At 56.8% G+C, this 115,343-nt stretch carries 108 protein-coding genes and 3 pseudogenes (1 of these 111 running past the window's edge); 43 read left to right on the forward strand and 68 right to left on the reverse strand.

Annotated elements, in window-relative coordinates:
* The 5 genes from JZX89_RS25920 to JZX89_RS25940 form a co-directional block, all read left to right on the forward strand.
* On the forward strand, window positions 1–1,833 hold a 1,833-nt coding region (locus tag JZX89_RS25920; protein ID WP_207135796.1), incomplete at its 5' end, for a BID domain-containing protein.
* Window positions 1,830–2,360, forward strand: a complete 531-nt coding sequence (gene traF, locus JZX89_RS25925; RefSeq protein ID WP_207135797.1) for a conjugative transfer signal peptidase TraF — start codon at window positions 1,830–1,832, stop codon at window positions 2,358–2,360. The genes JZX89_RS25920 and traF, both read left to right, overlap by 4 nt.
* A complete protein-coding gene (locus JZX89_RS25930; RefSeq protein WP_207135798.1) occupies window positions 2,281–3,576 on the forward strand; it encodes a conjugal transfer protein TraB in 1,296 nt (431 codons plus the stop codon). The genes traF and JZX89_RS25930 overlap by 80 nt, the downstream gene beginning before the upstream one ends.
* 13 nt (window positions 3,577–3,589) lie before the next feature.
* Window positions 3,590–4,210 carry a TraH family protein gene (locus JZX89_RS25935; protein ID WP_207135799.1) on the forward strand — a complete coding sequence of 207 codons (621 nt, stop codon included), beginning with the start codon at window positions 3,590–3,592 and terminating at the stop codon, window positions 4,208–4,210.
* A 311-nt stretch (window positions 4,211–4,521) separates the two neighbouring features.
* Window positions 4,522–4,830, forward strand: coding sequence for a transcriptional repressor TraM (locus JZX89_RS25940; RefSeq protein WP_207135800.1), 309 nt, complete (start codon window positions 4,522–4,524; stop codon window positions 4,828–4,830).
* 8 nt (window positions 4,831–4,838) lie between these two features.
* Here the strand turns inward: JZX89_RS25940 and traR are convergent, their stop codons facing one another.
* Both traR and JZX89_RS25950 read right to left on the reverse strand, forming a co-directional pair.
* Window positions 4,839–5,543 carry an autoinducer-binding transcriptional regulator TraR gene (gene traR, locus JZX89_RS25945; RefSeq protein WP_207135801.1) on the reverse strand — a complete coding sequence of 235 codons (705 nt, stop codon included), beginning with the start codon at window positions 5,541–5,543 and terminating at the stop codon, window positions 4,839–4,841.
* A gap of 848 nt (window positions 5,544–6,391) precedes the next feature.
* Entirely contained in the window at window positions 6,392–7,354 is a 963-nt protein-coding gene (locus JZX89_RS25950) for a GlxA family transcriptional regulator (RefSeq protein ID WP_207135802.1), read from the reverse strand.
* A gap of 194 nt (window positions 7,355–7,548) precedes the next feature.
* Here JZX89_RS25950 and JZX89_RS25955 point away from each other — a divergent pair, with 194 nt between their 5' ends.
* Window positions 7,549–8,514: an AraC family transcriptional regulator gene (locus JZX89_RS25955; protein WP_207135803.1), complete on the forward strand. Its 966-nt coding sequence runs from the start codon at window positions 7,549–7,551 to the stop codon at window positions 8,512–8,514.
* 345 nt (window positions 8,515–8,859) lie between these two features.
* On the forward strand, window positions 8,860–9,201 hold the full coding sequence (gene tnpA, locus JZX89_RS25960) for an IS66-like element accessory protein TnpA (RefSeq protein ID WP_207135804.1): 342 nt from the start codon (window positions 8,860–8,862) through the stop codon (window positions 9,199–9,201).
* Window positions 9,202–9,278: 77 nt separating this feature from the next.
* Here tnpA and JZX89_RS25965 read toward each other — a convergent pair.
* From JZX89_RS25965 to JZX89_RS26030, 14 genes and pseudogenes are all read right to left on the reverse strand, one after another.
* Window positions 9,279–9,500 (reverse strand): annotated as a pseudogene (locus JZX89_RS25965) (IS66 family transposase); the annotation flags it as partial.
* A gap of 3 nt (window positions 9,501–9,503) precedes the next feature.
* Window positions 9,504–10,442, reverse strand: coding sequence for an HD-GYP domain-containing protein (locus JZX89_RS25970; RefSeq protein ID WP_207135805.1), 939 nt, complete (start codon window positions 10,440–10,442; stop codon window positions 9,504–9,506).
* A gap of 153 nt (window positions 10,443–10,595) precedes the next feature.
* Entirely contained in the window at window positions 10,596–11,078 is a 483-nt protein-coding gene (locus JZX89_RS25975; RefSeq protein ID WP_207135806.1) for a chemotaxis protein CheW, read from the reverse strand.
* On the reverse strand, window positions 11,078–12,988 hold the full coding sequence (locus tag JZX89_RS25980; protein WP_207135807.1) for a methyl-accepting chemotaxis protein: 1,911 nt from the start codon (window positions 12,986–12,988) through the stop codon (window positions 11,078–11,080). Before JZX89_RS25980 ends, JZX89_RS25975 begins: the two co-directional genes overlap by 1 nt.
* Window positions 12,989–13,294: 306 nt before the next feature.
* A complete protein-coding gene (locus JZX89_RS25985) occupies window positions 13,295–14,314 on the reverse strand; it encodes a helix-turn-helix domain-containing protein (protein ID WP_207135808.1) in 1,020 nt (339 codons plus the stop codon).
* Between the two features lie 66 nt (window positions 14,315–14,380).
* On the reverse strand, window positions 14,381–15,088 hold the full coding sequence (araD, locus tag JZX89_RS25990) for an L-ribulose-5-phosphate 4-epimerase AraD (protein ID WP_207135809.1): 708 nt from the start codon (window positions 15,086–15,088) through the stop codon (window positions 14,381–14,383).
* A 12-nt stretch (window positions 15,089–15,100) separates the two neighbouring features.
* Complete coding sequence (araA, locus tag JZX89_RS25995; protein ID WP_369809617.1) at window positions 15,101–16,615, reverse strand: L-arabinose isomerase; 1,515 nt, start codon at window positions 16,613–16,615, stop codon at window positions 15,101–15,103.
* A 1-nt stretch (window position 16,616) separates the two neighbouring features.
* Window positions 16,617–18,329: a ribulokinase gene (locus JZX89_RS26000; protein WP_207135811.1), complete on the reverse strand. Its 1,713-nt coding sequence runs from the start codon at window positions 18,327–18,329 to the stop codon at window positions 16,617–16,619.
* Between the two features lie 280 nt (window positions 18,330–18,609).
* Window positions 18,610–19,764, reverse strand: a complete 1,155-nt coding sequence (locus JZX89_RS26005; RefSeq protein WP_207135812.1) for an ABC transporter ATP-binding protein — start codon at window positions 19,762–19,764, stop codon at window positions 18,610–18,612.
* Window positions 19,761–21,716 (reverse strand): glycoside hydrolase family 127 protein, encoded by a 1,956-nt coding sequence (locus JZX89_RS26010; RefSeq protein ID WP_207135813.1) that lies wholly within the window; start codon window positions 21,714–21,716, stop codon window positions 19,761–19,763. Before JZX89_RS26010 ends, JZX89_RS26005 begins: the two co-directional genes overlap by 4 nt.
* Before the next feature lie 27 nt (window positions 21,717–21,743).
* Window positions 21,744–22,613, reverse strand: coding sequence for a carbohydrate ABC transporter permease (locus tag JZX89_RS26015; protein WP_207135898.1), 870 nt, complete (start codon window positions 22,611–22,613; stop codon window positions 21,744–21,746).
* Between the two features lie 5 nt (window positions 22,614–22,618).
* Window positions 22,619–23,536, reverse strand: coding sequence for a carbohydrate ABC transporter permease (locus JZX89_RS26020; RefSeq protein WP_112403253.1), 918 nt, complete (start codon window positions 23,534–23,536; stop codon window positions 22,619–22,621).
* Between the two features lie 83 nt (window positions 23,537–23,619).
* Window positions 23,620–24,858 carry an ABC transporter substrate-binding protein gene (locus JZX89_RS26025; RefSeq protein ID WP_207135899.1) on the reverse strand — a complete coding sequence of 413 codons (1,239 nt, stop codon included), beginning with the start codon at window positions 24,856–24,858 and terminating at the stop codon, window positions 23,620–23,622.
* 38 nt (window positions 24,859–24,896) lie between these two features.
* Window positions 24,897–25,913: a LacI family DNA-binding transcriptional regulator gene (locus JZX89_RS26030; protein WP_207135814.1), complete on the reverse strand. Its 1,017-nt coding sequence runs from the start codon at window positions 25,911–25,913 to the stop codon at window positions 24,897–24,899.
* Between the two features lie 638 nt (window positions 25,914–26,551).
* On the opposite strand from JZX89_RS26030, the gene JZX89_RS26035 reads away from it, so the two are divergent.
* Entirely contained in the window at window positions 26,552–26,842 is a 291-nt protein-coding gene (locus JZX89_RS26035; RefSeq protein ID WP_207135815.1) for a hypothetical protein, read from the forward strand.
* A 198-nt stretch (window positions 26,843–27,040) separates the two neighbouring features.
* On the opposite strand, the gene JZX89_RS26040 is transcribed toward JZX89_RS26035, so the two are convergent.
* A complete protein-coding gene (locus tag JZX89_RS26040; RefSeq protein ID WP_207135816.1) occupies window positions 27,041–27,391 on the reverse strand; it encodes a winged helix-turn-helix transcriptional regulator in 351 nt (116 codons plus the stop codon).
* Window positions 27,392–27,477: 86 nt separating this feature from the next.
* Between JZX89_RS26040 and JZX89_RS26045 the strand changes: the two genes are divergently transcribed.
* Window positions 27,478–28,335, forward strand: coding sequence for an NmrA family NAD(P)-binding protein (locus JZX89_RS26045; protein ID WP_207135817.1), 858 nt, complete (start codon window positions 27,478–27,480; stop codon window positions 28,333–28,335).
* Window positions 28,336–28,786: 451 nt separating this feature from the next.
* Here the strand turns inward: JZX89_RS26045 and JZX89_RS26050 are convergent, their stop codons facing one another.
* The 3 genes from JZX89_RS26050 to JZX89_RS26060 all read right to left on the reverse strand — a co-directional run bounded on the left by JZX89_RS26050 (window position 28,787) and on the right by JZX89_RS26060 (window position 31,536).
* A complete protein-coding gene (locus tag JZX89_RS26050) occupies window positions 28,787–29,098 on the reverse strand; it encodes an ArsR/SmtB family transcription factor (RefSeq protein ID WP_369809618.1) in 312 nt (103 codons plus the stop codon).
* Window positions 29,099–30,095: 997 nt separating this feature from the next.
* On the reverse strand, window positions 30,096–30,968 hold the full coding sequence (locus tag JZX89_RS26055) for an MBL fold metallo-hydrolase (RefSeq protein ID WP_207135819.1): 873 nt from the start codon (window positions 30,966–30,968) through the stop codon (window positions 30,096–30,098).
* A gap of 25 nt (window positions 30,969–30,993) precedes the next feature.
* Entirely contained in the window at window positions 30,994–31,536 is a 543-nt protein-coding gene (locus JZX89_RS26060; RefSeq protein WP_207135820.1) for a cysteine hydrolase family protein, read from the reverse strand.
* A gap of 104 nt (window positions 31,537–31,640) precedes the next feature.
* Between JZX89_RS26060 and JZX89_RS26065 the strand changes: the two genes are divergently transcribed.
* Window positions 31,641–32,609, forward strand: coding sequence for a GlxA family transcriptional regulator (locus tag JZX89_RS26065; RefSeq protein ID WP_207135821.1), 969 nt, complete (start codon window positions 31,641–31,643; stop codon window positions 32,607–32,609).
* 240 nt (window positions 32,610–32,849) lie between these two features.
* Here JZX89_RS26065 and JZX89_RS26070 read toward each other — a convergent pair whose 3' ends face one another.
* From JZX89_RS26070 to JZX89_RS26120, 11 genes are all read right to left on the reverse strand, one after another.
* A complete protein-coding gene (locus JZX89_RS26070; RefSeq protein WP_207135822.1) occupies window positions 32,850–33,548 on the reverse strand; it encodes an HpcH/HpaI aldolase family protein in 699 nt (232 codons plus the stop codon).
* A 13-nt stretch (window positions 33,549–33,561) separates the two neighbouring features.
* On the reverse strand, window positions 33,562–34,368 hold the full coding sequence (locus JZX89_RS26075) for an SDR family oxidoreductase (RefSeq protein ID WP_207135823.1): 807 nt from the start codon (window positions 34,366–34,368) through the stop codon (window positions 33,562–33,564).
* A gap of 9 nt (window positions 34,369–34,377) precedes the next feature.
* Window positions 34,378–36,054 (reverse strand): hydantoinase B/oxoprolinase family protein, encoded by a 1,677-nt coding sequence (locus JZX89_RS26080; protein ID WP_060641960.1) that lies wholly within the window; start codon window positions 36,052–36,054, stop codon window positions 34,378–34,380.
* An 11-nt stretch (window positions 36,055–36,065) separates the two neighbouring features.
* Window positions 36,066–38,129 (reverse strand): hydantoinase/oxoprolinase family protein, encoded by a 2,064-nt coding sequence (locus JZX89_RS26085; protein WP_060641959.1) that lies wholly within the window; start codon window positions 38,127–38,129, stop codon window positions 36,066–36,068.
* Window positions 38,130–38,275: 146 nt separating this feature from the next.
* Window positions 38,276–39,214, reverse strand: coding sequence for a nitrogen assimilation transcriptional regulator NAC (gene nac / locus JZX89_RS26090; RefSeq protein ID WP_065662822.1), 939 nt, complete (start codon window positions 39,212–39,214; stop codon window positions 38,276–38,278).
* Window positions 39,215–39,379: 165 nt separating this feature from the next.
* Window positions 39,380–40,588, reverse strand: a complete 1,209-nt coding sequence (locus JZX89_RS26095; protein WP_207135824.1) for an aspartate transaminase — start codon at window positions 40,586–40,588, stop codon at window positions 39,380–39,382.
* Window positions 40,589–40,624: 36 nt separating this feature from the next.
* Complete coding sequence (locus JZX89_RS26100) at window positions 40,625–41,368, reverse strand: branched-chain amino acid ABC transporter ATP-binding protein (RefSeq protein ID WP_207135825.1); 744 nt, start codon at window positions 41,366–41,368, stop codon at window positions 40,625–40,627.
* Window positions 41,358–42,131, reverse strand: a complete 774-nt coding sequence (locus JZX89_RS26105) for an ABC transporter ATP-binding protein (RefSeq protein WP_207135826.1) — start codon at window positions 42,129–42,131, stop codon at window positions 41,358–41,360. The genes JZX89_RS26100 and JZX89_RS26105 overlap by 11 nt, the downstream gene beginning before the upstream one ends.
* Window positions 42,128–43,114, reverse strand: coding sequence for a branched-chain amino acid ABC transporter permease (locus JZX89_RS26110; protein WP_060641954.1), 987 nt, complete (start codon window positions 43,112–43,114; stop codon window positions 42,128–42,130). Before JZX89_RS26110 ends, JZX89_RS26105 begins: the two co-directional genes overlap by 4 nt.
* A 42-nt stretch (window positions 43,115–43,156) precedes the next feature.
* Window positions 43,157–44,029: a branched-chain amino acid ABC transporter permease gene (locus JZX89_RS26115; protein WP_149916670.1), complete on the reverse strand. Its 873-nt coding sequence runs from the start codon at window positions 44,027–44,029 to the stop codon at window positions 43,157–43,159.
* 21 nt (window positions 44,030–44,050) lie between these two features.
* Window positions 44,051–45,241, reverse strand: coding sequence for an ABC transporter substrate-binding protein (locus tag JZX89_RS26120; RefSeq protein ID WP_207135900.1), 1,191 nt, complete (start codon window positions 45,239–45,241; stop codon window positions 44,051–44,053).
* A 298-nt stretch (window positions 45,242–45,539) separates the two neighbouring features.
* On the opposite strand from JZX89_RS26120, the gene JZX89_RS26125 reads away from it, so the two are divergent.
* A complete protein-coding gene (locus tag JZX89_RS26125) occupies window positions 45,540–45,680 on the forward strand; it encodes a DUF1127 domain-containing protein (RefSeq protein ID WP_102024263.1) in 141 nt (46 codons plus the stop codon).
* A 556-nt stretch (window positions 45,681–46,236) separates the two neighbouring features.
* Here JZX89_RS26125 and JZX89_RS26130 read toward each other — a convergent pair.
* The 4 genes from JZX89_RS26130 to JZX89_RS26145 form a co-directional block, all read right to left on the reverse strand.
* Window positions 46,237–46,512, reverse strand: coding sequence for an NAD(P)-dependent oxidoreductase (locus tag JZX89_RS26130; RefSeq protein ID WP_207135901.1), 276 nt, complete (start codon window positions 46,510–46,512; stop codon window positions 46,237–46,239).
* Window positions 46,513–46,814: 302 nt separating this feature from the next.
* A complete protein-coding gene (locus JZX89_RS26135) occupies window positions 46,815–48,263 on the reverse strand; it encodes an aldehyde dehydrogenase (protein ID WP_207135827.1) in 1,449 nt (482 codons plus the stop codon).
* Window positions 48,264–48,314: 51 nt separating this feature from the next.
* The gene (locus JZX89_RS26140) at window positions 48,315–49,661 is read right to left on the reverse strand and encodes an aspartate aminotransferase family protein (RefSeq protein ID WP_207135828.1); all 1,347 of its coding nucleotides are present in this window, start codon (window positions 49,659–49,661) and stop codon (window positions 48,315–48,317) included.
* A gap of 109 nt (window positions 49,662–49,770) precedes the next feature.
* A complete protein-coding gene (locus JZX89_RS26145; protein WP_207135829.1) occupies window positions 49,771–51,219 on the reverse strand; it encodes an APC family permease in 1,449 nt (482 codons plus the stop codon).
* 125 nt (window positions 51,220–51,344) lie between these two features.
* Between JZX89_RS26145 and JZX89_RS28930 the strand changes: the two genes are divergently transcribed.
* Window positions 51,345–52,373 (forward strand): AraC family transcriptional regulator, encoded by a 1,029-nt coding sequence (locus tag JZX89_RS28930; RefSeq protein WP_207135830.1) that lies wholly within the window; start codon window positions 51,345–51,347, stop codon window positions 52,371–52,373.
* A gap of 138 nt (window positions 52,374–52,511) precedes the next feature.
* On the opposite strand, the gene JZX89_RS28715 is transcribed toward JZX89_RS28930, so the two are convergent.
* Together JZX89_RS28715 and JZX89_RS28720 are read right to left on the reverse strand one after the other, a co-directional pair.
* A complete protein-coding gene (locus JZX89_RS28715; protein ID WP_246746806.1) occupies window positions 52,512–52,997 on the reverse strand; it encodes a helix-turn-helix domain-containing protein in 486 nt (161 codons plus the stop codon).
* Complete coding sequence (locus JZX89_RS28720) at window positions 52,997–53,326, reverse strand: DJ-1/PfpI family protein (RefSeq protein WP_369809620.1); 330 nt, start codon at window positions 53,324–53,326, stop codon at window positions 52,997–52,999. Before JZX89_RS28720 ends, JZX89_RS28715 begins: the two co-directional genes overlap by 1 nt.
* 65 nt (window positions 53,327–53,391) lie before the next feature.
* Here JZX89_RS28720 and JZX89_RS26160 point away from each other — a divergent pair.
* A pseudogene (locus tag JZX89_RS26160) lies at window positions 53,392–53,643 on the forward strand (isochorismatase family protein); the annotation flags it as partial.
* Between the two features lie 250 nt (window positions 53,644–53,893).
* On the opposite strand, the gene trbI reads toward JZX89_RS26160, so the two are convergent.
* From trbI to traI, 12 genes are read right to left on the reverse strand one after another with little or no spacing between them, the layout of a single operon-like run.
* On the reverse strand, window positions 53,894–55,216 hold the full coding sequence (trbI, locus tag JZX89_RS26165; RefSeq protein WP_207135831.1) for an IncP-type conjugal transfer protein TrbI: 1,323 nt from the start codon (window positions 55,214–55,216) through the stop codon (window positions 53,894–53,896).
* A gap of 10 nt (window positions 55,217–55,226) precedes the next feature.
* Window positions 55,227–55,691 carry a conjugal transfer protein TrbH gene (gene trbH / locus JZX89_RS26170; protein ID WP_207135832.1) on the reverse strand — a complete coding sequence of 155 codons (465 nt, stop codon included), beginning with the start codon at window positions 55,689–55,691 and terminating at the stop codon, window positions 55,227–55,229.
* Window positions 55,691–56,545: a P-type conjugative transfer protein TrbG gene (gene trbG / locus JZX89_RS26175; RefSeq protein WP_207135833.1), complete on the reverse strand. Its 855-nt coding sequence runs from the start codon at window positions 56,543–56,545 to the stop codon at window positions 55,691–55,693. Before trbG ends, trbH begins: the two co-directional genes overlap by 1 nt.
* Window positions 56,546–56,562: 17 nt before the next feature.
* Window positions 56,563–57,225, reverse strand: a complete 663-nt coding sequence (locus tag JZX89_RS26180; protein ID WP_207135834.1) for a conjugal transfer protein TrbF — start codon at window positions 57,223–57,225, stop codon at window positions 56,563–56,565.
* Between the two features lie 17 nt (window positions 57,226–57,242).
* Window positions 57,243–58,433 (reverse strand): P-type conjugative transfer protein TrbL, encoded by a 1,191-nt coding sequence (gene trbL / locus JZX89_RS26185; RefSeq protein WP_207135835.1) that lies wholly within the window; start codon window positions 58,431–58,433, stop codon window positions 57,243–57,245.
* Window positions 58,427–58,654 (reverse strand): entry exclusion protein TrbK, encoded by a 228-nt coding sequence (gene trbK / locus JZX89_RS26190; RefSeq protein ID WP_207135836.1) that lies wholly within the window; start codon window positions 58,652–58,654, stop codon window positions 58,427–58,429. Before trbK ends, trbL begins: the two co-directional genes overlap by 7 nt.
* Complete coding sequence (trbJ, locus tag JZX89_RS26195) at window positions 58,651–59,460, reverse strand: P-type conjugative transfer protein TrbJ (RefSeq protein ID WP_207135837.1); 810 nt, start codon at window positions 59,458–59,460, stop codon at window positions 58,651–58,653. Before trbJ ends, trbK begins: the two co-directional genes overlap by 4 nt.
* Window positions 59,432–61,900 carry a conjugal transfer protein TrbE gene (locus JZX89_RS26200; RefSeq protein ID WP_207135838.1) on the reverse strand — a complete coding sequence of 823 codons (2,469 nt, stop codon included), beginning with the start codon at window positions 61,898–61,900 and terminating at the stop codon, window positions 59,432–59,434. The genes trbJ and JZX89_RS26200 overlap by 29 nt, the downstream gene beginning before the upstream one ends.
* A 9-nt stretch (window positions 61,901–61,909) precedes the next feature.
* Complete coding sequence (locus JZX89_RS26205; protein ID WP_033184404.1) at window positions 61,910–62,209, reverse strand: conjugal transfer protein TrbD; 300 nt, start codon at window positions 62,207–62,209, stop codon at window positions 61,910–61,912.
* A complete protein-coding gene (gene trbC / locus JZX89_RS26210; protein WP_207135839.1) occupies window positions 62,202–62,606 on the reverse strand; it encodes a conjugal transfer pilin TrbC in 405 nt (134 codons plus the stop codon). Before trbC ends, JZX89_RS26205 begins: the two co-directional genes overlap by 8 nt.
* Window positions 62,596–63,567, reverse strand: coding sequence for a P-type conjugative transfer ATPase TrbB (gene trbB / locus JZX89_RS26215; RefSeq protein WP_207135840.1), 972 nt, complete (start codon window positions 63,565–63,567; stop codon window positions 62,596–62,598). The genes trbC and trbB overlap by 11 nt, the downstream gene beginning before the upstream one ends.
* Complete coding sequence (gene traI, locus JZX89_RS26220; protein WP_207135841.1) at window positions 63,564–64,199, reverse strand: acyl-homoserine-lactone synthase; 636 nt, start codon at window positions 64,197–64,199, stop codon at window positions 63,564–63,566. The genes trbB and traI overlap by 4 nt, the downstream gene beginning before the upstream one ends.
* A gap of 375 nt (window positions 64,200–64,574) precedes the next feature.
* Here traI and repA point away from each other — a divergent pair, with 375 nt between their 5' ends.
* From repA to JZX89_RS26240, 4 genes are all read left to right on the forward strand, one after another.
* Entirely contained in the window at window positions 64,575–65,765 is a 1,191-nt protein-coding gene (gene repA / locus JZX89_RS26225; protein WP_207135842.1) for a plasmid partitioning protein RepA, read from the forward strand.
* A gap of 84 nt (window positions 65,766–65,849) precedes the next feature.
* A complete protein-coding gene (gene repB, locus JZX89_RS26230) occupies window positions 65,850–66,845 on the forward strand; it encodes a plasmid partitioning protein RepB (RefSeq protein WP_207135843.1) in 996 nt (331 codons plus the stop codon).
* A 155-nt stretch (window positions 66,846–67,000) separates the two neighbouring features.
* On the forward strand, window positions 67,001–68,245 hold the full coding sequence (gene repC / locus JZX89_RS26235; protein WP_207135844.1) for a plasmid replication protein RepC: 1,245 nt from the start codon (window positions 67,001–67,003) through the stop codon (window positions 68,243–68,245).
* 235 nt (window positions 68,246–68,480) lie between these two features.
* Entirely contained in the window at window positions 68,481–69,701 is a 1,221-nt protein-coding gene (locus JZX89_RS26240) for a hypothetical protein (RefSeq protein ID WP_246746807.1), read from the forward strand.
* On the opposite strand, the pseudogene JZX89_RS26245 reads toward JZX89_RS26240, so the two are convergent.
* Window positions 69,652–70,466: pseudogene (locus JZX89_RS26245) on the reverse strand (recombinase family protein); the annotation flags it as partial. The gene JZX89_RS26240 and the pseudogene JZX89_RS26245 overlap by 50 nt on opposite strands.
* 294 nt (window positions 70,467–70,760) lie before the next feature.
* Between JZX89_RS26245 and JZX89_RS26250 the strand changes: the two are divergent.
* Window positions 70,761–70,958: a hypothetical protein gene (locus JZX89_RS26250; RefSeq protein ID WP_207135845.1), complete on the forward strand. Its 198-nt coding sequence runs from the start codon at window positions 70,761–70,763 to the stop codon at window positions 70,956–70,958.
* On the forward strand, window positions 70,955–71,770 hold the full coding sequence (locus JZX89_RS26255; RefSeq protein ID WP_207135846.1) for a hypothetical protein: 816 nt from the start codon (window positions 70,955–70,957) through the stop codon (window positions 71,768–71,770). The genes JZX89_RS26250 and JZX89_RS26255 overlap by 4 nt, the downstream gene beginning before the upstream one ends.
* 73 nt (window positions 71,771–71,843) lie before the next feature.
* On the opposite strand, the gene JZX89_RS26260 is transcribed toward JZX89_RS26255, so the two are convergent.
* Complete coding sequence (locus JZX89_RS26260; RefSeq protein WP_207135847.1) at window positions 71,844–72,992, reverse strand: site-specific integrase; 1,149 nt, start codon at window positions 72,990–72,992, stop codon at window positions 71,844–71,846.
* Between the two features lie 190 nt (window positions 72,993–73,182).
* Between JZX89_RS26260 and JZX89_RS26265 the strand changes: the two genes are divergently transcribed.
* Window positions 73,183–74,331 (forward strand): RHE_PE00001 family protein, encoded by a 1,149-nt coding sequence (locus JZX89_RS26265; protein WP_207135848.1) that lies wholly within the window; start codon window positions 73,183–73,185, stop codon window positions 74,329–74,331.
* Between the two features lie 575 nt (window positions 74,332–74,906).
* Here JZX89_RS26265 and JZX89_RS26270 read toward each other — a convergent pair.
* The 5 genes from JZX89_RS26270 to JZX89_RS26290 form a co-directional block, all read right to left on the reverse strand.
* Window positions 74,907–75,374: a TIR domain-containing protein gene (locus JZX89_RS26270; RefSeq protein ID WP_207135849.1), complete on the reverse strand. Its 468-nt coding sequence runs from the start codon at window positions 75,372–75,374 to the stop codon at window positions 74,907–74,909.
* A 1-nt stretch (window position 75,375) separates the two neighbouring features.
* Window positions 75,376–75,969 carry a 7-cyano-7-deazaguanine synthase gene (locus JZX89_RS26275; RefSeq protein WP_207135850.1) on the reverse strand — a complete coding sequence of 198 codons (594 nt, stop codon included), beginning with the start codon at window positions 75,967–75,969 and terminating at the stop codon, window positions 75,376–75,378.
* A gap of 1 nt (window position 75,970) precedes the next feature.
* Entirely contained in the window at window positions 75,971–76,666 is a 696-nt protein-coding gene (locus JZX89_RS26280; protein ID WP_207135851.1) for an 8-oxoguanine DNA glycosylase, read from the reverse strand.
* Window positions 76,663–78,063, reverse strand: coding sequence for a toll/interleukin-1 receptor domain-containing protein (locus tag JZX89_RS26285; protein WP_207135852.1), 1,401 nt, complete (start codon window positions 78,061–78,063; stop codon window positions 76,663–76,665). Before JZX89_RS26285 ends, JZX89_RS26280 begins: the two co-directional genes overlap by 4 nt.
* Window positions 78,064–78,129: 66 nt before the next feature.
* Complete coding sequence (locus JZX89_RS26290; protein WP_207135853.1) at window positions 78,130–79,263, reverse strand: carbohydrate kinase family protein; 1,134 nt, start codon at window positions 79,261–79,263, stop codon at window positions 78,130–78,132.
* 163 nt (window positions 79,264–79,426) lie between these two features.
* Here JZX89_RS26290 and JZX89_RS26295 point away from each other — a divergent pair, with 163 nt between their 5' ends.
* The 4 genes from JZX89_RS26295 (at window position 79,427) to JZX89_RS26310 (ending at window position 84,067) form a co-directional block, all read left to right on the forward strand.
* A complete protein-coding gene (locus JZX89_RS26295) occupies window positions 79,427–80,770 on the forward strand; it encodes a TRAFs-binding domain-containing protein (protein WP_207135854.1) in 1,344 nt (447 codons plus the stop codon).
* 135 nt (window positions 80,771–80,905) lie between these two features.
* Entirely contained in the window at window positions 80,906–81,787 is an 882-nt protein-coding gene (locus JZX89_RS26300) for a DUF4231 domain-containing protein (protein ID WP_207135855.1), read from the forward strand.
* Window positions 81,788–82,111: 324 nt separating this feature from the next.
* Window positions 82,112–82,543 (forward strand): TIR domain-containing protein, encoded by a 432-nt coding sequence (locus JZX89_RS26305; RefSeq protein WP_207135856.1) that lies wholly within the window; start codon window positions 82,112–82,114, stop codon window positions 82,541–82,543.
* Window positions 82,544–82,747: 204 nt separating this feature from the next.
* The gene (locus JZX89_RS26310; protein ID WP_207135857.1) at window positions 82,748–84,067 is read left to right on the forward strand and encodes a hypothetical protein; all 1,320 of its coding nucleotides are present in this window, start codon (window positions 82,748–82,750) and stop codon (window positions 84,065–84,067) included.
* Window positions 84,068–84,824: 757 nt separating this feature from the next.
* Here the strand turns inward: JZX89_RS26310 and JZX89_RS26315 are convergent.
* Complete coding sequence (locus tag JZX89_RS26315; protein ID WP_207135858.1) at window positions 84,825–85,514, reverse strand: HAD family hydrolase; 690 nt, start codon at window positions 85,512–85,514, stop codon at window positions 84,825–84,827.
* Window positions 85,515–85,723: 209 nt separating this feature from the next.
* Here JZX89_RS26315 and JZX89_RS28980 point away from each other — a divergent pair, with 209 nt between their 5' ends.
* Window positions 85,724–86,287 carry a 4'-phosphopantetheinyl transferase family protein gene (locus tag JZX89_RS28980; protein WP_440131605.1) on the forward strand — a complete coding sequence of 188 codons (564 nt, stop codon included), beginning with the start codon at window positions 85,724–85,726 and terminating at the stop codon, window positions 86,285–86,287.
* Between the two features lie 20 nt (window positions 86,288–86,307).
* Here the strand turns inward: JZX89_RS28980 and JZX89_RS26325 are convergent, their stop codons facing one another.
* The 8 genes from JZX89_RS26325 to JZX89_RS26360 form a co-directional block, all read right to left on the reverse strand.
* Window positions 86,308–87,228 carry a formyltransferase family protein gene (locus JZX89_RS26325; protein ID WP_207135860.1) on the reverse strand — a complete coding sequence of 307 codons (921 nt, stop codon included), beginning with the start codon at window positions 87,226–87,228 and terminating at the stop codon, window positions 86,308–86,310.
* A gap of 8 nt (window positions 87,229–87,236) precedes the next feature.
* Complete coding sequence (locus JZX89_RS26330) at window positions 87,237–87,506, reverse strand: acyl carrier protein (RefSeq protein ID WP_207135861.1); 270 nt, start codon at window positions 87,504–87,506, stop codon at window positions 87,237–87,239.
* The gene (locus JZX89_RS26335; RefSeq protein ID WP_207135862.1) at window positions 87,503–89,056 is read right to left on the reverse strand and encodes an AMP-binding protein; all 1,554 of its coding nucleotides are present in this window, start codon (window positions 89,054–89,056) and stop codon (window positions 87,503–87,505) included. The genes JZX89_RS26330 and JZX89_RS26335 overlap by 4 nt, the downstream gene beginning before the upstream one ends.
* Window positions 89,053–89,910 (reverse strand): alpha/beta fold hydrolase, encoded by an 858-nt coding sequence (locus tag JZX89_RS26340; RefSeq protein ID WP_207135863.1) that lies wholly within the window; start codon window positions 89,908–89,910, stop codon window positions 89,053–89,055. The genes JZX89_RS26335 and JZX89_RS26340 overlap by 4 nt, the downstream gene beginning before the upstream one ends.
* Window positions 89,911–90,046: 136 nt before the next feature.
* Complete coding sequence (locus JZX89_RS26345) at window positions 90,047–91,222, reverse strand: acyl-CoA dehydrogenase family protein (protein WP_207135864.1); 1,176 nt, start codon at window positions 91,220–91,222, stop codon at window positions 90,047–90,049.
* A gap of 40 nt (window positions 91,223–91,262) precedes the next feature.
* Window positions 91,263–91,490 carry a hypothetical protein gene (locus tag JZX89_RS26350; RefSeq protein WP_207135865.1) on the reverse strand — a complete coding sequence of 76 codons (228 nt, stop codon included), beginning with the start codon at window positions 91,488–91,490 and terminating at the stop codon, window positions 91,263–91,265.
* An 88-nt stretch (window positions 91,491–91,578) separates the two neighbouring features.
* Window positions 91,579–92,922: an MATE family efflux transporter gene (locus JZX89_RS26355; RefSeq protein ID WP_207135866.1), complete on the reverse strand. Its 1,344-nt coding sequence runs from the start codon at window positions 92,920–92,922 to the stop codon at window positions 91,579–91,581.
* Window positions 92,923–92,977: 55 nt separating this feature from the next.
* The gene (locus JZX89_RS26360) at window positions 92,978–94,057 is read right to left on the reverse strand and encodes a glycosyltransferase family protein (protein WP_207135867.1); all 1,080 of its coding nucleotides are present in this window, start codon (window positions 94,055–94,057) and stop codon (window positions 92,978–92,980) included.
* A gap of 395 nt (window positions 94,058–94,452) precedes the next feature.
* Here JZX89_RS26360 and JZX89_RS26365 point away from each other — a divergent pair, with 395 nt between their 5' ends.
* Genes JZX89_RS26365 through JZX89_RS26375 form a run of 3 tightly spaced genes read left to right on the forward strand, consistent with a single transcriptional unit; the run spans window position 94,453 to window position 97,328 of the window.
* Window positions 94,453–94,899 carry a MaoC/PaaZ C-terminal domain-containing protein gene (locus tag JZX89_RS26365; RefSeq protein ID WP_170986031.1) on the forward strand — a complete coding sequence of 149 codons (447 nt, stop codon included), beginning with the start codon at window positions 94,453–94,455 and terminating at the stop codon, window positions 94,897–94,899.
* A 24-nt stretch (window positions 94,900–94,923) separates the two neighbouring features.
* Complete coding sequence (locus JZX89_RS26370) at window positions 94,924–96,498, forward strand: condensation domain-containing protein (protein ID WP_207135868.1); 1,575 nt, start codon at window positions 94,924–94,926, stop codon at window positions 96,496–96,498.
* Complete coding sequence (locus tag JZX89_RS26375; RefSeq protein WP_207135869.1) at window positions 96,495–97,328, forward strand: alpha/beta hydrolase family protein; 834 nt, start codon at window positions 96,495–96,497, stop codon at window positions 97,326–97,328. The genes JZX89_RS26370 and JZX89_RS26375 overlap by 4 nt, the downstream gene beginning before the upstream one ends.
* Before the next feature lie 921 nt (window positions 97,329–98,249).
* Here JZX89_RS26375 and JZX89_RS26380 read toward each other — a convergent pair.
* On the reverse strand, window positions 98,250–98,576 hold the full coding sequence (locus JZX89_RS26380) for an XRE family transcriptional regulator (protein ID WP_207135870.1): 327 nt from the start codon (window positions 98,574–98,576) through the stop codon (window positions 98,250–98,252).
* Window positions 98,573–98,932 (reverse strand): type II toxin-antitoxin system RelE/ParE family toxin, encoded by a 360-nt coding sequence (locus JZX89_RS26385; protein WP_041699467.1) that lies wholly within the window; start codon window positions 98,930–98,932, stop codon window positions 98,573–98,575. The genes JZX89_RS26380 and JZX89_RS26385 overlap by 4 nt, the downstream gene beginning before the upstream one ends.
* Window positions 98,933–99,690: 758 nt before the next feature.
* Here JZX89_RS26385 and JZX89_RS26390 point away from each other — a divergent pair.
* The 14 genes from JZX89_RS26390 to JZX89_RS26455 all read left to right on the forward strand — a co-directional run bounded on the left by JZX89_RS26390 (window position 99,691) and on the right by JZX89_RS26455 (window position 114,366).
* Window positions 99,691–99,867: a hypothetical protein gene (locus JZX89_RS26390; RefSeq protein ID WP_165422072.1), complete on the forward strand. Its 177-nt coding sequence runs from the start codon at window positions 99,691–99,693 to the stop codon at window positions 99,865–99,867.
* A gap of 217 nt (window positions 99,868–100,084) precedes the next feature.
* On the forward strand, window positions 100,085–101,047 hold the full coding sequence (locus tag JZX89_RS26395; RefSeq protein ID WP_207135871.1) for a DUF3991 and toprim domain-containing protein: 963 nt from the start codon (window positions 100,085–100,087) through the stop codon (window positions 101,045–101,047).
* Between the two features lie 141 nt (window positions 101,048–101,188).
* Window positions 101,189–101,791 carry a DUF1419 domain-containing protein gene (locus JZX89_RS26400; RefSeq protein WP_207135872.1) on the forward strand — a complete coding sequence of 201 codons (603 nt, stop codon included), beginning with the start codon at window positions 101,189–101,191 and terminating at the stop codon, window positions 101,789–101,791.
* A gap of 12 nt (window positions 101,792–101,803) precedes the next feature.
* A complete protein-coding gene (locus JZX89_RS26405; protein WP_207135873.1) occupies window positions 101,804–102,202 on the forward strand; it encodes a DUF3085 domain-containing protein in 399 nt (132 codons plus the stop codon).
* A gap of 101 nt (window positions 102,203–102,303) precedes the next feature.
* Window positions 102,304–107,424 (forward strand): helicase-like domain-containing protein, encoded by a 5,121-nt coding sequence (locus JZX89_RS26410; RefSeq protein WP_207135874.1) that lies wholly within the window; start codon window positions 102,304–102,306, stop codon window positions 107,422–107,424.
* A 136-nt stretch (window positions 107,425–107,560) separates the two neighbouring features.
* Window positions 107,561–107,863: an integration host factor subunit beta gene (locus JZX89_RS26415; RefSeq protein ID WP_207135875.1), complete on the forward strand. Its 303-nt coding sequence runs from the start codon at window positions 107,561–107,563 to the stop codon at window positions 107,861–107,863.
* A 69-nt stretch (window positions 107,864–107,932) separates the two neighbouring features.
* A complete protein-coding gene (locus JZX89_RS26420) occupies window positions 107,933–108,298 on the forward strand; it encodes a hypothetical protein (RefSeq protein WP_246746810.1) in 366 nt (121 codons plus the stop codon).
* Between the two features lie 14 nt (window positions 108,299–108,312).
* Window positions 108,313–108,615, forward strand: coding sequence for a cold shock domain-containing protein (locus JZX89_RS26425; RefSeq protein WP_207135877.1), 303 nt, complete (start codon window positions 108,313–108,315; stop codon window positions 108,613–108,615).
* 106 nt (window positions 108,616–108,721) lie between these two features.
* Window positions 108,722–109,303, forward strand: coding sequence for a GNAT family N-acetyltransferase (locus tag JZX89_RS26430; protein ID WP_210348647.1), 582 nt, complete (start codon window positions 108,722–108,724; stop codon window positions 109,301–109,303).
* Window positions 109,304–109,962: 659 nt separating this feature from the next.
* Window positions 109,963–110,784, forward strand: a complete 822-nt coding sequence (locus JZX89_RS26435) for an LON peptidase substrate-binding domain-containing protein (RefSeq protein WP_207135878.1) — start codon at window positions 109,963–109,965, stop codon at window positions 110,782–110,784.
* An 89-nt stretch (window positions 110,785–110,873) separates the two neighbouring features.
* Complete coding sequence (locus tag JZX89_RS26440; protein ID WP_207135879.1) at window positions 110,874–111,389, forward strand: GrpB family protein; 516 nt, start codon at window positions 110,874–110,876, stop codon at window positions 111,387–111,389.
* A gap of 86 nt (window positions 111,390–111,475) precedes the next feature.
* Window positions 111,476–112,624, forward strand: coding sequence for an amidohydrolase (locus tag JZX89_RS26445; RefSeq protein WP_207135880.1), 1,149 nt, complete (start codon window positions 111,476–111,478; stop codon window positions 112,622–112,624).
* A gap of 82 nt (window positions 112,625–112,706) precedes the next feature.
* Window positions 112,707–113,237, forward strand: a complete 531-nt coding sequence (locus JZX89_RS26450) for an SMI1/KNR4 family protein (protein ID WP_207135881.1) — start codon at window positions 112,707–112,709, stop codon at window positions 113,235–113,237.
* Between the two features lie 145 nt (window positions 113,238–113,382).
* Complete coding sequence (locus JZX89_RS26455; RefSeq protein WP_207135882.1) at window positions 113,383–114,366, forward strand: glycerophosphodiester phosphodiesterase family protein; 984 nt, start codon at window positions 113,383–113,385, stop codon at window positions 114,364–114,366.
* A 62-nt stretch (window positions 114,367–114,428) separates the two neighbouring features.
* Here JZX89_RS26455 and JZX89_RS26460 read toward each other — a convergent pair whose 3' ends face one another.
* Complete coding sequence (locus tag JZX89_RS26460; RefSeq protein ID WP_369809621.1) at window positions 114,429–115,127, reverse strand: TetR/AcrR family transcriptional regulator; 699 nt, start codon at window positions 115,125–115,127, stop codon at window positions 114,429–114,431.
* On the opposite strand from JZX89_RS26460, the gene JZX89_RS26465 reads away from it, so the two are divergent.
* On the forward strand, window positions 115,120–115,343 hold the start of the coding sequence (locus JZX89_RS26465; protein ID WP_207135883.1) for a DinB family protein. The gene runs 301 nt beyond the window's last position; only the first 224 of its 525 coding nucleotides appear in the window; it begins with the start codon at window positions 115,120–115,122; the stop codon falls past the right edge of the window. The genes JZX89_RS26460 and JZX89_RS26465 overlap by 8 nt on opposite strands.

Below are 115,343 nucleotides of genomic sequence, written 5' to 3' on the forward strand. Positions count from 1 at the left end.
GCCGTCGTCAGGGCAGGCGCCAAGATCGTTCTGGTCGGCGATCCCGAACAGCTCCAGCCGATCGAGGCGGGTGCTGCTTTCCGCGCCATCGTTGACCGCATCGGTTATGCAGAACTCGAGACAATCTATCGCCAGCGCGAGGACTGGATGCGCAAGGCATCGCTCGATCTGGCGCGCGGCAATGTCGAGAAGGCGCTGGCGGCGTACGACGCCAATGTCAGGATCACGGGCACGCGACTGAAGGCGGAAGCCGTCGAGACGCTGATCGCCGACTGGAACCACGATTACGACCAGACGAAGACGACGTTGATCCTCGCCCATCTGCGCCGCGATGTTCGCATGCTCAATGTCATGGCCCGCGAAAAGCTCGTCGAACGCGGTATCGTCGGAGAAGGCCAGGTCTTCAGAACCGCCGACGGTGAGCGCCGTTTCGACGTCGGTGACCAGATCGTCTTCCTGAAGAACGAGGGATCGCTCGGTGTCAGGAACGGCATGATCGCACACGTCGTCGAAGCCGCGCCGAACCGCATCGTGGTGATGATCGGAGAAGGTGATCAGCGGCGGCAGGTCACCGTCGAACAGCGCTTCTACAGCAAGCTCGATTATGGCTATGCCACGACGATCCACAAGAGCCAAGGTGCGACCGTTGACAAGGTCAAGGTGCTGGCGTCGCTCTCGCTCGACCGGCATCTGACCTATGTGGCGATGACCCGCCATCGCGAGGATCTGCAGCTTTATTTTGGCCAGCGATCCTTTGCCTACAGAGGCGGACTTTCGAAGGTTCTCTCCCGCAGGAACGCCAAGGAAACCACGCTCGATTACGAGCGCGGCACGCTTTACCGGCAGGCGCTGCAGTTCGCAGAGAACCGGAGCCTGCACATCATGCAGGTGGCGCGCACGCTCGTCCGCGACCGGCTCGACTGGACACTACGCCAGAAGGACAGACTGGCCGTTCTAACACGGCGGCTTCGGGCGCTCGGTGAGCGTCTCGGCCTGCAGCAATCGCCGACCACTCAAACGATGAAGGAGGCCGCGCCGATGGTCGCAGGCATCAAGACATTCCCCGGGTCTGTCGCTGACACAGTCGGTGACAAGCTCGGCGCAGATCCCGCCCTGAAGCAGCAATGGGAGGAAGTCTCCGCGCGCTTCCGCTATGTGTTTGCCGATCCCGAAACGGCATTCCGGGCGATGAACTTCGACGATGTTCTCGCCAACAAGGAGATCGCGCGTCAGGTGTTGCAGAAGGTCGAGACCGATCCGGCGTCGATTGGGCCGCTGAAAGGCAAGACCGGGATCCTCGCCAGCAAGGCTGATCGCGAGGCACGCCGGGTGGCGGAGATCAATGTGCCCGCCCTGAAGCGCGATCTCGAGCAGTATCTGCGGATGCGCGAAACTGCCGTGCAGCGGCTGCAGGCCGATGAACATGCGCTGCGCCAGCGTGTCTCGATGGACATTCCGGCGCTGTCACCGGCGGCGCGTGTGGTGTTGGAGCGGGTGTGCGATGCGATCGACAGAAACGACCTGCCGGCGGCAATGGGATACGCGCTCAGCAACCGGGAAACCAAGCAGGAGATCGACGGGTTTAACCAGGCCATCACCGAGCGGTTCGGGGAGCGCACGCTGCTTGCCAACACCGCACGCGAGCCGTCCGGAACGCTGTACGAGAAACTGTCCGAGGGCATGAAGCCCGAACAGAAGAAGCAGCTGAAAGAAGCCTGGCCGGTCATGCGGACGGCGCAGCAGCTTGCTGCTCATGAACGCACGGCACAGACGCTGAAACAGGTCGAGGAACTGCGCCTGACACAACGCCAGTCTCCGGTGGTAAAGCAATGAGCCGGCGCTACACCATCATGTTCGTGAGTGCCTCCATCCTCATCATCGGCGCCTTCGTGACCAGTGCTGCGGTTGGCGGCTACCGGGTGAACCTGACGCCGAGTGAGCTGCTCGGGCTCTGGCGGATCGAGCAGCTTCATCGCCCTGTCGAGGTCGGTGATCTGGTGTTCATCTGCCCGCCGGCGAATGCGAAGTTCGAGCAAGCGCGCCGTCGCGGTTATCTCCGCTGCGGTCTGTGCGTCGGGGGAGTCGCGCCGCTGATCAAGACAGTTGCAGCACTGCCCGGCCAGCATGTCGAAATCACCGGTCACGTCGTCATCGATGGTACCGTTCTCGCCAGCTCAGCCGTCCACGACAGGGATGGCGAGGGCAGGTTGCTTGTGCCCGATCCTGGCGGCGTCGTGCCGCCCAAAACCCTGTTTCTCCATTCATCCTTTGCGAGCTCCTATGATAGCCGATATTTTGGGCCGGTTCCGGATTCCGGTCTTCTTGGCCTGGCGCGGCCGATCATCACCTTCGATCCATGACAATGGTGGTGGCCAAGTGGACAATCGATGGAAGTCTGCTCTGCTTGTCCTCGCCTCCGTCATCTGTGGCTGGCTCGGCTGGAGTGGAAACGTGTCTCTTCTCCCGGTCGCCATTGTCTTCCCGGCGCTTTGGGCGCAGTCGCCGTCGCGGAGGGTCGCAGCACTTGTTTCGACCGGGTACTTCCTCGCCGCCTCACGGGGCCTGCCGCAGGGCGTCGCCAACTTCTATACCGCCGATCTCTGGCCTGGGCTTTTTTTCTGGGCGGCGGCCTCAGTGTCGTTCGTCGGCGTGCATGCCGCACTCTGGACGATGCGTCCTGGTGAATTTGCGTCCGGGAAGAGGGGAGCGGGTTCGGCAAGGGCCGTGCGCTATCTGCTGGCGATGGCGTTGACGGGGCTGCCACCCTTCGGCATCACCGGATGGGCGCACCCGCTGACGGCGGCCGGCGTGCTGTTTCCGGGATGGAGGTGGTGGGGCCTCGTCGCGACCGCGATTCTGTTGGTCGTCATGACCGGTCGGAGATGGCAAATCGCGGTCGCAGTCCTGGGAGGACTTTACGTCTGGTCCGCCACGGACTGGATGCCCCGCAGGCTTACACCCGGATGGGCGAGCGTCGATCTCGAAATGGGAGAAAGCCTCGGCCGCGATTCATCGCTAAAGCATCATCGTGGCCTGATCGCCACGGTTCGCAAAGCCACTGCTCATAAAGACGGCATCCGCGTTGTTGTCCTCCCCGAAAGCACACTCGGCTTCTGGACGCCGATAGTTCAGCGCGTCTGGCAAGAGGGACTGCGAGGCTCCGGCCTCACCATCATCGCCGGTGCAGCCATCGTCGATCCGCGGGGCTACGACAATGTCATGGTGACGATCTCGGCCGACGCGGCGAATGTGCTTTATCGCGAACGCATGCCAGTTCCAGGCTCGATGTGGCAGCCGTGGCAACAATGGACCGGGCAGGGCGGTGGCGCGCGGGCCGACTTCTTCGGCAACCCGGTGGTTGAGGTTGGTGGAACCAGGATCGCGCCGCTGATCTGCTACGAGCAGCTTGTCCTCTGGCCGGTCCTCCAATCGATGCTGCATTCTCCCGACATCATCCTTGCCATGGGCAATGGCTGGTGGACCGACAGCACCTCGATCGTTGCGATCCAGAAGGCGAGCGTAACCGCCTGGGCGAGGCTGTTTGGCCTGCCTGTCATCATGGCCTTCAACACCTGAGGAGATTTTTACGATGGTCGATGCCGCCCTGGTTCAACATTGCGCCGATCCCGGTCTGAAACTCGCCGTTGTCGAGCAATTCATCGAACGCGCGGGCTCGCAGGACCCGCTGGCGATTATGGTTCGCTCGGGAAACCGCACCGTGCTCGTGCCGAAACCGAAGACACCGGAAGAGGCGCTGGCGCTGATCCGCGACAATCTCGGCCGTAACATCGTGCGCGTCGGGATGACGCAATATCCCGCCGGGCTTGGTATCCTGGAGGCGGGTCAGCTGAAGGCAGATCTTGTCGACGCGTGCGAGAACATCCGCATGGGCACGGCGCTGTTCGCGAAGATCTACCGGATCGTCATCAAATGGTATGGCGGCCCAACGAGCGAGGAGGTGTTGCCGCAAGTATTCGATGACGCGATTATCGCGTGGCAGACGGGGTATTTCGAAGGGGTGGCGGTGTTTCGCGCGGAAGACCCTGGTCAGATCAAGATCGCTCAACCAATCGGTCGCAAGCAATCAGAACCCCATCCGGGCGATGGAGCCGACGCAATCCCTGTCGAGGCGCAAACCGAGGCTGAAGTCAGCAATCCGAACAATGCCAGCATTAGGATCGACCTTTCCGGCATCGGCTCAAGACCTTAGGCTCGCTGGTCCTGCAGATCTGCAAAGCATTTGTCGCTCTGCTCCCCTAGCGAAAACGCCAAGCGACCTCTATAAGAGCAGGTAGAGCAGTACGCGCTGCTCCGGGGTGTGGAAACCCCTACTCAGCGGTTGATGCTGGCCGATGCAGCATCAGAATCCTCTGGCTTTATGGCCGGGGGCTTGCGACGTATGTCCAGGCTCCGGCTAAAGGTCGTAGGACTGTCTGAGTACAGTTTCCAACCCCCGGCTTGGGATCAGAAGATTAATGTTGGCGGGGGCGCACCGCGGACGATACCTTGGTTGGATGGCAGATGGTTTCGGAAGATTCTTCGATGCTAGAAACATGTGAACTGCGCCCCGTGGTCGGGCTGACGCGTGGCCTTAACAAGACGGATGTGGAAATTCTCACCATCAATGCCGTGCGGCTCCACCGGCAGCTGCTTGAAAGGTCAGATCAACTGTTCCAGGCGTTGCCGGACGACTTCAAGACAGGGAAATCTGCAGGGGGAGTGCAGCATCTCCAGTACATCGAAGCGATGATTGAGATGCATGCCCAAATGGGCTCGCTGAACACGCTGGTCGGAGTTCTGGGCTACATTCCAAAAGTATCGGTTAACTGAGTCCTCCCTCAGATGAGCCTGGCGCGGACAGCGAGCGCAACGAGATGTGGCATGGTGTGAATTTCGAGGCGCTTCCGGGTCTCTTCGAGTTTGCTCTTTACCGAATTGTATTTGACGCCCTCTAAGTCTGCGGCTTCCTCCATGGTTTTGCCAACAGCAATCCAATTTAAGTAGGCGGCCTCTTTGGGGTCGAGCCAATCGGGACGCTGCCCGTCCGGTATCAGGGGCATCAACGACATGCGTATATGGAGCTGGCCGACCGCGGCGGCTGCGGCGATCGGATTGATATCTCGGTCGAGTTGGAGTGTTGTCAAATCGGATGCCAGTGTAAACATCGACGTCGAGCCGTTCGCGGCTTTAATGGGAATCGTAATTCCTGAGCGAATGCCAAAATCGGCCGCTAAGTCAAAGAATTTACGCTCTTCCTTTGAAAATCGCTGCCTTTCTTGCTCTCCGCTCCACGCAAAAGCCTGCTTCAGAGACTTGGCTCGGCTGACAACAGGATCAATGGCTTCGAATTTTCTCTTGAAATAGAGCGCCCGCCATTCTGGGTGATAGTTAGAGGCGGCGACCGTATGACCTGGCCTGATGTATAAATAGGCATACCCGCCGAAGCCGGCCTGTTGGGTAAGTTGGGTCAGGGCATCCTTCAGGACATGTTCGTCGCCTCGAAGTGCGGCAAGATCGGTTAGCTTGTCCAGCCAATGTTGCATTTTCTACTCCGTCTTAGTGTCAGGTGGAACAGGTCATTTACACCTCTTAGCTGTTGCCGCTACCAAGAATCAATCTAAGATTGCATAATCCTTTTTATGGAACTTTTATGGATAAATTCGGTGTTGTGACCAGCCCAAACTAGCAATCCCTTGCATTGGAATCTGCAACGTTGATAACGCACGGTTGACCAAGTTAATAAATGGCCAGCGTTCATGACGCATCGCAATCCGGATCTCCCGATAAGCCTGAGCTAGGCAGCACCGGTCCATCCATGTCGAGATGCTCCAAAACTCGAAACCAACAAGAAAAAACGGCTTGCTCTCATTCACCTAGTGCAAAAGGAGCGCGAACCGTTATCACACGGGCTCTTCGATCCGAGGCGCTCTACAGACTACGCAACTCTCAAGCTCTTACATTTTACAAGCCACTGTCTTGCAAATGATGTTCGACATTATCACTCCTTCGTTGAAGGATTTTTTTACAGCGGCTAAAAAGATCGATTTGATCGGCGAACAATTTTCTCGGCCAGCCATTTAAGAAGGAACATCCTTCTTAATAATAAAGAAGTCCTTTACTTTGCTTGTGTGGTGTCAACATCCAAAAATATTATTGCGTAAGAAGTATGTTTTTACGCAATCTTGACAGAACGACATGATCCAGTTCAATGAGTGAACGTCGTTATCATCGACAACGTTCACCTCCGTACGGTGGTTCAATCCAATGCGATCGCGCTGTCTTGCAACGCAAACGAGGCTACAAACGGGATCCAGGATCAACTTGAAGCTCGTCGCGGAAGTCCCTCGGCAGAACGGCGGCCACGTGAGCGCTAGCGCAGCCATCGCACGTGCTACCGGCACCTGAAATGCAGTCGGTGTTGTCCCGGACTGGTGCCGAACGTGTTCGAAAATCGCCGACTGAATGTCTCCTCGTTGGAGAAACCACACTTCCCAGCGATGTCCTTGATAGACAACGAGGTGTTAAGCAGAAGGTCACGTGACGCGTCAAGCCGCAGCGATTCCACAACCTTACTAGGCGTGTTGCCGAGTTGCGCCCGATAATGTCGCATGAATGTCCTTTCAGTCATGTTCATACGCCTGGCCAAAGCGGGCACTGACAGATCGTTAGCCAAGTTTTCAGACATCCAAGCGTGTAAATCCGAGAAGCGATTGCTTTTGGACTGCAGGTTCAGAGGAGCACTGAATTGTGTTTGGTCACCAGGACGACTAAGAAACATGACGAGGTGCCGTGCAACTGCGAGTGCGATCGACCTGCCCATGTCCTCTTCTACCAGCGCGAGAGCCAAGTCTATACCTGCGGTCACGCCTGCCGATGTCCAGACATGACCATCGTTGATAAAAATCGGGCCACGTTCGACAATGATGTCGGGAAAACATCGCCCCAGTTCACTGTAGTGTTCCCAATGTGTTGTTGCCCGGCGTCCACGAAGATGGCCGGTCACTGCCAGGGCGAACGTACCGCTACACACTGCGGCCAACCTTGCCGATTTCTCGCACTGACGGGAAAGACAGGATCCAAGATCTTTGTCGTCCAGAAAGAGCCTGGGGTTCGACCCTCCGGGTACTATCAAGGTATGCTGTGAGGGCGCGGCAGCGTCGATCTTCAAAGTTTTCAACATGAGGCCAGAAGGCAAGCCTACCTGTCCGTCACGCGAGACCACAGTGACGTCGTAAAAGTGTGCGCCGCTTTTGTTCAAATAGTTAGCCATGAGGAACACCTCAAATGGCCCCGAAAAATCAAGCAGATTCATTCCGGTGTAAGCAAACATTTGCACCGTGATCGCCTCAGCCATGAAGTCCTCCAAAACTCCTGAACATCAGTTTGGCAGAATTCGTCAACTATCTGACCTTTCGCCGGCTGGCATTGGCATATCATAGATGTTTTTAGAGTCGATCAAGGCTTGTTCTCACATGACGTTTGTATCTGATGCCGAACTCAAAGTGCCGCATAGAATTCATTGAAGTTTCTAGTGATGAACCAGCTACGGTGAATACAGCTGTCTCCAAGATTTCGACGCACGCAATATACTCTGCGCTCAATTCCGATGCGACGTTCCAGATGGCGATCCGGTTTGTCCTTGTGGGCGACATCAGTGTGTGGGAAACCTCCTCGTCGACCGGATATTTGATGGCTTCCGTGGCAACACAGCAGCCTTCGATTGAGCTGCATTTTGTAGAAAAGGGGCGCTGTTTCTCAAGGACTAATAATTCTGTCGTTGATGCGAGTGCCGGGACCGCCTATCTGCTTCGCGACACCGTAAGGCACGACCTGATGAGTGAACCAGGGACATCTCAAATCTGCGTCACGATGCCCTCTGCCCACTTTATGCGTCTGTATGAAAGTAGATTTGGAGATCCGCGGCAAGACCTTTCAAGCATGCATTGCATGGCGAGTGGCATCCAACCAAAGTTGCAGTGTTTGAAGGAGGCGGCCAAACTCCTGATTTCCGTTAGCAGTAACGAGCGACCGACCGGGGGGAAATCGCTTGGAGCCAGTGTGTTGAGCGAAGCATTTTTTGCTATGTTTATTGAAAGCTGGCCTCGGCGGGGCTGTCAAAGAAGGAACGAAACTGTAAGGCCGTTTTACGTTAAGCGCGCCATCGACTGGATACATGCCAATGCTATGCAGAAAGTCAACCTGGAAGATCTCGTCTCCGCTTCAGGTGTTAGCGTTCGGACGCTGCAACTCGGGTTTCGAAATTTTGTCGAGCTGAGTCCTATGGGATATTTACTTAAGTTTCGGCTAGAGTGCGCATACAACGATCTAGTGACCGGCCCTGAGACTGTTACAATCGATGATATTGCAAGGCGCTGGGGCTTCACCAATCCTGGCAAGTTCTCAGCTCAAATTCGACAGAGGTACGGACAAAATCCACTAGCGATCCGCAAGGCTCAGCGATTGGATGCCGCTGAACAGAATATCGATCGAATAATATTTCATAGCTCTTTCTAACAATAGACTCCGAGCATCAGCACAACCCGTTCAGATCAATGCTTTCGCCCAAATCGGTATTACTAGCGGATCAGGGCGAAGCAAATTTGGCCTCAAGCTGTAATTCACTTCCATACTTGGCAATTTGGCAAATTAACGTTAGCTGTTGGTTATGGGATGGCCCTCCGTTCCGAGAACATAGAGTATGATGCTCGTCATTGAAGGAAGAGGAGCCAGATCATGACGATTTCGATACTTCCCATCGACATAGGAAAGTATCGCTCCGGCGTGGACCGCCTTGCGAGTTTTTAGCGATACCGTGATTTTGCGCTCTTGAGAGTGGACTTAAGAGCGCAATGAGGAACTATGGCACACGCCATTTTGCTGACAGGTCACGAACGGCGTCGTCGTTGGTCACCGGACCAACGGCTGGAAATTCTGGAGGCAGCATTTGCTCCGGGGGCAAATGTCTCGGAGGTAGCGCGCCGTTTTGATGTTTCGACGGGGCTGCTGTACACGTGGCGGCGCCAAGCGCTGACTGTGAAAGATGGGCCTGCTTTTGTGCCGGCGACGGTTATGGATTTCTCGGGCAGTGCCGTTGGTGGGTCGGCGGCCGTCTGTGTTGAATTTGCCGACGGCACGAAGGTGAAGATTGCGTCTTTTGCACCTCACGACCTTGCTGCTGCCGTGATGCGCGCGCTCAAATGATCCCGATCAGTTCAAGCGTGCGGGTTTGGATTGCGAGCGGCCATTGCGATATGCGCAAGGGAATGCAGGGTCTTGCTCTGATCGTCGAGAAGGTCATACTCGACACGTTCGCGCGGCAGATTTTCCGGCAAGGGCCTGCGGCCGCGCTTCTTGCCTTCCGGCTTTTCCGCTGGCGGCAGGCCAGTGTCCGGCAGGTCGATGACGTCGTCATCTTCACTGTCGCCATCATCCTCGCCGGCAATCTGTTCGGCTTCATTGAAGAGGCGATCGACGTGCTTTTCGCTGCGAGGCGCAAACCGCTCCTAGCGCATACCAATCGCACTCAAACTACGAAAGAAACACCGGAGTAGCGTTTGATCGAACTGCCCTTCCTGCTTAAACATGAATTCGGCGGCATCACCCGGAACCCAGGCTTGCTTGTAGGGTCGCTTCGATGTGAGAGCATCATATACATCGCAAATGGATGCGATTCGAACTGGCAGAGTGATCTCACATCCTGACAAGCCTTTGGGGTAACCCTTTCCGTCCAGTCTCTCATGATGGTGCATACATATATCCAGAACGGCGTCGGGCATATCTCCCTGACGTGACAATAGCTCATAGCCTTGGAGCGGATGTTGACGAACCAGTGCCATCTCCGGGTCGGTGAGCCGACTGATCTTGTTCAGGATGTCGAGCGGCGTTTTTACTTTCCCGACGTCGTGCAGCAAACCACCCAGTCCTAGGACCTGGATGGTATTTTCGTCGGCCTTGATCGAACGGCCCAAATGGACCATCAACGCAGTCACGGCCACTGAATGAAGGAATGTATGTTCGTCCCTGGTTTTGAGCCGACTTACCGCGACCAACGCACGCGCACTATCATTCATGCACGCCGCGATTTCGTCAACGACACGCATCGCGTTGCCAACAGGTATGCTCTTTCCCATTCTTGCGTCTTCGAACATCGTCTCAATGAGTGGCTTCGCGTGTTCGATCGTTTGGAGGGCCCGCGCCAGCTGGGTAGCGCGCACGGCGCGACGGGTGCCGCTATTTCTCCGGGGTGGGGCAAGAGCGACATCGGCACCCTCGTCCGTGTTGATGACAATGTCGTCAGCACTACTGCTTCGCAGAGATTCTGCATCTTTGGGACAAACGAGCAAAAAGCGGCTTTTCCAGAAACGCTGACCTTTCCAGTCACCGTCAACCGATTCGATGAACATCCCCAAACGCACCTGCTCTGGTTTGATATGCTTGAGCATCTTCGTATAACTTTCACTTTTAAGGCGGGGTTTGATAACCGACCGACTGTGCCGTAGTGGACGAGCACATCTGGAAGGGGATTTCAGTCTTTCCGGCAACTCTGCGAACCCTTTGGGGAACCACATGGTGGCTCCTTTTCTTGCGCGTGACCTCTAAGCCGCGATCACGCCCGTGGTTTCGAACTTCTCGAACATCCGCTCCAGATTAAGGAAGCAGATCATTCCGCCGGACTGGGCGATGATCCCATCAGCGTATCGCATGCCTGGAGACATGCTGATTTCCGGAACCGGCTGAAGCAGCGATGCGGGGATCGTCAGTATGTCCGAGACCCTATCAACGACGAGACCCATGGCCATATCAAAAACTTCGGCAACGACGATGGCGCTGCGCTCGTTCGGGTCGGTACTTCTCATGCCCAGCTTGTTGGCAAGGTCGATGATCGGGATCACCATGCCGCGCAGGTTCATGACCCCGATGACCTCCTCTGGCGCATGCGGGATTGGGGTGGCCGGGCCCCATCCGCGAATTTCGCGGATGGTCGTCGTGCGCACACAAAACTCCTGATCGTGCAGTCTGAAAGCGATGATCTCAAGCATCTCCGTCGTACCGCTGGCGGAGTGTCGTGAACTTTCCATCAAAAGTCCTCCCAGGTATCCTTGACGGCTGCATTGCCGGAGAACGCTTTGGCGACCTTGCTTGCCAGTTTACGGACAGGGGAATGAGCAGGACCCGCTGCCATGACAGACGCGGTCTGACGCAAGACGCCGCCGAGCTGAAACTGCGAGATGAGTTCGCGCAACCTACCGCTCTCATTGGCAAGCGTGGCACCTGCGGCACTGGTCTCCTCGACCATAGCGGCGTTCTGCTGGGTGACCTGGTCCATCTGATTAACAGCGGTATTAACCTCGGCAAGGCCAACGGACTGCTCTTTCGCGGAGGAGGCAATCGAGTCCATGTGTTGGTTGACCGTGACGATGTAGCCTTCGATGGTCTTCAACGCGTCACCGGTTTCGCTCACGAGTTTGACGCCACTCTGTACCTCGACAGAAGAGTTGCGGATTAGATCTTTGATTTCCTTGGCCGCTTGAGCCGAGCGCTGAGCTAGTTCGCGTACTTCCTGGGCAACAACAGCAAATCCCTTGCCGGCATCTCCAGCACGTGCCGCCTCGACGCCCGCATTTAGCGCCAGGAGATTGGTCTGAAAAGCGATCTCGTCGATGACGCCGATAATGTTGGAGACCTGGTTTGAAGAAGCCTCGATCTTCTGCATGGCATCGACGGCATTGGCGACCACCCGTCCGGACTGCGCCGCACTCTCATTGGCCTGCACCGCAACCTTGCGGGCTTCCTCAGCGCGTTTGGAGGAATTAGCAACATTTACGGTGATCTGGTCGAGGGCTGCGGCCGTTTCCTCAAGGGCTGCGGCCTGCTGTTCGGTCCGCTTGGAAAGATCATCGGCGCTGACACTGACCTCGCGGCTGCCGTTGTCGATGGCGCGGGTTGCGTCGGCCACAGCCCGCAGGGTTTCGGATAGCTGCGCCACTGCAGCGTTGAAGTCGGAACGCAAGGTTTCGAAGTTCGGCGCGAATGGGACTGCGAGTTGGAAGGTCAGGTCGCCGCTTGCCAGATGCTTCAAACCTTCGCCCAAACGGAGCGTTGCCTCCGCCATCTCCTCTGCACGCGCGCGGTCAGCTTCCGCCTTGCGCTGACGCTCCTCTTCCGAAAGGCTGCGGTTGGCGGCAGCCTCTTGCTCAAGACGAAGGTTGGCGACAGCATTGGAGCGGAATACCTCGACGGCGGCTGCCATATCGCCGATCTCGTCGGCGCGGCCTTCGTAGGGGACAGCGGTCGCGCTGTCGCCAGCGGCAAGACGCCTCATAGCGACTGTGATCGTCTGAATTGGTTTGGCAATACCGGAAACGGCGAACCAAATCGAGGCTAGGATGACGGCAAGACACAGCGTGACAATCATATAAGTGAGCATCATTGTCGAGTTGTAGGTTGCATTACTCGCTACCTGTCCGGCCGTTGCGCCGTCGGAGTTGAACACAACAATTTCATCAAGCAGCTTATTGATCTGGTTTGCCTTTGGGCGCATCAGTTCCTGCTGAAATTTTACAGCTTCAGCGTTTTTTTGTGCTCGCGATAGCTCGATCACCACAGTTCCCAGTTTGGAGAGTTCCTCAAATGAGGCTTTCACCTTGGCGATACGTTGGCGGCCAAAATCATCGGCGACATAGGTCTCGTACTTCGATATCGCGTCGAAAAACGCTGAGTTCGCTATCGAAATGCTTTCCTCGGCAGACGTGATCGCGGCGGCGTCCAGAGCGACGATATGGTTAAGATAGCCGCGCCGCGCATTGCCAAGTTCTATGCTCATGTCTTTTGACAGGCTGACCTTAGGCATCCATGTGGATGTAATCACTTCAGTGCTTTGATTAAGGGCACTCATGCTGAAAATTGCCATAACGGCAAATCCAAGAACGGAGACTGCTATCAGTGCGAGGGCAGAAATAAGTGCAGTTTTGATTTGAGGCCGTTTCATTTTTAGCTCCCAGCAGGAAACGCTGCTTGTATGAACGCATGGACCGGAAGCAAAATCATTCTGCCGAAGGTGCGAGGGATACGGTTTCATTCCGCGAAGTATTTCGTCTAAACAACGCTCTCTGATTCAGGTCGACCAAAGCCGCAATACCGTGTCGGAGAAATGTGATTTTTGACGGATAACTTTTTGTGAGTGAAGCTTCGCATTGGTTTACAAAATATAACTAAATTTGTAGCGTTCTCGTTGTCTTGCGTCGGCTGTATGGACTTGCGTGATTCGTATGATCCTAGCCTTATAAAGCGTGCGCTATTCTCTCGTTGTCGCCAGGCTTGCTGAAATCTCGCATGACGTTTTTTTGGGCCGTCGTCTGATGACAAGCGGATTTTCTCCGTATGTCGCGCGAATATCGGCTGCAAATTTTCCTGGATTTGAGAACCTCCATCGTCGGGCGATCTCGTCAACGGTGGTCGATGCGGGCTCCGAGACCAGGTCCTGATAGGCTTTTTGCAGTCTGACATTTTGTAGAAACGCCATCGGGCTGAGGCCACAAAAACTCTGAAACCCGAGTTGAAGCGTCCGACCGCTGACCCCCGATACCGCCGCGAGTTGTTCCAGAGTTACTTTGTCCGCAGCATGAGACTGGATCCATTCCATAGCCCTTTTGATGTAGAACGGCCTTGCAGAATGGTTCGTTGGATGACCAGACGATCTTGGCCAGCTTTCGGCGAAAAACGTGAGAATGCCTTCACAGAAGAGTTGGGCGGCTGTGGAGGTATCCTCCTGGACCGGAGCATCGCGTCCCAACGACAACACCAAATCGACGATTTGCTTCAGGGATCCTATGCTTGAGGTGCGAGAACTCGCGACAGGCTGCATTGCCAACAGGTCTGCCGACGGATCCCCGAACTTGGATGCCATCAGCATGGAATAGCGTGCCGCGGGAATTGCTATGCAGAGTAACGCCGTATCAGGCTGGCAGACAATATCCTGATAACTGAGGTCTTTGAATAGAAGCGCATCACCGGGGCCGCTTTCCATGGCGTGTTTGTCTATAACTGTGGAACAACCGCCTGCTTCCACAAAGTGCAACTCAAACATGGAATTTCGAGCCAGTTGTTTCTTCGATAAAAATCCGGTTGAAGATATTGAGTGCCACACATAAATGTCGTCAATCTGCGCGATTTGGATAGAGTGATGGAAATTACCATCGGTCCCAAGGGGCGAAAGTTGCACCGGTGACAAAACATTTGAGATAGCCAAACTGGCCACCTCGGCGTCGCGGTTATGAAACTGCCAAAAGCGTGTTTGTTGCCTGAGGTCCATCATCCTACCATCGCCCTCGCCCTTCCGGTCGTTCGAAGTGTCTGGCGGCGCTATGCTCGTCCGGGAAGGTCAGCAATTTTCGGCTGCCTGCGCTTGGCCATAATAGGCGGTGGCTCCATGCTTGCGCTGGAAGTGCCTTGCCAGCAATTCCTGTTCAATCGTCAGCAGGCCCGGTTCGAGCTGGAGCGACATCTGCGCCATACGCGCGATGCATTCGACCGCAACGGCCGCCTCTACCGCCTTGGCGACGGACTTGCCCCAGGTAAATGGCGCATGCCGGTTGACGAGAACGCCGGGGAAATCGAGAGGCTCGATGTCGCGGAAACGCTCGACGATGACATTACCGGTTTCCCATTCATAGGCACCCGAGATCTCGTCAGGGGTCATCTGCCGGGTCACGGGAATATCGCCGTTGAAATAATCGGCGTGAGTGGTGCCGAAGATCGGGATTGATCGACCCGCCTGCGCAAAAGCCGTCGCGCAGGAGGAATGCGTGTGAACAACACCGCCGATGCCTGGAAATGCAAGAAATAAGCAGCGATGCGTCGGCGTGTCCGACGACGGATTGAGCTTGCCCTCGACCCTGACGCCATCCATGTCGATGACGACCATGTCGTCGGGCGTCAGATCAGCATAGTCGACACCGCTGGGCTTGATCGCGAAGACCCCGCGTGCCCTGTCCACAGCGCTGGCATTGCCAAAGGTCAGATTGATCAGACCGAGCCGCGGCAGGGCGACATTCGCCTCAAAGGCTTCCCGTTTCAATTCAAGATACATGGTCGGTCCTCCTCAGGCGCGGATCCCGCGGGCGAAGTGGTAGTAGACTTCGTTGTTGCGCAGATCCTGCTTGAAGGCTGACAATGTTGTGCCAGCATCGATGACCGCCAGTTCGATGCCGGCGATCGTCGCGAAGTCTTCCAGCATCTCCGTGGTGACATCGTAGCTGTAGCCTGTGTGGTGTGCGCCGCCGGCAAGAATCCAGGCGGTTGTCGCGGTCTTGAAGTCCGGTTTGCAGGTCCACACGGCGCGCGCGACCGGCAAGTTCGGCAAGGCCGGATGCTCCACCGCTTCCACTTCGTTGACCAATAAACGGAATCGGTTGCCAAGATCGACTAGTGTCGCATTCAGCGCCTGTCCCGTCCGGGAATCGAAAACAAGGCGGACCGGATCCTCCTTGCCGCCAATGCCAAGCGGATGGATCTGGATTTCGGGTTTCGTTGCCGCGATCGTCGGGCAGATCTCCAGCATATGCGCACCCAGCACACGCTCGCTGCCGGAGGCCATATGGTAGGTGTAGTCTTCCATGAAGGAGGTTGCACCCGTCTTGCCGTGGCCCATAACCTTCATCGCGCGCAGAAGGGCTGAAGTTTTCCAGTCACCCTCGCCGGCGAAACCAAAACCGTCGGCCATCAGCCGCTGTGGTGCCAGACCCGGCAATTGCCTCAAGCCATGCAAGTCCTCGAACGTGGTCGTGAAGCCCTTAAACCCGCCTTGCGTCAGAAAAGCGCGAATGCCAAGTTCCTGTAGCGCCGCATAGCGCAGCGCTTCGTGACGGTCGCCCGTTCTTTGCAATGCAGGTGCAATGACGAACTGCGTCTCATATTCCTCGATTAGGGCATCGACGTCGCCCTGCGGCACGGCATTCATCAACGCGACCAGATCGCCGATACCATAGCCGTCGACAGAGAAACCAAAAGCAATTTCTGCTGCCACCTTGTCGCCCTCGGTTACCGCGACATCGCGCATATTGTCGCCGAACCTGCAGAAGCGGGCGCCTTGCCAGTCATGCCAGGCGCGCGCGGCGCGCATCCATGCATCGATCCGCCGGAGAACAAGCGGATCCGACCAGTGCCCGGCGACGACCTTGCGACCGAGCCGCAGCCTCGTGTGTATGAAACCTGCTTCCCGATCACCGTGGGCGGACTGGTTGAGGTTCATATAATCCATGTCGATGCTGTCCCAAGGCAAGTCGCGATCGAACTGGGTGTGCAGGTGTAAAAACGGCTTGTGCAATTGCGACAGTCCGCGGATCCACATCTTCGCTGGCGAGAACGTGTGCATCCACAACACAAGCCCCGCGCAATCCGCATCGGTATTGGCGTCGAGGCAAAGCTGGGTAATCTCGTCTGCGGTGGTAACGATCGGCTTGCAGACGAAATCGAGCGCGAGGGCGCCCGACTGCGCCATGGCCGCAGCGATCTGCCGGGCGTGGTCAGACACTTCCTGCAAGGGGCCGGGGCCGTAGAGATGCTGCGATCCGCAAACGAACCAGATTTTCGGCGTGCTCAAAGCTATCATTGTCATATCATCCAATCGCGGTTTGAAGATTGTCGCCGGATCCGTTCAGGTCCTTCAACCCGTTGGCTGCGGCAAATTTAATTTCGAGAAGGTCTTTCATGACGCGCGATAGATCAGCTGCGTTGTCGACGCCTCCGAAGCTGTCATGCAGGGTACGGTAAAGGGCGTAGAGCCGATCGTAGACCACACCATTTTCCGCCATCGGCTCGTATCTTTCCGACCGCAATGCGGTCATTGCGGCAATTGCCGTGTCGAAGCTGTCATGTACCTGCGCCATGACCGAGGCTGCGATCGCCGCACCCAGCGCGCAGGTCTGACTGGAGCGCGCGACCAGCATTGTGCAACCGATCACGTCCGCATAGATCTGCATCAGCATCGGATTTTTCTCCGCGATACCGCCCGTGCAGATAACACGGTCAACCGCAACGCCGCTGTCTCGCAGGCGCTCGATAATGGCGCGGGCGCCGAACGCCGTCGCCTCGACAAGCGCGCGGTAGATATCAGCTCGGGTGCTGTAGAGCGTCTGTCCCAAAACAAGACCAGAAAGAAGCTGGTCAACGAGAATGGTCCTGTTGCCATTGTTCCAGTCCAGCGCGAGCAAACCAGACTGCCCCGGCGCTTGCGCTTCGGCCTCGGCCGTGAGCGCAGCGTGCATCGGGCCGTCGCCCTGGCAGACAACCTCGACCCACCATTTGAAGATGTCGCCGACGGCGGACTGGCCAGCCTCGATGCCATAGTAACGCGGCAAGATGGAGCCGTTGACAATGCCGCAGATGCCGGGAATCGTTTCGATCTCTCGTTCGACCGAGACTACGGCGCAGTCACAGGTGGAGGTACCGATGACTTTGACCAGGGTACCTTCTGTAACACCGCAACCGATCGCACCGTAGTGGACGTCGAAAGCGCCGATTGCGATGGGAATGCCTTTCGAGAGACCGAGTTCCTCGGCCCAGGAACTCGAAAGCCAACCCGCCGGGCTGGCCGCATCCTGCGCCCAGTCGTAGAGCCGGTCGCGCAGGTCGGCGATTTCAGGGTCAAGCATTGAAAGGAATTCCCTGTCGGGAAGGCCGCCCCATTGCCGGTTGTACATCGCCTTGTGTCCGGCAGCGCACATCCCGCGCTTGACATGATGCACGTTGGTCACACCTGCCAACACGGACGGGATCCAGTCGGCAAGCTCCACCCAGGAATATGCCGCCTTGAAAACATCCGGCGCAACCTTGAGGCAGTGCCAGATCTTCGACCAGAACCACTCGGACGAGTACGTCGCGCCGCACATCGCGATGTACTGAGGCCGATGTTCCGCCGCCAGGCTGGTGATTGCCGCGGCCTCCCGCCAGCTGGAATGATCTTTCCAAAGCCAGCAGTGTGCTGCGAGATTGTCCTGCCAGCGAGGATCAAGTGCTAAAGGTTGGTTATTTGCATCCACCGGAATGGGACTCGAGCCGGTCGTATCAACACCGATACCGACAATCGCGGCCGGGTCGAAGGCCGGTCGCTGGCGTGCCTGCTCGATGGCGAGTTTAACCGATGCCTTCAAGCCAAACAGATAGTCGGCGGGGTTCTGACGCGCGATGTTGTGGTCGAGCGAATCGAGAAGGATGCCTTGATTTCCGCTTGGATACTCAACGACGCCTGTGCCGAATTCCTCTCCATCTTTGCAGCGAACAATCAGCGCGCGCACCGAATTCGTTCCGTAGTCCACGCCTAAAGCGAACATTTCAATTCCTCCATTGCTTGGTCGCGCCCCAGTGGAGCCAAACCTGCGTGCGAGTGCTTTTTCACGGGGCAAGCGTCGTCACCGTCGCGCCCATGGTGGGGCAACCCGATGGTGCGGTGACAACTGTTCCCGCGTAAATGAACCGATTAAACCAAGGGCGCGGCGGCCTGCAGTTATGTGTGCACCGCGCGCGCCTCCCCTCCCTGGCCGCAACGATCAGGGCTGCACAGAATTGGGTAATGTTGTGGAAGTTTACCGGGTTATGAGGAGACGGCGTTCGTCATTCGATTGCTCTCGAGACGACCTCCCGCATGCGTTGGCCAGATGCGTCAAATATGTGCGTGTTTTGTGGGGACCAAGAGAGGTAGACGCGATCGGTTGGCTTTATGGTGGTGTTAGAACGATACTCGACGGTCACCGCTTGGCCGTCTGCCAGTTGGCAGTACAGATATTGAGTGCCACCCAAGAACTCGAGAAAATCCACAGTTGCCGGAATCTGGCCGCCATCGGACGCAACGGTTTGAACGGCAATATGTTCGGGTCGAATCCCCATCAAAATATCACCGCCACTGTGATCTTCTTCAAAAATAGGAAAAGGCGCAGCGAAGGGCGTGTCCGCCAACAAGACCGTTTGACGACCTGCATCTCTGGCCTTCAAAAGGTTCATGCGCGGCGAGCCGATGAAGCCTGCAACGAAGCTGTTGGCCGGATTTTCGTAAACTTCACGGGGGCTTCCAACCTGCTCGATGCGACCGTCACGAAGGACGACGATCATGTCTGCGAGCGTCATAGCTTCTGTCTGATCGTGAGTAACGTAGATCATCGTATTGCCAAGCTCTCGGTGGAGACGGGCGATTTCGATGCGCATTGAGACCCGCAATTCCGCATCAAGATTTGAAAGCGGCTCATCGAACAGGAAGACGTCAGGCTTTCGCACGATAGCCCGACCAATCGCCACACGTTGCCGCTGACCGCCGGAAAGCTGGCCCGGTCGACGGTCGAGTAAGTGATCCGTCTTCAGGATTGCGGACGCAGCACTGACTCGACGGTCGATCTCCTCCTGAGGAGTTTTCGCCATTTTCAGGCCAAAGCCGAGGTTGTCTCTCACACTCATATGAGGATAGAGCGCGTATGATTGGAACACCATAGCAATGCCGCGCTCCGATGGATCAAGGTCGGTGACGTCACGGCCCTTGATTTCGATCAGGCCGTCGCTCACCTCTTCGAGCCCCGCGATCATGCGTAGAAGCGTCGATTTTCCGCAGCCCGAGGGGCCAACAAAGACAGTAAAGGCCCCTTCGGGAATCGCAAGGTCGATCCCGTGGATGATGTCGAGGCTACCGAACGATTTGCGGATGCCGGAGAGTTGCACGCCACCGTTTTTTGCTGCGGCACTGTTGTCCGTCACCCCTATGGTGTGTGTGCTCGCGCTCATGCGGAGCCTCCTCGGCCATCCCGCATCCAGACGAGCATCTCGCCGGGCTCCCGATTGTCCCAGAGATGGTAAGGAACAAAGCGCGCCTTGACTTTCGTGGTTTCTGGCGGTGCCTCGCGATAGAGCGTGTGTCCCCAGTCAGCTTCGTCCCGGTCGGCTGCTATGTCCAGCGCTACGGCATCGTTCAGACCGGGGATCGTGCTCTCCGTCGCGTCGCCGAGTTGTCCGGTTATCGCCAACCGATTAAGGCCGGAGCCATTGTCGGTTTCCTCAGTGCAGTAAATAAGCGGTCCGCGTGCCAGCGCAACCCGACCGGCGTCCTGGCGGATCAACGGATTTGCGCTGAGTAACCGCGCGGCAAGCGGCAGGTTGAGCGTGATCTCGTCCTTGTCGGACCATTCGCGCTCGATCCGCGCATAGCCGTCGACCATGACCTGATTGAGATCGACGCTCGAACCATTTATCGACAGCTTCGCCCCGTCGCACCATGATGGGATCCGAAGCGAAACCGTGAACCGTGTCGGGCTAGCGATCCCAACCTCGAAACGGATGGCGCCATTCCAAGGGTAGCGCGTCTCCTGCGCCAAAATCACGTCTTCTTCCGATATCTTGAACCGGGCCTTGCCTTCACCATAAAGATGAACCGCAACCTCGTCGTCAGACACCGCATACATGTAGGAGCCGATGGAGGCGAGAAGCCGAGCGATGTTTGGCGGGCAGCATGGGCAAGGATGCCAGGTCCAGCGATGGTGCTTGCCTGCGCTTTCCAGTGGATTATCGTAGAAGAAGCGCGTTCCGTCGAGCGAGAGACCCACCATTGCGCCGTTGTAGAGCGCCTGCTCCATAATATCGGCATAACGGCGATCAGGGCCACGACCGAGCATGCGCGCAGCCCAGAAGACGAGGCCGACCGATGCGCAGGTCTCGTTATAGGCACTCTCGTTTGGCATGTCGTAATAGTCGGTGAAGCCCTCGTTCGCTGCCGATGGACCGATCCCGCCTGTGACGTACATCTGTTTGGTGACAAGGTCGCTCCACAGCGTTTCCAGCGCACCTGTGAGACTGTCGTCGCTATACTCTGTCGCGATGTCGGCCATGCCGGAATAGAGGTACATTGCCCGCACGGCGTGACCGACGACCTTGGTCTGCTCCCGCACCGGTTGATGGGACTGGTTGTATTCGAAGCTGTGAAAAACAAACTTCTTTGCCTCGCGACCGTCGCGTTTCGCTTCCTCGATAAAGAAGTGCGGTTCCCTGCCCCGTTCGTCGATAAAATATTTGGAAAGATCGAGATATTTCTGCTCGCCGGTCGCGCGTGCAAGGCGCACGAGAGCAAGTTCGATTTCCTCATGGCCATCATAGCCGGGAAGTTGGCCTTCGCCATGACCGAAAACCTTGATCATATAATCCGCAAAGCGTGCCATAACGTCCAGAAGTTTGCGCTTCCCCGTTGCCTGATAATAAGCGACCGCGCCCTCTATCAGGTGGCCGGCGCAGTAAAGTTCGTGAAAATCCCTAAGGTTCGTCCACCGGCGACCTGGCTGCACGCGCTGGAACCATGCGTTCACATAGCCGTCTTCGTCCTGCAGCGTCTCATAGAGATCGGCGATCTGGTCGACACGGGCTTCAAGCTCTGGGTTAGGCGATCGGAAGAGCGAATAGGCGACCGTCTCGATCGACTTGCCAAAATCGCTGTCCCAGAACATCTGGGTCGAACCGTCCCAGGGCTGTATTGGCAGCACGACGCCGGGACTTGGTTGTTTGACGTCGATGGCTCCGAGCATTCCGGCCTCGACGCAGCGGTCGAGTAGCGTCTTTGCCGTCGTTGCGCAAATGGCATCCTGCCGCTCTCCAAAAAGGCCGCCGAGCGTGACACTCGGGACCGGCAGCGGGCGGAACTTGCGATCCTTGCGGATCTGCTTCTGATTCTGGGTTTGAATGTTGTTATCCATGGCTTTCACTTTCGTAACGAGTAGACATCACTTGACGGCGCCGGCCATGAGGCCGCGCATGTAGTAGCGTTGGAGAAGAAGGAAGACGATCAGGCATGGGATGGTCATGACGGCAACGCCGGCTTGCACCGCTCCCCAGTTGACAGCGCCGAGACGACCGGCGCGCACGGCCATCATCAAGACAGGAAGCGTATATTTCTCGTTGCTCGACAGCAGGATCAACGCGGCCAGAAACTCATTCCACGCGTTTAGAAATGCAAAGATTGCGACGGTTGCGGCGCCTGGAAGGACCAGAGGCAACAGCACCCGCACGAGAAGCTTCAGATCGCGCGCTCCGTCGATCCGGGCCGCCTCCTCGATCTCCTTCGGCACCGCGTCGAAGGCATTGCGCATCATGAAGACGGAAAACGGCAATTGCAGCGTCACGTAGATCAGGGTCAACCCGAACAGCGAGTTGTTGAGGCCAAGCTTTGCCAGAATAATGAACAGCGGCGTCAGGATTGACTGGAACGGGATCATCAACGTGGCAATGATCAGGACGAACAGGACGTTTTTCAGCGGAAATCGATAGCGCGAAAAACCGTAGCCCGCCAGCAGGCTGACAAGGACGGTCAAGAACACTGTCGCAAGCGAAACCAGCAGCGAGTTAAGCATATGTTGCCAGATCCCGGCCCCGAAACTATCCAGCGATCCATAGGCGTCAAGACTGAACCCGTCTGTTGGCCATGGTGGCAACGGCGGAAGACCAGCCTCCGCTCCATGGCGGAAGGAGGAAATAAATGCGATAACGAAGGGTGCCAGGAAAAACAAGGAAATGGCAATGCCGGTGGCGTGATAGGCGCCGTTCGACCAAGCGGCTTTACGGGCACGGCGTTGCTTTGCGGGTGTCGCTTTAATGTTTGTCACGATTTTTCCTCCCGGACGCGCAGGAGCCAAAGCTGAACGATGCTGATGGCGACGAGAATGGCGAGCAGAACGATCGAAAGCGCTGCGCCGTAGCCGAGGTTGAACGACACGAAGGACTGGTTGAAGATGTAATAGACCACCGAGATCATCCGGTTCTGCGGCCCGCCTGACGTCATGATGTAGAACTGGTCGAAGGCCAGGATCGAACCGGTGACTGAAATGATCAGAGCCAGCGCGATCGTCTTGCGCATTAGGGGAAGCGTCAGGTGTCGGAAGCGCTGCCAGCGCCCCGCGCCATCAATCCGGGCGGCCTCCGTCAATTCAGTGGGAATGGCCTGCAGGCCGGTTAGGAGAATGATCATAGTGAAGCCGGCAATTTTCCAGACGACCATGATGACAATGGTGAGAAAGGCGCTGTCGAACGTGGCGAGCAGGTTTGGGCTCTTGTCCACCCAGCCCAGCATCCTTAGAGCCGGTCCGATGAAGCCGCTGTCGACATTCGCAAGCCAGACCCATAGCAGCGAGGCCGTCGCAAGGCCGACGACGACCGGCAGGAAAATGACGGTGCGGTACGCGCTCACGAAGCGCCGCTGCTTCTCGACGAAAATCGCCAGGGGAAAGGCAACGGCGAAGATCGCGATCGTAACGACGATAGTATAGTAGGCGGTAAACTGGAGTGCGGTCAGAAAACGTGCGTCGTTGAGCATGCGGGCGTAATTTTTCAACCCAATCCAGCGGGTTCCGCCCATTAAAGGCCAGTTGTGCAGACTCATCCACCCCGTGAAGATGACCGGAATGACGAAGAATGCTATGACGAGCGCCATGGCGGGCGCAATATAAACCAGTCCGTGCCAACTCGTCTTACGGGAGCGGCGTCGTCTGGGCGCTAGATTGTTTGGACCGGATATTGTCATCCAGATTCTCCGCTGACGGGTGATGAGTGGTGGCCGGAAGGAGGGCTTTTCCTTCCGGCCACAGAGCGGTACAGTCGGGAGGATTACTGGCCGCTATCGATGATTGACTGCATCTCGCTCTGCGCCGATGCAAACGCGCCGTCCACATCGTCACCAAAGATCGCTGCACTGACGAAGGTTGCCCACGGACCGTTCGCGCTGTTGATCAGATCGTTGAACTGTAACGTATAGGGCGTCTTCGCGACTGCAATTGCGGCGAGGCCGACCTGCAGACGTGGATCGAGGCCCTGGAGGACGCTATCTGCGATATCTCCCCGCGTCGGCAGGCTTCCATACTTCGCCATGATCTTCTGGCCATCTTCGGAGTAGATATATTCGAGGAATTCCTTGACTGCGGAAATCTTCGGCGTGTTCTTGGTGACGACGAAGTTATCTCCGCCGGCAAAGGATGACGTTCCACCGGTGGCACCGGGGATCAGCGTTACTCCGAAATTGATCTCGGGATGTTCCGTCACCAGCGATCCGATAGCAAAGGCTCCGAGACTTTGCTGTCCGATCTTTCCGTTGGTGAACGAGAGGAAGTTCGTGCCGGTGTCCGTGGCAGCGCCGGCTGACACCAGATCCTTTTTCACCATATTGCGGTAGATATCGACGGCTTTGCGCATCTCCGGCGTATCAAGCGTCGCCGTTTTACCGTCGGCAGTCACGATGTCGGCCCCGGAACCCCAGACAAGTGGAGTGAAGGTGAAAATCATACAGCCGCCGCAACCACCGCCAGAAAAATAGAAGCCGTAGGTGTCGTCACCGAGGGCTCTGATCTTCTCGGCATTCGCGGTGATCTCGTCCCAGTTTGTCGGCGCCTTTTCCGGGTCGAGACCGGCTTTCTTGTAGAGATCCTTGTTCCAGGCGAAGACCGATGTCTCAACAGAGAGCGGCAAGCCATAGATGCGGTCCTCGTAAGTGCCCAGCTTGACGTGCGATGGCGACAGCGAATTGAAGTAGGGCAGAGACTTTGCCCAATCGGTGAGGTCCTCGAGTTGTCCCGCAGCTGCGAAGGCGGGATTGTAGATCAAGTCCATCGACAGCGCATCGGGCGCCTGGCCGCCAGCAACTGCAGTTGCGTATTTCTGCACCAGTTCCGAGAACGGCACTTCAGTCATCGCGACCTGATGCTTGTGGCTTGAATTATAGGATTCGACGGTTTTCTTGAAAGCCTCGCCGACGCCTGTTCGGACCCACATGTTGATGGTTTCGGCCAAAACAAGGCTAGGACTCAGCGAAAGCGCGAGCAGGCTCGTAGCAGCAAGAAGTTTTTTCATAATGATTTCTCCTCCAATTTGGCGCTCCTCGCACCGGTTTTTTAGTCCTCAAGGCTCCCCGCCCCGCACGATTGCCGCACGACCAACCGGCATGGCAAAGTTCTGACGCCCGGCTCCACCGGCTGACCTTCAGCCAGCGCCAGGATTGTCCGACCTGCCTGACGGCCCAGTTCTTTCAGTTCCATATCCACGGATGTTAATGGCGGCCGCGTCTGGCTCGCGACAATCTCCCAGTTATCGAAGCCGACCACCGCCACGTCTTCTGGGACGCGTACGCCACGCTCGCGCAGGGCATCCATGACGCCGCGCGCGATCTGGTCGTTGCCGCAAAAGACCGCATCCGGCTTTTCGCCATCTAACGCCCAAATCCGGTCGACTGCGTCCCGCCCCCAGGATTCGGACCACTCCCCGAAAAGAACAACGGCATTCTCTCCGGCGACGGCGCGAAAGGCACTGCAGCGCTCACGCACCGAGAAGAAATCCTCCGGGCCAGTGATATGCGCGATCTTGCAACGCCCCTGCTCCATCAGCCATTCAACCGCCAGCGTTGCACCCTGGTAATCGTCTGACCGGAAAGAGACACTGCCCGGTCCGCCCTCGGTAAAAGCGTACACAACCGGTACCGGAACATTCGAAAGGTCGATCGGCAGACTGCGGTCGACGCGCTTGCCAGTCGCTATGATTCCATCGACCTGCTTGTCGAGCATCGCATCCACGTGAATCTGCCCGAGCGCCGGATTGTCCTCGATGGCGCACAGAAAAACCGAGACGCCACGATCAACGAGAGCTTCTGAAACTCCCGCCATGACCGGCAATGTGAAACGTCCATATGTATCGTTCGTCAAAAGACCAATAGTAAAGCTTCGCTTGGAAAGCAGACCTTGCGCTAAAGCGTTCGGCCTAAAACCGATTTCACGCGCCAACCTTTTCACGCGCTGGCGCGTCTCTTCACCCATTCGACCTGTGTTGTTCAGCGCCTTTGATGCGGTCGAAATACTCACACCCGCCATTGCCGCCAAGTCACGGATCGTCTGTCGGCCGCTGTTATTGCTCATCATCAAATCTCCACCTCGTGATTGAGAAAACCTTTTATCAAAACTATTGTCAATTGAGAAAACGTTTTCTCAATGTTTTTTGCGGTTGCGACTAACATGAGGTCAGACGGTAACCCTCGGAAATTGCTTAAACGGCAGAGGGACTTCAAATATTGCCACGCCTTTGCGGGCATGACGGATTGAGCATGAAGCGACCCCGTTTTCGTGTTCGACAGCGATGCTGGCGCGACCGCGGAAGGCGAGGGTCCTTGCGGATGTCCTTATCCTGCCGCCCGTGCTGAACGCCGATTCGACCGATGCTGCTGCGGCCCTAGCACGTTGGCTATGGGGGCGCCATGACGAGGTTTCGGTGTGTGCCGGGGCGTTCCTTCTGGCGGAAGCCAATCTTCTGACCGGTCGCTGGTCATAGCCCAGTGGGAATCTGCTGACGACTTCCGCAATCGCTTCCCTAATGTAGAGCTCGACATCGATCGGCTGAAGATCGACATCGTTTCAGTCGGAGGGTTAACGGCACGCACCGATCTCAGATTGGAGCTAGTGGAGCGTTTCTTGGCGCTTTGGTGATGGCGATGACCGCGCGTATGCCCGCTAGTTGATCTACCGGAACGCGAGCAGCGCTACTACAGCGGGTTTCCGCGCAAATGACCAACAGCGGCGCAGCCGTCGCCGAGGCACCGCGTTTTCTTCAGTCAAATGAAGGCGAAATGCTGGCTTGGACCTTTGCCGACCAGGCCGCGCTGGAAGGATGGACTAGCCGGCGCCGCTTTCAAAAAGCCATAGGCATGACCGCGACCGACTACGTTCAACGCTTTCTGGTCGCAAAGGCGCAAGAGCTGTTGAATTCAACCATCATCGAGAAGAACGCACGCCTTGGAGGTTGTTACTCCGATGCGAGTGCGTTTCGCGAGATTTTCTTCGAATCATTGGCTTGACGCCAAGAGATTATCGCCAGCAACTTGGAGCGTAGGTACGTCACTCGCGGATGAAGAGCGGCTGCACAAAAACTTCAGTAGCTACAGGACTGTCAATGGATGGCCCTTGCACGTGGCAATTGTCGCTTCTTCGCCGATCGAACACTGACACGACACGTCGAGTTACTCTTCAACTTCGCGAGCAAGTTCTCCGCGCTGTTATTCGGCAAGCGGGATAGTGCTGCTGTTGAGTACTCTATCAGGAAGCGCATCACCCCAGTCTTTCATGGCATAAAGAATATCGTGCAACGAAAGTCCAAGGTCGGTCAGTTCGTAGACGACACGGGGAGGCGTTTCTGCATATGCCATGCGCGTCACCAGACCATGCTCTTCAAAACGCCTCAGGCGGTGGGTCAGCGTGTGTGCGCTGATACCGGGCAGCATGCCGCGCAGCTCGGTAAAGCGCCGCGGCCCGCCTAGCAACTCACGGACGATCAACGTTGCCCAGGGACCGTCAAGAAGCAGTAGAAATCGCTCGACCCCGCAGCATGGCAGTTTTTTCGCTGTCATGAATTTTCTTCCAATAGTGCATTTGACGTAACTGATGCAGATAATGCACCAATGGCCTCCTACCTGCAACTGCAATGGAGCAAGCAATGTCATTCATTATTCATGGCGCCACTGGAGCACAAGGCGGTCCACTCTTTGACCTTCTGCGATCTAAAGGGCAACCCGTGCTTGCTGCGGTCCGAGATCGGTCCAAGTTCGGCGGGAAACCTAGCATCGCGATCGACAACAGCTCACTGGACTCATTGGTGGCGGCCTACACTGGATCGGATGGGATCTTTTTCCATCTCCCGCAGGCGCCAGAAGCTCTACGCATCGAGTATGCGCGCAATTTCCTGGAAGCGATCACCGAAGCCAAGGCCAAGCGCGTAATCGTTTCGACCAGTGGCGCCGTCATCGACCAGCCCGGATCGTCGGCTCAGGTGCCTGATGACAGTGCTATGGGAATACTTGTGCGGGGTATAACCGCAAGCCAGATATCCCACGCCATCGTGGCCCCTAGGCTCTACCTGGAAAATCTCCTCCTGCCCATGGTATTGGGTGGTGTAAAACAGAATGGTGTTCTCGCTTATCCGATAACTGCTGCTCTTAAAGTATCCTGGAGTTCCCACCTTGACATCGCAGACGTTGCCGAGAAATTGCTCACGGATCATGCGGTCACCGGTATTGTCGGCGTTGGACACCTCCCCGGCTTGCGTGGCGCTGAACTGGCGGACGGGTTCGTGGCCCGGTTCAATCGGCCCGTTCAATTCGAGGCACAGTCACCGGAGGACTTCCGCAAATTGCTGGAACCCATGTTGGGTCCGGCCTCCACCAATGTCGCCGCCTTCTACTTCGCGCTCGCCACACTCGATGAAAATGTGATCGCGGAAGAAACAAGTGCGCAGCGACTTATCGGCCTCGTCCCGCGTAGTGTCGACAAATGGTTGGCTGACGTATCCGCCTGACCTCCGAAATACTGGCGAAGGTCGCCTCGACTCGGTACGAGGCGACCGAAGACTAGCTAGGAACGAATGGTGCTGTTAGGCGATTTACTACAACTGTGGCAACACGCGTACCGGTCGCTTTTTATTGCTTTACAGCTTCGACCACGAAATACTCGACAACGGTTGTGAAGCTCGAGCGATGAACTCATTCCGCCAATTGGGTGCACGGATGGAAACGTGGCAAGCATTGTATAAATGACGAGATTCTATGACCTGAACCCTTTTACACCGGATTCCGCTTGACCTCCTCATTCTTGGTCCAACCGGGACGTGTTTGAAATCCAGACATCTGATCCACGTGATCACCCGAGCGAATTTTTTATGCCGGTAAGCAGCCCCCTTGGCTCAATTATGTCAGCGTGACCGTTTATGACATTCCCCTATCACCGTATCCCAGCGAAGACCCTTGATTTTAGCAGTCCGGATCAGGTTCGACGGACAGTGGCAGCTTATGCAACATTTCCAGAAACCTCTCGATCGCCACGGAGTCGCAAGAATAGTATACTGTCTGGGCTTCGCGTCTTGTCTTTACGAGACCGCTAGTTCGCATCAGGGCAAGATGCTGTGATGTGGCAGATGGACTGAGGTCGGTCATGTTTGCAAGCTCTCCGACTTGAATTTCGGTGCTCAAGAGCAGCCGAAGCATTGTTAACCGCTTGCTATTTGCAAGTACAAAAAGAAACCTCGCGGCCTCGTCGTAATTGGATATTTTACAGCTTTGCACAATAAATCGTCTCGCGGTTATTCATCTTTGAATTGGGATCGTCACAAGCGCCATAACTAAAGCTTAGGCGACCTCATTGACGTTACTGGGCGCGGAACGGCTGACGAGCTGAGGATGTGTTCTCTTCCTCCTGTCGCTAGCCCCGGAGTGTTAGCAACAAATACGCTGTGTGCTTTGGAGGCTCGACGCAGCCTACAACCGGCGTATCCAAACCAGCAGGCGCAATCATGAACCGGACCTTTTCGCCAACGCGCTATTATGGCTTTTCGCTTTGCTGCTCAGTACCCCCTGACGAAAAGCGATGGATCTTATCGAGTGAAACGACGGCATATATTTTATCTAGGTCGACACCCTGCCACATCTCAAAGAGTGCCTTTCGAATTGCGCGTTGGCGCATCGCTTTTCGTGTAGCGCATTTTTGGATTATGTCATTGAGCTCCATGCTCTTTGATCTCCTCCGATTTTGGTGATAGCGAACTGAACGACATCATGTCCTTTTTCACAATTCCAACGGCTGCCCGCATCATGCCTTGTAGCCGCGTCAACGGTGCGCTCGTCACATCCGAGCAACAAGATCAATATCACTCAAAGCTGGAGCGTGACTTAATAATATACTGAAAACTCTGTAATATATTTGAATATATTTCTTATTTTGTTGCGTTCTTTTTACATTTTTTCGCTTTTTGTATTTTTCATCCGCATATGTAATACGTTCCAGTCAACGGCGCTGATTGGAAGATATTAAGCCGCATTGATTTCAAACAGAAAGATCATGTCCCAGAAGCTCGACGTGCGCTATGTCAGATAGTGGGAATCATCCGAGATGTCCTTTTCAGTGCTCACTTAGATGGTTGACTTCAGGCGCCGGTGCGATTGAGGACTATCCGCGCTCGCCTGCGAAGACCTGCGCCTCGCTTAGCGGCGCATGGAACTAGCCTAGGCGAGCACGGATAGTTATCCGATCTGTCCGTGGTTGCCCAGAACAACGGGCGTCACCCTAGACAATAAGGGTTTCTCCATCACCAGGAGTGCGTAGCTTGTCGGCGAAACCTTCGGCACGAGCGAAAGCCCGAAGCTCGGCTCGGCTCACAGTACAGTGATTCACGGCTTCCATATGGCTCCCGATCAGGAGAGTTTCAGGGGCGGCATTGTGGACCGATAAAACATCCTGCGTTCCCATGATGATGCCGCCCTCAATGCCGACGATCATTGCGTAGCCGGTGTTCAGGATCGCTGCATCCGGTCGGTACGTTTCAAGAGCCGTCGCCACCTTCTCGTGCCAGATAGTGTCACCGGCCAGGTAGATAGTCTTTAGGTCGGCATGCTTGAACACGACACCGCACGCCTCACCGAGAAGTTTGCCGATTTTCGCGTAATGTTCTTCGGTCCCGTGACGTCCACCGGTTTTTATAAGCTGGACCCCTTTGAAGGTGGACGTGTCTGAAAGCACGCGAACGTCGGAAAAGCCCTGTTCCCGGATGATTGCAGCATCCGCGTCGTTCTGCGCGAAAAGAGGCAGTGTTTTCGGCAGAACCTTGCGCGCGTCCTCATCCCAATGGTCTTCGTGCAGATGAGTGACAATGACCGCGTCAACGTCAATTATCTCTTCCTTTGTCATAGGAAGGTGCACGAGTGGATTGCGTTCTTCGCTGTTCACTGTGCCTGCAAAGCCTGGCCACGAGTGCCGTTCAGAAAGCATCGGATCGACAAGGAAGCGAACACCGCCATAAACGATATGGATTGTTGCATTGCGAATCTGCGTGATTTTCACACTGCCCTTCGACGCGGCAGCAACCTGCGCGCTTGCCGGAATGGCGCTTGAAACAATCGCAGCGCCCGAAAGGGCAAAAAGCTCTCTGCGTGTGGTCATCGGTAAATTTCTCCTGAACTGGACGTTAGCGAGCGAGGAAGGCGTCGGTCGAGATCACCTCGCCATAGCCAAAGGAAAGCGCTGCCATCAGCGCCGCATGGACCTGCGCTGCTGGAGTGATGATGCCATCGAAGGTCAGATCGAGCGTTGCACAGGCATCGTGGATCGTCGTCGTTTTGTAGCCAATATCATTGGCCGCACGCACCGTCGCATCGACGCACATATGGCTCATCGCGCCGACAACCACGACTTCCTCAACGCCCTTTTCCTTGAGCAAATCGCTCAACCCCGTATTGCGGAAAGAATTAGGGAAGTTCTTGGTGATGACGGGCTCGTCATCGTTTGGCAACACGGTCTGGTTGATCTTAACACCGTCGCTGCCGGGCACGAAGAATGGCGCACCGGGCGCCTCGTGGCGAATGTTGACAATCAGGTCACCTTTCTGCCGGGCATGAGCCATAATGCGCGCGGCATTGGCCGCGGCGGCGTCGATGCCGTGGAGTGGGAGGTTGCCCGACGGCCAATATTCATTTTGAAGGTCAACGACCAGAACAGCTCGATTTGACATGCCGAAAAATCCTTTCAGAGTTGATTGATGCTTGCCGCGACTATTGTTTTAAGCCACTTTTCTCGCAATTGGCGAAATCGACATAATCATGGGCAATATCGACAATGAGCTACGCGCGAATTGGAATCCTGCTTTACCCTGGTGCGCAGACATCGGCGGTGCTGGGGCTCACCGATCTCCTCAAGGTCGCCTGCAGGGCAACTGATAATGCCGATCACGCCACACCGCGCCTGGCTGTGCGGCATTTGCGGATTGAGGGCGATGAAGATCCCGTTATTGTTTTCGACAGCGGCCCTGATCAAACCGGGGAGGACCTAGGTCCTTGCCACGTGCTGATCGTGCCGCCTTCGCTGGAACCACCAATATCGGCCGAGGCTGCCGCACCGCTCGCGCGCTGGCTGCGCGCACGTCATGGCGAAGGTTCGGTACTGGCTTCCGTCTGCGCCGGGGCGTTCCTTCTGGCGGAAACCGGCCTTCTCGCTGGACGAACGATCACAACTCACTGGGGTTCAGCCGATGCCTTCCGCGCCCGCTTCCCCAATGTGGCGCTCGATACAGATCGGCTGATTATCGACGGTGGTGATATCATCTCCGTAGGCGGGCTCATGGCTTGGACCGATCTCGGCCTGAAACTGGTCGAGCGGTTTCTTGGTCCTGTTGTTATGGCGCAGACTGCACGTATGTTATTGATTGATCCGCCGGGACGAGAGCAGCGCTATTACAGCGGGTTCTCCCCACGGCTGACGCATAGAGATGCAGCAATCATCAAGGCGCAGCATTTTCTCCAGGCGAGTGAAGGCAAGGAGGCGCGGCTTGCGATCCTCGCGGGGTACGCAGGACTAGAGGAACGCACCTTCCTGCGGCGTTTTCAGAAAGCCACCGGCATGACCGCCACCGACTACGCGCAACGCCTTCGGGTTGCCAAGGCCCAGGAGTTGCTGCAGTTTGGACAATCCCCGATCGAGCGTATAGCTTGGGAGGTCGGATATTCCGATCCCGGCGCGTTTAGCAAAATATTTATTCGTATCGTTGGGCTGTCACCGGGAGAATATCGCCAGCGGTTTAGAGCGTGACCGTGTATATCGGGTTCACCTTGCTGCCGTGGTCCAATATCGCCGACAACTTGGCACTCAGGTTGAAAACCGGCCGAACGGAACCTGATCATGCGATTTCATGAGACGAAAGAAGACATATCCCAAAACGCAACCGTCATCGACGCCAAGGCACCACTCGTCAGCGTCGTCGATAATATTCTGACGAAATGCGGAAAGGTCGATCAAGGCCTGCACACAGCTTTAGGCTTTCGCTCCGCCTCAGGCAAGCGCCTTCTTCACCGCGGCCAGACCCCGGCGCAGGAACGGATCGGAATGGACGTAGAAGAATTGCACGCCACGCTCCCGCCAGTGCGGCATTTCATCCAGCGTCGCGAGCGTCCCTGCGATCTTTCCGGCTGTGCGTATCTTGTCGACGGCAACGGCGACCTTCTCCATCACCACCTCCGGGCGCGGTTCGCCGAATGGCGGCGCGGGCGGGTATCCCATATCCTGTGAAAGATCGCCGGGGCCGATGAAGAATACGTCGATGCCCTCTACAGCCAGCATCTCTTCGAGCGCGTCGATTGCATCGACCGTCTCTATCATGGCGATCACCAGCCGCTTTTCATAGTCGGACGGCAGGGCGTAACGTACCGCATCGACAATCGCGCGGGCTTCGTCGGCATTTGCGACCATGGGCACCATGATCCCGTCTGCACCTGCATTCAGGTAGCGGATGATGATGGGCCGTTCATGCGAATGCGGCCGCACGATTACAGAACCACCCACCGAGCGCACCACCTGCCCGGTTGCCCGCACATCCTCGAAGCTCCAGGTGCCATGCTCGCAATCGATGAAGACCGCATCCGCGCCAAGCTCCACCAGCCGGGCGGAAAGACCTGAATGTGTATGGTGTGGCGTGAACATACTGATCGCTTCACCCGCGGCAAGACGGACGCGCAGCTTTGCTCCATTCATGAACGTTTCTCCCTTACTTGTTTTTCGGCATATCCGGCGTTTCGTCCGGTGCCCCTACCCAGCGCGCAACGTCGATATCCTTTGAGGTATCGCGCATATGGGTCGGGCAAATGTGCAGTTCCGGAATGACCGCACTTCCGCTCAGGCTGGCGCAAAGCGTGATGGCGCGGGCCACGTCGTGCGGATCCATCATCACGGCGCGTTCTTCCTTGAGAGGTGGACGCGCGCGGTTGTTCATGATCGGCGTGTCTGTCTCACCCGGCAGGATGGTCGTCGCCCGGATCCCCTGGTTGCGATAGGTATTGTGAAGGAAGGTCATGAAATTCTTCACGCCCGCCTTCGCAGCGCCATAGGCAACGCCGCCCAAGAGATTGGGATTGAGGGCCGCGAGCGAAGAGACTGTAATGATGGTCCCCTCACCCTTTTCGATCATCGCCGGCAGCACGGCCTGTGTCAGGTTGAACACCGCCGTCAGATTGACGTTGATGGTGGCGTTCCACTCGTCCTCGCTGATGAAGCGGGCGTTGAGAACCTTGCTGGCAGAACCGGCATTGTTCACGAGGATATCGATGGGGCCGACCGCTTCCCGGATCGACTTGATCGTGTCGAAGATCGCGTCACGCGAGGCAATGTCCAGCGTACGGGCGATAGCTTTGCCCTTCTTCTTTTCGATCAACTCCGCGACTTCCCGCAGCGGATCGAGGCGGCGGCCGGTCAGCACAACCGTCGCTCCTTCCTTCGCAAGCAGGATTGCAGTTTCACGGCCGATGCCCGAGCCGGCCCCGGTTACCAGAGCGATCTTTCCGTTCAGTAGTCCCATCGTCGTCTCCTATTCGGCTGCGGCAGCAAGGGCACCAGAATAGCCGAAGATTTCCTTTGCCGCCTTCGAGGTTACCAAGCCTTCGGCAATATCCTGCTCGATCAATTCGTGCGAGCGTTCTGCAGCACGGCCCCAGCCGCCGCCGCCAGGCGTCTGGACTTCGAGACGTTCGCCCGTCTGAAGAACGACCTTGCCCTTCGGGAAATGCGACTTTCCTTCCTTCATCACCTTTCCGGCGGAGCCGTGCTGCCCTTCCACCACGCCAAAGCAGGGATGGCGAACGCGTTCCGATGCCAGATAGATGTTCATCGGGTTCCTGCCGAGATTGCGCAGAACGACACGCTGGCCAAGGCCGCCGCGATGTTTGCCAGCACCGCCGGAGTCGGCGATAAGCTCCTTACGTTCCGTCAGGACCGGAACGGCAACCTCGAACATTTCGATCGCCGTGACCTTGCAGTTGGACGGGAAGCTTAGCGTATCCAGCCCATCGAATTCGGCGCGGGCTCCCTGACCGCCGTGGAAATTCTGCACGGAGGCATATTGCGTTCCGTCGTTGCGCTGGCCTACGCAATTGGCAGCCCAGATCGGCGCACCGCCACTGTCGCCCAGCACCTTTTCCGGCACGATGCCTTCAAGCGCCTTGAAGATCAGCGAGGGAATGACGTGACCGATGAGGTTGCGCGAATTGCCCGCCGTCCATTCCTGCGGATTGAGAATGCAGCCGAGCGGCGCCTCATCGGTGATCGGAACGATGCAGCCCTCATTATTGGGCGTTTCGGCATCGAGCAGGCATTTTAATGCGTAGACCGAATGGGCGTAACGGTAGTTGGTGCGGCAGTTGATCGAGTGCAGCACCTGATCCGACGTGCCCGTATAATCCACATGGATGGAGTCATCCCTGACGATAACAGAGGCTTTGAGTTTGACGTCGACATCGTAGCCGTCGAGCAGAACCTCGGCGGAATAGGTACCGTTCGGCCATTCGCGGATTGCTTTGCGGGTCTGCGCCTCGGAGCGGGTATGGATGGCGTCTGCAAGTCCGTCGACATCGTCCAGCCCGTATTCGTCGAGGAATTTCACCAGTTCGCGGCCCATGACGTTATTGGCGGCGATCATCGATTCCAGATCGCCGCGCACTTCCGTGGGAAGACGGACAGAGGCTGCGATGATATCGAACACGTCCTCGTTCGGAACGCCGGCCTTGAGCATCTTGACGATGGGGAAACGGATGCCTTCCGCAAAAATGTCGCTGGCCTCCGAATGCAGCGGCGCACCACCAATATCGGGAAGGTGGGCGATCGATCCCGCATAGGCAACGACCTTGCCGTTCTTGAAGATCGGCGTGATCATCGTCACGTCAGGCAGGTGGCCGGTTCCGATTTCCGGGTCGTTGGTGGCGAGAACATCGCCCTCTTCCAGCTTATCAACCGGAAACTTCGGCAGGAAATATTTCTGGGCGGCTGCGGGCAGCGAGGTGATGAAGACGGGGATCGACCAGGTGCATTGCGCCAGCGCCCTGCCCTTACTGTCGAGAAGTACGGTTACGTAATCATGGTTCTCGCGCACGATCGGCGAGAACGCGGTCTTGCCAAGCACGTTATCGGCCTGATCCGCGATGAAGATCAAGCGGTTCCACATGACCTGAAGGTTGATCGGATCGTTGAAATCGGTAGCGGGTTTCGACATCTGATTGCCCCTTAGAGAATATTGATCACGAGATTGCCGTGGGCATCGACGTGAAAGGTGCCGCTCGGTCCGACGACAGCCGTCGATTCACGCTGCTCGACGATGGCAGGTCCCTTGACCTCGTGGCCGACCGGCAGCTTGTAGTGGTCGTAGACCGAGGTCTCGACATAGCTGCTCGCCTCCTGGAAATAGACTGCGCGGCTGCCTTTTTTCGCTTCGGCAACGACGGTTTCGTGCGGCCGGGTGACCTGATCCTTTTCGCCGCTGGCGCGCAGACGCCAGGTGATGACTTCCAGTGGTGCGGCGACGGTGCGGCCGAACAATTCGCGGTAGAGCTTGAAGAAGCTGCTGCGCAGTTCTTCGAGGAAGGCTTCTTTCGGCAGGCTGCGGTCAGGAAGCACCACGGTGATTTCGTGTCCCTGCCCTACATGGCGCATATCCACGGTATAACGATTGCTGATAGTCTCTTTGGCAACACCCGCGGCCGAGACGACTTCCGCGCCCTGGGCGGAGAGATCGTCGAGGAGACGGTTCATCGCATCGATATCCCAGGCCTCGATTGCCATCGGATGGCTTGCAGAGAGATCGACGGCGACCGGTGCGATGAGCAGACCGATGGCAGAGCTGACGCCGGCACCGGTCGGGCAGATGATGCGCGAGATGCCGAGCTTGCGGGCAATACCATAGGCATGCACCGGACCTGCGCCGCCAAAGGCTACCATCGGCAATGAACGTGGATCGACGCCAAGGTCTGTCGCATGCATGGCGGCGGCCTTGCTCATGGATTCGTTGACGAGATCGTGGATGCCCCAGGCGCAACGTTCGACCGATACATCTAGCGAGGCGGCCAGTTTCGACATTGCCTGATGTGCGGCGTCTTTTGAAACCTTGAAAGAGCCGCCGACAAAGGATTCCGTTCCCATATAGCCGAGAAGGATATCGGCATCGGTCACCGTCGGCTCGATTCCACCGCGCTGATAGGCGGCCGGTCCCGGCATGGCACCTGCGGAATGGGGACCGACGTCGAGGAGACCGAGGGGGTTCTTCGCCGCGATGGAACCGCCGCCGGCACCGATCTCGATCATCTGGATCGACTGGATCTTCAGCGGAAAACCGGATCCCTTGCGGAAACGCTGGTAGTGCGCGACTTCGAGATCGGTGCCAACGTTCGGCTCGCCATCGGGTATGAGGCAGAGCTTGGCGGTGGTGCCGCCCATGTCGAAGGACAGAACGCTCGCCTCACCCGCCGTGCGGCCGAATTCGGCGGCAGCGACTGCACCCGCTGCGGGGCCGGATTCGATCAGGCGGACGGGAAGTTCTGCCGCGCGGCTGCTCGGGACAAGCCCGCCCGAAGACGTCATCCAGAGCACCTGCCGGTCGATGCCCCTGTTGGCAAATTCCTTCTGTAGATGGGCAACGTGTCCGGACATTTGCGGGCGGGTATAGGCATTGACCACCGTCGTTGAGGCGCGGTCGAATTCACGCATTTCCGGGCAGACCTCGGAAGACAAGGAAACGAAGATATCCGGGTCTTCTTCGCGCAGGAGTGCGGCGACACGCTGCTCATGCTGCGGATATTTATAGGCATGCAGCAGGCAGACCGCTACCGAGCGGATACCCTTTTCCTTCAGCCGCTCGGCAATCTCGCGGACGGTCTCTTCCTTCAGTTCCGTTATTACTTCGCCATCGGCAGCAATGCGTTCCTCGGCGCCAAAGCTGTTGGCGCGGGTGACGAGCGGATCGGGATATTTGATGTTCAGGTCGTACAGATCGTAGCGTCCCTCGTTGCGGATGCGCAGCATGTCCTGGAAGCCATCCGTGGTCACGAAACCGGTTTCCACGCCCTTGCGCTCAAGCACCGCATTGGTAACGACGGTGGTCGCACCAAGCACCTGCAGCTTGTCAATCGCGATCGTGTCCGCATGTTTTTCGAGCAGTTCCGACACGCCCTGCACAACGGCTTCGGCCGGATTTTTAGGCGTGCTCAGGACTTTATGGAGGTGAAGTTCGCCGCTGTCGTCCAAAAGCGCGAAATCGGTAAATGTACCGCCAGTATCGAAAGCCAGTTTTGCCATTGTTTCCCTCGAGCGACCATGCAGCATTTTTTGCTGCCTTGTGGACCCACAGGTCGGGCCCGTTCACTGATGGGAAATTGAAACGTTCGGCCGGCCTTTGCCAACACAACCTCGGTCTGGCGCCATAGGGTTTGCTTATAGCGAATTCACACGGCACGAATGCCCGGATGATGCCCACTTTTCAGCTTCGTCACGATTTCGAGAAGCACGGAACGCGCCGCCAGCGCCGGTTCCGACAGCGGCATGTGATCGGAGACGCAAAGCGACACCGTGGCATCGATGACTGGGGTTGTGAGGGGATGCAGCTGCGCGCCGCTGAAGCTCGCGGTTTCCAGTACAACCGAGGCCGGAAGGATGGTCGAGCCGAGGCCATCCAGTACCGCGGCCCCCAGCGCAGGCACCGATTCCAGTTCTGAAATCACCTCCGGCTTCGCGCGCGCCCGTGCCAGGCCCTCATCGATGAGCCGGCGAAGGAAATGCGCCTTGCTTGGCAGCAGCATCGGCCGGCCATCGAGCACTGAGAGGGGAAGCGGCTGACCGGGTTCGGCAGGCAACACCATGTCGACAGGCGAGACAAGGAACATCTCTTCGCGAAACAGCGGTTCCAGCGTCACGCCCTTGATCGGATCGGACGTGTAGATGAGTGCCATGTCCATTTTGCCGGTCATGATCAACTCGCTGAGGATATGGCCGAAGCTGTCGTTAATATGAACCGTGATGGCAGGAAATCGCGCCCGCATCTCCTTGATGAGCGGCAACGATAGCGCACTCGACGAGGAATATGTCGCGAGTCCGATGGAGACGCGGCCGGAAAGCGAGCGCGTCGAGCGGTCAATGTCAGTCTGCGCCTGCTCGATCTGCTTCAGCATGATCTGTGCATGGCGGTAAAGGATCAAGCCGGCTTCGGTTGGCGTGATGCCGACATTGCTGCGCAGCAGAAGCTGGTGCTTGAAGTGTTGCTCCAGCGAGGCGATCTGCTGAGACAGCGCTGGCTGGGCTACGCGAAGGATGCTGGCGGCACGCGAAACGCTGCCGGTATCGACGATCTTTACGAAGCTTTTGAGTTTTTTGAAGTCGACGCTCATCGGTCCCCACTTTATGCGGAAACCCTAGCGCATCGGCGCAGAAACAGAAATCGATTTCTGCAGCGAGAGTACGTAATTTCAATGGGATAGAGTGCTTTTGCCTTCATCCTACGGCCAAACTCTGTGGGACGCGCAAAAGAATCCTTCTGCGCGCCCGATATGTTTTCAACGCAGCGCCGCCACAGCACGTTCCATGCGATTGCAGGCATCCTCAAGCACGTCCATTGAGGTGGCGAAGGAGATGCGGAAATAGGGCGAGAGCCCGTAGGCGGCGCCCTGGAGAGCCGCCACACCGACGCTGTCGAGGAGATAGAGGACAAAGTCGAGATCGTTTTCGATCACCTTGCCATCCGCCGTGGTCTTGCCGATCACGCCGGCGCAGCTTGGATAGAGATAGAATGCCCCATCCGGAACCATGCAGGAGAGGCCGGGGATGGAGTTCAGGCGCTCACAGGCGTAGTCGCGCCGCTTTTTGTAGACCGCAATGCTTTCCGTCACGAATGTTTGGTCACCCGAAAGCGCATGGGCTGCGGCAGCCTGGCTGACGGAAGACGGGCAGGATGACATCTGCGATTGCAACTTGTTGATAGCGGCAATGAGTGCTGCCGGCCCTGCCCCATAACCGATCCGCCATCCTGTCATGGCATAGGACTTGGAAACGCCATTGGTCAGTAGCACCCGATCCTTCAGTTCCGGAACGACGGCTACCAGGGTCTTCATCGGCTCGTCCTTGAACCAGACCTGATCGTAGATATCGTCGGAAAGCACCATGACGTTGGGATGGCGAAGCAGCACCTCACCTATCGCTTTCAGCTCCGCCTCGCTGTAGGCCGCACCCGTCGGGTTCGAGGGAGCGTTGAGGATTAGCCACATCGTCTTCGGCGTGATCGCCGCTTCAAGCGCATCAGCTGTCAGTTTGAACCCCGTCTCCTCCGGGCAGGCGACGATGACGGGCGTGCCATCATTGGCGATGACCATGTCAGGATAAGACACCCAGTAGGGAGCGGGGATGATGACTTCCGCGCCGTTTTCCACACTTGCCATCAGCGCCAGAAACAGGATCTGCTTGGCGCCGCCGCCCACGCAGATTTCACTATCGCCATAGGTAATGCCGAGACGTTTCTGGAAGTCATCGATGATCGCCTTGCGAAGCGCGGGCGTGCCGTTGACCGAAGTGTATTTGGTTTCGCCCCTGTCTATGGCCGCATGCGCCGCTGCCTTGACGGCCTCGGGCGTATCGAAGTCCGGCTCGCCAACCGTCAGGTCGGCGATGTCGCGACCTGCGGCCTTCAGCTCCCGGGCGCGGGCCGCAGCCGCCGTGCTCGGCGATACCTTAATTCTCGACACGCGTGATGCAGGCACAAAAGTGCTCATGGGATTTCCTCGTCTGGATTGATGGCTATGGGCTTGTCAGTGCGCAGCTTCGAGTTCGCCGCGCATCTTTCCGGTTAAGAAAAGTTCGCCGAGTTCGTCATGGGTGATCTCCGCCGGCGTGCCGTCCCAGATCACCTTGCCGAGACGGAGGATGACCGCACGCTGCGCCACCTCCATAGCCTTTTTGGTGTTCTGCTCGACCAGCAGGATGGTCATGCCGTTGGCATGCAGACGCAGGAGCTCGTCGAACACGATGCCGATAGCGGCCGGTGACAGACCGACCGAGGGCTCGTCGACCAGAAGCACCTTCGGCCGCTGCAGAACCGCCATCGCCACTTCGAGCAATTGCTGCTCGCCGCCGGACATGTTGCCTGCAAGCGTCGAGCGCCGCGTCTTCAGGATCGGAAAGAGGTCGTAGACATAGTCCCGATCCGCCTTCACCTTGGCGTCACGGATAGTATAGGCGGCCATCTGCAGGTTTTCGTCGACAGTCATGACCGGGAAGTTGCAACGGCCCTGCGGCACGAAAGATATCCCCTCGCCCAGAATGGCCCGCGAGGTAGATCCGGCAATGTTCTCGCCGCGCCAGTCGATGCCGCCTTCCTTGATGGTCGTCATGCCGTAGAGCGTCTTGAGCAGAGTGGATTTACCCGCGCCGTTCGGCCCCATGAGGGCCACGAATTGCCCGCCCGGCACCTCCAGATCGACGCCGTTCAGGATATCGAGATTGCCGTATCCCGCGCGCAGGCTCTTGATGGAAAGATTGTTGTTAGCCTCCAAGATAGGCCTCCCTCACACGCTGGTCCTTGATGATGTCATGCGGCAGTCCCTCGACCAGTTTCGTTCCCTGATCGAGCACGACCACACGCTGGCAGATGCTGGTGACGACATCGATATTGTGTTCGATGACGAGGAAGCTGACGCCCAGCGATTTGTTCGCATACTGGATCGTCTCCACCACGCGCTCGATGATCTTTGGATTGATGCCCGCCATCGGCTCGTCCAAGAGGATAATCTTCGGTTCCGGCATCAGCATCGATGCGAACTGAATGAGTTTCTGCTGGCCACCGGAAAGATTGCCGGCCGGTTGATGGCGAACGTCCCACAGCCCCGCCATCTTGATCAGTTCGCGTGCCCGCTCCCTGAGCCCTGCCACGCGACGGCGCGACATTCCGCCGAGACCGAATGTCGACAAAAGCGAGGGAAAGGTGAACATCTGGCCGGCGATGATGAGGTTTTCCTCCACATCGAGCGCCTTGAAAGTTACCGTTTTCTGGAATGAGCGCAGCATTCGGCCTTCGCGGGCAATGCGGTTGAGTGACCAGCCGGTGATGTCCTGCCCGTCCAGTATGACTTTGCCGGTGTCCGGTCGCGCAAGCCCGGTGCTGCAATCGAAGAAGGTCGACTTGCCGGAACCGTTGGGGCCGATCAGCCCCGCAATCTCGCCGCGATTGATGTGCATGCTGACATCATTGACAGCCTTGACTGCGCCATAAGACTTGCTGAGGTTCTTGATCTCGAGAATGGGAAGATGCACCGTCATTTCGAACCTCCGATCGCGTTCCAGAAGCGATTGATCAAGGGCGCGAAACCTTGTCTGAACCAGAATACGAGAACAAGAAGGCAGAACCCGTAGGCGATCATCCGCACTTCAGGAGCGACGCGAAGGGCCTCGGTCAGTCCCACGAAGAGCAGGCTGCCGAAGACGGTTCCCGAAATCATGCCTGCACCGCCGCCGAGCACGATGATCAGCATCGTCGTCGAATAATACATCTGGAAGGTCAGCGGGCTCACCACCGTCAGATAATGGGCGTAAAGGCAGCCCCCGACTCCGGCAAAAACGGCGCTCAACATGAAGACGATCAGCTTGTAGCGCCAGGTCGGAACGCCGAGGGATTCCGCCAGTGTCTCGTTTTCACGGATGGCGACCATGTTGCGGCCCGCCGGCGAGCGGACGATTGCCCATGCTGCAAGCGTTCCGAGTACGCAGATGGCAAGCGCGAGATAATAGAAATTGGTGGTTCCGCTGACGGTGAAGGAAAGCGGGCCAAGTTCGAAATAGGGTTTGGGGATGCCAGAAAGGCCCATGTCGCCACGGGTCAGCGAAATCCAATTCTTGGCAATCGCCTGGCCGATGATGACGAAACCAAGCGTACACATGACGAAGGACGTTGAACGAAGACGCAGCGCCGGAATGCCGAGCGGCAGGGCGATTGCACCGGTAACGAGGCCGGAGGCGATGAGGTTCACGTAAAACGGCGTATCGTAGTGGACCGCCAGAAGGCCTGCCGTATAGGCTCCTATGCCGAAGAACGCCGCCTGCGCCAGCGACAGCAGACCGGTGTAACCGACGAGCAGGTTGAGGCCGTGCGCTGGCAACATGAAGATGAGTGCAATGATGAGCGAGTGTGTGACGTAGCGCGTGCCGATGAAGGGCGCGGCAAGTGCGACGACGATCAGGACGGCGGCAAGCGGAATGCGCAGATCGCGGCGACGTGCCTGGGGAACGGTGTCGGTGAGAGACATGTCTAGTCCTCAAAATTCGAGAAAACTCGGCAGGCGCGACTTCTAAAAGCGCGCCTGCGTCGAAAACAGGCCGTGTGGGCGCCACATCAGCATCAGGATCAGCGTCGCGAACCCCACAGTGTCGCGGAACTGCAACCCCACATAGGTGGCGACGAGACTTTCGGCGATGCCGAGGATCATGGCCGCGAAGAAGGTTCCCCGCACGTTTCCAAGGCCGCCCATGATGATGATCGGCAGGGTCTTGAAGGTGATGAGTTCACCCATGCCGCCATAAACGCTGACATTGACCGGAGCGGTCAGAACGCCCGAGAGTGCAGCGAGCGCCGCTCCAAGGACGAAGGTCCGCAACACGACCTGCGACACATCGATACCGACCACGCCGCAGCATTCGACGTTCTGCGAGACGGCCCGCATCGCCATGCCGAGACGGCTGTAGGTGACCATCAGTTCAAGGCCGACGAAGACGATGAGGCACACGGCGAGAATGATGATGCGCTGCTGCGCCAGCGTGAAGCCGAAAATGGAAACCGGCTCGATATAACCGCCGGCGAAGAACTTGTAGCCGCCGCCGAAGACGAAAATCACGGCGTTCTGCAGGACAAGCGCGATGCCGAGGGTGGCGAGAACGCCGGATTCCGCCGGCGCCCCCACCATTCTGCGCATCACGAGCTGGCCCACCACATAGGCCACCACCACGGTGAAAAGAACGCCGACGACGATCGAGGCCTCATAGGAAAGACCGAGATAATCGATGGCGAACCACGCCCCGAAGGTTCCGAGCATGTAATATTCGCCGTGAGCGAAGTTGATGGCTCTCAGCACTCCGAAAATCATGGTCATGCCGACGGCGACGATCGCGTAGACGGAACCCGTGACGATCCCGTTTACGACTTGCTCGAGAATTGTCGAGAACATGGCTGTACCCCTTCCGGTCTGTCAGTTCGCAGGGTACTGGATTTCCGCCGTGTAGGCGCCCTTGATGCTGGGCTTACCGTTCTCGATCTGAAGCAGGATCATCGGAAGGCGCGCCTGGTTGTGGCCATCGAAGGTGACCTCGCCGACCGGGCTCTTGTACTTGATCTTGGAGAGAGCCTCGCGGACCGCATTGCGGTCGGCGCTTCCTGCCTCCTTTATCGCCTGCGCGAGCAGGTTGACGGTATCCCAATGCACATAGGCGTGATTGTTGGGCGCTTCCTTGTACATGGCTGTGAATTTCTCGACGAAAGCCTTACTCGCGGCCGAGTCGAATTGCGGCAGCCAGGCTGCAGCCTCCACTGCGCCTTCCATCGCCTTCGGCGCGGCGGTGATCGTCTTTTCGGTGTTGAATTCGCCGTTACCGATCAGCACGACCTTGCCGGCAAGTCCGAGTTCCAGCATCTGACGGGCAACGATGGGGGTGGTGTCGGCCAGGCCATACATGATGATCGCCTGCGCGCCGTTGTCGCGGATCTTCGCCAGCACGCTGCGGAAGTCCACCTCGCCTTCCTTGTAGTAGTCCTCGCTGAGGATCTCGCCCTTGAAGTCGGGCAGGTATTTCTTGGTGAAGGTAATGGCGGAACGGCCATAATCGCTGTCGACCGACAGCACCGCGAACTTGGTGAAACCACGCTGCTCGGCGGCGTATTTCGCCACCACGAGCGCGCGATTCTCGTCCGTCGGATAATTGCGGAAGGTCCATTTGAAACCGCCGACACCCGCTTGATAGGTGATCTTCGGGTTGGAAGAAGCGGCGTTTAGAAGCAGAACCTCCGCATCTTCCGCGACAGGCTGCATGGCGAGCGTCACGGAGCTGGAGACATCGCCTATGACGAAATCCACCTCGTCCTGATCAATCAGACGACGGGTGGCCGAAACGCCTTCAACCGGCGTGCCCTGGCTGTCGGCGTTGAAGAGTTCGATCTGCTGGCCGTTGATGCCGCCGGCCGCATTGATGTCCTTCACCGCGAGTTCCGCGCCATGCATCGAGAAAGCGCCATAGCGCGCATTCGGGCCGCTCATCGGCGCCACGAGGCCAAGCCTGATCGTGTCGGCCGCATAAGCGGAGGCGGACATGGCTGGCGACAGGCTCAGGATTGGAGCGACTGCTGCGGAAACCAGTAGAAGTCTGCGAGTAATGCCGTTTTTCATGTTCCCACTCCTTTTCGGATTTATCTGTTCCGGCTTGATGCCGGGCGAGCCTTTGCCGCTTTTGCGGTTCTTGTCGATCAACGTCATGCTAATCATTCAGGCAGAGTAGGTTCATCCCCGGACGTTTTGCCAACACAAGTCCTTTCTGCCGCTATAGCGTTTCCTTATGCCGGCAGCCATTTCTCCATTCCAGCCGCCGTGTTTCGTTTTTTGCATGTCTTCCATGCAGGCAAATGCCTGTATTTTTCGCGTCTGAGTGGGCATATTTTGTGCAACACCATCGAAGGAACCTATGAAAATGAAACTTCACGACACCGTTCGCAACTACTTTCGGAATCGCCGCGCCATGGCCGAACTGAGCGCGCTCGACGACAGAAGCCTTTCCGACATCGGCGTTAGCCGCTCGCATATCCGTTCTGCTGTTGAAGGCCGCCGCTAAAAAAAACAGGATGGCAACTGTAGTTCCTAGTCGGTCTTCGCCCATGAGGCAACGGCGTGCCTGACTTCTGCCAGTTCTCTGCCTGAATTGCGCGTTTAAGGGGTGATGCCGGTTCCCGGCATTCCACGTTACGGTTCAGAAGCCGGAGTGGTGATGTAAAGTCGACTTCATAGACCGGGCGGTACCTGTATGGTGCGACGGGGAGGAGAAGTCGATGAACCGGTCCGCCTATTCAATCGTGGCCAGAATTCCATCTGTCGAGGAATGTCTGCACCTTCGCGCCGTCTCCGGTTTGAGCCCGTTTTCGCAGCATGCCCACGAAAAGGGTTTATAAGGTACCGTCTTTTCCATGCTCGTTCTGAACGCAGATGCCACCATCGGCATGGGGCGATTGGTCGACGATGGGGTTATTTCTTACAGGTGGTCGAGATTGCCGTTTCGCGATTGAATTTCCAGCCGGTACCATCCCGGGTGAGTTGGGTGGAATAGGTGCCAGGCCAGGCCTCTCCCCATTCGCAAAAACCGCTCCCTATGGTTTCATCATGCCCGATCCGCTTCAGCCATGCATCGCGCCACGGCGAGGGTGCTGCACTAGCACTAGGCTGTTCCCGGATCCAGAATGTCGAGAACCGCACCACCAGTTTCCCGGACAGAGCGCTTCCGCCAGAATGACCTCGACAGCGAGTCCGCCACACTTGGTGTTGATGATGATCGCACCTTTCTTCATTTGCGCGATCGCGTCTGCGTCACCGATTTCACGCGTGGCATGGGTTAAGAAAAGGTCCACCCCCAAAGCTCCGTACTGTTTAAGGCAGGACGATTTTCGACCCATTGTCTGCTGCAGGTTTGGGTGGAAGTCTCGTCCGGATGGCGGGCGATTGAAAGACAAGTGTAAACACCTGCTGGGCCACGGCGCGGCGGTTGCCCCTGGCGTATTGGTCAGCCAGATTCCTCAGCGACTGGCCGCAGGGATGACACGGTTTCCGTACCCGCACAGCGTGACTACGAACGGCTCACCTAGCCTCACCCCTGCATCGCGTGGCGTTCGACGATATTTGCGGGTAAGGCATCAGGCTTGGACTGATGCTATGCGGTGAGCGGCGACTTATTGACCTCTTACTCCGACATGATCGGTTAAAATGGGTAGTGCTGGTTGGGGTCCTCGACAGTTATCCAACGCAAGTCCGTGAACTCGCTAATACCTGCCGTTCCACCGAAGCGACCGTAGCCGGAACTCTTCACTCCGCCGAACGGCATCTGCGCCTCATCGTGAACTGTCGGGCCATTGATGTGGCAGATTCCGCTCTCGATCCGTTCGGCAACCGCCATTGCCCGTTGCACGTCGCGGCTGAAGACTGCAGCCGTCAAGCCGTATTCCGTTTCGTTGGCGATCCTGACAGCCTCATCCTCGTCCTTTACGCGGATGATCGGTTTGACGGGTCCGAAGGATTCCTCGTCGAAGCAACGCATGCCAGGCCCCACATGGTCGAGCAACGTCGCATCCACAACAGAGCCGTTACGACCGCCGCCTGCAACGAGGCTAGCACCCTTCTCGATCGCGTCGCGGATAAACTCCTCCATCTTCGACGCCGCCTCAGGAGACACGAGAGAGCCGAGCACCACATGCCCACGCGGATCCCCTGCAGGGAGCTGCCTTGCGCGGGCAGCCATCTTCGCGGTGAATTCATCCGCGATCTTCTCGTCGACGATGATGCGTTCGGTGGACATGCAGATCTGGCCCATGTTGGCAAAGGCGCCGAAGATCGCGGCGTTTACCGCAGCGTCGATGTCGGCGTCATCAAGTACGATGAGCGGTGCCTTGCCACCGAGCTCGAGCAACGCAGGCTTGAGGTGTCGACCGCAGAGTTCGCCGATGATCCGGCCGATCTTTGTGGACCCAGTGAAGTTTACCCGCCGGACCTCCGGTGCGGCCACGAGCGCTTCCACCACTTTGGCCGCATCCTGGGGAGCGTTGGTGATCACGTTCACGACACCGTCAGGGAATCCAGCCTCAACGAGGCATCGCCCTATCAGAAGATGCACTCCGGGGCAGACTTCCGATGCCTTGAGGATTACGGTGTTGCCGCATGCAAGCGCCGTGGCGATCGCGCGGGTCCCGAGGATGATCGGAGCGTTCCAGGGCGCGATCCCGAGGCACACGCCTGCTGGCCGACGCACGGCCAAAGACAAGGTGCCTGGCTTGTCGGATGGAATTACCTCCCCGCGTATCTGCGTTGTCATGCTCGCAGCCTCGCGCAGGATCCCGGCGGCGAGCATCACGTTGAATCCTGCCCAAGCAGACGTGCCGCCAGTCTCGGCGGTCATCGTCGTAGCGAACTCCTCGGCCTTGGACTGCATGATCTCCGAAGCCTTAAGGAGCAGACGCCTCCTTTCACCCGGACCGCTTTTGGACCACGCAGGAAAGGCAGCGGATGCAGCCGCCACAGCGGCACGCACGTCCTCTAGGTCCGACGCAGGCGCCCGGCTTGCCACCTCACCGGTAAACGGATCCATCCGATCGTACGTTCTTCCGGACAGGGACGCGGCAGACTTGCCATTAATGATCTGTTCGAGCTCAAGCATTCCATTTCCTCCCATAAAAGCTAGTGACCGGCCGATGTCTTCGCATCCGGTTCACTCCACCGTGTGTATGTCGGCGATAATGTTCTTCGTGGTCTGAACGTAATCAGCAATATCCTCATCGGTCATCGGAAGCGTCAGGCCAATCTGTCCGCGATGGACCGGGAAGTAGCCGCGCGTCGCCATTTCCAACGCGTAAATCGCCATTTTCCGTTCGTCGATCTTGTTCCAGTAGTCGCGGTGGGTCTGGATCGTCTGACCAACTTCCTTGGTAAACGCGTAGCCTAACACCGAGAACCCACCGAAGACTACAAATGGGTAGCCGTTGTCGCGTGCCCATCCATTGAGGCCGTTCTTGACTCCGTCCGCCATCTCGTTCAGGCGCTTGTATGCTTGCCGGTCCATGACCTGCATCGTGGCGAGGCCAGCAGCGCAGGCCATTGGATGGCCGTGGTGGGTGCCCGACATCATGACCTGGTTCTCCTCGATCACCCGGAAAATCCGCTTCGATCCCCCGACCGCTCCGATAGGAAGTCCGCCGCCGATCATCTTTCCCATGACTGTGAGATCTGGCTTGAAGTCGTAGAGGCTTTGGAGACCGCCGAAAGCAGCGCGAAGCGAGATGGTCTCGTCGAAGATGACCAGGATGCCCAGCTCCCTTGCCAAATTCCCAAGCTTGATCACGAACTCATTGGTCAGGGAAACGATCCCGCCCGCGCATGACTGCAACTCCATGATGATGCAGGAGACATCTCCCGCGTGGCGCCTCAGAATGCTTTCGCAGGCGGCGAAATCGTTCTGTACGAGGGTTATGACGTTCTCGATCTTGTACGATGGAATGCCGTCGGAGTCGGGAATCGAGCGTGGACTGAAGTCCGGCCCCGGGAAGTTCCCAGGACTTGGGTGCGTTGAGACAGCGAGGTCGTCCGTGAAACCGTGGTAGCCGCCCTCGAACTTGGCGATCTTCTTCCGACCCGTGTAGCCCCTAGCGATGCGCACCGCCCCGAGACAAGCCTCGCTCGCGGAGCAGAAGAACTTGACCTGTTCGACGGAGTCGATGCGCTCGCAGAGCAGCTCGGCCAGAGCGAGTTCATGCCCAGTCGGATTGCCGAATGAATATCCCGTCGGGAGCAGGTCGGTGATGGCTTTCACGACAGCGGGATGGTTGTGGCCAAGCACGTTCGTCGAAAAGTTGTTATTGAGATCGAGCAGGCGTTTTCCTTCGATCGTATGGATGTACTGTCCCTCGCCACGTTCGGCGAAGACCGCATGCGGACCGTAGTTGAAGGTTCTGCGGCTGAAACCTCCGGGAATGACGTCCGCTCCATGGCGCGTCCTCTCCTTCGACAGATGGAAGGCCGCCGAGAAGTTGCGCAGGGAGGTATCGTAGTCGAGCTTCATGTCAAAGTTCCGTTCGTGTCATGTTTCGGGTGCAGTCGGTTTGGCGACGGCCAGCAAATAGGGTGTCGGTGGCTGGCCATCCGCGGTGCTGCGTGCGGGATCGACCATCTCAACCTGCGTCGGCGAAGGTTGCGTCCATGCGGTCATATAGCGACGGGTTCGTCCGCCGAATGTGGACTGCGAGTGCCGCCCCGGCCACACCAATGGCGATCACGCACAGAGGAAAGGATTGAACAATCATGCTGTCACTGCCCGTCAGAAGAGACAGGTTTAGGGAGACTTGTAGGAAGGCCGCCAGCAGTGCGATGCCTGCGACCGTCGGCGCGACCACGATGCGCGCCGCAGAGAAGCCCCGTCGATCGCGGCGGAAGAATGAGACGATCGAGATCGACACCAGGATTTGCACAGCGAGGATGCCGATGCCTGCGAACGCGATGGTCCATGCATAGATGACGGCGTAGGGATCGGAACCTGCGAGCACGAAGGCCATAAGTACGACAGCAACAAGGAGCGCCTGGAAGCGACCCGCGACGCGCGGGGAAGCAGTGGCATGATGAACTGTTGCCAGCCTGCTCCAGAGCAGCCCGTCACGTCCAAGTGCGAAGAAGTACCTGTTCAGAGTGTTGTGGAACGAAAGGAGGCATGCGAAGAGACTGGTCAGCAGAAGGACGTTGACCACGGCCGTCGACCAGGATCCGAGCACTCCAGCGATCGCACCGATGTAGAAACCTTCGAGTGACTCGTTAGCCTTGGCGCTGACGGAGGGCGCACCGTAGTACTGGATGACCGTCCAGCTCACGAACGCATAGAACACGGTAATGATAAGGACGGCGGCCACCGTGGCACGTGGAATGGCTCGATCCGGATCTGCAGCCTCCTCGCCGAATATCGCCGTGGCCTCGAAACCGATGAACGAGCTCACGACGAATATCAATGTGACGCCGATCCCTGCGGAGAACACGTCCGACGGCTGGAAACCAGACAAGGTCAGACCCTCGCTACCGCCACCTGTGAGCACAACGCCGACGGCGAACACAGTGAGTATCAACAGCTCTGCGATCATGCAGATGCCTAGCAGGCGGCCCGAGAACACGATGTGCCTCTGGCCACACCACAGGACCGCTGAGAGCACGACGAGCGACCACGCCCACCAGGGGAGAGCAACTCCGAGCGGTTCGAGCGCAGCACGCGCGAAGACGCCGACCTGCGCGTAGATACCGACCTGGATGGAAAAATACGTGGCGAGCGCAAGAAAGGCCCCTGCGACAGCCAATGGTCGGCCAAGTCCTCTTGATATGTATGCATAGAACCCGCCGGCACTGCTCACATGCTTCGCCATGGCGGTGAACCCCGCCGCAAAGACGAGGTACAGCAAGCCGACCAGAATGAATGCTCCGGGTACTCCCAAATTTCCGAAAGCGAACGCTGGAGGCGTGGCTCCCACTACGGCCGCCATTGGAGCCGCGGCTGCGACTACGAAGAATACAATATGCGCCACTCCAACTGAGTTGGATGCCAGCTTCTGATCCGCTGGACGTGCATTCTCTATGTTTGACATTGCGGTTCCCCTTGCAATTTGGTTTGTTATTTTCTGAGTATATGAGACGGGGTGTCGAAGGCGAACCATCGCAGAGCGTGCCACGAACCTGACAATTTACGACAAAATCTAAGGAAGGAGCGAGCGTGACCTTTCCGAACCAGCACCAGACGCCGTCTATACGAGTGTTCGTCCTCCAGGCGATCATACAGAACCTTCCCGGCGCGGGCGGACAACTCAAAGCCCTGCTGACTCGCCATGGTCTTTCCGACAAGCGCCTCGGTGATCCGACCGCCCGGGTCGACATGCGCGACTATCTGGAATTCCTGGAAGACGCTGCTCGAACATTCGACGACCCTGTGCTCGGAGCGCGCCTTGGCTTCGCTGTCCGGCCAGGTGATCTGTGGCCAATGGGCCTGCTTCTCATGCAGGCGAGCTCGATCGGCTCGGCGCTGAGCTACTATGCCCGGTATGCTACCGCATTCCAGTCGGCCACCAGCTTCTCCGTGCAGTCGGTTCCTGAAGGCCTCCTATGCGCCTACAAGGTGCACGCGGACATCCGGCCCGCCAGTCTGTTGAGACAGGACAATGAATTCACACTGGCCTGCATCTGCAGCCAGCTGAGAACGGCGTTCGACGCGAACTGGCGACCCGTGGAGGTGCATTTCGAACACGCCGCCAGTGGACAGGACGCAGCTCTTCAGCGCATCTTCGGCACGAGGGTAAGGTTCGGGCAGACGAGGAACTGCCTGATCGTGGATCAAAGTGAGGCAGACCGGGTGCATCGAACGGAAGACCGGGAGTTCATAAACATACTCAACCAGCACATGGCTTCGGCCGTCGCCTCGAACAACAACGACCTATCCGCGACAGAACGAGTGAGAGCGCTCGTCAGCGTCCGGCTCGGACTGGCTCCTGTGGAACTCGAACACCTTGCCGCGGAACTCGGGATGACTGCGCGCACCCTGCAGCGGCGACTGTCTGTCGAAGGCACGTCGCTGCGCGATATCGTGAAAAGCTATCGGGAGCAGATGGCAATGGCCTATCTAGCTCAGGGGAGCCTGTCTCTCGAGGAGGTGTCCACTGCCCTCGGATACGCCGAAGCAACGGTCTTCTCCCGCGCCTTCAAGGACTGGACGGGCAGAAGTCCGGGAAGGCGGTCACATCGACCTTAAAAAATTTCGGTAAAGGCCGCTATCAGGATTCCGCCCTGCAAGAGTTTAAATAAGTTAGTGCGGCAGTTAGTTTGAGACCCATTCTTTTCCAAAAAGCTACGCACTACGCCCGAAATCGCTGGCGATATTCTACTGGTGTCAGACCAACAATCCGAAAGAAGATCTTGCGAAACGCACCTGGGTCGGAAAGCCGACCTCCCAGGCAATGCGTTCGATCGGCAAAAGCCCGAACTGCAGTAGCTCCTGCGCCTTGGCGACCCTTATGCGTTGAGCGTAATCCGTTGCAGTCATGCCTGTGGCTTTTTGGAAACGACGGATGAAGGTCCGTTCTTCCAGACCTGCCTGTTCTGCCAGGTCCGTAAGTCTGACTTCTTTGCCGCCGTTGCCCTGAAAGAAAATGCTGCGCCTTGACGATGGCCGCGTCCCATGGGTGAGACGTGGGGCAAATCCACTGTAGTAGCGTTGCTCACGTCCGGGCGGATCGACTAGCAGCATGCGTGCGGTCTGCGCCATCACTACAGGACCGAGGTAACGCTCTACCAGCTTCAAGCCGAGATCGGTCCATGCCATCAATCCACCCACCGAGATGATGTCGCCGCCGTCAATCATCAGCCGATCAGTCATCAGCCGATCAGTATCGAGAACGACATCTGGAAGCGTTCGCGGAAAGCATCGGCAGAGCCCCAATGGGTTGTCACAGCACGGCCGGCAATAAGGCCGGTTTCCGCCAGAAGAAATGCGCCTGCGCAGATGGAGGCCAAGATGGATCCGTCATTGTGGCGTTCTCGCAGCCATTTGGCCACCGGCGCAGCGGCGTCCACCGAAATGGGCGGCGCCAGCGAAGGCGGAAGGATCAGCATGTCACATGGTCCCACACCGTCTCCTAAAGGAACGGGATCGCTGTCGAAACTGACAATCGGCCCCGCATCCTTGTCGACCCGCAGATGTCGCACCCGCAATCCCGTCGCTGAACGTTCTACGCCATCTGCTATTCGACCAGCCACCGTGAAAAGATCGGTTACTCAAGGAAAAGGGTATCGAAGAGGTCGTCGTTGTGGGCGCGATGAGCCATATGTGTGTCGATGCCACTGTGCGTGCCGCCAATGACTTGGGCTATAAGACCACGACGATCCACGACGCCTGCGCCACGCTCGATCTGGACTTCGGGGGCGTTACAACTCCGGCAAAACAGGTTCATGCCACGCTTATGGCAGCTTTGGCCTTTGGCTATGGCGAGGTGATTGCCACCGACGTCTTCCTCGCTCGCTGATATCTATTCACGTCGTTCATGAGATGTACCAGGACCTGAATATCTCGTGGCGGTGCTTGTCCGGAATCGACGGCGACGATGTCATAACTTCCCTTGCCAGTCGGATGACCATTTCCTGAATTGGCAACGTGGTTCTTTAAGACCTTGCCGAGAACCTCCGCGGAAACGGTCGGGTTCTCGTTTGTGGAAGACGTTTTGCCCAGCTGAATGCCTATCCCACTCCGTCAGGAGTCAAACTCAGGTACCCTTATCAACCTCTGTACGACCGCGGAAAAACAACGTCCTGATCGACAAGGACGTTGAACTTGTAGCCGGGCCGAATTTCCAGCGTGGGCTGAACGTCCATATTGCGCTGGATGGTCCGGTCTGCGACCCGACCGAACGTCTCGGCGAAATTCCGCCGCGCCGCATCTGAGGCCGTATCCTGCATCGCCAAGGTCGAGCTCGCGGGAACAGCCATGTCGATACCCGTCCCAATCAGCGCGATCAGCACGGCCGAGCCGAATGTTCGTAAATAGTGGTTGTTCACCTTGTCGTTGAAACCACCATACCCTTGCGCATCCGTCCCCGACATCCCGCCTATCTGCAACGTCGAGCCGTTCGGGAAAATGATGTCGGTCCACACGACGAGAACACGTTTCTGTCCGAAGGATACCTTGCTGTCATACCGGCCGAACAGCTGCGCACCTTGCGGAATGAGGAGACGATGCCCTGTCGCGCTGTCATAGACGTTCTGGCTCACCTGGGCGGTGATCCGCCCTGGCAGATCTGAATTGATGCCCGTGATCAGTGTGGCAGGGATGACCGAACCGCGCTTCAGCTCGAAGGGCGATTGTTGAGGCACGACACGGTTCGGCAGGTAGCCAAGCTCTTTCAGGTCCGCGTTCAAGAAGTCTTCCTTCGAGCTTTGCGAATTGGGATCTGCGTTTTGACCTCCGAGGCCGGCTCGTAGCGCGGCCGCATATAGATCGGGGGCGCCTCCGGTGCTTGTCGAAACTGTGGTGGTTCTTTTTGCCGTGTCTGCGTTCGCATCATTCGTTTCAGCACGCGCTTCCAGCTTGCTGCGATCAATGGCGAGCGGCGCATCATAGGCAGCGTTGTGCGCCTGCAAGCGGGCCATGCGCTGGCGCTGCTGCTCCCGTAGAACCTGCTCCTGTTGTTCTCTCGCGAGACGAGCTCGCCAAACCCCTTCCGCTTCGAGCTCTTGACCGTGCTGCTGCACATCGTGTTGCCCTTGCTCCGGTGTGAAGGGATTGTTCGGCTTCTCATCGGCCAGCTTTGTCTCGACCGGTGTCGGCTGGAAGGTAGTCTGCTGCTGCGGCTCGCCGATAATACCGTCGGTCACACCGCGCTTTATCTGGTCAGCGTAGGTGGAGGCAGGGTTGCCCGAACTTGTGTCTGGACCACTGTCTTTGCCGAAGTAGAGCCCGCGCGTGGCGAGGCCGTAGAAAATGACGCCAAGGAACGCGATCACCAACACGATAATGACGATAATCGGCAGGCGGTTGATCCGCCGCATTCCAGACTGGGACTGGCGGCTCTGTGCACCGCCGAGCTTGAGGGATTGCACCATGACTTCCCCCCTAGCCTCGCCGCATGAGTGACAAGGCGCTCGCTGGCATCGCGCCGCTCGCCGTCACCGAATAGGCTCGGCCGAGCTCGATGCTGTCTGTCGAAAAACGGGCCAACACCTGGCCGTCGAACGGCATGATCGCATAGGCGAGCGGAATGACCGTCGTGCCGCTATCCGTCTTCTGATCGGTGACGACCGCATAGCCCCATCCCTTCAGCGCCGCCTCCAGCGCTTTGCCGAATGGCGATACATCCGCCTTCATCGCGACCGTCGCCTTTCCAGGTCCGATCTGTTCGGCAAGACGGCTCACCATGTCACCGGCAATAGCACTTGCAGCCGCTCCGGAAATTTCTGGGGGCGCGCTGCTGGGGACAAAACCGTCCGTTGACTGGCAGCCGGAAAGGAGGATGGCGAATATACAAGCTCTGGCAAGGCTGCGGTTCTGTGGGCGCGGCTTGGTGCGAAGCGTCTTCATCACCGCCCTCCCCTTCTGATCGTCACCTTCTCCTGTCTCCAGCCGACGCCGGAAACAAGGACCGCGCGATCGATCAGGTAGTCGACAACCATCATGTTGTTCTTCATACGGTAGTTTACGATCCGGTTCTGTCCACCAGATGTGACGAACAGGACGGGTGCATCCTGGCCAGAGAGCGAGCGCGGAAACTGGACATAGGTTTTAAGACCGTCCGAATAGACCCGCGTGGGTCGCCAGCCGGCACTACCCGAGACGGAATAGGAGAAGTTCAACTGTTCGGCCGGCACACCGGCGCCCGGGATGGTGCTTGCCTCGATACGCGCATTGATATCTGCAAGTTTGGTCGAAACATCCTCCGGATATTCAAAGCCAACACGCGCCATGTACTGCGTCGAATGGGACTTGAGCTGGATGTGATAGGTCCGCCTGGACGTCGTCACCACCATTGACGTGACGAGACCAGGCTCCGAAGGCTTGACGATCAGGTGGATGGCCTGCCCGCTGGCAGCACCTGAGGTCGCCGGTTCGACCTTCCAGCGCACTGTGTCACCGACCAGCACGTCACGGACCACCTCGCCGCCTTGCAGTTCGATATCGCAAACTTGTAGCGGCGAGCAGACAACAGAGGGCTGGACCTCGCCATAAAGGAAGATCACCTTGCCGTCAGAACCCTTTGTCACCAAGCCGCGCGACCCGCGCCACTGGGTGGAGATCCCCATGCCCTTTGCTTCGTTGGCGCTGACGCCGTCAGCGGCGAAGGTATGTAGAGGAGCAGTAACCGCTGACGCCAGCACCGCTGAGGTAAAACCGACTGCGGTTAGTGTGGCCCGTGTTCTTGGGAGTGGGATAATCATGTTCGGGGCCATGCCTTTCAAAGCTGTGCTGTCCAGTCGAAGTCGCGGAGATAGAGACCAATTGGGTTCAGGCGGATGACGCCCTCGTCCTGCGGCGGAGTCAGGGTCACGGTGGCAATGCCGCGGAAACGTCGGACTGCGGTTTCCTTGCCGCGCCGGTCGCGCTCGAATTCGGTCCAGTCCAACTGGTAGCTTTGGTTCGAGAGCGCGACGATATTGTTGACCTCGATTGCCACCGTCGAGCTTTTCGCCTTCTCGAACGGAGAGTTGGAGCGAAACCAGGCGTTGACCTTCTCGGTTGCCGGATCCGAAGTTCTCAGCAGCCCATAGGTCCTGTCGATGTACTGCTTTTGCACGACCGCATCCGGCGTCACACTTCGAAAACTCGACACGAAGCTGCCGAGAGTGGCGCGTACCACACGCGGATCGGCATATTCGATCTGCTGCGGAAATCCCGCATTGACCGCCGTGCCGAGCTTGTCGACCTCCACAATATAGGGAACCAGCTTCACTTCGGTGCTTTGGTAAAGCGCGTAGCTGAAACCGATAACTGCCATGGTCATGCCGGTGATGCCGACGATCCGCCAGGCGGCGGCTGCCTTTACGTAGGATCCATAGCGCTCGTTCCATTCGTTGCGCGCAGCGAGATAGGGGTTATCGGGTATGTTTTGTCCTGCCATGGCGGATCGGCCTCCAGTCATTTGGTGTCATTGATCAACGGAGGTGGAGGCGGTGATCCGGGTCGGCTGGACTGCTGGTCGAGCTTGGCATTGGCAAGCCCCAGCAGCGAACCGGCATAGGCGCCGGGCGAACCGATCGCCTTATCCTTGGCCGCCGCACCGACCGCGCCGGCGACCCCACCAACCCCGGCCTCCATGCCGCGCATCGCGGCACTGCCAAGGGATGCTCCCCCTGCCCTTGCCGCACTCGCAGCCTGGAATCCTCTGCTGGCGGCTGACGTCGCCAAAAAGCCGGCGCCCGCCGCAAAGGATGCGGCCTGTCCGCCATGGCGGATCGCTTCCATGCCCCCGGAAACGGAGGCACCCTGGACTACGCCCTGCAGGATCGGCGGCACATACATGGCGATCACGAAGACCACGACCGATATTCCTGCGATGGCGAGCGTAGTGATAAACTGCTCGGAGGTTGCTGTCGGTGCCTCGGCCAGGCCGAGCAGGATATCGGAGCCGATCTTTGCAATCATCACCAATCCCATCAGCTTCATGCCGACGGAGAATACGTAGACCAAATATTTGATGGCGAAATCCTTAGTATAGGACGTACCACCCAGTCCGAGCATGATCATGCCAGCGAGCAAACCGACATACATTTCGACCATGACGGCGACGAAGATTGCGGCAACCAGCGAGAACGACACCACGACAACCACCATGGCGAAGACGGCCGCGATCGCCAGCGCGTTGTCTTCCCACAGTCCGAACTTCGCCTGTTCGGACATTTTGGTTGCGACACGAATCCCTGCGTCGAAAATGTTGGCGGGAGACGCTGATCCACCGCCCGCGCCGATATGATAGAGACTGTCGACCACAGCCTTGGCAAACTCCGGTCCGCGATCAAGGATGAAGGCAAAGAGCCCAATGAACATGATGCGTTTGACCAGCTCCGCAAACCAGCTATCGAGGGAGGCGGCGTTGATTGCGAGCCACACGGCGGCGATACCAACCTCGATGCCTGCCAGGATCCAGAACAGCGAGCGGGCCGCATCCATGACAGTCGTTTCCCAGCCCTTGGCAGCAGCAACAACGGAGTTCTCCAGGGTTGTCAGCACCTGACCCTGTTGCGCAAAGGTAGGCGTACTCGCGATCAACACGATGCCGATTGCGATAAGGGTGAGTTCGAGGCAGCGGGGAAGCGCAACGATCACCATCTCGGCTTCATTTCCTGGCCGCCGCGAATGTCGCGATCAGTATTGCCGCCGAAGAATTGCTCGCGGTGTTCGCGTCGGGCCGCTTCAGATGCAGTCGCTGGTGATGCTTCTCCCGTTCCGGACATAGGGCCCGGTCCCGGTTGGACGATCCATCTTGCGACGCCCACTCCGAACGCGGCGGTCCCCACGATAGCGAGGATGATGACAAATCGCGGGCTCACCAGCGGGGCTCCATCGTCTGCCCACCGCGGATGTCATGCTCGGCCCCGCTGAAGAATTGCTCGCGACGCGCCTGCGCAAGATCCTTTTGCGCCTGTTCCGACTGGAACCAGGTGCCCATCATCGTCATCTGCTGGGAAACGAGACCACGCAACTTTTGCATCTGCGTGACCTGCTGGGCGGCGATCTGGTGTCCGACCTGCAGTGCCTTCATCTGCCCGTCGGCCGACTCCGACATCGACCGCAGCGACGACATGGTGCTCTCCTCGCTTGAGAACTGGTCAGCCGTCAGGTTTGCGGCCTTCAAGGTGCCGCCGATGGTATCACGATTAGTGTCGGACCAGCTCTGATAGGTCGAGGAGAAACTTGCACCATCCGGCAGGTTGCTCTTCATCTCGGAAAAGCTCTGGAAGCGTTGTTTAAGCACATCGTCTACATTGCCCATCGAGAAGGCGACGCCCTGCCCTTGCGCCACGACATTCTGAAGGTTCTTCAGGTCGTTCTCGATCTGGCCCCAGATGTGGTTCGGCAATTGCGCTGTGTTTTGCAGCATGTTCTTGTAGATGTTGATCTGATTCTGGATCTGCTCGGCCAGCTGCGATATCTGTGTGATCTGGTTGTTCACCTGCTCGGCCGACTTGCCGACGAGCGAGATCAGCTCGGCATTGTTGGCAAGCTGTGTCCATTCCGTCGCCTGACCTGTCACGCCACCAGCCTTTGCCTGGATTGGCGTTGCGATTGTGACTGCGGTCGCCACGATGACCACCGCACGGTATGTCTCAATAGGTCGGAAAGAGCGTTTCGGCATTGGCGATCCCCCTTTGCTGGAGCCAGTTTAGAGGCCACATGGCCCCATGTTCGGAATGCAGGCTGCGGATCTGCTTCAGGTCTTCCTTGCCCGTCGCTCCGACGAACGAGAGCGCAACAGGACCAAGCGCCATGTTGAACAGACGGCGACCCTCCGGTGAGACGACGTAGTATTCGCGTTTGGGAATGGAGGTTGCGACGATTTCGATCTGCCTGTCGTTGAAGCCGATGCGCTCATAGAACTCGCGGGTGCCCGGTTCGCGCGCCGCTCCGTTCGGCAGGCAGATTTTCGTTAGGCAGGATTCCTTCAGCACGTCGATGATGCCGGAGCGCTCCGCGTCTGAAATCGACTGGGTGGCAAGCACGACAGCACAATTGGCCTTTCGCAGCACCTTCAGCCATTCGCGGATCTTGTCGCGAAACACCGGATGGCCGAGCATTAACCAGGCCTCGTCGAGAATGATCAGGCTGGGTGCGCCGGTCAGGCGTTTCTCGATGCGCCGAAACAGGTAGGTGAGAACGGGAACGAGATTGCGCTCGCCCATGTTCATCAGTTCTTCGATCTCGAAGCACTGGAAGGCGCCGAGCGCCAGGCCGTCCTGCTCTGCGTCGAGCAACTGGCCCATTGGACCGTCGACGGTGTAATGATGCAGTGCGTCCTTGATTTCGCGCATCTGCACGCCGGAAACGAAATCTGACAGCGAGCGGCCACGGGATTCCGCCATCAGCGACAACTGCCTGGAGATGGCGTTGCGATAGTCCGGGGTGATGGTCACACCTTGCAGCGCCACCAGCATCTCAATCCACTCCGAGGCCCAGGCCCGGTCGCCGTCGGTCGACAGTTCGGCGAGCGGGCAAAAGGCAAGCGCCTTTACCTCACCACCAGCCGAGGGGCCGATATCGCCGCCGATCTGGTAGTGATCGCCGTTGAGACCGAGGGTCAGCGGCAGCATCGAGCCGCCCTTGTCGAAGGCGAACACCTGGGCATCGGCATAACGCCGGAATTGCGCGGCTATCAGACCCAGCAGCGTCGACTTGCCGGAGCCTGTCGGGCCGAAGACCAGCGTATGGCCGACATCATCGACATGCAGATTGAGCCGAAACGGCGTCGAACCGGATGCCACCTGCATCAGCGGTAGCGAGGCCGGCGGATAGAACGGGCAAGGCGCGGTCGGACTTCCGGACCAGACGGAGTTCAGCGGGATAAGATCGGCGAGATTGCGGGTGTTGATCAGCGGCTCGCGGATGTTGGCGTAGGAGACGCCTGGCAGGCTGCCGAGAAAGGCATCCGTGGCGTTCAACGTCTCGATGCGTGCGCCAAAACCTTCGGCCTGGATCAAACGGCGGATGGCCTCGCAATTTTCCTGGAGGCGGGTCGGATCTTCTTCAAAGATCACGATGACCGGCGTGTAGTAGCCATAGGCGACGAGCTGCGAGGAGGCTTCAGCGATGGCATCCTCGGCTTCCGCCACCATCAGCATGGCGTCCTGATCGACCGAGCGTGATTGCGTCTGGAACAACTGGTCGAAGAACGGCCGCACCTTCTGCTGCCACTTCTTGCGGGTGCGCTCGAGGCGCGCCCTTGCTTCCTCGGCGTCAAGGAAGACGAAGCGGGACGACCAGCGATAGGTGAGCGGCATCCGGTCGAGCGTGTTGAGGATCCCCGGCCAGCTTTCGGCCGGCAGACCGTCGATCGCCACCACGCCGAGAAAGCGGTTCTCGACCATTGGGGTCAGGCCATGCTGCAACTCGGCCGTCACCAGCCAGTCGAGATACATGGGGATATCAGGCAGGCGCACCGGATGGTTCTCGCCGGTGACGCAGAAGCGAATGAACTGGAACAGCTCGTCGTAGCGCGCGACACGGAACCCGCCACGCTCCGACGTTTCGCGCGTCATCATTCGACGGATCGACACGACATTGGCGAGATACTGCTCGACCTCGCGGATCGAGGTCAGGAAACTCTCGAGCGCCTTATCGGCATAGGTGGCTGAGCGGCTTGCCGCGTCGGAATAGATGTACCGCGTCAGACCGGATCGCCGCGGCTCCGGTGGCCGCCATGTCAGAATCAAAGCGTGCCGGCTCTCGAAATGCCCCCTTTCCGTCTGAAAGTGCACTCGTCGCTCATCGTCGATGGCGCGTGTGACGGGATCGGGAAAGTGGGATTCACCCTCATTCGGATAATCGCCGGTTGGCACCCTGATGGCCTCGACCTGGATCATCCATCCGGAACCCAGCCGCGACAAGATGGCATTGATCTGTCGCGACACCTCGTTGCGCTCGGCGTCGGTCGAGCTCTCGCTATCCGGCCCGGCAAAATACCAGCCGGCCATCAGCGAACCGTCTTTCAGCAGGATGACGCCATTGTCGACCAACCCGGCATAGGGCACCAGATCGGCAAAGGACGGTCCGGAATGGCGGAATGATTTGAGGGCGACCATCCGAAATCCTCAGAACTTGCGCCACGGCGACGACGTCGCGCGATAAGACGTCTTGTAGGAGATATGGCGGAGATAGACCCGACGCATCAACGGATCGGATTTGGCCATCATGCGTAGCGCTGCGACTGCGACCAGCCAGATCGCAATGCCGAACAATGCCGCGTACCAGGTCAGGACGACGAAGATTAGGATGATGGCGGCCAGCGCCGTCAGCAGCACGAGCTCGCGGTCGGCGCCCATCAACAGGTTCGGACGCGATAATGCCCTGTGCACACGCGAGCGCGCCAAAGAAGATCCGGCCTCAGCCATGAGCCCCCTCCCCCGCTGTGGCCGGCGTCGCCTTCGGTTCGGGAGTTCCTTGCTCGGCCTGTGCGTGGCCCTCGCCGATCGAGGCGCCGGTCGCGCCGAAGAGAGCAACGATCTGCGTCGCTCCGAGGAGCACACCGCCCACCAGCGCGACATAGCAAAGCCGCCTTGCGAAATCATTCAGCTCGCCTCCAAAGATCAGCATGGCGCCAGCAATGGCTACAGCGGCCAGCGCGATAAACCCGGCGACTGGTCCGGTGATCGATTGCTGGATCTGTTGCAGCGGCGATTCCCAGGGAAGACCGCCGCCGCCCGAGGAAGCGAATGCGGAATCGCTAAAGCCGATAGAAATGGCGACAAGCGTCGCGCCGGTGAGAAAAATGGAGATTTTACGCGACATGGCTGTCCTCATCGATCTGGGCATAATGTTCGGTCTGGTAGCGGCCGTTGCTATATCCTTCGATGTGGATCACCTCGCGGACCCGCCTCCCCTTCCCCGTTCGTTCAATGGAAACGACGAGATCGACGGCTTCGCCGATCACCTCCTGCATCGGCTGCTGACTGGCTTCCGCCGTCAGTTGCTCGAGCCGGCGCAAGGCTGACATCGCGGTGTTGGAATGGATCGTGGTGACACCGCCCGGATGGCCGGTGTTCCAGGCCTTGAGCAGCGTTAGCGCCGCACCGTCGCGCACCTCGCCGACAACGATGCGGTCGGGACGCAGGCGCATCGTGCTCTTGAGCAGGCGCGCCATGCCGATGGTATCGCTGGTGTGCAGAGACACAGCATTTTCGGCCGCGCATTGAATTTCGGCGGTGTCTTCGAGAATGACCATCCTATCGTCCGGGGCCGCAGTGACGATTTCGGCGATGATGGAGTTGGCAAGCGTCGTTTTTCCGGAACCGGTGCCCCCGGAGATGACGATGTTCATCCGCGCATCGATCGCGCTTCGAATTGCCGATGCCTGGGCTTCGGTCATCACCTTCGACTTCACATACTCTGTCAGTGGAATGAGACGCGAAGCGCGCCGGCGGATGGTGAATGCCGGACTTGATACGATCGGAGGCAACAGGCCCTCGAAGCGGTGTCCACCAATCGGAAGTTCGCCAGAGATGATCGGCCGCTCGTCGTCGGCCTCCGACTGGAGCGCGTGGGCGACGCTGCCGATGATGACTTCCGCAGCGGCAGAGCTCATCGCGCCGGCAGCTGCAACGCCGTGCCCCAGTCGTTCGATGAACAGCCGGCCATCGGGATTGAGCATGATTTCGACCACCGTCGCGTCTTCAAGCGCAACGCAGAGCTGGTCGCCTAGGGCGTCCTGCAGTTTACGGACTAAACGGGGATGTGAGCGAAGTTGGGTCACGCAGCGCTCCGGATTTGACGGCTGTGATCTTCGGCGGCGAGCGAGCGGTAGCCTTGCGGGCAAACGCGTTCAAAACTTGTCCGATTGACCGGCAGAGTTCCGGCGACGGCCACGGTGTTGCCGATCGCCATGGGATCGCCAAGTCGTTTCATCGGCCATCCGGCTCGGTTCAAGATGCGCTCGAAGCGCAGGTCGGTTGCTGTTACGATCTCGTCGTAGCCATTTTCCATCGACCATTCGATGATGCCGGCAAACATGGTGAGGGTTGCGAGATGAAGCTGCCCTCCCCTTCCCGCAGCCAAGGTCGTATCGACACAAAAGCGCGAGCTCTCGACTACGCTGGCCGACGCAGCGAGCGATCCGGATGGCAGCAGTTGCGGGAATGTCTGCTCCAGCATCGTTGGGCCCAATGCCGGCAGTAGGCGCGCGCATCCGACGATCTTTTGGCTATCTGTGACCGCGAGGATGTAGGTCGGATCGAGATCGTCGTATTCGTCACGCTCACCCGCGTTGGTTATGGAGACATCCCATCCCAGGCGTTCGCCAAAGACTGCAGCACGGAGGCGGTGCATCTGACTTAGATGATTGGCATGATCGACATATCGATCTGACGAAATGATAATAACCTGCATCTTGATCTCCGCACGACGTGGACATGCCGGAGAAAGATCATCTCAAAAGGCGTGTGGCCATCTGCAGATCTGCAGATGCTGATTCTACCGAGTCGTGGCGGATGCCCCAACTCCATGCGGCAATTCGTGTGCAAAACATCGGCCAAACTCTGCAGATCTGCAGTTGTGGTGTGCTGTACGAAAACACGAAAATCTGTCTAACTATTCGAAACCTATTGGGGATTCGGCTTGAACGAGGAATCCACGGTGCACGCGTTAACTTCTTGTTAACGTTAAATCCCTTGCAGCAGAGGGGGAATCGCGGGATAGTTTCGCAAATGATGGCTTTGTGGCCATTTTTTCGAAAGTGAAACCCTCCGGGATATAGTTTGCAAAATGAGCCATCCGCAGCCCAACAGATTTGATATCGAGATTGCCCAGCAGGGCGCAAAGATCTCAAACGCGTTGCATATGCTGCGCAGCCAACAATATCCCCCGGACGCAAAGAAGGGCCTACGCAAGTTTCAGCTGGGAGAAGTCGCGGACTTCATCGGAGTTACCCAGAGCCATCTTCGCCAAATCCATTTGGAGGGTAAAGGCCCCGAGATCGAATCGGTTGGTGGCCGGCGCTATTATACGGCTGATCAGATGTTAGAGCTCCGAGACTATCTCGAAGCTAATAAAAAGTCTGACAAGCGATATTACGTTCCCCGGCGTCGTGAAGGTGAGCCGATGCAGGTCGTGTCGGTGGTGAATTTCAAGGGCGGAAGCGGAAAGACCACGACCGCCGCGCACCTTGCCCAATATCTCGCCCTCACCGGCCATCGCGTGCTTGCGGTCGATCTCGATCCACAGGCATCACTGACGTCCCTGTTCGGAATACAGCCTGAACTTGATGATACTGCATCACTGTACGAGGCGCTTCGTTTCGATGACGAGCGGAAATTTATCGCGGAAGTCATCCAGCCAACCAACATTCCGGGCCTTGATGTGGTTCCGGCAAATCTGGTCCTGCAGGAATATGAGTATGATGTGCCCCTCGCTATCTCCTCCAAGAAGGGAGAGGACGGTCGGCTATTCTACATGCGCATCTTCAATGCGCTGAAGCAGGTGGATGATAGGTACGATGTGGTTGTCATAGATTGCCCGCCGCAGCTGGGATACCTGACGATCACCGCGCTTATGGCCTCGACGGGCATTCTGATCACTATCCATCCCCAGATGCTGGATATCATGTCGATGAGCCAGTTCCTGATGATGCTAGGCGGTATTATGGGGCCAGTCGCCGAGGCTGGCGCCGAAATGCGGGTCGAATGGTTCCGCTATCTCGTGACGCGCTTCGAGCCGACGGACATCCCGCAGGCACAGATGGTCGGGTTCATGCAATCGATGTTCGCCCAGCAAATGTTGAAAAATCACGTTTTAAAGTCGACGGCCATTTCTGATGCATCGATAAAGAAGCAGACCTTGTACGAGGTAGAGCGCGGCGATTTCGTCCGTTCTACCTACGACCGCGCGATGGAAAGCCTGAACGCAGCCAACGGTGAAATCATGGAGCTGATCCACGGCGCATGGGGGCGGAAATGACGTACTTGTCAGCCGTTTTTTCGCGAGGATTTATGAAGCGTATCAATCCCTTGTCGTCGTTGAAATCGAGTTTGGAGGCCGGCTATGGCGCGTGAAAATCCTTTTTCGAAACTGGACATGGCTTCCATCGCGTCTAACCAGACGCCGACAAAGCCTGGCTACGGCATGACGGGGGCAGCGAAGACTGTCGTTCGCTCCATTGAGGACTTGGCGGAGAACACAAAGAAGCTGATGGAAGGCGAGGTGATCGTGGATCTGGATCCGCGGTTGATTGACGTTTCCTTTGTCGCCGATCGCCTTTCCGACGACGGCGAGGAATACCAGGAGCTCAAGCAGGCGATCGCGTCGTCCAGCCAGACGACACCGATTCTGGTTCGACCCAGTTCGTCGGATAGTCAACGCTTCATGGTCGTCTTCGGTCACCGCCGTCTCAAAGTCGCCAAAGAGCTTGGAATTCCGGTCAAGGCAGTTGTCAAGAAGCTGGATGACATCACGTCCGCTATTGCCCAGGGGCAGGAAAATTCCGCACGCTCCAACCTGTCGTTCATAGAGCGTGCGTACTTCGCACAGAACCTGCTTGCGTCTGGAATGACGAAGGATGTGGTTCGGTCGTCGCTCGCGATCGATGAGGCGATGCTTTCGAAAATGCTCGGTGTCGTGGAGGTCGTCCCGGCTTCGATCCTCAAGATGCTCGGGGCCTCCAAGAAGATCGGGCGCGACCGGTGGCTTAGCCTCCGTCAATTGCTTCTTGCTCCTGCCCTCCTGAAGGTTGCCACGGAGCATGTCGAAACGGCGGGCTTCGTTGAGCTGACTGAAGACAAGCGGTTCGATGAACTTCATGACTATCTGAAGCGCTACAAGGCCAAATCGGCTGCAAAGAAGCCAAAGGTCAGTGCGTCCGAGAAGGATTGGACGTCGAGCGACAGCTCACTGAATTTCGTGATGAATGCCAAATCGAAGAAGGTTGCGATCGAGCTTTCGAATATCGAAGCGAAGCCCTTCAGCGAGTGGCTATCAGCCCACATGGATCGTTTGTACGACGAGTACAGAGGATCGAAGCAGGAAAACAACGGAGACTAAACCGCAAAAGAAAAAGGCCCCCAAACGGTAAACCGTGGAAGCCTCTCTCATATCTCTCGCAGGATTGAGAATCGCATTTCCCGGAATCACAGTCAAGAGTCTTGGCACCGATTTGGTGAGCGGATTTCTTTTGCCTAACGGAAGGTGAGAGAGAGATGCAGACGGGACAGGTAACGACGCCCTTTGGGCGGCGACCGGCGACGCTTGCCTTGGTGAAAGGGCAATTGGCGGTCGCGGCATCAACACCAGGCACGCGTGTCGAAAAGTGGAAAGTATTTCGCGATGTGTGCGAGACGAGGGAGCGCTTCGGTTTGCAAGACAGAGCGCTTGCCGTTCTCGATGCCCTTTTGACATTTTACCCCGATGCACAGCTCGACGCTGAAAACGGGCTTGTTGTATTTCCATCCAATGCGCAGCTATCCGTCCGCGCTCATGGGATCACGGAAAGTACGCTGCGCCGCCAGCTCGGCGCACTCGTGGAGGCAGGACTTATCCAGCGTCGTGATAGTCCGAACGGGAAACGATACGCACATCGCAGTCGAGACGGTGAAATCGAGCAGGCTTACGGCTTCGATCTGAGCCCGCTGGTTGCGCGTGCCGCCGAGCTTGCCTTGCTGGCTCAAGACGTGGCCGCGGAGCGTATGCGCTTTCGCCGAGCGAAGGAAGCACTCACGATCTGCCGTCGAGATGTTCGGAAGCTGATTACAGCCGCAATTGAGGAAGGCGCTCCCGGCAATTGGGCGCATGTTGAAACGATATATATTGGCATTCTCGGGCGGCATCCCCGCTATCCGGACAGAAAACAGATCGAAGCAACACTCGATGAGATGGAGCTCCTGCGCGCAGAAGTCCTCAACCTGCTGGAAATGCAGTCAGAAACTGAAAATATGCACGGCAATGCCATGCTAGGTGACCGCCACATACAGAATTCAAATACCGAATCTATAAATGAACTTGAACCTCGCTCCAGAGAAGAGCAGGGCGAAAGCGCGCCGGAAGAGCCTCACGCAACGAGTGTGCCGCCTGGAGAGACAAAGGCAAAGCTCGAACAGATCAAAACGTTCCCGCTAGGAATGGTTCTTCGAGCTTGCCCGCAGATTGTCGACTATGGGCCGGACGGCGGTATTGCACATTGGCGCGAGTTGATGACTGCGGCCGTGGTGGTCCGCTCCATGTTGGGTGTCAGCCCGTCAGCCTATGAGGAGGCCTGCAATGCGATGGGGCCAGAAAATGCTGCTGTGGCCATGGCGTGCATTCTCGAGCGATCGAACTTCATAAACTCGGCCGGCGGGTATCTGCGCGATCTGACGAAGCGCTCGGAGCGTGGGCAATTTTCGTTGGGGCCTATGCTGATTGCGCTGCTTAAGGTCAACGGAGAGACCACACGTCGCGTCGGCTGAGGTTCGGGCTTAGCTAATCCAGGGCAGTAGGAACGTCCGGCGGCCCATGCGACGCCCGATTTGAAAAATTGTCAGCCGTTTTTTTTGGTTGATTTCTGATACGATTCAATGGTTTGTCGTCGTTGATAATGCAATGGATCAGATCCTCACAGCCAATTATGTGGGGTTTTGACCGTAACATCTGATGTTTTCGCGCGGGCTCTTGCCTGGCAAGCAATGTTGGGAGAGCAATTCGATGTGGAAAGCGAAGCGCAAGCTTTTAAATGTTGAACAAGTGAGCGCACATCCGGCAGGCCCGTCTCGTCTCATCCGTGGCCGGGCTCCTGGCAGTACGGAATTGTCCTTTACGCCGGCAGAGCTTTTCGGAGCTATGGCTCAATGCTCCAGTCGCGCGCGAATGGACCAACGAGCAGCGAGGGCCCAGGTTGCTTTTTGCAAGCATTTGATTGCTCAGCACGTCGATGACACCAATGATCGTTTTGCGCTGCTAAATTCCGCGCGCGATTTGAAAGACTATGTACGGAAGGCGATGACAGGGTTGGTCGGTGATGGGATAGCCTACCTTCAAATGGTGCGCGATGGTTACCGGTGGGTCGATCATTTCGAGAGCCACGACGCACACGGAAAAAAGCCGACTGGGCGATCGCCAGACTTCATCTTCAGCCGAACCAATGACCTGTACGTAGCACTTGCAGAATCGAAGGCCACTAAAGGCACGTCAAAGGGAGCTTTCAACGAACGGGTTGCAGATGGCTATAAGGGCCAAGTTGAACCCTATCTCGGTCGCAAAATCGGCAGTTGGATTGCTTCGCATGGGTATTCGGTCGGTAGCTGGATGACATCGTTGAAGCGAGCGGAGATGTTTGTCCATCACACGGCGCTACCGGATCCAGAAGATCCCGATGGTCCAGACCCAGAGGAGGGCTCTGACCCGACCGGCGTTCGGTTCGGCAGCTATTGCGGTGTGATTACACTTCTTTTTGGTCCCGAGATCGGCGAGGCCGCACGTTCTCGCCTGTGGAATCCATCCGAGCAAACCTTCTCGACGGTTGACTGGCTCGGACGCACGTGGATTCTTGGCGAAGAAGTTGATGCTGAGGCAATCGTGACCGATCGTCATGGGAAGGTTGTCTTTGAGGGGACATGGTCTCATTGGTTCAATGGACTGGCGATCGACCTAGAAACCGCCCAGAAGGTTTTTGCCTATCTCGAGGCGGAAGAACCTGAAGGCCGGATGTTGGAAAATATTCCTGAGTTTGGTGCAGACCTAATTGAGGCAGCAAAGGAGTCCGGTGGGGCAATTTTTCCAGACGGATTTGCGGTTCTGGGCCGAGAGAATGATCTGAAAGAAGTTCAACTGGGCGCGATACCTCCGAAAGCGGCAGCTTCCATTGTTGTAAAAGACACTGGCTGGCAATGTCGCGCAGCGACAGGCCGGGATCGGCAATGGCAATAGCTGCGACGAGCTTCATGAGGTGATCTTCTGGCGCGGGGCGCGGGGCGCGGAGAGCGGACCAATAGGTCAGGCTCGGCCAGCTTCTCGCGGACCATCCGATGTACGGCGCGGCGTAACCTTTCCACGGTCCAGTCATGGACTTTGCGATTGAGGACGCGCACGACATTGTCCCAGCTATGCTTTGGGCGAAGTTGCCGAACAGTCGGGAGCTAGGTCTGGGCAGAGGAGATCAGCTCGTCGAGATAGAGTTTTTCACGAGCCTTCGAGACCCCTTGATCGCTTCTGGACGTCGCGCGCGAAGTTCTGGGTTGCCGGGCAGCTTGCTACGGGCTTTTGCGGCCTTGATGCCGGCTCCAGTTCGTTCGGCAATCAACGCTCGCTCGAGCTGGGCGAAGGCACCAAGGACTTGGAGAGAAAACATGCCCTGTGGTGTGGACGTATCGATCGGATCGCGGATCGACCGCAAATGGACACCGCGCTCTTCGAGATCTTCGATCACTTGCAGAAGATGGCCGACCGATCGGGCGAGGCGATCCAACCGGACGACGACCAGCACGTCGCCGGCTGCGAGCTCGCCAAGCAGTCTCGTAAGAACCGGGCGGACTCGGGATGCGCCCGATCAGTGCTCCTGAAAAATCCGCTCTCAGCCGGCGGCACGCAGCTCGTCCATCTGTGCATCATACACCTGATCGTCGGTCGAAACCCGGGCGTAACAATGAGGTGCTTAGGAGCGGGTGGCGGATCGGCGGATTGACGTTTTGCAATCGGTTTTTTGGTTCTTATATGGTGTTTTGTACAGACCAGCCGGTTGGCATGCGTTCAAATGCTTTTATCGCAATCTGTGGCACAGTAGCTTATATGGGGACGGATGCGTTGCGCAACTGGCAGCATAGTGACGCGTTACCAAAAAGTGGGCGACCTAGAAAATCGCGGCGTCCCGGAACAATTTGCATGTCAATGGGATATTGTGTTATCAATTGGGAGTTAACGTGCGGATGGTCAACGAGACCACGTACATGAAGCGAGCGCATCATAGAAACTTGTGCGAAGAGAAGAGAAATGTATTTAGATCGCGTTCATTTCGATGTTGATCAGCGCCGCCGTGAAAAGCAGCAGGACCGCGATCTCGATTCCGCACGTCTTCTCAAGAGCGATGGTGAAGCTGCTAAGCTCTCCCAGCAAAACGGTATGTTCTCGGCATTCAAGCCGGCGCAGATGAGCATCGGGCAACGCAGGGTCCGCATGCAACTGGCATGACTGCCTATAACGAGTTTCTACTCCCCGACGAAGTTATCAAGATTGTGTCAAACCTTACCGTTGACGATGAGGCGTTTATCGTTGGTGGCCAGGCTACGTTCCTTTGGGCTGGATTTTTCGAGACGTTGCAGCCAGAACTCGAAAAATACAAGCCATTCACAAGTAAAGACATCGACTATTACGGCGGTGTTCAGGCAGCAGAGAAATTAGCGTTAGCAATTGGGGGCACCGTTAGGACGCCCAGCAAAGATAGCATGAATTCGCCAAGCACCGCGATCGTGGAGGCCAATATTAACGGTCGACTGATCATCGTCGACTTCCTTCACGGAATAATCGGTATCAAGCGCGAAGAGTTTCGAAACGGTGTGTCGACGATCCGGCTTCGAAACGACGACGCTTCGACCGTCGAGGTGGCAGTGATGCATCCGGTCCTTTGCCTGAAAAGCCGTATAAGCAACATTATGAGCCCGGCTACACTACGCAGAGATGAAATTGCAATACGCCAAATGAATGCTGCATGGTGGGTTGTTAGAGCCTACATCGACAATGCATTGAAGGATGGGGATCACAAGGAGGCAACGCATTGCCTGAGGGATTTATTTCACTTCCTGCGTGGCCATCAATATGGACGTACAGCCCATGATGTAATTGAGACAGACGTGCTCGATATTCTCAAACACTTTGTAGACGATTCCAGGCTGGATGATCGGTGGCGTGAGCTAACTTTGAAGCCGGCAATTAAGACGATCGAAACTAAACGCGATGCGTGGGCAAACCGTAAAGTTGCAACCGACAAAAGCGTTGGAGATTAACTTTAGTTGTGCTCAATCCTCTAATCCCAAATTCGATGCCTTTATTGAAACGGCGCGTTGCGGAAAAGAGCAATTACAAAATGCGAGCAGCCTGGCCCGTCCGACGAACCGCGTTGTTATAATAACTTGATGCCTGCTGCACCGACCGATGTCTTGACTGTTCCATCGCTTCGGGAAGGGGTACACCACGATTGGCGGCTTCAGTCAGATAGCCCGACCGCAGCCCATGTGCCGAAAACTCCCCAGGATCCAGTCCAGCCATTTCCGCGCGCTGTTTGAGGATCGCATTGACCGACTGCGGATCGAGCGCCCGGCGCGAGACCGTTCCCCATCTTCCGATCCCGCGAAACAGGCTTCCCTCGTCGATTCTTGCGGCCGCCATCCAGACATTCAGCGCGTCCACCGGCCGTCCGGTGAGATAGACGATATCATCCTGCTCGCCACTCGTGGTTTTCGTCCGCCCAAGATGAATGGCAAGAGAGGGGAGAGGAGCGCCGTCCGGGATCTCGATCGGCGGCTCGACAGTCAGCTGCTCCACACGAAGCCCGGCGATTTCGCTGCGCCTGCGACCGCCTGAGGCAAAGGCGACCATCAACATTGCCTTGTCGCGTAGATCACGCAGGCTGTCTGACGCGCAGGTCGCCAGCAGCTTTGCCAGCACGTCGCCTGTGACCGCTTTTGCGCTTTTACGGCGCCGCGTCCGCGGGGCGGCGCGCGCAGCGAGGCGGATGGCGGACTTGAGGGCAGGGGAGGCGAAGGCGCCATTGAGGCCGCGCCACCTGGTCAGCGTCGACCAGTTGGCCAGCCGCCGGCGCACCGTCGATGGCGCGTGCGGGCCAACGGATTTCAGGAAACCCTGACGCCTTAGATTTTTGTCGACATCATCGGGCATGCCGTGGTTGGGGTCACTTGCGCGCTTTTCCGGATCCCACAGATGATGGGCTACGAATTTGAGCAGCAACGCCTCGGGCGCCGGCCAGGGCAGGGACTGTCCGGTGGCAGCGAGACCCCAGGCCTCCAGGTAGGCAAGATCAGACGTCAGGGCCCTTAGCGTATTGTCGCCCATGCCCTGATTAACGAGATGCCGCAGCGTCTCGATGTCATCATCGGTCAACAGCTCGGCAAGCTCGTCGCGGCGTTCGAGCGGCAAAACGGACGCGATGGTATCGAGCTCTTCGGCGCGCCACTCGACGGACGTGTGTGATGTCTTCGTTTTAGGCACGATAGGCTCCAGAATCGCGGGTTTCGGCGGCCGCTGGCACCGTGATTTGCCCCGATTTTCCTCGATTTGCGCCGCGAAATCAACTACCATCGATAATTGGTACTTATCGATGGTTTAAAACCCAACCGACAATCATACCATGTAGCGAACCGGAATATTGCTATAGAGTTTGTTTAGCAAATCGTTTACCATGATTTCAATGGCTTACGATGTTTCAAAAATCAGCATGAATGCCTTTATGCGACCGGCTTTCGACGCGACCGTCGCCCTGACCCGTCTCGACGAGCGCATTGCCCGTTCACTCGTAGGGCAGGGCTGGATCGAACGCCAAAACTTTGCCGACGCCTGCGCTTCGCTGTGGATCGACGGCGAATTGGTGCATCTCGAGGACCTCGTCCTGCATGACGCCACCCGTGACATCCGTACACCGACCCACGAACTCACCATCGCCCGTGACGTTTTAAAAACCCGCCGACGGATTTCTGGCCAAACACCAGATTGGGCACTGTCGCCGGAAGGCATTCGCTCGCTTCTGCAGACATCGGAGATCGCCTCACCCGGCACTGAGGCTGCGGAGCAGGCCGGCGTCATACGGTCCGCGGCGGTGGGAAAAATTCCGGAAGGGGAGGGGAAAGAAATCGATGAAGCCGAAGGGCTTCCCGGCGTCGATCTCGCGGCAATCGACGCGCTGCTTGCGCGATCTGACGCTGCAATCGAACAGGCAAAGCGCCCCGACTGGCTTGCGGTCGACAGCCGCGAGCGGGACACTCTTGTCTATGATCTCGACTGGGACGAGGATGCCCGGCTGGAGGAATGGCGCGCCGTATTGCGGCAAGCCGAAAACTTGCCGGCGGTTCTTCAGGCGGTCGTCGCCCTTGATGCCTGGAACGAGCTTTCCGTCCTTCAGCACGCGCCCTGGCTTGGCCGGCTGTTTGCCGCCGCGATCCTGCGCCAGGCCGGTGTCACGTCAGGTGCGCATCTTGCCGCCATCAATCTCGGCCTGAAAACCATTCCCGTCGATCGGCGCCGGCATCGTGATCGGGAGACCCGGTTGCTCGCCATTGCTCACGGCCTGATCGCGGCCGCCGAGCTAGGTCTGAAAGAGCATGACAGGCTGGCCCTGGCTCGAACGCTGATGGAGCGAAAGCTGGACGGACGCCGGGCCTCGTCAAAACTGCCGGAACTGGTCGAGCTGGTGATGGCAAAGCCGCTGGTGTCGGCCGGGATGGTGGCGAAGAGGCTCGACGTCACTCCGCAGGCGGCGCGGCGGATTGTTTTGGAGCTGGGCCTGCGCGAGATGACGGGGAGGGGGAGGTTTCGGGCGTGGGGGGTCTTGTAGTGAGGCACGTCAACAAGAATTAATTAGAAACATCCAATTCATGCATAGTGTTGTGTATTGCCGCAGTAGGAAATTATGCAGTCGTCTATGACGGGGCTGTATCTGCAGCATGCGCCAGCAACTTGCAACGCCCACTTTGGCAGGACTGAGTGTCTGGATCGAAGGCACGCTTTGACGCCGTCACAAAAGCAGAAGGTGGCTAAAGCGATGGACTATGTCTTCCGCGGTGGGAAGGCTTGGGGGCGGTAGCGCAAAACATCCTGACCATTATCGAGACTGCCAAGATCGATGGCCACAATCTGGAGGACTATCTCACAGACGTCCCTCAGTGGGCGCCGGCGAAAGACCGATGCGAGGCGGCGGCATCTCAAGAAGATGAGCTAAGCCGCAAGCCCTAACCGAGCGTAATAGACACCAAAACGCACTCGCTTGAAGCTCACAGTAGGTTGGGCCTATGCGCGTTTTCAATCCAATACTAAAAAGCGGCGGATTGCAAAGCCCAGTCATCTTCCGCGGAAACGCTTCGCATCGGTTTGCGCGTGGAAAAGTCCACACTTGGTCATGGCCCAAACCCTCTATTTGAGTTCGTTTGACAGATTTCTCCATAGCACGGTTTTGATCTGATTCTCGCTGATCCATCGTGGCGATTGTGCAGGCGCCTTACCTTCGGGATGCACCGCAATGACCTTTTTGCCGAGACTGATGCTTTTTTCCACCTCCCACTGAACCCATTGGCTCTGTGCAGTATTGTTCGATAGGTAGACGACCGTCACCGAAGACCGATTGATCCGCTCCGTGATTTTCTGCTTGATATAAGCAGCTCGCTCGCTGTCGTAAGGTTCTCGGACTGAGTGATCGTTAAATTCGATATCGCTATTTTCGTTCTTAGCGTGAGCCCGAAGCAGATTTACTTCGTTCATGTCCTCGGTCGCGAAGCTTATAAAGACGTTTCGCTTACCCTCCTGGAGAGCTGCCTTCGCCTTTTGTTCGAGGGAGCGAATATCGCCAAGCCTACTCCAACTTCCACTGCTTCCCCCTCCCATCTCAAACCTCCTTGATCTTAAATTCGTTGCACGCAATGCAGTCTCCGCATGGTTCCTCTTGGCCGAGATGGCACGAGTAGGTGCCGCCGATGCCTTTTTCTGTCGCGAGCTGTATCACTTCATCTTTGTGGAAGGCCGCCAAGGGCGCAAGCACTTTGATCGAGCGACCCATTACACGAGTGATTAGAGCTTCGGCGTCATGCAAGAAACCAGACGTTTGATCAGGGAAAAGGCTCGTTTCCTCATGCAGCAGACCAATTGAAACCGCGTCGGCATTGACCTGATAGGCGTATGCGGCCGCAGTTAGCAAAAACAACATATTCCGGCCCGGTGTGAAAGCGTCATCCACGACGTGCTTGGAGGTATCAGTTAAGCCGGATTTTATCAGCCGTCCGAACCCCGAAAGATCCGCAATTTCGAGTTGTTCCAGTAGACCCAGCTTCTTCATACTGATTTTGCAAGCGGCTAACTCTCTATCGAGAGACCGCTGACCATAATTCACAAACAGTGGATGGATTTTCAGCCCCTCCTCGATCGCCAAATAGGCCACTAACGTGGAATCGAGACCTCCAGAGACCAATGTGACTACGCTCATATTAGAAATTCCCAGTCTCGGTTTTGTTGAACATTCGCATCACGATCCATATTGCCCAGTCGATCAGCCCCACCGCCGCACCGAGATTGTTGGCATAATATCGCAGGGTGGTTTCTCTTTTATAATATGCGGGCATCGTCGATATGGAGCTCTGCGTATCCGAGCAGAGGCCCATTCGCGTCATAAACTCGAGCACATGCCGATCGAGGACGGCAAGGTCGTAGCTGATCCCGCAATTGCGCAAGAACATGCTGGCTTGTTTAGGGCCCATCCCAAGCGTGTTTTTGACGAACCATAGTCTTAAGCTAACAGGATCCTGATTTGTCTTGAGCAAGTTCCCCAAGGTTCCAGTGTGGTCCGATATCGCTATTCTCGCGGCGGCAAGTTGGCGTCCCCGGGAAGCGGGAAATCGGTAGCGCCGGAATGATCCGTCAACGTTGAGCGGAGCACTTAGAATCGACACCAGTCGCTCCTCGGTTTCATCCGAGGGATCGCTAAGAAGAACGTCCTCGCGGTCAATCGCATCGGCTGCCGCGACCGCCAGAGGATAGGGCACTTGGCTGCTGAGGACACAGCAAGAGAATTCCTTCCAGAGGAGCCGTTCTTCAGTCGCCACGGGTACTGAAAAAGCCCTCTCCTCGACATCGGAATAAATCGTGACAACTGCACGCTCCAAGCGCTCGCGAACGGAACTCATTCGAACAGATCCGGAATAGCGTCTTTGATTTGCTTGACGCTAGCCGGGCCAATAATTTCTACGAGCATGCTTTCCATCTGGTTGGTTTTCAGTGCGTGCGTCAGCTTGTCGTTGAATTGTCGGAAATAGTCGAGGTTATGCAATGCAACTCTACCCGCGTACTCAATCTTCCCGTCGTCGAATGCATCAAGAGTCACCTGAGATTCCGCGAAACTCATTTGATATTTGAAAAAATCAAAATGCTGAAAGTGATGCAACCGATGGGTCTGTTGATCAACAACCATTCGGCACCACTCAAGACCATCGAAACTATCGGCGCCGGCGGCGGCCAAAAGCGCGATGCTCCAAGGGTTTCCCGTGCCAAGCACGTGCAACGGTTGGTAATATGGAAGCTTGCGAAGTTCTTGCCTGATCCGCTTAACTGTCTTGGCCCGCTCTATGAGACCCGACCCCAATTCTCGTTCAGCTACCGCGATGAGAGGAGCGGAAAGCGAATAAGCGACTTCCCGAACGATGTGCGGCAGGTCCTTGACATTGTAACCGCTCAAAGACTCTTTCGGGGCATGGACGATCGGCAGGATGTTTTGAGTGGCTGCGACCCGGTCTCGTGTTACTGCCTTAACGACACTTTCTATTGCCGCCTTGGGGTTCACCTTGGGCGTCATGACGTCGAAGCAATATGCCCAGTCATGGGGAACGTCTCTCATGGCTTCAGCGAACTTCCCGGAAGTCCAGCTATCGTCGCCTCGCCTTGTCGCCTCGTAATTTCCGGAGTCGATAAGAATAAATCCACCGTCGTCGTGCACCTGCCTTAGTTCCTGGATTATCCCCTTTGGACGTCTGATGGGAAGCAGGTCGTATGCAGATACCAATATCGCCGACGCCTCGAACAATCTCAGTGCCTTCACTGCATCCTGTGGCACCAATTGTGTCTCGTGCGATGAGACGGACATGAAGAGGCTTGGCCACGATAGCGGTATTGGTGAAGGATGCTGTGGCGTCGTGACAATCTTCGGCGAGACCACGTTCGCGATCTTTGCAATCAACTGTTCAAAGCTGGGATGAGAATCCAGGTCGTTCCATCCAACGAAACCGACGCCGCTTCTGCTCACAAACGGGTACATCATCTCCGTCCCGTCCAGAAATATTGGAATTATCTGGATTCCGTGCCTATCGGCGAGGTGAACTTCTTCACGAACGGGCTTACTTTCGTTTGCATCGCTTGACCAAACGACGACTACACATTTTGCCTTAGCAATCTCGTGCTCTATTGCTTCAGAATAGGAGCCGACCAGATTGTAGTCCCACCAAACATCCCACTTTCCGCGTAATAACTCAACAATTTTACCTGTGGTGGAGTTATCTGTGCTTGAATGGATGACATAAACATCCGCCATTACGAGCGTTCCCCCGACTCGCTTAAAGGTGACATTGCCACACATACACACAATTGAAAATTGTTGTCATGACGTTTCAATAGGCCATGCGGCAACATACATGGCAGTGGTGAAATCATCTTTAACCATGACATCTCCCCAAGGCGCGAACCGTTTTTCTTCGTCCAAAATGACAACCCGATCTGCTCCTATATACTCGCAGGCAATGGCTTGAGTTTCTTCGAGAGTTAGCCCGTCAGACAGAATTAGGAGGGTTTTTGGGCGATCGGATTTTTCCGAGGGCAAATCCCCTAAGTCAACAGCTTCCACCGCCATACCAAGCGTTTGCAGGCAATGTCTTGCTTCTTCCAAAGAATAACGCCTTCCTAGTGTCTCCACGGACCCGCGCAAGGTTACGCTACTAGGCACGACGCCAGTGATAGGACGCCTCACAATGGTCTCCAACAGGGGCAAGGGACACTCGGGGGCATCGCAATAAAAAGAAACCGCTTTTGAGGCGATTTCCGCAGAAGTCGACGCCGGTATCTTCATCTCGGCCCATGTATGCGCGAAAACCGCGCTGAACACATCGCCTGTCCCGATTTTGAAAACTCGCTCGGACCAATGGGGCGGAATGGTGCTTTTCCGACCTGGCTCCACGACGAGTGCCCCTCGCACGCCGCGTTTAACTACGATGACGCTGGCGCGACGTTGATCAAGCAGTGTTTCACAGGCTGCTTGGATGTCCGACCCCCCGCTATATCGCAAAAGCTCTCCTTCGTTGAGAACGATAGCTAACTCCCTCGCCTTTGAACCATTTGCCTCAAAAGGCTCCACAGCACCGGCCCCTTGAGGGTCGTAAACTGCCCTTTCGGCGCTGACGATCGCTGAGCCCTCCAATAAGCCAAACCTCAAAACGCATTCACCACGGACGATCAGCGGTGCCTCTGCTTGCACAGCAGTGGGCATGATCAATGGATTCGACAACGGATGAAAATACGAGAATACAATGTCGGTGGAACTTTGCTGGCAAACGACATTGACTCCCAGACGCTCAAGGTAGTCGATTGCCTCGCCACCCTTCGACGAACTGTAGGTGTGAAATCTCGTGCCCGGCGACAGCTTGCCGATGACCGCCGCTGCTCTGACCCCAGACCCGAACTCTCTGTTCCAAGGTGGCGTCTCACAGACTTCGCGGTAAAGTCCGCCAGCAACAAGCATGTCCGTCGATCTCCATCAATCTCAATGCTTGATTGCATTTCGCGGTTGATATTTCCTGTATCACTACTACCAGATAGCACGGCTGAGAATCATTTTTTGATTAAATGCGAGCAAGTTGGCATGCCATGGCAGTTCAGTTGCTTAGCCTCAAGGGGATGTCAAAGTGGTACATAAACCTTTGTGTTTCGTTCTGATGCCGTTTGGTAAGAAATCCGCCGGCGGCGAGAAACCGATCGACTTCGATGCGGTGTACAGAGACTTGATCAAACCAGCAGTAGAGCAGGCCGGCCTTGAGCCGATCAGAGCGGACGAAGAGCAGGCAGGGGGGATAATCCATAAGCCCATGTTCGAGCGTCTCGTTCTATGTGACTTTGCGGTTGCTGATCTGACAACAGCAAACGCCAATGTGTTTTACGAGCTCGGGGTCCGGCATGCCGCGAAACCGCGGACCACCGTTCTTCTTTACGCGGAAGGGCAGGGCCGATTGCCCTTTGATGTCGCTCCACTGCGAGCAATGCCGTACCCGGTAAGCGGTAGGGGTGGTCCAGCGAACGCCGAGGTTGCCGTCAAGACCTTGGTTGAAAAAATAAAAGCAGCGAAGAAAAACCAGGAAAAAGACAGTCCACTATTTCAGTTATTGGATGGATATCCTGACATCGCTCATGAAAAAACGGATGTCTTTCGAGATCAGGTTGCCTACGCAGCTGAACTTAAAAAGAAGCTAGCTGAAGCGAGGAAGTTTGGTCGGGACGCGATTTACTCGGTGGAACTCACGTTGGGTGCGCTCGACGACGAGGAGGCAGGAGTAATTGTCGATCTATTTCTTTCCTATCGCGGAGTGAAAGCTTGGCCCGACATGGTAAGGATTTTCGACAAAATCGATGCGCCACTCCAAAATACGATCCTGATAAGGGAGCAGTACGCGTTTGCGCTAAACCGAGCAGGAAACGGCGAGCAGGCCGAGGAAATTCTTCTCAACCTAATCGAGCAACGAGGGGCGAGCAGCGAGACATATGGAATATTGGGGCGCGTCTATAAGGATCGGTGGAAGAGAGCCCGCGACGAAAACAAGCCATTAAAGGCTAAAGGACATTTGAAACAGGCAATCGAAGCGTACACGAAGGGCTTTGAAGCGGATTGGCGCGATGCGTACCCTGGCATCAACGCATTGACCTTGATCTATATTCTTGATCAGAACGATCCCCGACTGTCTGAGCTGGAATCGGTAGTCGAGTATGCTGTGAGGAGGAAAATAGCATCTGGCACCCCCGACTACTGGGATCATGCGACACTGCTCGAATTGGCGGTGCTAACCCACAATCAGGTTCTGAGCGAAGAACACCTCTCCGATTTGATACCTCGGGTCCGGGAACCTTGGGAGCCAGAAACTACCGCAGATAATATTCAGATGTTAGCCGATGCCTTGCCGGAGAAGGCCGAGGAGCGCGTTTGGATCGCGGCCATCATCGCTGAACTGCGGGCAGCGGCAGATCAAAAGACTGTCTGATACGACTGAAAATCTCTCCACCTTCCACTGGCCCGGTACATGTTTATACGGGGGTAGGGCAAAGGAATTTTTGAGACTTGGTCGAGACTAGATTACGAAGACAGGCAGCGAAAGACAGATGGGAATATACCGACCATGACGACCACACAATTTAAGTACCCCGCGCTGTACGCCACTGCAAATCAGATGTCGTCCGGCTCCCAAAGCACGTTTCTGTGGCTTATCAGAGCGGAATACGGTCTCTTGTTTATCTCGGCTGTATCGTCAATGAATTTTTATACGACACCGGTTTACTTCATAGTACCGGCGTTGGCCTTGATCGTATCGCTCGTCGTTATGATGATCCGCAGCCTACTTAAGCCTGAGCAGGGATGGTATCGTGGACGCGCGCTCGCCGAGTCGATCAAGACGTCATCATGGAAGTATTGCATGCGTGGCGAGCCTTTCGGTGATGCTGACAATCTCGCGGTAAGACGAGCGGAATTCCGAACGTATCTAACTGAGATTTTGTCTGCGAATAGACTGATAGGTGACCGGATGCCTCCAGATCAGGCGGCCGCGGACCAGATCACCCAATCCATGGAGGATGTGAGAGCCCTACGCCTCGAAGATAGAATCCAGTACTACGATACTTATCGGATTTCGGAGCAGCGCCAATGGTACGCGGATAAGGCAGCTGCCAACAGAAGGGCGAGCAGGCTTTGGGTTGGAGCGAGCGTGATCGCCTACGCACTTGCGATTTTCCTGAGCTTGGTCAGGCTCACTGCGCCGGCATTCGAGTTCTTGCCGATTGAGCCGATAATCGTGATCGCATCGTCGATCTTGGGGTGGATGCAAGTCAAAAAATTCAACGAGCTAGCTTCTTCATACACACTTACTGCCCATGAAATCGGCATTATTCGAGGTAAGCTCGGGGAAGTGAAGGCTGAGGTGGATTTCTCACAATTCGTTGTGGAGAGCGAGCAAGCATTTTCTAGGGAACATACACAGTGGGTGGCAAGGCAACAACACGCATAGAGCCCCGTGCGTATGGGTTCAAAGACAGAAACTAACAGCCGCTGGTTATCTTTGAGCATCTCAGGTCAGCGTATAGCTGTTTGGCCGATGGCGTGCTCCGCACATTCAATCCCACCTTTCCGAGACAATCGGAGGGCTCCCTCTGGTTTGACGCATGAACCGTAGCTGATCCCATTGCTTCAACATTTTCCTCAAATACAGAATTGAGATTGGAGGGGTCGGATATTGTAAACAATACTTGTGGATTTCGAACAATGTAACTTCGAGAGATCGCGTCAAGCGTGTATCAAATGGCGAGGGTTTAACGTTGGGACTTCAATAAATATGACATACGATGTTTTCATCAGCCATGCCTGGAGTTACAGCGAGCGCTATGAAGGCGTCATCCGATTGCTCGACACTGCATCGCAGAATCTGCCCTGGTTTTCCTACCGCGATTACAGCGTTCCTCGAAATGAGCCGATCGTAGCTCCGAATGAAGCTGTTCGCGTTTCCGTGTTGAAGGGCAAGCTGAAAGAACAGATACGCCAAGCGAGCTGCGTTATCGTCCCGGCGGGTATGTATGTTACCGAGCGATTCTGGATCCAGGCGGAAATTGATATCGCGTTGAACGCTTTTGCCTACCCGAAGCCGATCATCGGCATTCGCCGTCGCAGCCAACAAAGAACGCCTGTTGAGCTTGAGCAACAAGCAAATACTATGGTCAATTGGAACAGCAACAGCTTAGCTTTAGCAATCAATGAAGTTTGTCGCTGATCGAATGGGCCTTATTCAGCCGTTAAACGTTATCGGATGAATTGCCGGGCAATTTCAAACTGACAAGCATCCGAACTATCTCCACATAGTCCATACTGGTAAGGGGTCGCTGGTCCTGATCCGTTCGATACGAGGGCCGTTCACCTCCCTAGCAAGTATTCAAGCAACCGATTGATCTTCATATCGTCGCAACAATGGTCTGGCATGACATACGAAACCGAAGCGCGGCTCAAGAGTTATCTCGATACAAACCAGCTTTCACGCGAGCGGCTGTGCCTTGCCCTTTTGAAACTCGATAAACGGTTTTCCAATGTGCGCCCCCGTCACCCACATGGAGGCAGGGACGGCGGCTGGGATATTGATGCTGTCTTCGACAATTGTCAAAAAGTCGCCGGCGCCATAGGTTTTATGATTGGCGCAAACGATGCTCCGGATCAGAAGCGCGACATTGCTAAAAAATTCAAAGCTGATGCGAAATCAGCTCGTTTCGCAAAAGGCGATGATAACCCCCCAGAATTCTTCGTCTTTTTTACTAATATTGACCTCACCGTAACGGAAGAGCGGGACCTTATTGATTTTGCGAAGTCCAAGGGTTTTGCAGCCTGCGACATCTATGACCGCGAGCGAATGCGCTTGGCGCTCGACGATATTGATGGGCTTGCCGCGCGCATTCAATACCTGGACATCCCCTTGTCGGAGGCAGAACAAGCCAGTTTCTTTTCGCGCTGGGGCGACGACATACAATCGGTGATCTCTACCGGTTTTCAGCGACTTGAAAGGACATTGAAACGCGTGCTCTTTCTGCAAGAAGCGGACGACGTCCTCAGCAACATCTCCATTCACTATGAGCTGGACCGTGAGTATGAGCCCGAGGAAATAGGTCACTTTCGAGCCTTCTGCAGCTTTCAGCTAGCCGAGCCGAAACACAAGATATTCGGAATCCTTTTTGGGCGAAGTGACGATGCTGACCGCTATCGCGAAGAGCGACATCGACCAAAGGAAGTGGGTATCCAGGCTGGCATGTGCGGACCTCAATGGGAGCATATGTTGGACCTCGAAGCTCACGAGGCCGCTGGCCGCGAGGAAGATGACGAGAAGTGGGAGTTTCGAGGAGCATCGAGCAGCGTGGGTGCTCAGAAGGTCAACAAAATCGTTGCCATCTACAGCCATGATCATGGTTTTTTTCGTTTTCAGCCTCGCCTACGGCTATACGATCTCAATGATGCATGGTTCATCCATTTTCTAAATGCTTCCCTAGCGGAAAAGCTCGCCAAAATACATGTCTTCGCAAACGGCTATAAGCTTGCGTCTTATGGCAAAGCTGGGTTCCAGATCGATCGAACCCCCTTCGAGATGGAGATCCCAGACCGATTTTCGCAGGAGGAGCTTGCTGATCCTTGGGTTCGGATACGTGGTGCCCGCAGTTCAAGCCACTCCCTACATTTCTCCGAGTGGACTCCGGCGCGCTTCTACGAGCCGTTCGATATTTCAAGCCTCGGTGAAGAGGGCCAAATCAACCAATGACCATAAGTAGTGTTGGCACACATCTCGCTGAAGTTTTTGGTCACTCTTCCTCCGGTGATGATTGGCTCTTCCCGAAAAGCTGCTTTTTGGGAAAGAACCAGACCTGGCTGACCGTCTAGCAAAATTGGGCGTGCTTATCTGCCGCGACGACGTGTCCTACGATATGCCTTACCTGTTTCGGGTCGGCGCCGCGTTTCTGAAAGCGGTGGGGTGGCCCCGAAGGCCTATGGAGTAAGCATAACTTCCTCGCTGTTTTGAGGAGAAGCCCGTTGTCAATCACATAGCGAAGAAGGCATGCACACTCATGTGACTATCAAGCTGCAGAGGTCGCTCGTGCCTTGTAAGCTCTCTCACAACGGAAATCTGATGGTCCGGGTCACCTCATCAACCGTTCCGCTGACAACGAGCCGCTGCCCGCAGCTAAGAAAATTCATCGTGTTAGCTTTATTCAGCTAACGGGTGGTAGGTTCGAATCCCATCAAGAGCACAAGCGCTACGGCCGCTTCGCGCATTGTCTTTAGTAACAATAACACTCTTCCGAGAAGCGGTCGCTTCGCTTGTCACGACACTAATAGTTTCGAGGTTGCGATTGGCCGACGGATTGGGGCAGCGAGCGGCCTGAGTTTGGTTAACAGCTTCTCACGCTTCAAAAAATTGCGACAAGCCGCATTAAGAACTGAGCGCTGAGGCTATACCGTTTTCTATACGTTTTATCAGACTCATGTAACCGCAGCGCGCGGCAGCCAAAATCTTGGTTTCAGAGCAAGGCGTCGACAGCCTCGGCGACACTGCGTACGCATAAATCGGCGAAGGGCCTCGCAGCATCGGTGTGCGACAGGTCCCTATCGATCAGTATGGTTTTCATGCCTAGCGCACGGGCACCTTCTAATTCGCGGTCCCCACCATCTCCCACGAAAATGCAATTCGCCGGAGCAACGCCTATCATCTTACAAATATGCTCATAAATCGCAGGTTCCGGCTTCATGCATCGGACCTCGTAGGAGAGGACGCTGGCTGTGACGAGCTCGCCGAGGCCACTCCGCCCTAATACCGCTTTAGAATGCGCCGACGCATTACTTGCAATTCCTGTCGCGATGCCGCCTTTGCGTAACCGAAGGAGAGCCGAAGCGGAGTCGTTATAAACCTCAATAGCACCGTAAAACAATTCGATATTACGTGCGACGACCTCGCCCACCACATCGCGGTCTCGCTCCAACTCGCATATTCGAGTTGTCTTCCAAACGCGTTCTTCCATACTTGATATTTCTCCTAGCATAGACGACCTGGAAAGAGACCGGAATGCGGCCAAAAACGTGCCTGCATCAATGCCGAGGTCCCTAGCCATCGTACGATAGAAAGGCCCGGTGAAGTCCTCCTTGAGCAATGTGAAGAAGAGGTCGAATATGACGCCGCGAGGCTGGCCGAGTGAGTTGAAGTGTCCTATCATCGCGTTCTCTCTTGCAATTCGGAATATGACTTATGCCTGCTCCGCCCGAAGCCATATTTCTAGAAACGTTGCTTGCCGGGGTTGACCGAAGCTGGCGGGAAAGCGGCTCGGTACTTCTGGTCGTTCGCTTCGATCCAGAGGCAGGCGGACTCAGAGAGGCCGATGTCCCACTGACCGCGGCTGAGCGCCGCCGGTATGCAAGGCTTGTTATGCCGTCGGACAGACGGCGATTCCTGATTTCCCGACTGGCATTCAAGATGCTCGTCGAGCGAATAAGCGGAGAAGCCGCCTGCAAACTTGAGTTGGTTGCTGACACCTGCCATGGTCGACCGGTTCTGCGGGGCACAGAAGGGCTCGATATCAACATCTCTCATTCGGGTGGATGGGTAGCGATAGGTTGCTCGAGCACCGGCATCGTTGGCGTAGACGTTGAGGAGCAGACAACCGGAATGAGCAGCATCGCCAAGCTTATGCTGACGCGTAGTGAGCGCGATTACTATGAGCAATCGGAGTCCACGGGCAAAGACACAGTCCTTCTGCGAACCTGGACCGTCAAGGAGAGTGTCGCAAAGTACTTCGGAAGCGGCCTGCCGTCTATGCTTAGCAGGATTGATTGTACGTGGAATGGCGATCATCTTGCGGCCTTGAGCGTCGATGGTGGAGTCTCGCCGGATGTGGTCTTGACCGAGATCTCCGAACATGTGTGGTTGGCAGTAAGCCTTTCTCCCGGGAGCAAGCATCCTCGTCCCGTTTGCGTGGACCTGCGGTGTTAGTTCCCCATCCAACAGCATTTTCACCTGTCGGCCACTTCGCCGATGTCTGTTAAAGCAAGCAGTTCGCCGGTCGACTGCTTTCGCAACCGCGGTAATTGTATAGTGCCGCCGATAAAGTGGATGCCAGATCGGCAGCGCTCAAGCGTAACAACGTGATCAACCTGTTTCATCTCGGGATCGCGCAAGCCGCGGTAGGAAACGACGTCGAAAAGTTCACCTTCAATTTCGACAAAGGCCGGAATAAGTTCAGTCTTAAGTGGTCGAAAGTCCATTGCTCGAAGAAACCGGTAGGCGATTTCAAACTCTCCACCAATCGGAACTTTCCCATTGTTGGGGATCTCCCGCCCGAGGAAGAGACGTGACGATGGCCTAACAGTAACGGGGGAAGGGGTGACATTGGCAACGAGCAGGTCGATCAACTCCGGGAACATGTGAATCCCCACCTCGACACATCGGACGATAAGAGAATAAGCGGTCTCGTTTCCGCACAGAGGGAACCGTCGCTGAAGAACGTTCGCCCCTGCATCTATGCCCTTATCTGCGTCAATGAAGTGCCACGTGACCCCGTACTCCTCTTCGCCATTGTATATTGCCCAGGAACAAACATTTAGTCCACGATAGTCTGGCAGAAAACTGTTGTGAAAGTTGAGGGAACCTCGGGTGGGCAGCTCGAGGATTTCCTTTCCTAGGATGACGCGAGAGTTTACGTTGAGCAGGTAGTCGATGTGCAACTTGCGTAAATTTTCGATCTCGTCCTGCAACGAAGAGAGTTCGAAGATAGGAATATTCTCTCGGCTCGCGGTCCGCAGGAGTTGAGAATTAGCTAGCCGGTTGTCTACGCCCAGCGCAGCCACCTTGATGCGTGTATCGCCTGAAGCCATATTCAGACATTGATCGCCCATGGCGCCGTTCGCGATAAATGCAAGCCTAACCGGATCCATAGTACAGCTCAAACTACATTATTCAGTGCAGGTGTGGGCAGCAGGAAGTTATCGACGATTGCATTAACGGAGCTGAACTGTTCAAGTTCAATTGAATCCATATCTACCTCCTGGCCAGTAACCCGTTCGATCAACAGCACCAGCTGCATGAACTTAAGGGAACTGACCAACCCGCTGTCGAAAAGATCTTCATCAAGATCCACGTCACGCATCCCGTCATTCAGGGTCTTAATCCAGTCGACGATCAACTGCGTCTGCTCCTTTATAGATTCCGTCATTTTCCAAACTCCTCAAAAAGCGAACCGAGCAATTCCTGACTAGCGGCTCTGCGATCCTTTTTTCCGTTGCTGTTGAAATAAGCCCGTTGCAGCGACGAAATTCGTCTCGGCATCATGTAACTGGGTAAATGAGCAGCGCAGGCGCGCCTCACGTCCTCCAGGGAAACTCCTGGATGATAGACGCGTAGCTCCAGACTGGTTGCACCATCCACCTGAAGAGCAAAGGCATAGGCAACTGCTTCCACGAGGTGCCGCTCTACGGTCGCTTCGATGTCGAGCAGTTCGATCCTGAATCCGTTGACTTTTACCTGGTCATCGGTTCGGCCTTTAAAGACGTATCCAAATCTGTCCGAGAGTGCCACGATATCACCCGTCCGGTAGGCGCAAACCTTAGCGCCGTCGATCTCTAGCTTCGCGAACGCCTGATCGTTTCGGGATCGATCCAGATAACCTCCGAAAACTTGCCGCCCGCTTATGCATAACTGACCCGCGCCGTCGGCTTCGTCCTCTAGGTGGAAGCGCGAGTCACCAATGGGAAACCCGATCGGTACCGTGTTAAAGGAAAGCATCTCCAGATCCTGAGCATTGCACTTGAAGCTCGATATAGCGATGGTCGCCTCGGTGGGGCCGTAAAGGTTGAAAAGGGTGGAACGCTCAGCCACTTTCAACCACTGCCGCGCATCGTTTGTGGTGAGGGCTTCTCCGCAAAACAAGCTGAGTCGCACACTATCTAGTGCCGCTCGGAGCCGCGACGAACCTATCAGGATCGAGCGGATGGCTGAGGGCACGCAGAAAAAAACGGAGATATTCTCGCGCATGATGTAGGCGCCCAAATTGAATGCGTCCCGTTTGGACGGAATGCAGAGGCATGCACCAGCCATCCAAGTTGCAAACATGTCGTGTACCGACAAATCGAATGATAGCTCGAATACCTGGGAACAGCGGTCACTGGGTCGGAGTGCGACGATATTACTAATAGCCGTAAGATAAGCGTCGAGCTGGCTATGACGGATCGGTATCCCCTTTGGAGTTCCGGTCGTGCCAGAAGTGAACAGAACGTAGGCGATCGGATCGTGGTTTTCAGTACCAGCCCCGACGGCTGCCAAGGGCAAGTCCGGAAGCTTCCCTAGGATAGAGATTTCATTTGTTGTGCCCCCTATAGGCAAAATGATGGCATTGCGAACCAGTCCCAGATCTATCAATGATTGCGCCCACCCGCGATCGGTTTCCGTGGCAACCAGGACGTCGGCATCCACTGCGTGTAAGATGCTTTCTACTCGGTCCGGCGGAAGAGCTGGGTTGATTGGAACGTATCCCAGTTCATGGACTACGCCGGTCAACGCCGCTAGGTAGGTGCCATAATGCTTCGTAGTTGCGACGAAGAAGCTCGATCTATCACTCAACCGACTGATATGCAGGAATAAATTTCGACTATCCTTCAACATCTCGTCATAGGTGCGCGTGCCATCTGGCGCCGATATCGCAGGATATGTAGCGTGACACACAAAGGCTTCGATTATACGCGTTGATATCCGCGGCGCTTTACTCATCGGTCGCCACCCAAATAGGCAGTGACATCGGCGATCAAGGACGGGTTATCAACTATCCCGTAGTGTCCACCTACGGCATAAGTACTAAGGCCTATGCTAGGCTTGGCAAAGCGGATGGCTTCGAGATAGTCCGTTGAAACAGCCTCGTCATCTAGGCAATAAAAGGCGTGCAGTTCTCCTTTTACGCGACGAAGCACGTGGGTCTCGTCGTCGCAACGATAATCCCGCAACATCCGGGAATAGCCAGCAATGGAGCGTGGGCTGGCCATGTGGGCCTTAGACAATGCTTCCTTTGACGCCACCGCAGGTCCTCCACGGTTTAGCACGCTGTGAACGAACCTCGCTGCTCCTCCTTCGTCAGTTGCAGCTTTCATGAGCAACGGGACGAGGGCTGTTTCGTAAGGGCTTTGATGCGGCACGTGCAAGAGGTTAAAGTAGGGGCTGATCAATGCCGCGCGCGAAACAGCAAAGGGCAGTTCTGCCTGCAGTCGGGCAAGTACCGATGCGCCATTGCACAGAGTGACGGCTTGACAGTCCTCAAGGCCGAGATCGAACAGGCCGGCACGCAGGTGACCAAGTAACGCCCTGTATGACTGAACGCGAGAAAAGAACGTGTCCCCATCGTCCCCGACACGGCCGTACTCCCAGAGCACGACGGAATGCCCGGCCGCTACCAACGATAGACTCAGCGGGAGAAACAATTCCGACGAAACCCCAATGGCGTTGAAAATCAAAACGGGGGTGCGAGTGCCTGGGGAGGTGCGAGCAAACCGAATGAAGGCACTGTCATCTATGGGGGCAAAACTGGAGGAGACCGGTGTAAGTTCTTCCAGTGCTGCGATCGTTGCGTCCATGGGTTAGGCCCTTTTCATTGGCAGCGTATTAATAGCTGCTGCGAGAGAAGAGGATATTTGTTGGCGTCTGGATCGGCCGAGCGGCCATGTTTCCCAGGGCGGTAAAGCAAAGGATACCCTTGCGCAGGTTCGTGCATCATTGTGCAAGCAACTTTTCTGTCGGCGACAAAAGAACTAGGTTTGCATTGTTCTGTCGTATTCTGTCGTTCGAGATCATAAGCGGTGCGGAGTATGCATCCCTTAGAAGACGTCCCAAGCTTAGAGGCCCTGTATTTCTGTAAGCAGCGACTCCAATGATCATCATCCCGTGCGCGATGATCTCGATCAGGCGATCGGCAGTGGTGACCTTTAGATTGTTCATAGCGGTCTGAAAGACGGCTGAACCATAGCTGTCGATATGCATCTCCGCTTCGGAGGCTCTTTCGATAGCGGCGCGGATATCGGAACGAACGGACCGTAAAACCGCTTCCGCATCAACAAGCCTAAGCGTGCCTGGAGGAACGCTCGCGCCCGTTGTACGAGCAGCTTTGCGCAAAGCAGATCGAGAGCGGGCAATTACTTCTGCCGCCATGCCATACCACGTAGACGACCATAGAATATGAGACGAGGAAAGCATCGACTGCGCGGCGATCTCTGAAAATGGCTTAGGCAGTATGCACGACAAACTACCTGCTGCACGAAGGACAAAACCATCACTGCGGGTGCCACGCATGCCCAGCGTGTTCCAGTGGTGCGTCTTCTCTAGCGTATAGTCTTTGCGCTCGACCGCTACCAATACTTGATCTCCGGTTGAGGCGTCAGGATTTCGCCGGGCCGTTATAAGGAGCATGTCCGCCTCAAGGCCATAGGAGATTACCGGCGCCACCTTTTCGAGCGTGAAACTGTTACCATTTATTACGACCGCACACGAGGAGTTGCGGAGGTCGCCGCCAACACCCGCCTCAGTAGTGGATGATCCCAAAAGCAACTGATCGGCCGCGATCCTGCGCTTCAATGCATCATGCCATTCATTCGGCTCGGAATAGATAGCAAGACTTGCCACTTGGACTTGGTGCATCGCGAATATCATCGCCGATGATGAGCATACCGCTCCCAAGCAGGCGCATATTTCGGCCAGTTCCTCCAAAGTGGCGGCCTCGCCACCAAACTGTTTTGGCAAATGTATCCCCAGCAGCCGCTGCCGCTTCAACTCTGCAACTGTCTCGGAAGGAAAGCGTCCAGACTCATCGACATCTTCCGCATGCAGCCTCGCCACTTCAATCGCGGCGGTCACCCTCGTGAGGAAGCGATGATCCACAAAGTGCTTGTTCATTCTTGCGTACTCCTCCTCAGGCGCCACGCCATGCTTGCTCTTATTCCGCGGCCCACAGCGCTGCACCTTCGTGGCGCGCGCGATTAGCCGCGTCGGCAGCCGAACTCAGCAACTTAAGACCGTGGGCATAGGTGTTCTTCGCAACCGATTTCGAGAGCCTCGATCTCCAAATAAGTAGAGCTTCGGGGCGGAGCTTTTTCACATATGCTTTTTCAACGTCGAAGCTGAGGGCCTTGTGGCTCATTTGTGAGAGACGTGCCGCGCTCATCAACAAGACGTATCCTGCGTAAAATGCATTCATTTACGTTCTTTCAGTTCCGATGATTGCTCGAGAAACCGAGTCCGGTCATGTCGTCTCAAGATGCCACAGACACTGGAGATAAATTCCAGCGCCCTGTTTTGTACCGCAAAGTCGTTAGTGTGAGGCGGACTGTCTCCTCGACCGCGCGCCCGATGAAAACCGCCGATATTCCGAGATCTGTTAAGTGCCAAAGCAGCAATGCCACGGGTAGGCCGACCAACAGAGTGGCGACCGCGTCGATATAGAACAGGAAGCGGGTATCACCTCCTGATGCAACGATGCCGGAGCCTATAGCCATGTTTAGGACGATGATTGGTATTGAAAGTGCTGCTATGATGCCACACGCATTCAGCTGCCAGACTTGGATTTCCGATAGTCCACCATAGATGGTGGGCAGAATAGGCAGGGAGGCCACCATGATGATGACCAAGATAATCGAGAACACGGCAGAGATGACGATCACCTTTCTGGCCCGATCGCTTGCAAGAGTTGCGATGCCTGCGCCGACGGCATTACCAACTAGGGAATTGGCTGCGACCGGCACACCAGAAGCCAACATGATAAACGCGGACTGAACCGCGATTACGATCTGGCTGACGGCCAGAAGCTCAACCCCTTCCTGCGCAAATACTGCGGTGAAACTAGCCAATCCGCAAATCCAAACCAACTTTGAGGCCGACATGGGAAGGGCGATAGCGAATCCTCGCTTCATATAGCTGGGCAGCGCCGCATTCCCACTCAGCTCTGCAACCGAGAAGCCCATATGGCGCCATAGCAAGTAGACCAACAGACCTAGCCGAACAGAATAGCCAGCGAGAATGGCAAGGCCCACTGCAAACATACGTTGCTGGTCGGTAGCATCGCTATAAACGGCAAGAGCGGTAAGGCAATTCGCTACCGCCAAACTTGAAGTCGTAACGGCCATCGGTAGCTTGGCCCGACCTTCTACGCGTAGAATATTGGAGATGACCGAGCCCACTATCATCATAGGTCCGCCAACTAGAAGGACGCCTAAAAATTCCGTTGCTCCAGGGATGTCGTTGACGCCAAAAAGCGTAAGTAGTTGGACGTTAAAGAGCCAGCCCAATAGGCTCAGCAGGGAAGAGATCCCCGTCGTCGCCACGATCGAAGCGATTGCAAGCGTTTTAACCCCGTCGAAGTTACCTTGCCCCCTGACTTGAGCAATTAAGATGGAGAACCCCGCCCCAATGGGCAGAAGGACTACAAGCGTCATATAGAGAAGGTTGTTTACAACTCCGGCTAAGGCGACACACCCAATGCCAATATAGGCGACCATAATTTGTTCAACGATCATGAAGACGCGTTGTATAGCAGCTTCGACACCTACGGGTATCGCAATCTTCATGAACTCAGATACGTCGCTTTGGCTTCTAGTCATGGAGCACTAGCATCCCTATCATGGCCGTTTGAGATCCGGGCAGCTGATGTCTGGCCTACGCAAATATGGCTGGTCGTGGAGAATTGGCCAGGTCGGCAAGTGTATGCCTAAGTTCGTTCGATGCCTCGCTCCACAGAGCTTTGGTCATTATCTTTCGCTCGAACGGCCAGCCTTGACCGAGCGTTGGCGTCCCATTTCCCTCGGCCACTAAAGTGTTGACTAGGGCTTTGAAGCGTTCGCGATCTGCGTGGACTTTCTCAATCGTTTTTTGGCGAATGTAGCTGGCAGGCACGCAACGCGCCATCGCGTCCTGCACTGCCTGTGCTACGGCAGAAGGCGTCGGGTCGCACATTACGCAGTATTCATCGTCGAAATACCACTCGCGTCCGCCGCGAGATGGCGTGCTAACTATAGGCAAACCGGCTAGGAGATATTCAATCGACGCCTGCATTGCACCCTCGCTGCTCGAGAGACACAGCCCGACCTTGGCAGTACTCAGCGCCGAGTTGACCTCGGAGTACTCCATCTTAACCGGCCCTTCGTCTGTCCATCGATTGAGAAATACATGTCCCGGCCACTGTTTGTGACGCTGAATAAGCTGCTGCTCCTGCTGGTGGGCGACGGCAGGATCCATGTGGTCAGGGCGATAGCAAATGAATGCGCAACTCTCGATCTCTGCAGTAAGTTCGTGACGTTTCCAGTCAGAGAGACGAGCGTTGTAGATCGCGTGGAAAAGTCTGGGCCCCTCAATTGGGAATAAGAGATTCTCGTCGCAGGTAAGATTATGATTCAGCAAATCTGCGTCGAGGCCGGCAGCTCGGGCGAACTCATATTCAACCTCACAATTGCACAAGTAGATGAAACGATGGAGAGGGTTCCTCGCCCTATACTCGGCAACCCGGTCAGCCATCCAAGCTGCCATATCGTGAGACTCGATATTCCAACGAAAGGCCATAAGAAAAGTGATAGGGTGAGTGTGGAACTCGTCGCCCACTGCTCCGGCCATTCCCAATGGCTGTCCATGGTCGAAGGCAGTGTAGATCACGACCGGATCATACGATAGCACTTTCGACCAGCCGCGGTCGATATGCGCATCAACGGTATAACGATACCGCTGTTCCACACCTGAGCTCATGAAATTCCTCCTCCCAGATCACGCTACACCCAAAGTGCTCGACTATTTGATAAATCGTTATTTCAGCAGGATGTAGCGTTTAAATTGCATTGCTCGGGAACCAGCCTATTATGGACGCTGCAAATGTTCAACTCGAACTTGCAGTGATTTTTAGTCAATGATAAATTGTTCCCGCAACATATCCATTATATATCAAACAGTTATAGATATATTTGGCTAGATTGACCCCGTAAACGCCTTCTGGATTTTCCGTAAATACTCGCATACAGTTGAGTAGATGCGAAAGTGCATAAAGGGCGGATGAAACGCACTTCCCGTATAGCGAGAAGTGCCAGAGTGTAAATCGGAACCGATTGCCCAACTAGAATATTGAGTTGCGAATGAGCGGAGCTTCAATGCGCAGCAATCCTTGGAGTGAGATGGAAGGCAGGCATTTGGGATTGGGTCGCTGGCACCATATCACGCAGTCGACCGTCGAAACGTACGCCCGCCTAACCTACGACGAGCAGTACCTTCATGTGGATTTACTTCGAGCCACAGAGAAGTTCGGAGGGACTGTTGTCCATGGCTTCTACCTTCTCTCTCTTCTTCCAGATGCGGTTTTCGAGTTGACGAAGCCATTGCAGGAGACACACACTTACATGTTCTATGGGCATGATGAGGTGCGGGTGCATTTTCCCGTCTTAACCGGCTCCTATGTTCGCTACGACCTTACAGTTGTGAAAGTAACCTTGCTTAAGCCCCACATGTATAGGCTCGATGTCGACGCTAAACTTGAAGTACAGGGCCGGGACCGACATGCGGTCACATGTAGATATCTTTCTGTCGTGAGTCGAAACTGACCTTTGCCTACTGCGGAGTACCTGATGGGCCAGAAACTTGAGGAGCGCCTACGCACAGCTTGGAGACAGATAATACCTCACGTAACCATCGGTCTGGAGGACAGCGCTTTTGACCTTGGAGCCAATTCACTTCAGGTCCTGATGCTGGTGGCTGCGTCTTCTGAAGTCTTGCGAATTGATATCGATCTTGAGGCGTTCTTCACAAACCCGACGATGGCCTACCTTCTGAAGCAACACGGGAAGAACACCGCCAATAAAGCCAAGCCGGAAGAGGCGGTGCAAGAGATTCCGCTATTGCCCGCGCAGCGCTGGCTTCTTTCCAGTGGTAGCAACCTTAATCAGTGGTGGACCGGCCTGCTGCTGACGGCACATCAAGTATTCGATACGGTGTTGCTTCGTGTTGCGGTTGAAGCCTGCGCACAACGGCACGCGGCGTTGCGTTGCACGTTTAGCCCAGACGATCGGGCCGCGCGCGTCGCCGCTACCCCACACCCCGGAGTTTTCACAACACTCGACTTGCGGAACTGCCCGCTGGAACACCGTCAACGCGTGCTCGAGTGGTTCACACTGCGCGAGAACAACTCGGTCGATCTAGAAAATGGTCCACTCTTCTCCCTCGCCTATATTCACTGGAACGACGCCGAGGTTCGCCTGTTTCTCAGGGTACATCACCTGATCAGTGATGGATATTCCAACGGGGTTGTCCTCCGCGAGATCATCGATAACTACAGGAATCTCGCTGCCGGTTCGAAGGTCCGCGCGAAATTGCCCACGAGTGTCGGTGAGATTGCCGGGCACCGTCGGCAATTCGCCGATACATTCATGCTGCCCAACAGTTTTACACAGGCCCTTGATAGCTACCACTTCGTCGAGTTACCCAAGGACTTTCGACCGTCTCCAGTGAGCAATCGAGGGATCTATAATTCCGCTTTGGTGCATACTCTGTCGGTGCAGCAAGCGGACCAGCTCGAGCACCTGGCAAAGGAAGCCGACGCGTCGATTATAGACGTGTTCATGTGGGCGCTAGCGCGGACGCTGTGCAAGTGGACAGCCGATAACCATGTCCGGATCGTCAACATCGATGCCGGGCGAAGATCGGCGGGTATCGGTTCGCTGGATTCGTCGGAGACGGTAGGATGGCTATCGGTGCTGTCGCTGTTGGTATTCGAGATCAACTCGCAACTATCACTAATCCAACAGGTTCAGCTTGTGCACCGGCAGCGTTGTAACGCGCCTTTGGCGGGCGCCTGGTTTGACGATTATCGCGAGCGGAGCGACTGGACTTATAACATCGCGCCGCAGGAGATGGTGATCTTCAATTTCCAGGGTAACGTGGACCAACTGCTGCAACTGGATCGCCTCAAACTCAAGATTGCGAGTGAAAAGATTCGAAAGGCGCCAGCGACCGACACCGAACGTCAGAGCTGTTTTTACATTGACGTTCGTAGGGAAACGGCCGGCATGAAAATAGCTTGGCATTTTAGCCGTGCCTTACACTTAGACCGTACAATAGAAACATTGATGAAGGATTTTCTCGACCATCTCGCCGGGGCTTCTAGCGGTATTGGGATGCGACGCTTAATTACGGAGCCTAAATGACAGAAGAAGAAACGGTAAACTTTAAAGTCGACGGCCAGCAGGTCATAGGTACTCTTCGAATGCCTGAGAAAGTCGAGGGTCCCTTCTATTTGCTCCTGCATGGCTTTGGCGGGAGCCGTGACGAGTTGAGTATTGCTTCCACCGGAGAAGGAATTTTTGCCTATGTTGCAAGGACGCTGGCGGCTCTCGGGAATCCAAGCCTTCGGATTGACTTCCGTGGGTCGGGCGACAGTGACGGTCATTTTTCCGACACAACATATTCAAAGCAAGTCGAGGATGCCGTCGCAGCAATGGAGTTTCTCGACAGTCGAACCGCGTCCTCCCAGATGGGAATCATTGTCCTCGGGTGGAGCCAAGGAGGGCTCGTCGCCGCGATAGCCGCGGCTCAGACGAAACGTCCTGCCGGCGTCGCCTTGTGGGCGGCGGTCGCAGAGCCAAAGGTGTCATTCCCCAAGCTCATCGGGGTGGAGGTATACAACCGAGGTCTGAATAGTGCGACTCCGACGGACCTGATAGTGCCGTGGGGTGCCACTCTAAGCGTCGGTCCAGACTTTTTTGCCGAGGTCGAAAATGTCGCCCCGCTTTCTGAGATTGGGGCCTTCCCGGGGCCGCTTTTCATTGCGGAGGGCACACTGGATATGGACATTCCTGCGGGAAGCGCCCAACGATATGCCAGCGCGCATAACGGTCTGAATCGGGTGTGGACGGCACCTATGAATCATATCTTTAATACCGACAAAGGCACGGCAACGCTGGAAAAGTTGATTGATGCAACGGTAGCATTTTTTCGAGAGGCTGGGTCTTTATCCCAAACCAGGCCTTCTCCGTAGCCGAATAGTTGAGGCTTTTTGAGGGCTTGTCGCAAACGCTTCGGTTGATTGCGTCCGCCACGGGGGTCGATCAGCTTGATTAAGCGGAATCCATTTCTTTGGAATGATACGGGAAGACGGTGAAGGTCTACGCGTCATCTCGTCTTGGCGTGCCGCTCGTCGGCGCGGTCAGAGCGAACAAGACACAAATCACGCGCGAAATTTTCAAAGTGGCTTTGCCGATGGCGCAGCCTGATGGTCATTCTCTGGGCTATGCACGTTTCATGGGCCGCGGTTCGACATTGGTTCAGGAGCTGCAGTTCAGAACGTCTGCGTTTGGGGCAAAGCGGTCCTTGATGGTGTTTCGTGGGGGTTGCTACTCCAGGAATACACATGGGCCTTGACTTCAGCCAGAACTAGTGTGGACTGTTATTGTTGTGTCATAAACCCTCGTATGCGCAAGCGTATTTTGTTAATCAAAAAAGGAGAGCATTCATGGCACTTAAACCAGGACCAAAGCCGATAGCGAAATCCACGGGGAAACCCGATCAGCGCCGCCGTGATAACAAAGGCACACCAGGGAATACACCGTCCCTCAAACCTAGCAAGCCCAAATAAGGCACTTAAGAGGGCTCTCGCTGATTTGCACTTCTACCCCGGTATTCGATCGAAGCTGCGAAATACCGCGCGGACTGTGTGCCTGTCTGATGTAGGATGACAGCTTTCTCAAATTCCCCGCCGACAACCGTCGGTCCGATAACGGCCCTGTATCGGACGAGCGCCGCCAAAAGCGAATGTCTGCTGTTGGTGCTAGCTGCCGAGATCGTCGACCCAAGTCGACCACTCCGAAAAGGAAGTAGTTGGCTACATTAGAAAAAATTTAGCCAGACAGAGCCAACTGAACTGAGGGTCGGCGGTCCGATTCCATTCAAGGCGAAAATGTTATTTTTCGGTGGCCAATTCGCTGAAATTCTTGATGCTGACTGAGGCGTCGGGGAACTTTGCTGTGATCTCCAGCGTCCCGCCAAGAGCTTCGATGTAGCGTCGCAGGTTGCTGACATAAATATCGGCACGCTGCTCCAGCTTTGCGACAGCCGGCTGCTTCACGTGGAGTGCGCGTGCTACATCCTGCTGGGTCTTTTCACGCGCTTGACGTAGATCATGCAACGCCATTTCCTCGAGAATTGCCTTGGTTGCTTCATCATTGCGGGCGCGACGTTCAGGCGCCATACTCTTGCGCAGGTCGTTAAAGGAGCGATGTCCAGTCATATCAACCCTTCCTTCCCGATCTCGATCAGGTAATTGTCATATAGGCGATCAGCGACCGGAATCATGATTTCGTAAAAGCGGTCGTCGCCGGTTTTATTTCCACCGACCAGCAAAATAGCGGTGCGACGCGGATCGAAAGCGTAGAATACCCGGTAGGGTTCACCGCCGCTCTGAATACGCAATTCCCGCATATGTTCGTGCCTGGAGCCTTCGATGCCGGATGAGTACGGGAAGGGGAGTTGGGGTCCTTTGGCTTCGAGAAGCCCGACCACCCTTACAATATCGTCCTGAATGGCTTCGACCAACGTCGCGTACCACTCACCAAACTCATCGGTATATTCAACGCTCCAACTCATCGATGCTCCAAATGTATTCCATCTGTGGAATATTTCAAGCGATATTCCGTAGATGGAATAACTCGACCGCTGTCCACTGGCAAGTGGCGACGATACCAGGTTGCAAGCGGCTGCGATCTCAATTGATTCCAGCGAGTTTGTTATCTGTACCCGCTTGGGAACTAGATGGATTCTTGATGCGGCTTCCACAAGTCGGCCGACTACCAGGCAAAAAAATAGGGCCACCGGAAAACCGAGGCCCTTGAAGTGTGAAGGTTAAAACCTCCAGAGGGGAACAGCTGATGCGATGACACTGGGAGGAGGCCGTCGCGTGCATCAGCTATGGGCTTTATGCCTAGAATATATGCGATGCGCAAACAAAAATTGTGCAATGCACCTATGCGCAAACCGACGGGACAATCGAGCGCCCGGAAGTTCGCGGTTTCACGTCTCATGGAACCCGTCTCCACCAGTCGTGTCGACCCCAAACTGATGTCCGGAGTGGAAGGAACCAAGCAGCGAAAACGTCGGGGGCAGCGAGGACCGCATCACCACGATCATTGTCGGTCGGAGGCGGGGCCCATAGGAGGCGTCCCATTCCCGCTCTTGATGGATGGCTTCCTGGTCCGGCCCCGGATCTCCGTCGATCAACCCGCTGACGGGGTCCGCTAGCAAGCTGCGGCCGCTGCGGCTGCGCCTTCGCGGTGATCGCGACCGGTTCCGGACACTGACGGGAGCCATCGAGCGGGAATGGCCCGCTCCAAAGATGGAGCCCTCAGATGAACACCGATCTTTCCCTTGCGCAGAACCACGCCTTCCAGCTTTCCCGCACCCTGATGGTTCCAGTTACGCTCTTTCGGAGCGGCGACGAGTTCGGCGTTCTGCCGAGCGACGAACTCGATGACGAAGACGATCTAGAGATCGTGCATGAATATGTTCCGGGTGGGTCTCATTGAGACCCTTCCTTTTCTCAGGTGCCGCTTGCGAGCGGCAGGCCGCAAGGGAAGCTTCGCCACGGCTGGCCTTTTGGCATCAGCGCCGAGCTGCAGTTCTGCATGTTGCCAGCCGCGCCCTTGCCTCCTTTGCTCTTCGCGGACAGCCGAATGCCGTCCCGCAAACTGCGGGAACACGAGAATCAAGGAGAAAGGCGGACGCAAGAGCGCCGGCAAAAGAATGGAAAAAAGAAGACTGGAAGATCTGCGAGACCGCGTCCCATGCGCTGTCCTCCTGGAGCAGGCGGGATTCGCAGTCGATGTGAAGGAGAGCACCCGCCGGGCGCTCAAATATCGGCGCAACACGGAGATCGTCATCGTCATTCATGAGGGTAGGGGTTGGTTCGATCCCCTGTCCGATATGAAGGGCGACGTGTTCAGCCTTGCGGAGCATTTGGAGGGCATATCCTTTGTCGAAGCCCTGGACCAGGTTGCGGCATTGGTCGGGATCGTCGCAGACGAACCCCGCTGGACCCGACCCGTCCGAAACCGCGCTCCCGCTGACGTTGCTCCGGAGCGCTGGGCAAGACGCCGCATACCGTGGCGAGGATCGATGACCTGGCGGTATCTTCGGGACCAGCGCTGCCTGCCTGAGACTGTCATCCGCGCCGCTGTCCAGGCCGACCTGCTTCGGGAAGGTCCGCACGGCAGCATGTGGGCAGCGCATCTTGATGATCGTGGGCTCGTCACCGGTTGGGAAGAACGCGGCCCCGACTGGCGCGGGTTTTCGAGCGGCGGCTCGAAAGTGCTTTTCCGGCTCGGAGCCATCGACGGCTCGCGCCTCTGCGTCACCGAAGCCGCGATCGATGCCATGAGCCTTGCCGCGTTCGAGGGTTTGCGGGAGGGCAGTCTCTATCTCAGCACCGGCGGAGGGTGGTCACCGACGACGGATGCCGCGATGCGCAGGTTGGCCGCGCGTCCCGGCGCTAATCTGGTCGCCGCCACGGATGCCAACGACCAGGGCGAGACCTTTGCCGGCCGACTGCGCGATATCGCCGATGAAGCCGGCTGCGACTGGTTGCGCCTGACACCGCCAGCCGACGACTGGAATGATGCGCTGCGCGCCCGAAAAGCGGAAAAGAAGCAAAGGGAAAATGAGGGGAGACGGGGCCTGCCGCATGCCCGCCGATCGCGTCAAGGGTGAAGCTTCGCCCGGCTGCGCCGGCCCTTGACCCGCTGGACGGAGAGGCGGCCAGAGGGGAGGGGTCAGGAAGGACTGAAGAGAAGATGGCGACCATAAGGATCCGCCGCGCTCCGGTCCGGACGAGGCTGAAGGAGCCCGATCATGACCGTCTCTCCCATTCGCAAAGTGTATCAAGGGGTTGCCGATCGCCGGCAGATGTTCCGTATGTTCGACCGTTACGCGCAGCGCCCGAACCGGTGGGAGGGCGACGACCACGCGCTCTATCGCGGCGAATGGTTCGAGATCGGCGAGGCATCCCACGATTACATGTTCGAGATCCTCCCACCGCTCTGGATGCGGGGCGATATGTTCGCCATGCGCGAATTCCTGACCGGCTCGATCACCAGCATCTTTTTCACATTATCGATTGACGGGCACATCCGCCATTTCCACGGCTATTGCGATCTGGCCGACAAGGGATCGCCCGAGCGCATGCGCAACGCCATCGTCGAGCGCGAAACCCGACCGGTTCGGGCGATGACGCGCGAGGAACGGCTGGAGCACATCTGGTCGAGCACGGCGGATGACTATCGCGGCTATGCCGGAGAGCGCTGGCCGTTGAGCGATCGTGGCAAGCGCACGGTCATGCTTTATGGCGGCAAGGACGGCACGTTTTTGAAACGGCTCGACCATCTCACCGACGCCGAGATTTCCGCGAAACTGCCAGTGCATCTGCGCTATCTGCCCGACACGATCGCAGCGTGACGGAGGCGGGCGATGTTCACCTTTTCCGTGACGGACGTCCGCATCGTCATGATGCGCGGTCGGATCGACGCCTACCGCAATGGCGGCTTCCGCAATCCCCACTACGGGCTTTATCCCGGTCGTGATGAACAGCCGGGTGTCTGGCTGGTTGGCGACGAGGGCGTGTATTTATTATCCAACGGCAAGCTTGCCGAGGGCCAGCGCCCATGCGTCGTTTATGCCGAAGAGTGCGATCCGAACACCAACCCCGACTGGTGGCACTACAAGCACCAGAATTTCGGGGGCGATGACGGCGTGGAGTTTCTCGAGGGCGCCATGCTCGTGAAGGTCATCGCGGCAAGTCCCGACTGCACCCATCTGCAGATCATCATGGACGAAACGTCCATGTCCATCACGCCGATCCGCCGCTGACACCGGCCTCACAGTCAACCTTCCATCAACGTTGCGATCATCGCGCTTGCCGGCATCCCGGGGGCAAGATGGCGCTCGCCTTCTTCCAAGGAGAACAGTTCATGTCCAACGATCCTTTCACTCTCGACGTGTTCGGCAGCAGCGCGCTGTCGTCGGGCCTTGGTCTCGGCATTACGGCCTTTGGCAGCTTCGCGCCGGAGCCTGCGAACGACGACGATCCCGAACCCACCCCGCCTGCACCCGCATCGGCGCTCCCCGTGTCCCGAAAGACGGTTGTGCGCAAACAGGGCGACCGCACGAACTTCTATCTCGATGATGGCGACGATCGTGGCCTTGCTGCCAGCTGGAAGGAGCGGGCGCGGATGAATGTCGCAGCCATCCTCACCGCCAACGAGATCGAGCGAAACGACGTCCCCGTCACGCGCGAACACCAGCAACGGCTGATCCGGTTTACCGGGTTCGGAGCATCGGAGCTTGCCAACGGCATGTTTCGCCGCCCGGGCGAGGTTGAGTTTCGCGAGGGCTGGGACGATCTCGGCTCAAGGCTCGAGAGCGCCGTATCCGAAACCGATTATGCCTCGCTGGCACGCTGCACCCAATATGCGCACTTCACGCCCGAGTTCATCATCCGGGCGATCTGGGCCGGATTGCAGCGCATGGGCTGGCGCGGCGGCCGTGTGCTGGAGCCGGGCATCGGTACGGGCCTGTTTCCGGCTCTGATGCCGGAAATCTTCCGGGACAAGAGCTACGTCACCGGTGTCGAACTCGATCCGGTCACCGCGCGCATCGTTCGTCTGCTTCAGCCAAAGGCGCGGATCATCGCAGGTGATTTTGCGCACACGGACCTGTCGCCGATCTACGATCTCGCCATCGGCAATCCCCCGTTCTCGGATCGAACCGTGCGCTCGGATCGGCAATACCGGGTCCTTGGGCTGCGCCTGCACGACTACTTCATCGCGCGCTCGATCGACCTCCTGAAACCCGGCGCCCTTGCCGCCTTCGTCACCAGTTCCGGCACGATGGACAAGGCTGATACGTCGGCGCGCGAGCATATCGCCAGATCCGCCGATCTCATTGCCGCTATTCGATTGCCGAAGGGCAGTTTCCGCCGGGACGCCGGCACGGACGTTGTGGTCGATCTCTTGTTCTTCCGCAAGCGCAAGGCCGGCGAACCGGAGGGCGACCAGACCTGGCTCGATGTCGATGAGGTCCGCGCTGCAACGGAAGAAGAAGGTGCGATCCGGGTCAATCGCTGGTTTGCCCGTCATCCTGACTTCGTGCTCGGCACCCATGCCCTTACATCCGGCCCGTTTGGAGAGACGTACACCTGCCGTCCCCATCCCGGCATCAATCTCGAAACCGCGCTGAACGCTGCCATCGCCCTTCTTCCGGAAGATATTTACGACGGCGAACCGACCGCAATCGATATCGATCTGGAAGACGAACTCGGCGACATCGTCGATCTACGTCCCGAACATTCCAGGGTCCGCGAAGGCAGCTTCTTCATCGACACCAGACACGGCCTGATGCAGATGATCGATGGCGGGCCTGTCGAAATCAAGGTTCGCAAAGGCGGTAGCGGCGAAGGCCGACCAGCCGAACGGCTGTCGGAAAAGCATGTCCGCATCATCAAGAAACTGATCCCGGTTCGCGACGCGGTGCGCGCGGTTCTGAAAGCGCAGGAGCAGGGCCGGCCATGGCGCGACAGCCAGGTACGTTTGCGCATTGCCTGGTCGAGTTTCGTGCGCGACTTCGGACCCATCAACCACACGACGGTGTCGCTATCGGAGGATGCAGAGACCGGTGAGGTGAGAGAAACACACCGCCGCCCAAACTTGCAGCCGTTTCTGGATGACCCCGATTGCTGGCTGGTTGCCTCGATCGAGGACTACGACCTCGAAACCGATACCGCCCGTCCCGGTCCGATTTTTACCGAACGGGTGATCTCGCCGCCCGCCGCACCTGTCATCACCAGTGCTGCCGATGCCTTGGCGGTTGTCCTCAACGAACGCGGTCGTGTCGATATCGATCACATTGCCGAACTGCTGCATCGCGGCACTGATACTGTGATCGCTGATCTTGGCGATGCCATCTTTCGCGATCCCGCCGATGGCTCCTGGCAGACGTCGGACGCCTATCTCTCCGGCCCGGTTCGCACCAGGCTCGCTGTGGCTGAAGCGGCCGCTGCACTCGATCCTGTCTTTCAGCGCAATGTCCGGGCGTTGCAAGAGGTGCAGCCGGCCGATCTTCGTCCCTCGGATATCACCGCGCGCCTCGGCGCACCGTGGATACCGGCCTCTGACGTCGTCGCCTTTGTCCACGAGATGATGGGAACGGAGATCCGCATCCATCATATGCCGGAAATGGGCTCCTGGACCGTCGAGGCGCGTCAGCTCGGCTATAGCGGTGCGGGAACTTCCGAATGGGGCACCAGCCGCCGTCATGCGGGCGAGCTGCTCTCCGACGCCCTGAACAGCCGCGTGCCGCAGATCTTCGACACGATCAGGGACGCCGATGGCGAGCGCCGGGTGCTGAATGTCGTCGACACCGAAGCTGCCCGCGACAAGCTGCAGAAGATCAAGCAGTCCTTCCAGGAGTGGGTCTGGACCGACCCGGATCGGGCCGAACGGCTGGCGCGCGATTACAACGATCGCTTCAACAACATCGCGCCGCGAGCGTTCGACGGCTCCCACCTTCAACTGCCAGGCGCGTCGAGCGCCTTTTCCTTGTATGGCCACCAGAAGCGCGGCATCTGGCGGATCATATCGGCGGGTTCTACCTATCTCGCCCATGCGGTCGGCGCTGGCAAGACCATGACCATGGCAGCGGCCATCATGGAGCAGAAGCGCCTCGGACTGATCGCCAAGGCGATGCTGGTCGTTCCCGGCCATTGCCTGGCGCAGGCGGCACGCGAGTTTCTCGCCCTTTGTCCCGCCGCCAATATTCTCGTCGCCGACGAGACCAACTTTACCAAAGACAAACGCGCCCGGTTCCTCAGCCGAGCAGCGACGGCGGTCTGGGATGCGATCATCATCACGCATTCGGCGTTCCGGTTCATCGGCGTGCCCTCCGCCTTCGAGCAACAAATGATCCAGGACGAGTTGCAGCTCTATGAGGATCTTTTGGCGAAGGTGGAGAGCGATGACCGGGTGTCGCGAAAGCGGCTTGAGCGGCTGAAGGAGAGATTGCAGGAGCGGCTGGAGGCGCTCTCCACACGCAAGGACGATCTTCTCACCATCTCGGAGATCGGCGTCGACCAGATCGTTGTTGATGAGGCACAGGAGTTTCGCAAACTTTCCTTCGCCACCAACATGTCGACACTCAAGGGCATTGATCCGAACGGCTCGCAGAAGGCCTGGGACCTTTATGTGAAGTCCCGCTATATCGAAACAAAAAATCCCAGCCGCGCGCTTGTCCTTGCCTCCGGGACGCCGATCACCAATACGCTCGGCGAGATGTTCTCGATCCAGCGGTTGCTGGGCCACCAGGCCTTGCGCGAGCGCGGGCTGCACGAGTTCGACGCCTGGGCCTCGAACTTCGGTGACGAGAAGACCGAGCTCGAACTTCAGCCGTCAGGCAAATACAAGCCAGTCAGCCGCTTCTCGTCCTTCGTCAACGTGCCCGAACTGATTGCCATGTTTCGGGCCTTCGCCGACGTGGTGATGCCGGAGGACCTCAAGGCCTATGTCAGGGTACCGGAGATCGCCACCGGCAAGCGACAGATACTCACCGCCGCACCCACGCCGGCGTTCAGGACCTACCAAAAGATCCTCGAAACCCGCATCAAGGCGATCGAGGAGCGTGACCGGCCACCTGAACCGGGAGACGACATTCTGCTGTCGGTCATCACCGACGGCCGCCATGCGGCGATCGACTTGCGTCTGGTGACGCCAACGATGGATGACGAGCCGGACAACAAGCTCAATCTGCTGGTGCGCAACGCACACCGTATCTGGAAGGAGACGTCGCAGAACGAGTATATTCGTCAGGATGGCAAGCCCTATGATCTGCCGGGTGCAGCACAGATGATCTTCTCCGATCTCGGCACGATCAATGTCGAGAAGAGCAGGGGGTTCTCCGCCTATCGCTGGATCCGCGACGAGCTGATCCGCGTGGGCGTTCCGGCTTCGGAAATCGCCTTTATGCAGGACTTCAAAAAGACGGAGGCCAAGCAGCGGCTATTTGGGGATGTTCGCGCCGGAAAGGTCCGTTTTCTGATCGGATCGTCGGAAACCATGGGCACCGGCGTCAATGCCCAACTTCGTCTGAAAGCGCTCCACCATCTCGACGTGCCGTGGCTGCCGTCGCAGATCGAGCAACGGGAGGGCCGCATTGTCCGTCAGGGCAACCAGCACGACGAGGTCGAGATCTACGCCTATGCCACGCAAGGCTCACTCGACGCCGCGATGTGGCAGAACAACGAACGCAAGGCTCGCTTTATTGCCGCGGCACTCTCGGGCGACACCTCGGTCCGTCGGCTGGAGGATCTGAACGAGGGGCAGGCCAATCAGTTCGCCATGGCCAAGGCGATTGCGTCCGGTGACGAGCGGCTGATGCAGAAGGCGGGGCTGGAGGCCGATATAGCCCGGCTGGAACGGCTGCGGGCAGCTCATGACGACGATCTCTTCGCCGTGCGCCGCCAGATCCGCGACGCCGAGCGCGAGATCGAGACAGCCACGCGGCGTATCGGTGAAATCGGTCAGGATATCGAGCGGCTGGTGCCGACCGCAGGCGAGGCGTTTGCAATTAAGGTGATGGGCGAGACCTATACGGAGCGCAAAGATGCGGGGAGGGCGCTGATGAAGGAAATCCTCACCCTCGTCCAGCTCCAGAGCGAGGGCGAAACCGTCATCGCCTCGACCGGTGGCTTCGATCTCGTCTACGATGGTGAGACATTCGGGCGTGGTGACAATTACCACTACCAGACCCTGCTCCAGCGCACCGGCGCCGACTATGAGATAGAACTGCCGGTGACCGTCACGCCGCTTGGAGCTATCTCTCGTCTCGAGCACGCGCTGGCAGGCTTCGACGAGGAGCGGGAGCGCTATCGCCAGCGGCTGGAGGAATATCGTCGGCGCCTGGCCTCTTACCAGTCAAGGCAAGGCGGCTCATTCGCATTCGCCGATGAACTCTTGAAAAAGCGCCGGGCGTTGCGGGAGGTTGAGGAGGCGCTTGCAAAATCAGCACGCGAGGATGGTGAGGCGGACGAACTCGCCTCGTAGGAGAGATCATCTCCATGAGGAGCGGCCCGCTGCGGCGAGCCAAATGGCAATGAGCATAGGCGGTCTGTGCCGCGGTTCGGCTTCGAGGTGGCTGTAGAAGCTTCCCAAATGCCATGTTTCCGCTAAAAAGCGTGTCATGATTAAATCCGAGCTTGTTGATCTCCTTGCCGCGAGAAATCCATACCTCCACCGCCGCGATGCGGAGAATGCCGTCGACGCCGTCCTCGATGAAATCACCGGTGCTCTCGAAAGGGGAGAACGCGTCGAGATCCGGGGTTTCGGCACCTTTGTCGTGCGGCATCGTCCGGCGCGCTCAGGTCGAAATCCCCTCAACGGCAACGCGGTTTTTGTTGAGGAAAAATGGGTGCCGTTTTTTCGCGCCGGCAAGGAGATCAAGGATCGTCTGAACACGGTAGAAAAGCCGTGTGGCAAGGAATAATCGTTGATCGAATATTCAAGACACGTGTTCTGCGATGCCCTTCCCGAGGACGTTCGTGAGACGGTAGAGATGATGGCGCTGGAATTTCTATCCGAAACCTGGCCCGTCCGGTTTGTCGCGCTGCTCTCGATGCTTGAGGACATGGCAAGCAAGGTCGAAGAGGTCAACCGGCGCTATGTGGTCAACAACTGGGTTGCCATCGTCAGCGGCCTGCTCGAACACCTGCCACGTGATCTGGCGTCGCCGGAGTGCCTCGCCCTGATGCGTCACAGTGTGCTTGACCGTTTCCGGCAAAGCGCCACTCAACAATCGCCGGACGTGGAGCAGCAAAACGAATTTCTGCGGCGCGAATATCCGCAGTGGTCGATCGTTGAGGATCTGATCCGCGATTATGAAATGTGGGCAGCGAAACAATCGCAGATAAAGCCCAACTAGCAGCGGAGAAATATATGCCGACAGGCAAGGTCAAGTGGTTCAACGCCACCAAACGGTTTGGCTTCATAGCACCCGATGATGGAGGTCCGGACATCTTTCTCCATCTGAGCAGCATCACCGACCCTGCGTGTCCCACGCTTCAGCCCGGTCTGCGGCTTCACTATGTTGTCGAGCACAGGGGCGGCAAGGTCACAGCGAAAGACGTGCGCCCCGCGCCGGATGAAAAGGCCGTGCACTGCGCTCCCGTTGCACCGCCTCAAGGCGAGGAAGCATTCAGCGATGCATTTGAGCGGGAATGGGGTCTGCGGCGGGGATAGACCAAGTCAGCAGCGTACTCTTCGACTCTGGCGGTTCGCTGCGAAAATCTTGGTTTGCAGCGTTGCCCGGGTGACTGGCATAAACGGGTTCAGTCGGGAATTGGGCATGGAGGTTGAGCGCGTGGGTGTCGAAATAGCAGTCAGAGACGCGACGCCGGGTGACCGGGAGGCGATAACCTTGCTTCATGTCCGCGTCAGCCAACGAGCATATGCTGGCATGCTCCCGGCAGATTATCTGGCGGATGTAATGCCTGATGAAAAAGCTCGCCTCTGGAAGAAGCGCCTTTCGCAGGGCTTAGACCCTGAGAGATTGCGTGTGACCCTGGCACATATTGACACGGAACTGGCGGGCTTTTCGTGCTTCCTGTTTGATCAGGAAACGCAGTTCGGAACATACCTCCATAATCTGTATGTCGACCCCGCTTATCAGGGGAAAGGCATCGCTCACAGCCTGCTGGCGGCGGGTATTCAGCGGTTTTCACCGCGACAGAGAAACCGGCCTGTCCACCTGCTGACTTTGGCCGACAATCATCCGGCGCGCCGGTTCTACGAGAGAATAAATGGCCAGATCATAGAGGAAAAACGAGGCGTGATGGCCAGCTATCCGGAGGTGCTTTTCGTCCGATACCAGTGGCGGAGTGCAGACGAAATGCACGACAACAACTTCAATCTGGCACGAAAAACCTGAACTTCTGGCGGCGCAAAAGTCGATCAAAAATTCGGGCACGTTCGGGAAGTTTACAGCACAGGACAAAGTCAGGGGCATGCGTCTGTTCACTCTCATTATAGCGACCCTGGCTATTTCTCTTTTTCAAGCAGGGACCAACGCTCAGTCATCTCGAAAACAGTTCACGGTCCCGACAGACATCGGCGGCGTTTTGGTTGGGAGCTTCGGGGACTGCGCCAGTGCAACCTGCCCTGCCATTCTGATCTTGAGCGGTAGCAGGGCGGGTGGGCGTCAGATTATGACGAGATCGGGCGGGCAGTTCCCGGGCACGCATCGCGTATTCTGCGCAACGGTCGCCGGACCGGACTTCCGCCCTTCAAAGCGTGGTGACCTATCTCGACGGTCAGCCACGCCACGACCGGGTAACATATCGAGCAAAACTCGGGAATTTTGTGATAGGGAGCGGCGGCTTCCTTCCAAGATGGAGTCTCGTCCAGCTTGAGATTGACAAGTAAAAGGCTTCTGCGCACAATTGGTGCTCGGTAGATACAGCCTGCTGCTTGCGCCCCGTCGGGGTATGGTGAATGTATCGAGCCACTTATGGCTCCCTTTGCCCGAACGAACGGGTCAGCAACGCAAGCCCCTGACACTCTCCGTTCGTTTATGCAAAGGATCATCTCATGCGCGATTTCCGCGATGCCAAAGCTATGGCGAAAACGCTACGTGAAGCGCTTCACGCTAAATCTATCACCTTCACCAACAGTGAGAGCCAGGAGCTAATTGCTCGAATTCTTGGCTATCGAGACTGGAACGTATTGGCCGCAAGGATCCAAGCGACCCAGTCGTCGACAACCTCGGCCCAGGCTAGCACGCCTTTTCCAGTCGGGGTAAACATTCCCATCGTTCCTATGCGGGACATGGTCCTGTTTCCCCACATGATCTCGCGGATTTTCGTGGCGCGCGACAAAACTCGGCAAGCCGTGGAACACGCTCTCGCTGGTGATCGGCGTGTTGTCGTTCTCGCCCAGAGGCATGGTGCCGACGATCGTCCCGCCACTCTTGATGCCCTCCATCCGGTCGGCGTAATAGCAAACGTGGTCGATCGCCAGACACAGGCGGACGGGGCTCTCAAGGTCACCGTCTGTGGGCTTCAGCGAACAGGCATCGTCCGCCTTACCGATGGCGAGTTCTTGGCGGCGGAGGTTACGCCGATTGAAGAGCAGGGCGGCCAGTCGGAGGAGGCCGCTGCTCTTTCGAATGCGGTTCTCGATGCCTATCAGACCTACGCCGATGTCGATTTTTCCGCGCTTCCGCCAGGATCCAAAGCCCGTTTCGGCCTGCCTTCGATCGGCGATCCGAGCCTGTTGGCTGACACAGTCGCCCCGTTGCTATCGACCAGTATCGAACACAAGCAGCAACTCCTGGAAACCAGTGACGTGGTGACTCGACTCAAAAGACTAATCGCGTTGATGAGCGCTGGTCGCCCTAAAGCTGTCGCATAAATAATGAAAGGGAGCATCCAGCCGTTGCGCTGGGTGCTCTATCCCGCTGCCACAGCAACGGGCCACTTTAGGATTTGGGAGGACACAAGGTGGCGCTCACCAGCGAAATCGCCCCCTATGACAGTCGGTGGCGTGCTCTATTTTCCGCTGAGAAAGACCGGATTGCACCAAGCTTCGGTGTCGAGCTTGACGGGATTCATCACGTAGGGAGTACGGCCGTCCCTGGCCTGGCCGCAAAACCTGAAATCGATCTCCTGGTTGAAGTCTCAGAGCATCGAAATGGGACTGCTTGTGACGATTCCATGCGAGCTTTGGGCTATGCCCGGGGAAAGGACCTGTCAGAAGGCCACCATTTTTACCGTCGCGATGCCGATGGTGTGCGAACACATAAGGTGCACGTCTGTATCAAGGGGCATTGGCAGATAGAGCGAATGCTCCGTTTTCGCGACCTTTTGCGGAATGATCCCATTATCCGACAGCAATACCAGGATTTGAAACTTCGACTTGAGGCCGACAATCGAGACGGTATTGGCGAATATCTTGCACGAAAAGCTCCCTTCATCGATGCCTTGATGGGACCGGAGCCTTTGCCGCGAGATTCATAAACCTTTGCATCGGAGGTGTTGCAGATTTTTGCATTTGGCGGGAGCATGCCGTTTAATGACAGTCGATATAAAACGGGACTGCATCCATGCACGACGAAATCATATCCTGGCGCCGTGATCTGCATGCCAACCCGGAGCTTGGTTACGAGCTCCCTCGCACCGCATCCTTCGTAGCCGACAAGCTACGCACTTTTGGCTGCGATCAGGTTACCGAGGGGGTTGGGAGGAGCGGCGTTGTTGGCGTTCTCCACGGCCGGAATCATTCTTCCGGCAGGGTGGTCGGTCTACGCGCCGACATGGATGCGCTGCCTATTCACGAAACGACAGGACTTTCCTACGCTTCTACGACGGAAGGCCGAATGCATGCTTGCGGGCACGACGGACACACGGCGATGCTGCTGGGTGCTGCAAAGGCGCTGGCAGAAACACGCAACTTCGATGGCACCGCCGTTCTGATCTTCCAGCCAGCGGAGGAAGGACAGGCCGGCGCGAAGGCGATGTGCGACGACGACTTGATGACACGCTGGGGGATCGAGAGGGTATTCGCCCTTCACAACGAACCGGGCCTGGACGTTGGTCGTTTTGCCACCCGCACCGGCCCGTTTGGGGCTGCCGTGGCGAGCTTCAAGATAGCGGTCGATGGCAAGAGCGCCCATTCTGCTAGTCCTCAGGCTGGCGTTGACGCGCTGCTTCCCGCCGCCAACATCCTCATTGCCCTGCAAACCGTTATTGCGCGCAACGTCCACCCGCTCAAAAGCGGCGTGATCTCCTTCGGATCGTTTCAAGGCGGAAAGCCCGGAGGAACGTTTGTCGGATCGAGCGAGCTGCGTGGCCTAGCCCGCTGGTTCGAACCGGAGGTTCGAGACACCATGCATCGACGTATTATCGACATTTCGGAGGGTATCGCAGCGTCCTACGGGGCGACTGCGACATTGACATTCAGAAACCTGTATCCCGCAGTGGTCAATCATCCAGCCGAAACAGCGTTGGCTGTGAAGGTTGCCCGTACCGTTATGGGAGAGGATTCCGTCGATCCCGACCACTCGCAGCTCGTGGGCTCGGAAGACTTCGCATTCATGCTCGAACAACGGCCTGGAAATATTGCGCTGCTTGGCAACGGCAGCACGGCGGGGCTGCATGACCCCGCCTATGACTTCAACGATGCAGCGATCCCCTATGGGGTCGCCTACTGGACGAGATTGATCGAAGCATCCATGCCGTTGCAGAACTCCTGATTTTGAAGCGCTGCAAAAGTCGGAATAACATATCGAGCAAAACTCGGGAGTTTCGCGACAGAAACGATGTTAGGAAAAGTCCATGTCAATTACATTAGAGGCAGCGATAGAAAAGTTACAATCGACGAATGATTGGGAATGCTTTGACGACAAACCATGGAGCGAGGCAGACATTGCTGATTATGAAAGAAAAACCAATCTAACAATACCCAATCAGCTTCGAGCGATTTTGACGCGATACGGCTGGAACGGATTTGCCGAGCCACACCTCCACGCAAATTTTGTTGCCGCATGGGACAACGGCACAAAGTCTGTACATGAAAGCCAAGTTCTCGTTTCCGATAAGGAACACCTTGAAACCATGTACCGCATGTTTTGTACTGACGGTGATTGGCCAATCCAATTCACGCCCCAGATGGTATTTTTTGGCACGGCAGACGGGGGCCATGCCTATCTGCTGATGGATGGAAAGAACCCGGGCAACAATGCCGTATATTTTTGGGAGCGTGCGACCGATCCATTCGGAACAGGCAACAATGCGCGCGGCATCGCGAAGGTCGCCGATACGCTCTATGAATTTTTCTACAATCTAAAACCGCGCGAAGAGCTCTGAATGGCATAAGTGAAATACACATTGGTCGCAAAATGTGTCGCAGGTTGCGGGAATTTGCGACATAGGGGAGCTCGCCTTGAAAGCGCCACGTCTGTCGTTAGGCAAGTGCCGGCCGGCTCATTATTGACAGAGAGACACGTTATTTATGAGAAGAATTCTACGCTATATCCTCATAGTAATTATCGCTCTCTCCGCGTTCATCTTTCTTAACAACACGAATTTGTTCACGCGCCGTCCAGATGGGGATGATCCGCTTGTCCTCGCGCATCGTGGAATCGCGCAACGTTTCGATCCAGCCGGGGTCACCAATGATACCTGCACAGCTTCCCGCATCCTGCCGCCGAAGCACGGTTATCTGGAGAACACGATTGCTTCCATGCGGGCAAGCTTCGAGGTCGGTGCTGACATTGTTGAGCTGGATGTTCATCCCACGACAGATGGACAATTCGTGGTCTTTCACGACTGGACACTGGATTGCCGCACCGACGGCCATGGCGTCACGCGCGAGCATTCCGTGGCCGATCTCAAGAAACTTGACATAGGCTACGGCTACACCGCCGATGGTGGCAGGACATATCCGTTCAGAGGCAGCGATGTCGGCATGATGCCGACTCTTGCCGAAGTGCTTCAGGCTTTTCCTGACCGGCCCTTCCTGATCAACGTGAAGAGCAACGATCCCGATGAAGGATCGAAACTGGCGACGTTCCTGAATGCCCTTCCGCCGGAGCGACGAGCAACCGTCATGGCTTATGGCGGGGATCGGCCGATCGCAGCCTTGCGCACCGCAGTTCCCGGCTTGAAAACGATGTCTCGTGCTTCCCTAAAGGGATGCCTGCTGCGTTACATCGCTTATGGATGGACGGGCGCGATGCCAGACGAATGCCGTTCAACGGTGGTGCTCGTCCCGATCAACGTGGCCCCGTGGCTTTGGGGCTGGCCTGATCGTTATCTAAATCGGATGGATTCAGTTGGAAGTACCGTGTTCGTTGTCGGCCCCTATCATGGCGGCGATTTCTCGACCGGGATGGACAGTGTTGAAGAGCTCTCTCGGCTGCCAGAGAACTATAGCGGCGGCGTTCTTACCAACGAGATCGAAATGGTCGCCTCATGGCTTCGATCGCGAAAGTGACATGCGCGGGAAGTTAGCTTCCGCGACAATCCTTTGTCGCGGAAATCCTGATTTCCGCGAGTCTAGCCGGAGTCCCCGATGTACAGGGTGATCAAGCGGACCAGCTCTCTCTGCATCGCCAAGTCATTGATGGCACCACGCCGAGCCGCATTATGTATCACCCCGTCAATCGCGTCCGAAATCACGCGGGAGGCGACATGATCGTCCGGATTAGGCTGGCGCTTCCGGTATGTGGCAACGGCCTCAGCGTAGTAGGCAAGATATTCAATCTCGAATTCGCTGTGCGGGTTTCGATACTCTTCGAAGCTGGGAGCTTCGTCTAGCAGCACGCGGTGCAGACCCGGATAGGCGCTGTGTGCCGCGACCACGGCCCGAACCAGTTGCGCAGCGAACTCTGCCGGCGATACCGCGTCCGGGCGGACTCGTCGCATGACCGCCATGCTGTCATCAAGATGGCGGTGGCGGATCGCATCGACCAAGGAGAGCTTGTCGGGGAAATACTGATAGAGGGACCCGATGCTGACGCCAGCCAGCTCCGCGACCCTGTTTGTTGTGAAACCGGCCCAGCCTTCATCACTTAGAATGCGAGCGCCGGCCTGAACGATCGTTTCCACTGTTGCGCGGGAACGGGCCTGTCGTGGCTCCTTGCGCATCACGGATTGCTGCTTTGCAATGCGAGTAGACAAAAACCGATCCCCGTAGAAAATGTGAAAGACTTGCTCACATTTGTAAACCTCGAAAGGATCGGTGGCAATGAGCACCTTGCTCCAAACACTCTACGGCTATCACGCCTGGGCCAATGTCGATTTATTCAATAAGCTGGAAAGCATTGACCCCGAAAAAAATGGGGCGGAACTGCGAACCGCTCTCGGGCTGATCAGCCATTATTATGTAGTTTCTCGGATATTCGCCGGCCATCTGCAAGGCGTTCCGCATGGCTTCACGTCGGATAATCTCGAAGAAACGCCGGGGCTAGT

This window comes from Agrobacterium burrii (genome assembly GCF_017313405.1).
Lineage (GTDB): Bacteria > Pseudomonadota > Alphaproteobacteria > Rhizobiales > Rhizobiaceae > Agrobacterium > Agrobacterium burrii.

Bases quoted from the DNA above. Each gene is read 5' to 3' on its own strand.
- JZX89_RS25970 (WP_207135805.1), bottom strand. From the start codon at position 10,442: ATGCTCAAGCATATCAAACCAGAGCAGGTGCGTTTGGGGATGTTCATC.
- JZX89_RS26205 (WP_033184404.1), bottom strand. From the start codon at position 62,209: ATGGCTGAGGCCGGATCTTCTTTGGCGCGCTCGCGTGTGCACAGGGCA.
- JZX89_RS26140 (WP_207135828.1), bottom strand. From the start codon at position 49,661: ATGAAGCTCGACTACGATACCTCCCTGCGCAACTTCTCGGCGGCCTTC.
- JZX89_RS26115 (WP_149916670.1), bottom strand. From the start codon at position 44,029: ATGTTCTCGACAATTCTCGAGCAAGTCGTAAACGGGATCGTCACGGGT.
- JZX89_RS26070 (WP_207135822.1), bottom strand. From the start codon at position 33,548: ATGAATGGAGCAAAGCTGCGCGTCCGTCTTGCCGCGGGTGAAGCGATC.
- JZX89_RS26030 (WP_207135814.1), bottom strand. From the start codon at position 25,913: ATGATGAGCAATAACAGCGGCCGACAGACGATCCGTGACTTGGCGGCA.
- JZX89_RS26380 (WP_207135870.1), bottom strand. From the start codon at position 98,576: ATGACTGGACATCGCTCCTTTAACGACCTGCGCAAGAGTATGGCGCCT.
- JZX89_RS26200 (WP_207135838.1), bottom strand. From the start codon at position 61,900: ATGGTCGCCCTCAAATCATTCCGCCATTCCGGACCGTCCTTTGCCGAT.
- JZX89_RS26315 (WP_207135858.1), bottom strand. From the start codon at position 85,514: ATGATAGGACACTTCAACTCACTCGGCCAGCCTCGCGGCGTCATATTC.
- JZX89_RS25940 (WP_207135800.1), top strand. From the start codon at position 4,522: ATGGTTTCGGAAGATTCTTCGATGCTAGAAACATGTGAACTGCGCCCC.
- trbI (WP_207135831.1), bottom strand. From the start codon at position 55,216: ATGGTGCAATCCCTCAAGCTCGGCGGTGCACAGAGCCGCCAGTCCCAG.
- JZX89_RS26310 (WP_207135857.1), top strand. From the start codon at position 82,748: ATGACATACGAAACCGAAGCGCGGCTCAAGAGTTATCTCGATACAAAC.
- traR (WP_207135801.1), bottom strand. From the start codon at position 5,543: ATGCAACATTGGCTGGACAAGCTAACCGATCTTGCCGCACTTCGAGGC.
- JZX89_RS26095 (WP_207135824.1), bottom strand. From the start codon at position 40,588: ATGAGCACTTTTGTGCCTGCATCACGCGTGTCGAGAATTAAGGTATCG.
- JZX89_RS26425 (WP_207135877.1), top strand. From the start codon at position 108,313: ATGCCGACAGGCAAGGTCAAGTGGTTCAACGCCACCAAACGGTTTGGC.
- JZX89_RS26370 (WP_207135868.1), top strand. From the start codon at position 94,924: ATGGGCCAGAAACTTGAGGAGCGCCTACGCACAGCTTGGAGACAGATA.
- JZX89_RS25975 (WP_207135806.1), bottom strand. From the start codon at position 11,078: ATGGAAAGTTCACGACACTCCGCCAGCGGTACGACGGAGATGCTTGAG.
- JZX89_RS26435 (WP_207135878.1), top strand. From the start codon at position 109,963: ATGCGCGATTTCCGCGATGCCAAAGCTATGGCGAAAACGCTACGTGAA.
- JZX89_RS25935 (WP_207135799.1), top strand. From the start codon at position 3,590: ATGGTCGATGCCGCCCTGGTTCAACATTGCGCCGATCCCGGTCTGAAA.
- JZX89_RS26120 (WP_207135900.1), bottom strand. From the start codon at position 45,241: ATGAAAAACGGCATTACTCGCAGACTTCTACTGGTTTCCGCAGCAGTC.
- JZX89_RS26040 (WP_207135816.1), bottom strand. From the start codon at position 27,391: ATGACAGCGAAAAAACTGCCATGCTGCGGGGTCGAGCGATTTCTACTG.
- traI (WP_207135841.1), bottom strand. From the start codon at position 64,199: ATGCAGGTTATTATCATTTCGTCAGATCGATATGTCGATCATGCCAAT.
- JZX89_RS26325 (WP_207135860.1), bottom strand. From the start codon at position 87,228: ATGGATCCGGTTAGGCTTGCATTTATCGCGAACGGCGCCATGGGCGAT.
- JZX89_RS26080 (WP_060641960.1), bottom strand. From the start codon at position 36,054: ATGTCGAAACCCGCTACCGATTTCAACGATCCGATCAACCTTCAGGTC.
- JZX89_RS26280 (WP_207135851.1), bottom strand. From the start codon at position 76,666: ATGAGTTCCGTTCGCGAGCGCTTGGAGCGTGCAGTTGTCACGATTTAT.
- JZX89_RS28980 (WP_440131605.1), top strand. From the start codon at position 85,724: ATGCCGTCGGACAGACGGCGATTCCTGATTTCCCGACTGGCATTCAAG.
- JZX89_RS26270 (WP_207135849.1), bottom strand. From the start codon at position 75,374: ATGGGAGGGGGAAGCAGTGGAAGTTGGAGTAGGCTTGGCGATATTCGC.
- JZX89_RS26135 (WP_207135827.1), bottom strand. From the start codon at position 48,263: ATGCTTGAGCTCGAACAGATCATTAATGGCAAGTCTGCCGCGTCCCTG.
- trbJ (WP_207135837.1), bottom strand. From the start codon at position 59,460: ATGCCGAAACGCTCTTTCCGACCTATTGAGACATACCGTGCGGTGGTC.
- JZX89_RS26250 (WP_207135845.1), top strand. From the start codon at position 70,761: ATGTATTTAGATCGCGTTCATTTCGATGTTGATCAGCGCCGCCGTGAA.
- traF (WP_207135797.1), top strand. From the start codon at position 1,830: ATGAGCCGGCGCTACACCATCATGTTCGTGAGTGCCTCCATCCTCATC.
- tnpA (WP_207135804.1), top strand. From the start codon at position 8,860: ATGGCACACGCCATTTTGCTGACAGGTCACGAACGGCGTCGTCGTTGG.
- JZX89_RS26005 (WP_207135812.1), bottom strand. From the start codon at position 19,764: ATGAGCGCGAGCACACACACCATAGGGGTGACGGACAACAGTGCCGCA.
- JZX89_RS26125 (WP_102024263.1), top strand. From the start codon at position 45,540: ATGAAACTTCACGACACCGTTCGCAACTACTTTCGGAATCGCCGCGCC.
- trbL (WP_207135835.1), bottom strand. From the start codon at position 58,433: ATGGTGATCGTTGCGCTTCCCCGCTGCCTCGAACTCACCCTTATCGCA.
- JZX89_RS26145 (WP_207135829.1), bottom strand. From the start codon at position 51,219: ATGTCAAACATAGAGAATGCACGTCCAGCGGATCAGAAGCTGGCATCC.
- JZX89_RS26450 (WP_207135881.1), top strand. From the start codon at position 112,707: ATGTCAATTACATTAGAGGCAGCGATAGAAAAGTTACAATCGACGAAT.
- JZX89_RS26300 (WP_207135855.1), top strand. From the start codon at position 80,906: ATGACGACCACACAATTTAAGTACCCCGCGCTGTACGCCACTGCAAAT.
- JZX89_RS26020 (WP_112403253.1), bottom strand. From the start codon at position 23,536: ATGACAATATCCGGTCCAAACAATCTAGCGCCCAGACGACGCCGCTCC.
- JZX89_RS28715 (WP_246746806.1), bottom strand. From the start codon at position 52,997: ATGACTGATCGGCTGATGATTGACGGCGGCGACATCATCTCGGTGGGT.
- JZX89_RS26275 (WP_207135850.1), bottom strand. From the start codon at position 75,969: ATGAGCGTAGTCACATTGGTCTCTGGAGGTCTCGATTCCACGTTAGTG.
- JZX89_RS26290 (WP_207135853.1), bottom strand. From the start codon at position 79,263: ATGCTTGTTGCTGGCGGACTTTACCGCGAAGTCTGTGAGACGCCACCT.
- JZX89_RS26430 (WP_210348647.1), top strand. From the start codon at position 108,722: ATGGAGGTTGAGCGCGTGGGTGTCGAAATAGCAGTCAGAGACGCGACG.
- JZX89_RS26075 (WP_207135823.1), bottom strand. From the start codon at position 34,368: ATGGGACTACTGAACGGAAAGATCGCTCTGGTAACCGGGGCCGGCTCG.
- trbC (WP_207135839.1), bottom strand. From the start codon at position 62,606: ATGTCGCGTAAAATCTCCATTTTTCTCACCGGCGCGACGCTTGTCGCC.
- JZX89_RS26330 (WP_207135861.1), bottom strand. From the start codon at position 87,506: ATGACGGAATCTATAAAGGAGCAGACGCAGTTGATCGTCGACTGGATT.
- JZX89_RS26375 (WP_207135869.1), top strand. From the start codon at position 96,495: ATGACAGAAGAAGAAACGGTAAACTTTAAAGTCGACGGCCAGCAGGTC.
- JZX89_RS26360 (WP_207135867.1), bottom strand. From the start codon at position 94,057: ATGAGCTCAGGTGTGGAACAGCGGTATCGTTATACCGTTGATGCGCAT.
- JZX89_RS25985 (WP_207135808.1), bottom strand. From the start codon at position 14,314: ATGATGGACCTCAGGCAACAAACACGCTTTTGGCAGTTTCATAACCGC.
- JZX89_RS26395 (WP_207135871.1), top strand. From the start codon at position 100,085: ATGGAAAAAAGAAGACTGGAAGATCTGCGAGACCGCGTCCCATGCGCT.
- JZX89_RS26420 (WP_246746810.1), top strand. From the start codon at position 107,933: ATGATGGCGCTGGAATTTCTATCCGAAACCTGGCCCGTCCGGTTTGTC.
- nac (WP_065662822.1), bottom strand. From the start codon at position 39,214: ATGAGCGTCGACTTCAAAAAACTCAAAAGCTTCGTAAAGATCGTCGAT.
- JZX89_RS26390 (WP_165422072.1), top strand. From the start codon at position 99,691: ATGAACACCGATCTTTCCCTTGCGCAGAACCACGCCTTCCAGCTTTCC.
- JZX89_RS26055 (WP_207135819.1), bottom strand. From the start codon at position 30,968: ATGACCACACGCAGAGAGCTTTTTGCCCTTTCGGGCGCTGCGATTGTT.
- JZX89_RS26365 (WP_170986031.1), top strand. From the start codon at position 94,453: ATGCGCAGCAATCCTTGGAGTGAGATGGAAGGCAGGCATTTGGGATTG.
- JZX89_RS26010 (WP_207135813.1), bottom strand. From the start codon at position 21,716: ATGGATAACAACATTCAAACCCAGAATCAGAAGCAGATCCGCAAGGAT.
- JZX89_RS26455 (WP_207135882.1), top strand. From the start codon at position 113,383: ATGAGAAGAATTCTACGCTATATCCTCATAGTAATTATCGCTCTCTCC.
- JZX89_RS26045 (WP_207135817.1), top strand. From the start codon at position 27,478: ATGTCATTCATTATTCATGGCGCCACTGGAGCACAAGGCGGTCCACTC.
- JZX89_RS25930 (WP_207135798.1), top strand. From the start codon at position 2,281: ATGATAGCCGATATTTTGGGCCGGTTCCGGATTCCGGTCTTCTTGGCC.
- JZX89_RS26255 (WP_207135846.1), top strand. From the start codon at position 70,955: ATGACTGCCTATAACGAGTTTCTACTCCCCGACGAAGTTATCAAGATT.
- JZX89_RS26085 (WP_060641959.1), bottom strand. From the start codon at position 38,129: ATGGCAAAACTGGCTTTCGATACTGGCGGTACATTTACCGATTTCGCG.
- trbG (WP_207135833.1), bottom strand. From the start codon at position 56,545: ATGATTATCCCACTCCCAAGAACACGGGCCACACTAACCGCAGTCGGT.
- repA (WP_207135842.1), top strand. From the start codon at position 64,575: ATGAGCCATCCGCAGCCCAACAGATTTGATATCGAGATTGCCCAGCAG.
- JZX89_RS26350 (WP_207135865.1), bottom strand. From the start codon at position 91,490: ATGAGCGCGGCACGTCTCTCACAAATGAGCCACAAGGCCCTCAGCTTC.
- repC (WP_207135844.1), top strand. From the start codon at position 67,001: ATGCAGACGGGACAGGTAACGACGCCCTTTGGGCGGCGACCGGCGACG.
- araD (WP_207135809.1), bottom strand. From the start codon at position 15,088: ATGTATCTTGAATTGAAACGGGAAGCCTTTGAGGCGAATGTCGCCCTG.
- trbH (WP_207135832.1), bottom strand. From the start codon at position 55,691: ATGAAGACGCTTCGCACCAAGCCGCGCCCACAGAACCGCAGCCTTGCC.
- JZX89_RS26130 (WP_207135901.1), bottom strand. From the start codon at position 46,512: ATGGGTCGAAAATCGTCCTGCCTTAAACAGTACGGAGCTTTGGGGGTG.
- JZX89_RS26180 (WP_207135834.1), bottom strand. From the start codon at position 57,225: ATGGCAGGACAAAACATACCCGATAACCCCTATCTCGCTGCGCGCAAC.
- JZX89_RS26035 (WP_207135815.1), top strand. From the start codon at position 26,552: ATGACCAACAGCGGCGCAGCCGTCGCCGAGGCACCGCGTTTTCTTCAG.
- repB (WP_207135843.1), top strand. From the start codon at position 65,850: ATGGCGCGTGAAAATCCTTTTTCGAAACTGGACATGGCTTCCATCGCG.
- JZX89_RS26410 (WP_207135874.1), top strand. From the start codon at position 102,304: ATGTCCAACGATCCTTTCACTCTCGACGTGTTCGGCAGCAGCGCGCTG.
- JZX89_RS26285 (WP_207135852.1), bottom strand. From the start codon at position 78,063: ATGGCGGATGTTTATGTCATCCATTCAAGCACAGATAACTCCACCACA.
- JZX89_RS26265 (WP_207135848.1), top strand. From the start codon at position 73,183: ATGATTTCAATGGCTTACGATGTTTCAAAAATCAGCATGAATGCCTTT.
- JZX89_RS26340 (WP_207135863.1), bottom strand. From the start codon at position 89,910: ATGGACGCAACGATCGCAGCACTGGAAGAACTTACACCGGTCTCCTCC.
- JZX89_RS26405 (WP_207135873.1), top strand. From the start codon at position 101,804: ATGTTCACCTTTTCCGTGACGGACGTCCGCATCGTCATGATGCGCGGT.
- JZX89_RS26305 (WP_207135856.1), top strand. From the start codon at position 82,112: ATGACATACGATGTTTTCATCAGCCATGCCTGGAGTTACAGCGAGCGC.
- JZX89_RS26415 (WP_207135875.1), top strand. From the start codon at position 107,561: ATGATTAAATCCGAGCTTGTTGATCTCCTTGCCGCGAGAAATCCATAC.
- JZX89_RS26445 (WP_207135880.1), top strand. From the start codon at position 111,476: ATGCACGACGAAATCATATCCTGGCGCCGTGATCTGCATGCCAACCCG.
- JZX89_RS26335 (WP_207135862.1), bottom strand. From the start codon at position 89,056: ATGAGTAAAGCGCCGCGGATATCAACGCGTATAATCGAAGCCTTTGTG.
- araA (WP_369809617.1), bottom strand. From the start codon at position 16,615: ATGACAATGATAGCTTTGAGCACGCCGAAAATCTGGTTCGTTTGCGGA.
- JZX89_RS26400 (WP_207135872.1), top strand. From the start codon at position 101,189: ATGACCGTCTCTCCCATTCGCAAAGTGTATCAAGGGGTTGCCGATCGC.
- JZX89_RS26110 (WP_060641954.1), bottom strand. From the start codon at position 43,114: ATGTCTCTCACCGACACCGTTCCCCAGGCACGTCGCCGCGATCTGCGC.
- JZX89_RS25980 (WP_207135807.1), bottom strand. From the start codon at position 12,988: ATGAAACGGCCTCAAATCAAAACTGCACTTATTTCTGCCCTCGCACTG.
- JZX89_RS26105 (WP_207135826.1), bottom strand. From the start codon at position 42,131: ATGACGGTGCATCTTCCCATTCTCGAGATCAAGAACCTCAGCAAGTCT.
- JZX89_RS26240 (WP_246746807.1), top strand. From the start codon at position 68,481: ATGTGGAAAGCGAAGCGCAAGCTTTTAAATGTTGAACAAGTGAGCGCA.
- JZX89_RS26345 (WP_207135864.1), bottom strand. From the start codon at position 91,222: ATGAACAAGCACTTTGTGGATCATCGCTTCCTCACGAGGGTGACCGCC.
- JZX89_RS26065 (WP_207135821.1), top strand. From the start codon at position 31,641: ATGAGCTACGCGCGAATTGGAATCCTGCTTTACCCTGGTGCGCAGACA.
- JZX89_RS26060 (WP_207135820.1), bottom strand. From the start codon at position 31,536: ATGTCAAATCGAGCTGTTCTGGTCGTTGACCTTCAAAATGAATATTGG.
- JZX89_RS25950 (WP_207135802.1), bottom strand. From the start codon at position 7,354: ATGGCTGAGGCGATCACGGTGCAAATGTTTGCTTACACCGGAATGAAT.
- JZX89_RS26000 (WP_207135811.1), bottom strand. From the start codon at position 18,329: ATGTTCGCTTTAGGCGTGGACTACGGAACGAATTCGGTGCGCGCGCTG.
- JZX89_RS26385 (WP_041699467.1), bottom strand. From the start codon at position 98,932: ATGAGTTGGAGCGTTGAATATACCGATGAGTTTGGTGAGTGGTACGCG.
- JZX89_RS26355 (WP_207135866.1), bottom strand. From the start codon at position 92,922: ATGACTAGAAGCCAAAGCGACGTATCTGAGTTCATGAAGATTGCGATA.